The organism is Rhizobium sp. Root1203 (assembly GCF_001424945.1).
Lineage (GTDB): Bacteria > Pseudomonadota > Alphaproteobacteria > Rhizobiales > Rhizobiaceae > Rhizobium.
Window position 1 is genome coordinate 1 of sequence record NZ_LMCW01000012.1, and the last position, 113209, is coordinate 113209.

General features: G+C 59.8%; 112 protein-coding genes, 1 tRNA gene, 1 pseudogene and 1 riboswitch. Of the genes and pseudogenes, 66 read left to right on the forward strand and 48 right to left on the reverse strand.

The annotated features are described in order from the left end of the window. Positions 1–107: 107 nt before the first annotated feature. From istB to ASC97_RS34620, 6 genes are all read right to left on the reverse strand, one after another. Positions 108–947, reverse strand: a complete 840-nt coding sequence (gene istB, locus ASC97_RS10480) for an IS21-like element helper ATPase IstB (RefSeq protein WP_057468302.1) — start codon at positions 945–947, stop codon at positions 108–110. Further along, entirely contained in the window at positions 944–2458 is a 1515-nt protein-coding gene (gene istA, locus ASC97_RS10485; protein WP_057468303.1) for an IS21 family transposase, read from the reverse strand. Before istA ends, istB begins: the two co-directional genes overlap by 4 nt. 589 nt (positions 2459–3047) lie before the next feature. Further along, positions 3048–3695 (reverse strand): SOS response-associated peptidase, encoded by a 648-nt coding sequence (locus ASC97_RS10495; RefSeq protein ID WP_057469308.1) that lies wholly within the window; start codon positions 3693–3695, stop codon positions 3048–3050. 290 nt (positions 3696–3985) lie between these two features. Next, the gene (locus ASC97_RS10500; protein ID WP_057468305.1) at positions 3986–4306 is read right to left on the reverse strand and encodes a hypothetical protein; all 321 of its coding nucleotides are present in this window, start codon (positions 4304–4306) and stop codon (positions 3986–3988) included. 64 nt (positions 4307–4370) lie between these two features. Further along, the gene (locus tag ASC97_RS10505) at positions 4371–4562 is read right to left on the reverse strand and encodes a hypothetical protein (RefSeq protein WP_057468306.1); all 192 of its coding nucleotides are present in this window, start codon (positions 4560–4562) and stop codon (positions 4371–4373) included. Beyond that, a complete protein-coding gene (locus tag ASC97_RS34620) occupies positions 4562–4729 on the reverse strand; it encodes a hypothetical protein (protein ID WP_200959455.1) in 168 nt (55 codons plus the stop codon). The genes ASC97_RS10505 and ASC97_RS34620 overlap by 1 nt, the downstream gene beginning before the upstream one ends. A gap of 335 nt (positions 4730–5064) precedes the next feature. On the opposite strand from ASC97_RS34620, the pseudogene ASC97_RS35240 reads away from it, so the two are divergent. Continuing rightward, a pseudogene (locus ASC97_RS35240) lies at positions 5065–5187 on the forward strand (ATP dependent DNA ligase); the annotation flags it as partial. A gap of 631 nt (positions 5188–5818) precedes the next feature. Here ASC97_RS35240 and ASC97_RS10515 read toward each other — a convergent pair. The 5 genes from ASC97_RS10515 to ASC97_RS10530 form a co-directional block, all read right to left on the reverse strand. Next, a complete protein-coding gene (locus ASC97_RS10515; RefSeq protein ID WP_057468308.1) occupies positions 5819–8260 on the reverse strand; it encodes an arylsulfatase in 2442 nt (813 codons plus the stop codon). 685 nt (positions 8261–8945) lie between these two features. Continuing rightward, positions 8946–9569, reverse strand: coding sequence for a class I SAM-dependent methyltransferase (locus ASC97_RS10520; RefSeq protein ID WP_057468309.1), 624 nt, complete (start codon positions 9567–9569; stop codon positions 8946–8948). A 502-nt stretch (positions 9570–10071) separates the two neighbouring features. Beyond that, positions 10072–10584, reverse strand: coding sequence for a hypothetical protein (locus ASC97_RS10525; protein WP_057468310.1), 513 nt, complete (start codon positions 10582–10584; stop codon positions 10072–10074). Between the two features lie 498 nt (positions 10585–11082). After that, on the reverse strand, positions 11083–11226 hold the full coding sequence (locus ASC97_RS34625; RefSeq protein WP_200959456.1) for a hypothetical protein: 144 nt from the start codon (positions 11224–11226) through the stop codon (positions 11083–11085). Between the two features lie 584 nt (positions 11227–11810). Continuing rightward, a complete protein-coding gene (locus ASC97_RS10530) occupies positions 11811–12056 on the reverse strand; it encodes a hypothetical protein (protein WP_057468311.1) in 246 nt (81 codons plus the stop codon). Positions 12057–12262: 206 nt separating this feature from the next. Here ASC97_RS10530 and ASC97_RS10535 point away from each other — a divergent pair, with 206 nt between their 5' ends. Together ASC97_RS10535 and ASC97_RS10545 are read left to right on the forward strand one after the other, a co-directional pair. Then, on the forward strand, positions 12263–12472 hold the full coding sequence (locus ASC97_RS10535; RefSeq protein WP_057468312.1) for a hypothetical protein: 210 nt from the start codon (positions 12263–12265) through the stop codon (positions 12470–12472). A 1167-nt stretch (positions 12473–13639) separates the two neighbouring features. Next, on the forward strand, positions 13640–14407 hold the full coding sequence (locus ASC97_RS10545; RefSeq protein ID WP_057468314.1) for an SDR family NAD(P)-dependent oxidoreductase: 768 nt from the start codon (positions 13640–13642) through the stop codon (positions 14405–14407). Positions 14408–14497: 90 nt separating this feature from the next. Here the strand turns inward: ASC97_RS10545 and ASC97_RS10550 are convergent, their stop codons facing one another. Beyond that, positions 14498–15709: an MFS transporter gene (locus ASC97_RS10550; protein ID WP_057468315.1), complete on the reverse strand. Its 1212-nt coding sequence runs from the start codon at positions 15707–15709 to the stop codon at positions 14498–14500. Positions 15710–15837: 128 nt separating this feature from the next. Between ASC97_RS10550 and ASC97_RS10555 the strand changes: the two genes are divergently transcribed. From ASC97_RS10555 to ASC97_RS10625, 15 genes are all read left to right on the forward strand, one after another. Next, the gene (locus tag ASC97_RS10555; RefSeq protein WP_244481443.1) at positions 15838–16644 is read left to right on the forward strand and encodes an AraC family transcriptional regulator; all 807 of its coding nucleotides are present in this window, start codon (positions 15838–15840) and stop codon (positions 16642–16644) included. A gap of 203 nt (positions 16645–16847) precedes the next feature. Beyond that, positions 16848–18365, forward strand: a complete 1518-nt coding sequence (glpD, locus tag ASC97_RS10560) for a glycerol-3-phosphate dehydrogenase (RefSeq protein ID WP_057468317.1) — start codon at positions 16848–16850, stop codon at positions 18363–18365. Between the two features lie 46 nt (positions 18366–18411). Further along, positions 18412–19488 (forward strand): ABC transporter ATP-binding protein, encoded by a 1077-nt coding sequence (locus ASC97_RS10565; RefSeq protein WP_057468318.1) that lies wholly within the window; start codon positions 18412–18414, stop codon positions 19486–19488. An 11-nt stretch (positions 19489–19499) separates the two neighbouring features. Beyond that, positions 19500–20570, forward strand: coding sequence for an ABC transporter ATP-binding protein (locus ASC97_RS10570; RefSeq protein WP_057468319.1), 1071 nt, complete (start codon positions 19500–19502; stop codon positions 20568–20570). Positions 20571–20573: 3 nt separating this feature from the next. Next, positions 20574–21440 carry a carbohydrate ABC transporter permease gene (locus ASC97_RS10575; RefSeq protein ID WP_057468320.1) on the forward strand — a complete coding sequence of 289 codons (867 nt, stop codon included), beginning with the start codon at positions 20574–20576 and terminating at the stop codon, positions 21438–21440. Between the two features lie 14 nt (positions 21441–21454). Next, positions 21455–22282: a carbohydrate ABC transporter permease gene (locus tag ASC97_RS10580; RefSeq protein WP_057468321.1), complete on the forward strand. Its 828-nt coding sequence runs from the start codon at positions 21455–21457 to the stop codon at positions 22280–22282. Between the two features lie 16 nt (positions 22283–22298). Beyond that, complete coding sequence (locus ASC97_RS10585) at positions 22299–22580, forward strand: DUF2160 domain-containing protein (RefSeq protein WP_057468322.1); 282 nt, start codon at positions 22299–22301, stop codon at positions 22578–22580. 77 nt (positions 22581–22657) lie between these two features. Next, positions 22658–24382 (forward strand): ABC transporter substrate-binding protein, encoded by a 1725-nt coding sequence (locus ASC97_RS10590; RefSeq protein ID WP_057468323.1) that lies wholly within the window; start codon positions 22658–22660, stop codon positions 24380–24382. A gap of 152 nt (positions 24383–24534) precedes the next feature. Further along, a complete protein-coding gene (glpK, locus tag ASC97_RS10595; RefSeq protein ID WP_057468324.1) occupies positions 24535–26049 on the forward strand; it encodes a glycerol kinase GlpK in 1515 nt (504 codons plus the stop codon). A 171-nt stretch (positions 26050–26220) separates the two neighbouring features. Next, positions 26221–26559: a cupin domain-containing protein gene (locus ASC97_RS10600; RefSeq protein WP_057468325.1), complete on the forward strand. Its 339-nt coding sequence runs from the start codon at positions 26221–26223 to the stop codon at positions 26557–26559. 77 nt (positions 26560–26636) lie between these two features. Beyond that, entirely contained in the window at positions 26637–27791 is a 1155-nt protein-coding gene (locus tag ASC97_RS10605) for an amidohydrolase (protein WP_057468326.1), read from the forward strand. Positions 27792–27990: 199 nt separating this feature from the next. Then, entirely contained in the window at positions 27991–29427 is a 1437-nt protein-coding gene (locus ASC97_RS10610) for an MFS transporter (protein WP_057468327.1), read from the forward strand. 210 nt (positions 29428–29637) lie between these two features. Further along, a complete protein-coding gene (locus tag ASC97_RS10615) occupies positions 29638–32208 on the forward strand; it encodes a mechanosensitive ion channel family protein (protein WP_057469309.1) in 2571 nt (856 codons plus the stop codon). A gap of 193 nt (positions 32209–32401) precedes the next feature. Further along, a complete protein-coding gene (locus ASC97_RS10620; protein WP_057468328.1) occupies positions 32402–33232 on the forward strand; it encodes a response regulator in 831 nt (276 codons plus the stop codon). Between the two features lie 212 nt (positions 33233–33444). Further along, entirely contained in the window at positions 33445–34776 is a 1332-nt protein-coding gene (locus ASC97_RS10625; RefSeq protein ID WP_057468329.1) for a GGDEF domain-containing response regulator, read from the forward strand. Positions 34777–34790: 14 nt separating this feature from the next. Here the strand turns inward: ASC97_RS10625 and ASC97_RS36230 are convergent, their stop codons facing one another. The 4 genes from ASC97_RS36230 to ASC97_RS10645 form a co-directional block, all read right to left on the reverse strand. Continuing rightward, positions 34791–35810, reverse strand: coding sequence for a GlxA family transcriptional regulator (locus ASC97_RS36230; protein ID WP_057468330.1), 1020 nt, complete (start codon positions 35808–35810; stop codon positions 34791–34793). A 292-nt stretch (positions 35811–36102) separates the two neighbouring features. Continuing rightward, entirely contained in the window at positions 36103–36303 is a 201-nt protein-coding gene (locus ASC97_RS10635) for a hypothetical protein (RefSeq protein ID WP_057468331.1), read from the reverse strand. 287 nt (positions 36304–36590) lie between these two features. After that, positions 36591–37607 carry a helix-turn-helix domain-containing protein gene (locus ASC97_RS10640; RefSeq protein ID WP_057468332.1) on the reverse strand — a complete coding sequence of 339 codons (1017 nt, stop codon included), beginning with the start codon at positions 37605–37607 and terminating at the stop codon, positions 36591–36593. Positions 37608–37794: 187 nt separating this feature from the next. Beyond that, positions 37795–38970, reverse strand: a complete 1176-nt coding sequence (locus ASC97_RS10645) for a low temperature requirement protein A (protein WP_057468333.1) — start codon at positions 38968–38970, stop codon at positions 37795–37797. 188 nt (positions 38971–39158) lie between these two features. Here ASC97_RS10645 and ASC97_RS10650 point away from each other — a divergent pair, with 188 nt between their 5' ends. Further along, the gene (locus ASC97_RS10650) at positions 39159–39911 is read left to right on the forward strand and encodes a histidine phosphatase family protein (protein ID WP_057469310.1); all 753 of its coding nucleotides are present in this window, start codon (positions 39159–39161) and stop codon (positions 39909–39911) included. A gap of 29 nt (positions 39912–39940) precedes the next feature. Here the strand turns inward: ASC97_RS10650 and ASC97_RS10655 are convergent, their stop codons facing one another. Next, complete coding sequence (locus tag ASC97_RS10655; RefSeq protein WP_057468334.1) at positions 39941–40858, reverse strand: LysR family transcriptional regulator; 918 nt, start codon at positions 40856–40858, stop codon at positions 39941–39943. A 95-nt stretch (positions 40859–40953) separates the two neighbouring features. Between ASC97_RS10655 and ASC97_RS10660 the strand changes: the two genes are divergently transcribed. The 4 genes from ASC97_RS10660 to ASC97_RS10675 all read left to right on the forward strand — a co-directional run bounded on the left by ASC97_RS10660 (position 40954) and on the right by ASC97_RS10675 (position 47852). Next, positions 40954–42369 carry an aldehyde dehydrogenase family protein gene (locus ASC97_RS10660; protein ID WP_057468335.1) on the forward strand — a complete coding sequence of 472 codons (1416 nt, stop codon included), beginning with the start codon at positions 40954–40956 and terminating at the stop codon, positions 42367–42369. Between the two features lie 218 nt (positions 42370–42587). After that, the gene (locus tag ASC97_RS10665) at positions 42588–43823 is read left to right on the forward strand and encodes a metallophosphoesterase family protein (RefSeq protein ID WP_057468336.1); all 1236 of its coding nucleotides are present in this window, start codon (positions 42588–42590) and stop codon (positions 43821–43823) included. Between the two features lies 1 nt (position 43824). Continuing rightward, positions 43825–47268 carry an ATP-binding protein gene (locus ASC97_RS10670; RefSeq protein WP_057468337.1) on the forward strand — a complete coding sequence of 1148 codons (3444 nt, stop codon included), beginning with the start codon at positions 43825–43827 and terminating at the stop codon, positions 47266–47268. A 119-nt stretch (positions 47269–47387) separates the two neighbouring features. Beyond that, a complete protein-coding gene (locus ASC97_RS10675) occupies positions 47388–47852 on the forward strand; it encodes a nuclear transport factor 2 family protein (RefSeq protein WP_057468338.1) in 465 nt (154 codons plus the stop codon). A 93-nt stretch (positions 47853–47945) separates the two neighbouring features. Here ASC97_RS10675 and ASC97_RS10680 read toward each other — a convergent pair whose 3' ends face one another. Next, positions 47946–49016, reverse strand: coding sequence for a 3-deoxy-7-phosphoheptulonate synthase (locus ASC97_RS10680; RefSeq protein WP_057468339.1), 1071 nt, complete (start codon positions 49014–49016; stop codon positions 47946–47948). Between the two features lie 169 nt (positions 49017–49185). Beyond that, the gene (locus ASC97_RS10685; RefSeq protein WP_156390350.1) at positions 49186–49431 is read right to left on the reverse strand and encodes a hypothetical protein; all 246 of its coding nucleotides are present in this window, start codon (positions 49429–49431) and stop codon (positions 49186–49188) included. Between the two features lie 74 nt (positions 49432–49505). Between ASC97_RS10685 and ASC97_RS10690 the strand changes: the two genes are divergently transcribed. Both ASC97_RS10690 and ASC97_RS10695 read left to right on the forward strand, forming a co-directional pair. Beyond that, complete coding sequence (locus ASC97_RS10690; RefSeq protein ID WP_200959457.1) at positions 49506–50447, forward strand: LysR family transcriptional regulator; 942 nt, start codon at positions 49506–49508, stop codon at positions 50445–50447. A 102-nt stretch (positions 50448–50549) separates the two neighbouring features. Then, positions 50550–50702, forward strand: a complete 153-nt coding sequence (locus ASC97_RS10695) for a hypothetical protein (RefSeq protein ID WP_057468342.1) — start codon at positions 50550–50552, stop codon at positions 50700–50702. 9 nt (positions 50703–50711) lie between these two features. Here the strand turns inward: ASC97_RS10695 and ASC97_RS10700 are convergent, their stop codons facing one another. Next, positions 50712–51059 (reverse strand): hypothetical protein, encoded by a 348-nt coding sequence (locus tag ASC97_RS10700; protein ID WP_057468343.1) that lies wholly within the window; start codon positions 51057–51059, stop codon positions 50712–50714. Between the two features lie 153 nt (positions 51060–51212). Then, positions 51213–52208, reverse strand: coding sequence for a glycine betaine ABC transporter substrate-binding protein (locus ASC97_RS10705; protein ID WP_057468344.1), 996 nt, complete (start codon positions 52206–52208; stop codon positions 51213–51215). A gap of 543 nt (positions 52209–52751) precedes the next feature. Here ASC97_RS10705 and ASC97_RS10710 point away from each other — a divergent pair. Continuing rightward, the gene (locus ASC97_RS10710) at positions 52752–54206 is read left to right on the forward strand and encodes a cobyric acid synthase (protein WP_057468345.1); all 1455 of its coding nucleotides are present in this window, start codon (positions 52752–52754) and stop codon (positions 54204–54206) included. Here the strand turns inward: ASC97_RS10710 and ASC97_RS10715 are convergent. After that, a complete protein-coding gene (locus tag ASC97_RS10715; RefSeq protein ID WP_057468346.1) occupies positions 54203–55993 on the reverse strand; it encodes a chloride channel protein in 1791 nt (596 codons plus the stop codon). The genes ASC97_RS10710 and ASC97_RS10715 overlap by 4 nt on opposite strands. Before the next feature lie 248 nt (positions 55994–56241). Further along, positions 56242–56635, forward strand: a riboswitch (cobalamin riboswitch). Positions 56636–56771: 136 nt separating this feature from the next. On the opposite strand from ASC97_RS10715, the gene cobU reads away from it, so the two are divergent. From cobU to ASC97_RS10740, 5 genes are read left to right on the forward strand one after another with little or no spacing between them, the layout of a single operon-like run. Further along, entirely contained in the window at positions 56772–57296 is a 525-nt protein-coding gene (gene cobU, locus ASC97_RS10720; RefSeq protein WP_057468347.1) for a bifunctional adenosylcobinamide kinase/adenosylcobinamide-phosphate guanylyltransferase, read from the forward strand. Between the two features lie 5 nt (positions 57297–57301). Further along, positions 57302–58351: a cobalamin biosynthesis protein CobW gene (cobW, locus tag ASC97_RS10725; RefSeq protein ID WP_057469311.1), complete on the forward strand. Its 1050-nt coding sequence runs from the start codon at positions 57302–57304 to the stop codon at positions 58349–58351. 9 nt (positions 58352–58360) lie between these two features. Beyond that, a complete protein-coding gene (gene cobN / locus ASC97_RS10730; protein WP_057468348.1) occupies positions 58361–62302 on the forward strand; it encodes a cobaltochelatase subunit CobN in 3942 nt (1313 codons plus the stop codon). Next, a complete protein-coding gene (gene cobO, locus ASC97_RS10735; RefSeq protein WP_057468349.1) occupies positions 62299–62931 on the forward strand; it encodes a cob(I)yrinic acid a,c-diamide adenosyltransferase in 633 nt (210 codons plus the stop codon). The genes cobN and cobO overlap by 4 nt, the downstream gene beginning before the upstream one ends. Beyond that, positions 62931–63356: an EamA family transporter gene (locus tag ASC97_RS10740; protein WP_057468350.1), complete on the forward strand. Its 426-nt coding sequence runs from the start codon at positions 62931–62933 to the stop codon at positions 63354–63356. Before cobO ends, ASC97_RS10740 begins: the two co-directional genes overlap by 1 nt. Positions 63357–63392: 36 nt before the next feature. On the opposite strand, the gene ASC97_RS10745 is transcribed toward ASC97_RS10740, so the two are convergent. Continuing rightward, positions 63393–64178 (reverse strand): TSUP family transporter, encoded by a 786-nt coding sequence (locus tag ASC97_RS10745; protein ID WP_057468351.1) that lies wholly within the window; start codon positions 64176–64178, stop codon positions 63393–63395. 116 nt (positions 64179–64294) lie between these two features. Here ASC97_RS10745 and ASC97_RS10750 point away from each other — a divergent pair, with 116 nt between their 5' ends. The 13 genes from ASC97_RS10750 to ASC97_RS10810 all read left to right on the forward strand — a co-directional run bounded on the left by ASC97_RS10750 (position 64295) and on the right by ASC97_RS10810 (position 76591). Continuing rightward, positions 64295–64693, forward strand: coding sequence for a cobalamin biosynthesis protein (locus ASC97_RS10750; protein WP_057469312.1), 399 nt, complete (start codon positions 64295–64297; stop codon positions 64691–64693). Between the two features lie 73 nt (positions 64694–64766). Next, a complete protein-coding gene (locus tag ASC97_RS10755) occupies positions 64767–65717 on the forward strand; it encodes a nucleoside hydrolase (protein WP_057468352.1) in 951 nt (316 codons plus the stop codon). 183 nt (positions 65718–65900) lie between these two features. Then, positions 65901–66743 carry a uroporphyrinogen-III C-methyltransferase gene (gene cobA, locus ASC97_RS10760; protein WP_057468353.1) on the forward strand — a complete coding sequence of 281 codons (843 nt, stop codon included), beginning with the start codon at positions 65901–65903 and terminating at the stop codon, positions 66741–66743. After that, positions 66740–68047 (forward strand): cobyrinate a,c-diamide synthase, encoded by a 1308-nt coding sequence (locus tag ASC97_RS10765; RefSeq protein WP_057468354.1) that lies wholly within the window; start codon positions 66740–66742, stop codon positions 68045–68047. The genes cobA and ASC97_RS10765 overlap by 4 nt, the downstream gene beginning before the upstream one ends. Further along, the gene (gene cobD / locus ASC97_RS10770; RefSeq protein ID WP_057468355.1) at positions 68044–69045 is read left to right on the forward strand and encodes a threonine-phosphate decarboxylase CobD; all 1002 of its coding nucleotides are present in this window, start codon (positions 68044–68046) and stop codon (positions 69043–69045) included. Before ASC97_RS10765 ends, cobD begins: the two co-directional genes overlap by 4 nt. Continuing rightward, positions 69042–70022 carry an adenosylcobinamide-phosphate synthase CbiB gene (gene cbiB / locus ASC97_RS10775; RefSeq protein WP_057468356.1) on the forward strand — a complete coding sequence of 327 codons (981 nt, stop codon included), beginning with the start codon at positions 69042–69044 and terminating at the stop codon, positions 70020–70022. The genes cobD and cbiB overlap by 4 nt, the downstream gene beginning before the upstream one ends. 200 nt (positions 70023–70222) lie before the next feature. Next, a complete protein-coding gene (locus ASC97_RS10780; protein WP_037061102.1) occupies positions 70223–70501 on the forward strand; it encodes an acyl carrier protein in 279 nt (92 codons plus the stop codon). 113 nt (positions 70502–70614) lie between these two features. Next, positions 70615–71097 (forward strand): 3-hydroxyacyl-ACP dehydratase FabZ family protein, encoded by a 483-nt coding sequence (locus ASC97_RS10785; RefSeq protein WP_057468357.1) that lies wholly within the window; start codon positions 70615–70617, stop codon positions 71095–71097. Next, a complete protein-coding gene (locus ASC97_RS10790; protein ID WP_057468358.1) occupies positions 71094–72290 on the forward strand; it encodes a beta-ketoacyl-ACP synthase in 1197 nt (398 codons plus the stop codon). The genes ASC97_RS10785 and ASC97_RS10790 overlap by 4 nt, the downstream gene beginning before the upstream one ends. Before the next feature lie 12 nt (positions 72291–72302). Then, the gene (locus ASC97_RS10795) at positions 72303–73589 is read left to right on the forward strand and encodes a beta-ketoacyl-ACP synthase (protein WP_057468359.1); all 1287 of its coding nucleotides are present in this window, start codon (positions 72303–72305) and stop codon (positions 73587–73589) included. Between the two features lie 131 nt (positions 73590–73720). Further along, complete coding sequence (locus ASC97_RS10800; RefSeq protein WP_057469313.1) at positions 73721–74749, forward strand: zinc-binding dehydrogenase; 1029 nt, start codon at positions 73721–73723, stop codon at positions 74747–74749. 4 nt (positions 74750–74753) lie between these two features. Further along, complete coding sequence (locus ASC97_RS10805; RefSeq protein ID WP_057468360.1) at positions 74754–75686, forward strand: lipid A biosynthesis lauroyl acyltransferase; 933 nt, start codon at positions 74754–74756, stop codon at positions 75684–75686. A gap of 185 nt (positions 75687–75871) precedes the next feature. Next, entirely contained in the window at positions 75872–76591 is a 720-nt protein-coding gene (locus ASC97_RS10810) for a PAS domain-containing protein (RefSeq protein WP_057469314.1), read from the forward strand. Here ASC97_RS10810 and ASC97_RS10815 read toward each other — a convergent pair whose 3' ends face one another. Together ASC97_RS10815 and ASC97_RS10820 are read right to left on the reverse strand one after the other, a co-directional pair. Further along, positions 76592–76945: a VOC family protein gene (locus ASC97_RS10815; protein ID WP_057468361.1), complete on the reverse strand. Its 354-nt coding sequence runs from the start codon at positions 76943–76945 to the stop codon at positions 76592–76594. Between the two features lie 7 nt (positions 76946–76952). Continuing rightward, the gene (locus tag ASC97_RS10820) at positions 76953–77351 is read right to left on the reverse strand and encodes a polyketide cyclase (protein WP_057468362.1); all 399 of its coding nucleotides are present in this window, start codon (positions 77349–77351) and stop codon (positions 76953–76955) included. A gap of 172 nt (positions 77352–77523) precedes the next feature. Between ASC97_RS10820 and gndA the strand changes: the two genes are divergently transcribed. Further along, the gene (gene gndA / locus ASC97_RS10825; RefSeq protein WP_200959458.1) at positions 77524–78975 is read left to right on the forward strand and encodes an NADP-dependent phosphogluconate dehydrogenase; all 1452 of its coding nucleotides are present in this window, start codon (positions 77524–77526) and stop codon (positions 78973–78975) included. A gap of 96 nt (positions 78976–79071) precedes the next feature. On the opposite strand, the gene ASC97_RS10830 is transcribed toward gndA, so the two are convergent. Together ASC97_RS10830 and ASC97_RS10835 are read right to left on the reverse strand one after the other, a co-directional pair. Beyond that, positions 79072–79632 (reverse strand): cysteine hydrolase family protein, encoded by a 561-nt coding sequence (locus ASC97_RS10830; RefSeq protein WP_057468364.1) that lies wholly within the window; start codon positions 79630–79632, stop codon positions 79072–79074. Positions 79633–79771: 139 nt separating this feature from the next. After that, positions 79772–80377: a TetR/AcrR family transcriptional regulator gene (locus ASC97_RS10835; RefSeq protein ID WP_057468365.1), complete on the reverse strand. Its 606-nt coding sequence runs from the start codon at positions 80375–80377 to the stop codon at positions 79772–79774. 102 nt (positions 80378–80479) lie between these two features. On the opposite strand from ASC97_RS10835, the gene ASC97_RS10840 reads away from it, so the two are divergent. After that, entirely contained in the window at positions 80480–81004 is a 525-nt protein-coding gene (locus ASC97_RS10840) for a DinB family protein (protein ID WP_057468366.1), read from the forward strand. Positions 81005–81111: 107 nt separating this feature from the next. Here ASC97_RS10840 and ASC97_RS10845 read toward each other — a convergent pair whose 3' ends face one another. After that, entirely contained in the window at positions 81112–82152 is a 1041-nt protein-coding gene (locus tag ASC97_RS10845) for a LacI family transcriptional regulator (RefSeq protein WP_057468367.1), read from the reverse strand. Positions 82153–82606: 454 nt separating this feature from the next. Between ASC97_RS10845 and ASC97_RS10850 the strand changes: the two genes are divergently transcribed. From ASC97_RS10850 to ASC97_RS10900, 11 genes are all read left to right on the forward strand, one after another. Further along, on the forward strand, positions 82607–83842 hold the full coding sequence (locus tag ASC97_RS10850) for an ABC transporter substrate-binding protein (protein ID WP_057468368.1): 1236 nt from the start codon (positions 82607–82609) through the stop codon (positions 83840–83842). After that, positions 83839–84060 carry a hypothetical protein gene (locus tag ASC97_RS10855; protein WP_057468369.1) on the forward strand — a complete coding sequence of 74 codons (222 nt, stop codon included), beginning with the start codon at positions 83839–83841 and terminating at the stop codon, positions 84058–84060. The genes ASC97_RS10850 and ASC97_RS10855 overlap by 4 nt, the downstream gene beginning before the upstream one ends. Next, complete coding sequence (locus tag ASC97_RS10860; RefSeq protein ID WP_057468370.1) at positions 84057–84962, forward strand: carbohydrate ABC transporter permease; 906 nt, start codon at positions 84057–84059, stop codon at positions 84960–84962. Before ASC97_RS10855 ends, ASC97_RS10860 begins: the two co-directional genes overlap by 4 nt. Before the next feature lie 34 nt (positions 84963–84996). Then, complete coding sequence (locus ASC97_RS10865; protein ID WP_057469315.1) at positions 84997–85893, forward strand: carbohydrate ABC transporter permease; 897 nt, start codon at positions 84997–84999, stop codon at positions 85891–85893. 3 nt (positions 85894–85896) lie between these two features. Continuing rightward, entirely contained in the window at positions 85897–86982 is a 1086-nt protein-coding gene (locus ASC97_RS10870) for an ABC transporter ATP-binding protein (protein ID WP_057468371.1), read from the forward strand. 125 nt (positions 86983–87107) lie between these two features. Continuing rightward, on the forward strand, positions 87108–89573 hold the full coding sequence (locus ASC97_RS10875; protein ID WP_057468372.1) for a beta-mannosidase: 2466 nt from the start codon (positions 87108–87110) through the stop codon (positions 89571–89573). A 43-nt stretch (positions 89574–89616) separates the two neighbouring features. Then, positions 89617–90378: a sugar phosphate isomerase/epimerase family protein gene (locus tag ASC97_RS10880; RefSeq protein ID WP_057468373.1), complete on the forward strand. Its 762-nt coding sequence runs from the start codon at positions 89617–89619 to the stop codon at positions 90376–90378. 8 nt (positions 90379–90386) lie between these two features. Beyond that, positions 90387–91520, forward strand: coding sequence for a Gfo/Idh/MocA family protein (locus ASC97_RS10885; protein WP_057468374.1), 1134 nt, complete (start codon positions 90387–90389; stop codon positions 91518–91520). 67 nt (positions 91521–91587) lie between these two features. Beyond that, on the forward strand, positions 91588–92619 hold the full coding sequence (gene mgrA, locus ASC97_RS10890; RefSeq protein ID WP_057468375.1) for an L-glyceraldehyde 3-phosphate reductase: 1032 nt from the start codon (positions 91588–91590) through the stop codon (positions 92617–92619). 94 nt (positions 92620–92713) lie between these two features. Next, complete coding sequence (locus ASC97_RS10895) at positions 92714–94327, forward strand: glycoside hydrolase family 43 protein (protein ID WP_057468376.1); 1614 nt, start codon at positions 92714–92716, stop codon at positions 94325–94327. Between the two features lie 163 nt (positions 94328–94490). Further along, positions 94491–94805, forward strand: a complete 315-nt coding sequence (locus tag ASC97_RS10900; protein ID WP_057468377.1) for an RcnB family protein — start codon at positions 94491–94493, stop codon at positions 94803–94805. A 230-nt stretch (positions 94806–95035) separates the two neighbouring features. Here the strand turns inward: ASC97_RS10900 and zigA are convergent, their stop codons facing one another. Both zigA and ASC97_RS10910 read right to left on the reverse strand, forming a co-directional pair. Further along, the gene (zigA, locus tag ASC97_RS10905) at positions 95036–96241 is read right to left on the reverse strand and encodes a zinc metallochaperone GTPase ZigA (RefSeq protein ID WP_057468378.1); all 1206 of its coding nucleotides are present in this window, start codon (positions 96239–96241) and stop codon (positions 95036–95038) included. A 78-nt stretch (positions 96242–96319) separates the two neighbouring features. Beyond that, on the reverse strand, positions 96320–97318 hold the full coding sequence (locus ASC97_RS10910; protein WP_057468379.1) for a zinc ABC transporter substrate-binding protein: 999 nt from the start codon (positions 97316–97318) through the stop codon (positions 96320–96322). Between the two features lie 101 nt (positions 97319–97419). On the opposite strand from ASC97_RS10910, the gene ASC97_RS10915 reads away from it, so the two are divergent. Genes ASC97_RS10915 through ASC97_RS10925 form a run of 3 tightly spaced genes read left to right on the forward strand, consistent with a single transcriptional unit; the run spans position 97420 to position 99585 of the window. Further along, positions 97420–98379 (forward strand): ATP-binding cassette domain-containing protein, encoded by a 960-nt coding sequence (locus ASC97_RS10915; protein WP_057468380.1) that lies wholly within the window; start codon positions 97420–97422, stop codon positions 98377–98379. Further along, positions 98372–99190, forward strand: coding sequence for a zinc ABC transporter permease subunit ZnuB (gene znuB / locus ASC97_RS10920; RefSeq protein WP_057468381.1), 819 nt, complete (start codon positions 98372–98374; stop codon positions 99188–99190). The genes ASC97_RS10915 and znuB overlap by 8 nt, the downstream gene beginning before the upstream one ends. Then, positions 99187–99585, forward strand: a complete 399-nt coding sequence (locus ASC97_RS10925) for a Fur family transcriptional regulator (protein WP_057468382.1) — start codon at positions 99187–99189, stop codon at positions 99583–99585. Before znuB ends, ASC97_RS10925 begins: the two co-directional genes overlap by 4 nt. Before the next feature lie 44 nt (positions 99586–99629). Here ASC97_RS10925 and ASC97_RS10930 read toward each other — a convergent pair whose 3' ends face one another. Further along, the gene (locus ASC97_RS10930) at positions 99630–100157 is read right to left on the reverse strand and encodes a gamma carbonic anhydrase family protein (protein ID WP_057468383.1); all 528 of its coding nucleotides are present in this window, start codon (positions 100155–100157) and stop codon (positions 99630–99632) included. A 13-nt stretch (positions 100158–100170) separates the two neighbouring features. After that, the gene (locus ASC97_RS10935) at positions 100171–100863 is read right to left on the reverse strand and encodes a fumarylacetoacetate hydrolase family protein (RefSeq protein ID WP_057469316.1); all 693 of its coding nucleotides are present in this window, start codon (positions 100861–100863) and stop codon (positions 100171–100173) included. A gap of 156 nt (positions 100864–101019) precedes the next feature. Between ASC97_RS10935 and ASC97_RS35920 the strand changes: the two genes are divergently transcribed. From ASC97_RS35920 to ASC97_RS10950, 4 genes are all read left to right on the forward strand, one after another. Next, the gene (locus tag ASC97_RS35920) at positions 101020–101151 is read left to right on the forward strand and encodes a hypothetical protein (protein WP_274534150.1); all 132 of its coding nucleotides are present in this window, start codon (positions 101020–101022) and stop codon (positions 101149–101151) included. A gap of 205 nt (positions 101152–101356) precedes the next feature. Continuing rightward, positions 101357–102052, forward strand: a complete 696-nt coding sequence (locus ASC97_RS10940) for a hypothetical protein (RefSeq protein ID WP_057468384.1) — start codon at positions 101357–101359, stop codon at positions 102050–102052. After that, positions 102045–102644, forward strand: coding sequence for a hypothetical protein (locus tag ASC97_RS10945; RefSeq protein WP_057468385.1), 600 nt, complete (start codon positions 102045–102047; stop codon positions 102642–102644). The genes ASC97_RS10940 and ASC97_RS10945 overlap by 8 nt, the downstream gene beginning before the upstream one ends. Further along, entirely contained in the window at positions 102644–103669 is a 1026-nt protein-coding gene (locus ASC97_RS10950; protein WP_057468386.1) for an MBL fold metallo-hydrolase, read from the forward strand. The genes ASC97_RS10945 and ASC97_RS10950 overlap by 1 nt, the downstream gene beginning before the upstream one ends. A 43-nt stretch (positions 103670–103712) precedes the next feature. Here the strand turns inward: ASC97_RS10950 and ASC97_RS10955 are convergent, their stop codons facing one another. The 16 genes from ASC97_RS10955 to ASC97_RS11030 all read right to left on the reverse strand — a co-directional run bounded on the left by ASC97_RS10955 (position 103713) and on the right by ASC97_RS11030 (position 112783). Beyond that, positions 103713–104003, reverse strand: a complete 291-nt coding sequence (locus ASC97_RS10955) for a pyocin activator PrtN family protein (RefSeq protein WP_057468387.1) — start codon at positions 104001–104003, stop codon at positions 103713–103715. 229 nt (positions 104004–104232) lie between these two features. Then, complete coding sequence (locus ASC97_RS10960) at positions 104233–104724, reverse strand: ASCH domain-containing protein (protein WP_057468388.1); 492 nt, start codon at positions 104722–104724, stop codon at positions 104233–104235. Between the two features lie 180 nt (positions 104725–104904). Beyond that, complete coding sequence (locus tag ASC97_RS10965) at positions 104905–105447, reverse strand: hypothetical protein (protein WP_082529966.1); 543 nt, start codon at positions 105445–105447, stop codon at positions 104905–104907. A 44-nt stretch (positions 105448–105491) separates the two neighbouring features. Next, complete coding sequence (locus ASC97_RS10970; protein WP_057468389.1) at positions 105492–105758, reverse strand: hypothetical protein; 267 nt, start codon at positions 105756–105758, stop codon at positions 105492–105494. An 18-nt stretch (positions 105759–105776) separates the two neighbouring features. Continuing rightward, a complete protein-coding gene (locus tag ASC97_RS10975; RefSeq protein WP_057468390.1) occupies positions 105777–105968 on the reverse strand; it encodes a hypothetical protein in 192 nt (63 codons plus the stop codon). After that, positions 105958–106893, reverse strand: a complete 936-nt coding sequence (locus ASC97_RS35260; protein WP_244481445.1) for a hypothetical protein — start codon at positions 106891–106893, stop codon at positions 105958–105960. The genes ASC97_RS10975 and ASC97_RS35260 overlap by 11 nt, the downstream gene beginning before the upstream one ends. A 7-nt stretch (positions 106894–106900) precedes the next feature. Then, complete coding sequence (gene dnaN, locus ASC97_RS10985) at positions 106901–108031, reverse strand: DNA polymerase III subunit beta (RefSeq protein ID WP_057468391.1); 1131 nt, start codon at positions 108029–108031, stop codon at positions 106901–106903. Next, positions 108018–108551, reverse strand: coding sequence for a hypothetical protein (locus tag ASC97_RS10990; protein ID WP_057468392.1), 534 nt, complete (start codon positions 108549–108551; stop codon positions 108018–108020). Before ASC97_RS10990 ends, dnaN begins: the two co-directional genes overlap by 14 nt. A gap of 15 nt (positions 108552–108566) precedes the next feature. After that, entirely contained in the window at positions 108567–109505 is a 939-nt protein-coding gene (locus ASC97_RS10995) for a DUF2303 family protein (protein WP_057468393.1), read from the reverse strand. Positions 109506–109537: 32 nt separating this feature from the next. Continuing rightward, positions 109538–109882: a hypothetical protein gene (locus tag ASC97_RS11000; RefSeq protein WP_057468394.1), complete on the reverse strand. Its 345-nt coding sequence runs from the start codon at positions 109880–109882 to the stop codon at positions 109538–109540. Between the two features lie 18 nt (positions 109883–109900). Then, positions 109901–110410, reverse strand: a complete 510-nt coding sequence (locus ASC97_RS11005; RefSeq protein WP_057468395.1) for a single-stranded DNA-binding protein — start codon at positions 110408–110410, stop codon at positions 109901–109903. Then, positions 110410–110766, reverse strand: a complete 357-nt coding sequence (locus ASC97_RS11010) for a hypothetical protein (RefSeq protein ID WP_057468396.1) — start codon at positions 110764–110766, stop codon at positions 110410–110412. The genes ASC97_RS11005 and ASC97_RS11010 overlap by 1 nt, the downstream gene beginning before the upstream one ends. A 6-nt stretch (positions 110767–110772) precedes the next feature. Beyond that, positions 110773–111402 carry a hypothetical protein gene (locus ASC97_RS11015; protein ID WP_156390351.1) on the reverse strand — a complete coding sequence of 210 codons (630 nt, stop codon included), beginning with the start codon at positions 111400–111402 and terminating at the stop codon, positions 110773–110775. Continuing rightward, positions 111399–111608, reverse strand: a complete 210-nt coding sequence (locus ASC97_RS11020; protein WP_057468398.1) for a hypothetical protein — start codon at positions 111606–111608, stop codon at positions 111399–111401. The genes ASC97_RS11015 and ASC97_RS11020 overlap by 4 nt, the downstream gene beginning before the upstream one ends. A gap of 57 nt (positions 111609–111665) precedes the next feature. Beyond that, positions 111666–111863: a hypothetical protein gene (locus ASC97_RS11025; RefSeq protein WP_156390352.1), complete on the reverse strand. Its 198-nt coding sequence runs from the start codon at positions 111861–111863 to the stop codon at positions 111666–111668. A gap of 134 nt (positions 111864–111997) precedes the next feature. Further along, the gene (locus ASC97_RS11030; RefSeq protein ID WP_057468400.1) at positions 111998–112783 is read right to left on the reverse strand and encodes a S24 family peptidase; all 786 of its coding nucleotides are present in this window, start codon (positions 112781–112783) and stop codon (positions 111998–112000) included. Here ASC97_RS11030 and ASC97_RS36235 point away from each other — a divergent pair. After that, positions 112764–112943 (forward strand): helix-turn-helix domain-containing protein, encoded by a 180-nt coding sequence (locus ASC97_RS36235; protein ID WP_156390354.1) that lies wholly within the window; start codon positions 112764–112766, stop codon positions 112941–112943. The genes ASC97_RS11030 and ASC97_RS36235 overlap by 20 nt on opposite strands. 104 nt (positions 112944–113047) lie before the next feature. Next, a tRNA-Met gene (locus ASC97_RS11035) sits at positions 113048–113123 on the forward strand. The last annotated feature ends 86 nt before the right edge of the window (positions 113124–113209 follow it).

Here is a 113209-nt window from a genome sequence, read left to right on the forward strand (position 1 = left end):
CTATAGCGCGGCGATCTGGATGAGAGGCGCGCGACAATCTGGATGAGAATCCTGTGTGTCGCTGGCTGGGTGAGTTTATCTGTTTGATTGACGCTCGCAAGCGTCATTCATTGGTCTGATTGACGCTCCGCGACAATCTCGTTTGTGTTGTTGATTGTCGCGTATGGGGACGGCCTTCCACGTTGGCGTTTTGCCTCCATGGCAGAGCGACGCCTGTAACTTTCGACGTTCATCTCGAAGATCGTTGCGTGATGAACAAGCCGGTCCACCGCTGCGAGCGTCATCGCCGGATCCGGGAATACACGGTTCCATTCTCCAAACGGCTGGTTTGCCGTAATCAGCATGGATTTGCGCTCGTATCGTGCGGAGATCAGTTCAAACAGAACGCTGGTTTCGGCCTGATCCTTGGTGACGTAAGCGAGATCATCGAGAATGAGCAGATCAAATCTTTCGAGCTTGTTGATCGCGGATTCCAGTTGAAGTTCGCGGCGAGCGACCTGCAGCTTTTGAACCAGCTCGGTCGTGCGCGTGAAGAGAACTCGCCAACCGTTCTCAACAAGTGCCAGCCCGATCGCGGCAGCCAAATGGCTCTTGCCGCCGCCAGGTGGGCCGAACATCAAGACATTGGCTCCCTTTGCGATCCATGTGTCGCCGGCGGTGATCGCCATGACTTGGGCTTTCGAGATCATTGGCACGGTATCGAAGTCGAAGCTGTCGATGGTCTTTCCGGGCGGCAGCCTTGCCTCAGCGAGATGACGTTCAATCCTGCGCCGGTCTCGTTCTGAGAGCTCGTGCTCGGCGATGGCCGAAAGGAAGCGCGCTGCTGGCCAGCCTTCCTTGTCGGCCTGTTCAGCAAATTGCGGCCACAGAACCTTGATCGCTGGCAGGCGGAGTTCATTGAGCAGCAGGGAAAGGCGTGCGGCGTCGACGGAGCTGCTATTCTTCATGCTGCATCTCCCATCTCGTTTGATGCGAGCAGGACTTCGTAGCTGGAAAGAGGAGCCAGTTGGACGACGACACCGGGTATCGCGGCCGGATCGGGAGCAAACAGTGCGTTCAGGCGCTGCATGTTCGGCAGTTTACCGGCGTCGAGACCGAGCTGAAGGTGGTCGGCGAGTTCAGCCTCGCAACCGCGGTCATGCGCAAGTGCGAGGAGCTCGACCATCAACTTGCACGCCTGCTTCTCCGGCATCCGTTCAATCAAGAGGTCGAAGGTCTGCCGATACGATTGCCGTGGAAAGAGCTGATCGCGATAAACAAGGCCGAGCAGAGCCATGGGTTTGCGGCGCAGCGAATGAATCACATGCCGATAGTCGACGATCTGACTATGCTTGCCACTGGAGTGAGCGCGCCCTCGCGGCAGCGTCATCAATGGTGTTCCGCCGACAAACAGATCAAGGCGATCGTCGAAAAGGCGAATGCGCAGCGTGTGTCCGATCAGTCGGGAAGGAACGGTGTAGAAGACTTTGCGCAACGTAAAGCCCCCCGTGCGCGCGACACGCAGAACGATCTCTTCGAAATCGGTCGTTCGTCTCTGCGGCAAACGTTGCAAATGCGTTCGTTCCACATCGGTTCGCTTGCCCTTCAGCGCATTGCGACGGCCGATAATCTCATCGATGAAGCTGCGATAGCTGTCGAGGTCGTCGAAATCATTTGAACCTCGCATCAAGAGTGCGTCTTTGATCGCACTCTTGAGATGGCCATGGGAGCTTTCGATCGAGCCGTTCTCATGGGCGATACCCTTATTGTTGCGCGTCGGCGTCATCAGGTAGTGCTCGCAGAGCTGCTCGTAGCGTTGCGTCAAATCCCGCTTTGCGTCGTTGTCGAGATTGCGGAAAGCAGCAGAGAGGCTATCCGTTCGGTGGTTCAATGGTGCCCCACCCACCGACCACAAAGCATTCTGCAAACCTTCCGCCAGGGCGACAAAACTCTCTCCGCCCAAAATGACGTGCGCATGCTCAAAGCCGGACCAGACAAGACGAAAGTGATAAAGAAGATGATCAAGCGGCGCACCGGCGACGCGAACGCCAATGCTGTCCATATCGGTGAAGTCGGATAGTCCAAGCCTTCCTGGCTCATGAACCTGCCGAAAGATAACCTCCTGTTCTTGGCCATGTATTGCCCGCCATGCGCTGATCCGCCGTTCCAAAGTCCGCCGAATTCCCTGCCCGAGTTCCGGATGCCGCCGCAGCATCTCCTCGTACAGGGCCACAGATCGAATACCTGGCGAGGACTTCAGGATCGGCACGACTTCGTCGTCGAAGATGTCGACGAGTGGATCGGGACGCCGCCGCTCACGGGCCGGCTTCTTTTGGGATGGTAGCCTGGCATCGCTATCAAGGCGGTAGGCTGTGGCAACGCTTATGGAGGATTTGGCGGCCGCAACGGTGATCGAATGCGTCTGACGCAACTTCATAAAAAGCCTCATTTGATGATCGTTTACATGGCGACCCGGCAATCGGTGCTCCTCTCAGGATTACACCTCGATACTGGGCCGGCCGCGATACACAAACGAGCCGAAAAATCTCGCCGTCAGCCCTGCTGGAACTCCGGTCGGGCTACGCCCTCCCTACGTTCCAACAGGGCTGACAGATTCTCATCTTGATTGACGCGCATTCTCATCCTGATTGTCGCGCAGCANTCCGGTAGCCGCAAGGGGCTGTTCGATCCTGAGTGGAACTCCGGTCGGGCTACGCCCTCCCTACGTTCCAACAGGGCTGACAGATTCTCATCTTGATTGACGCGCATTCTCATCCTGATTGTCGCGCAGCACGAGAGCGATCACCGCACATTTAAACCTCCCAGGGAGGGTGATAATGCCAGTATATGAACCATTGATGTCAGCCCGCCGGTATGGGAGGCCGACGCCTCATTAACGAGCGATGCTGGTCGGCTTCTTGTACGGATAATGCTCCCAGCACCACCAGCGCGTTTCGACGCTGGCGGCCGACGTGAAGCCTAAACCTCCCCACTTCATGCAGCCAGCCATGGAGCATAGATGTTCGACGTGGATCATTGCGCCGGCAGCCGTATGCGCCCGTCATTGCTCATGAGGCCATCTCTTCGACCGGCAGCAGAACTATCTGGTCGTCAGGCAATGGTCGCTGCAATTTCTTTGCTTCGTCCCATGGCGCGGTCATCCAGAGTTCGATCTCTTCTTCGTTCGTGAGGATGACGGGCATGGCTTTTGGATGGATCGAGGCGACCACGGAGTTCGGCTCGCATGTCAGGAAGCCGAAGAGTTGATGGCTTCCTGAGCGTGGCGTCCTTACAGACCCTCGCTCGCCGCTCCAATTGGTCCAAATGCCGGCAAAGAAAGCCAGTGGCTTATCCTCGTTGAGGGCAAACCAGCGTTTTGTCTTCCTGGGCTTGGTGTCTTCCCATTCGCAGAACTCAGTCCATGGCACCACGCAGCGGTTCTCCGGGCGCAACCAGCCTCGCCAATGCGGAGAGTCCACGCGACGAATGTTGGTGACACCCGTATCGGGCTTGCCACCGGCGACAAACGGTGGCGACGGCATGCCCCAATGCAACATGGCTATCTCGCGGCCATCCGGCGTGTTTCTTACCACCGGCCCTGGTCGATCCGGGTAGACTTCTACCGTCGGCTCCAGATTGCCGGAGGCATCGATCATAGCTCTTGTGAACTGTCGAATGGCCTCCTGATTTGAGGTCATGCGGTAGAGGTTGCACATGCTGGTCTCCGTTGGTCGCCAATCCCCAAGTCGGTCGACGTCGGTTGGATCGATGATCTCGCCCTTGAAGAGCGCCCTGAATTCCAGCGCAGTCTGGCGCGCGGAAAAAGAAAATACGAGATAGCTTTGGCCGTAAAGGCTTGCATAGTACGAGCGGTGTGCTCGATCGAGCCTCGTTGCCTCAGACATGATCGGGCCACGCTCGACATAGCTGATGTCGTCCCAAAACAGGGCCACCTGATGTGGGTGCGTCGTCGACAGCATAAAGCGGGAAGGGGCACTTAGACGACTCATAGGACGCCATCCTTCCAGACGGGTACCTTCTTGATCTGAACCTTTTCCAGACGGCGTATCGGCAGATTGCCGAAGTCCGCTCCGAACGGATCGTGGACCTTGAGCACGATATAGCGGCCGTTTCCGCACCGCTCACACCTGAAATGTCTGGACAGCCGATCAAGGCTGACGTCGTCGCGAAACTGCAGCAGGTCTTGCGGCAGATAGCGATGCGTGATCCGGCAATGATGACAGGTCACGACAATCACCTGACCGGCCTCTGCCGCGTTCGTCAATGACCAACGGCTCAGCTTCTTGCTCTCGTTCATTTCAGGCACTGGAATGGTCCGACGCTTGTTCAGATGGTTGACTGTTAGGCGTGGATGGCGATCTACCGAGCGATCATCGATCGAAGCGCGGTACCCATCCGCGGGTCATGCCACGGCTCATAGCGCCTTCCGCCAGTGCGAGCTGTTGGCGCAGATGCCGGATGTCCTCGAGCAGCGTAGCAATGGTGGCATGCACGTCATCATCGTGCCAGGCAAGCGCAGCCTGCACTTCGAAATCGACGTCTTCTTTCTTCATGGGCAGCATCAGTGAAGGTCCAAGCTCAGCTGCATACCCTTGATCACCGGCAGCGGGCGACCAATGTCGATCCTACCGAAAACTTGCTTCCGGCGCTCGGCATCGCGTTCGCGTTCAGCACGGCACGCGGCTACGACGGCCAATGCGTTTGCGATGACTTCCTCTGTCCTTGTCATGTGCGAACCTCGTATCTGTTCTCTTTATGTTCTCATTTTGTGAGAAAGAGTCAAGACGAACATTATGTGGTCACTGGACGAAAAAGATTCGCCGGGCATGTATGAAGTTGGATGGCAAGGAGACAAAGATGAGGAGGCTGCGAGCAATTATCATAGCCGGATCGCTGATCGGTCTAACCACGATTACGTCGGCGTGCACGCCCGCGCACAATTCAAATCGCGCCGATTTTCAATACCAACCGAGAAATTCCGTGAACCCCGCTTGTGCGGACGGCTTCAGGCCGAATAACGCCCGCTCATGCAGCTACTGATCGCAACGAAGACCGCCGTCAGGCGAACCGACGCTCATTGCTGAGATCGAATATCGGGCATGGACCCATGACGGAAAACTGCGGCATGCGTCCTATAAAGGGCTGCGCGAAGTGCAGGACAATGCGGCGGTTTATGAGATTGAGTGAGACAGGCGATCTCAAAAGCATTACGTTTCAGCGCAAGCTCGCACTGCCTCACATTTTCGCAACTCATTGATATGGCCCGCATGCCGTACTCCGGCATGGAGTCACACCAACCATTGGACGGTTAAGTTTTCGCCATCCTCTCTTGCCTGCGCTTTTCTGGTAATTACTGGATGAGACGGGGTTGGTTCGATGTAGCTGACAACGTTGGACGGTATCGCTAACCGTCTGAAATGCGGGTGGACCCCAAGCAGCACACCCCACACCAAACGCCCAGCGCGAAGTGGGCCGCAACGACGGGCCACAAAGCGATCCCACCGATGCCGTGGCGAAACCACTCAAGTATGAGTATTGCCACCACGGCGAAATTATATAACAGCATCGCTCGCACCAATCCCTTGGTAGCCTTGCCTGCCAGGTCATCTCGCGCAAGCCAGCACGCGACGGACAAGCTCAGTACCGCTGCTCCGGCGACACGGGCGACCGTCATACCGGCATGCGTGCCTGGCTCGGCCCCGAGGAGCACTTCGATTAAGAGCGCGGGAGCCAGCAGCAATGTCATTCCCGTAGCCGCTTCGACTACGCCCGTTACCGATAGCAGTAGTCTGGCATTTGCACCCATTGTTCCAGACCATTATTGTCCGAGCTTGAACGTCAGCTTGTCGATCTTGCCGGAGAACTTGAACGGAGCGTCGTAGCGATACTCGACCAGAGCGACCCCTGTGCGCGTATCCTGGCCGACGTCGAAGCTTTCGTCCTCCGGAAATGTGATGGGCGTCGTGTGTTCAACTGAGTTTGTCGCCACCTGCTGGCCGTCCACCGACAGGACGCCGCTGCCGCCCTTGCCGAGGCCCGGACCATCGGACTTGAACTCGAAGACGATCTGGTGCTTGCCCGGTTCCAGTTCCGGCCCCTCCCACGTCGTGCGCTTCAGGTCGAGAAGGTTGTAGAGAAACACGACCTTGCCCCTGCCGACGCCGAAGTCGCCTTTGCTGAGGAACAGGCCGTAGCCGCCGAACCGTCCGCCCTCGGTGACGATCATGCCATCCGCACCGCCATCAGGTATCTCGACCTCGGCCGTGATCGTATAGGACTTGTTGAGGACGCTCGGTGCGGCGCTCAGCGGTACACCGCTCAATGCCCCCGAATAGGTGAACTCGGTCCGTCCGGCCGTCAGGTTGGGGCGCGGCGTGTTCCAACGGGAAAGCGTCGAATTGTCGAGCGGCAGTACGTCGTACTTCTTCGCCTCGGAATAGAAGAGGTCCTGCATCTGCTTGAGCTTGTCGGGCATCTTGGCGGCAAGATCGTTGAACTGGGTCGGGTCGTCTTTGACGTTGTAGAGTTCCCAGTTGTAACCGGTGATGACATCAGGCGGCGTCGCGGTGCTTAGTTCCCAGGGTCGGGTTGCGGGCGTCGTCGCCGCCACCCAGTCATTATCGTAAATGGCGCGATTGCCAAGCATCTCGAAGTATTGCGTCGTGTGTCGGGTGGAGGTATTGGCGTTTGCCTTGTCCCACGCATACATCATGCTCACCCCTTCGACCGGCTTCTGCGCGATGCCGTTGATCGTCTCTGGTGCCGGAATGCCGGTGGCTTCGAGAATTGTCGGAACGATGTCGATCACATGTGAGAACTGGCGGCGGATGCCACCCAGGTCGGTGATGTGACCGGGCCACGACATCGCCACCCCTTGAGAGGTTCCGCCGAAATGCGACGGCACCTGTTTCACCCACTTGAACGGTGTGTCCATCGCCCAGGCCCACCCTGCCGCAAAATGCGGGAACGTCCGCTCCGAGCCCCAGAAAGGATACCAAAGGAACTGGTCTTTGACCGGCACGGATACACCGTTGAAGGTCGTGAATTCGTTCGGCGTGCCGTTGAGCATGCCTTCGGCGCTCGCGCCGTTGTCGCCGCCGATATAAATGACCAGGGTATTGTCCAGTTCGCCAAGGTCGTCGACCGCCTGAATAACCCGACCGATCTCGTTGTCGGCATAGGAAAGGTAAGCGCCGTAGACATCCGCCTGCTTGATGAAGAGTTTTCTCTCTTCGAAGCTCAAACTATCCCATTGCGGCAGCTCTTTCGGCCACGGCGTCAGTTGGGCGTTCTCGGGCATGATGCCCAGCCGCTTCTGGTTGGCGAAAATCGTCTCTCGCAACTTGTTCCACCCGTCGTCGAAGAGATGCATGTCGCTGATCTTCTCGACCCATTCCGGGGTCGGATGATGCGGCGCGTGTGTAGCACCCGGTACGTAGTAGACGAGCCAGGGCTTGCCGGGCGCGATTTCCTTCAACTGCTTCATGTACTGGATGGCTTCGTCGGCCATCGCGGTTTCCATGTTCCATCCCGGATGGCCCTCGAACGGATAGATGGCCGTCGTGTTCCTGTAGAGGTTGGGCTGCCACTGACTGGCATCGCCGCCGACGAAGCCATAGAAATATTCAAAGCCCATTCCGTTCGGCCATTGGTTGAACGGACCTGCTTGGCTCGACTGATAGGAAGGAGTGTTGTGATCCTTGCCGAACCACGACGTCGCGTAGCCGTTCTCCCTGAGGATTGTGCCGATGGTACCTTTTTCAACCGGGATGATCGAATCGTAGCCCGGATAGCCTGTCGCTATTTCGCCGACCACTCCGAAACCGACCGAATGATGGTTTCGTCCCGTGATCAAAGCCGCCCGTGTCGGCGAACAGAGCGAGGTCGAGTGAAAATTGGTAAAGCGCAATCCCTGGTTCGCGATGCGATCCATTGCAGGCGTAGGAATGACTCCGCCGAAGGTGCTTGGGGCACCATATCCCTGGTCATCAGTCATGATTAGCAGCACGTTCGGCGCACCCTTTGGTGGCACGACGCGTGGAGCCCACCAAGGCTGTGATTCTGAGGCCTTTTCCTTGATTACACCGCCGAAGTTCGGTGTAGGCGGCGGAAGTTGTTTGCCGTCGAGGGTAATGCTGGCCCCCGGCGCGCCAATCGCGGTTTGGGCGAATGCCGTCGGGCAGCCAAATCCAGTCAACGCCGTAAAACCCAGGGCGGCAAGGACGCTACGAGAGATGTGCAAAACACTATGGCGACGCATGAAATCCCTCCACTTGGCTAAGCAGAGCAGCGTCTAACAAGAAATACAGAACCAATATTCGCTCGTGAAAGCACAGAGGTCGGAACCCGAATCGGTCTGGCCAGAATGAGCATGAGCAATCGTTGGTAGCGCTTCCCTCCCAGGACGCTTGCAACCGCAGATAAGAATGTATGATAGCGGGCCCGGTGTACAGCAAAAACGCCGATCAATGCCGTGTGTCCCACATGGGGCACTAAGTCCGTCTCGGTTCGCCTCCGGCCGGCCGAACTCATGACCCATCAAATCAGCCTGCATGCGATCGGAAACGCCGGCATTCTCGATGCGATCCTGAAACCTGTGGCGGAAGGAGTAGAGCGTGTGAAGGCGGGTAGGGCGCAGCTCCTCCTTCTTCATCAACTATCAGGGCAGACGCGACGACGGCCTCGTCCACAGGATCGACGATGTCGCTTGCCTCGCGCGCAGGACTATGGCTTCAAAAGTCCGCCGGACCTTACCCGATCTTCAAGCTTCCCAAATGAGTACGCGGCCGAAGTGTAGGCTACAGCGTTTTACACCCTCTTTGATCTTATTCAGCAATCTCCAACAGAAAATCCGCAGTTTTACTTTAAGGTGCTTGATATGGGCCAATTAAGCATAGCTTCCCAAGCTGAATGTTCGTGATGGCCATTGGGCCGCCCTGAGCGGACTACTCTTCTACCTTCTCGAAGATGCTGAACTGAAAGTTTTGGACCGAATCCCAAGGCGTGTGATGCTGGTGTCGCTCTGTAGTCAGCAATCGGAATTTTGGAGAGAGGATTGAAGCCAGTTCGTCCGGCTCGTATCTCGTGACCGGTAAGCCACTGCACTTCTCAGGTCCATCAGCGGCAAACGTACCTATGATGGCTTTTCCGCTCTCCTTTAGCGTTTCACCCATCACACTGACGTAGGCACTTCGCTCCTCGGTTGAGGTCAGGAAATGGAAGGCCGCCCTGTCGTGCCAGAGGTCGTATTTTTTGTCGGGCATCCACGCAGTGACATTTGAGACGATCCATTTTACTCCATGGGCGTTCGATATTCTCGCTCTAGCCCGCTCAAGAGCGGCAGCAGAAAGATCGAGCACTGTGATCTCCAGGTTATCAGACTGTGCCAGTGCATCGACGAGGCGCGAGGCTCCCCCGCCCACATCTATAACGGCCATGCCGGACGCCAAGCCAGCCGTTTGCAGTAGCTTGATTGACAGTGCGGGCGTTTCTTCGAACCAGCTCACATCTGCCTCGCCCTTTGATTTGTAGACGGTTTCCCAGTGAGTTTGCGCATCGAAGTCAGTCATCGTCATCTCCTCCCAACGGCCGAATCGAACTGTAGTCTTATGGGTTCCTTCCACACGATTTTATGAAGGTGTCGCCACTGGCGCAAACCGGCCTACTCAGCTGACATTGAGGCGACCGATCGCAAATCGGGGGGATGTGTGTAAACGGTCCAGGGTTTTACCCCCCAGCTCGTGTTTGCCCAACGAGGAAAAAAGTGAGGGCACTGGGGTAAAAAGAATCAACGAAATCAATTGCACGTAATTTCCCCTCACTCGGTGCGATTTTTATTGATTTTGCTTGGAAAACTGCGATTCCTGACTACCCTGCAGGGGGCGCCAAGATTGTTAACATAATGATTTAGCTCAATCTTTTGGCTGTTTTTCGCTCACTGAACTCAAGCCAAGGTATAGGTTGTTGTTGTATCGAACCGGATAAGTCATCGCGTCACTCAGAAGGCATATCGACGAGGCCATTGTCGTTGACCTCGCCGGAATCGAGGACGGCGGGGTGGCGCGGCTTAGCTCATAGCTTTCCGAACGCCACGCCTCTCCAGCCCCAGCCGGCCCGATGTGCGGCGTCAACGAGGGGAGTTTTTATTTCGCTGGTATTGAAGCGATACTCGTAAACCTTGCCATATGACAAATCCTCCTTGAAGGCGAAGGCCACGTCAAAGCTCTTTTCCCACTTTCGACCGCGAAACGCATCGGCACTCAGGGCAAGCGTTGGGATGCCGGCGCGCCATTCGACAGACCATTCCTGATCGACGGCGCGAACGTCGCAATTGGCAGCATCGAATTTCAGCAACACCTTGAACACCCTTTGTAACCCAGCTTTGGCAAATAGCTCGTACCAGTGCGCATCAACGATCTTCCATTCGGCGACGAGATCAACGCCTTCCGGCCTGCCGTCCCGAATGACGAACGGCGCAGTCTTTCTATTGATGGTGAGAAGATCGTTACGAAGCGCTGCCGCCGATTGGCGGTCCACGCCATGCGGCGCCGGTTTATATCCTGTCAGCCAGTCGAACAATTTCACGGAGATTTCCTCAATAAGGGGCCCTGTGGACGATCTCTACAGTGAGACACCTTAAAAAATCGAGATCATGTCCGATCAGCTTCAACTGTTTGCCGGGCTCGCTACGAGAACGGAGGAGAGCAGGCGCACGACTTTTGGACGCCCCTCCGCATCCTGCCGATCACGGCCTCCTCGCAGGAATAGCGGAAGGGAAGCCAAAGGTGTTGCCTCCAGAGAGCCTTGTGGCTTCCCTACCTGTGGCATCGAAATCCGTCCCATCAGGTCGGTCCCCGTTACGTCCTACTTAAGCCGCACCGTTCGGTTGCCATGAACGCCATATTAGCAAAGTCACGAGCAAATGCCACCGATCTCCGCCAACGTCAGCGCGGAAGGCTGACCCCTCTGCCGTTTCAATTCGAGCCGTACCGGACACAGTGCTGCCCATGAGAGAGGAATAGTGGAACACCGATAGCGTCGGAGATTGACTGCCTTCATTCCGACATCGGAAAGCGACAGGAGCTAGTAAAAGTTGTTGCCGGTGCCGCGAACCGGGCCCATCCCTGCAGGGGTTGCGTAGGTTGTGTTTTCCTGGCTGGTGGTTGCGCAGCCCGAAAGCGTCAAAAGCGCTATCGCGACTGTGGCCAAGAGATATTTCAGAGGCATGGCATTGTCCTATCATTGGAGACTGCCCGGGCCTCAAGGGCCAGAGGCACGATACTCCTTCAAATCATCGGCAATGGCAAGGCGAACCGCTACAACCAAATCGATGGATTTGGCTCGACGAGGTTGCGACGCGCCGGAAGCTCGGAAGACCGCTTGCGACAGCGACCAGGACACCTATCAAGGCAGGCGAAGTGCACGCAAAGGCAAAGCGGAACTGGATAACCGGGTACGCCGTTCTTCCCTTGGAAGGAGGAACCGCCATGTCATCCCATAAACCCGAGTCTGAAAAGACAACGAAAAGCATCCCCCAGGCATCGGAGGGAGTGCGACACGCCGCGCCGGCTACAGTGCATCTCCCCGCACTGACTAATGAACAAAGAATTCTTCTCGAAGCCTATCGACTCGGCCAACTGGACGAGAAGAGGTTTCAGGAGTGCCTGGCTGGCGACCCTATTTTGTCGGAGTATGTTCGAAAGGTATGCCGTCCGACCGCCCCCTCGGCTCATACCCACTGAACAGCGATGTCAAAAAAAGCCCCGCGGTGTTGGCGGGGCTTTTGGCATCCGGGATGCGGTCAATAACGATTAGCTCTGACGCTTGGTTCCTTGTTTTTGAACGACGCCACGGGCTGCATCCACAAGGATTCGCAGGTGGTTCGCATCTCGGATGCCCTGCTGGTACATCTCGATAATAATCGCTCCAACACGGATAGCCTCCTCCGACGGCAGCGAGACGTCGTTGTCGTGACAGAAGGCTTCAAGGACCACCTGACATTTTGCCAGATCTTCCGATGTCAGCGGCTCGTCATGCCGATGAAATCGCCGAGTCATTTCTCCTCAACCTCCTCTGCAATGTATGTAATGGCAGATATTTTGGTTTTTTCGGAAGAAGATTCAAGAGCATCAGTTGCGTTTTGACGGTGTGAAGCGTCGTCGGTATGGATGCCAAATATCTGCTTCGCGTCCGTGCTACGATACGGCGGAACGAACCCATTGCTTAACCGTTGACCTACGATAACGCAGATGGAGAAAATCAAATGGGTATCGAGCAAGCCGCGAACGAAAAAGGCAGGCAGTCGGCGCGCGGGCTGCGAAAAAGCGCTGCAAAAGACGAAAGAAAAGTAGAGGCTCAAAAGGGATCGGACCTGGCGAAGGGTGCAGACCGCTTTGAGGAGCGGTCGAAAAGCTCGGATGGCAAGAGCGCTGGTGAGAAGCAGGGACTCTCCCGGGAGAAGCAGGGAACTTGAAGGGGCCGCATCGGTCGGGCGAGGGATAAGCCCCCTCGAGATCGGCTGGGTCGCCCGAGGGGGCCCCGTCGGGCAATGTTGATTGGTCAATCCTCCCCGTTTGGCCGGCGACTCACAACGCTGAGGCAGCCAAAACAAGCACCAGCGCCCAGATGAGGGCAGACAGTTCAACGGCTACCAAAAAACCAACAGCGCGATCGCTCATGATATCCTCCTCCGGCAACCTCCATCGCCTTTAGGAAAACGTTTTCGGGGGGATTATTGTTCCGCAACGCGCGATTTGCGTGGTTGAGCTGATCAATTGCTACTGGACTGGATAGACGAATACCGCCTTATACACAGCGATAAAGCCACCAACAGCCGTGATGACTGCCAAGACCATTGCCAGCAAAAGTACGGCCTTCGTGCCCCAGCCGTTCGGCCGAGGCGCCCGTTTGCCTTCCTCAATTCCCATAGCTATTGCCTTCCTCGATTCGCCGTCAGCAGACATAGTACATCCGCGCGCGGGACTTCTTCTGCCATTCCGACCTAGTGCGACTCATTTCTCCAGACAGCGGACGCACGGCAAGCCCGTCGCGGCTGCAGTTTTGGCATATGCAATGCCTTAAATTGCGGGGGTTGAGATGCAACCTGAGATATGATGCATACGGTGCGTCCGGTTGCCGGACCCGGAGACATGATGTTTCTGGCGCCCCGTTGATTTCGGTCAGCGGGGCTGTTTTTCGAGCGCCCTTACTTGTCTTTTTTTCCAAGTGTAAGCGAGCTGCTTGCCTGCTTAACCTGAGCACCCTGCGTTGCGTGAGGCGCAGCCGCCGACTTGTCTTTCTTCGGCTTTCGCGTTTCGCGATTACTTCTAACTTGACCCTTTGCCATAGTAGCCTCCTTGCTCCGGTCGAGACCAAATGGAAACGACGACGCTCCTACGGGTGGCCTAAGCGGGAACAAAAGCAAGGGATTTTTTTACGCTTCGGCGAAGACGAATAAACTTTGGCGACGATGGTTCGGTTGTGACGACACGCGATCGAGCGGCGCGGGGAACCGTGTATTGCGCCGCTCTTGTTTTCCCGCACTGGACATTGTCTCGCACTCACTTCAACACTTGGCAGAGCCGTGAAACCTTCCTCCCGGAAGGGGGCGGCACTGAAAGCCAACGGGTGAGGGTAGGACATGGTGGACAGACTGAAGGGCAAGATTGCCATTATCTCCGGCGGAGCGACCGGCATGGGCGGTGCAGCATCCCGACTGTTTGCGGCCGAAGGCGCCAAGGTGGCGATTATCGACCGCAATGAGCCGGCGGCGCGGGAGACGGTACAAGCGATCCGGGATGCGGGGGGCGTTGCCGACCACTGGGTTGCCGACGTGTCGGACGAGGCGGCCGTCATCGATGCGGTCAAAGGCGTCGAGGGCCGGTTCGGCCCGGTGACGGTTCTTTTCAATCATGCGGGGACGATCGTCATCAAGCCTTTCCTGGAGACCACCCTCGAGGAGTGGGAATGGCTGCATGCGGTCAACGTGCGTTCGATGTTCCTGGTGACACGGGCCGTGCTGCCCGGCATGATCGCTGCTGGCGGCGGCTCCATCGTCTGCACCTCTTCGATCTCCGCCGTTGCTGCGACACCGATGGAAGTCCTTTACGACACCACCAAGGGCGCGGTTCACATGTTTGCCCGGGCCATCGGCGTCGAGTTCCGAGACCGCAACGTCCGCTGCAATGCTGTTTGCCCAGGCTTTATCCGTACGCCGCACGGTCTGCGAGAGGTGAGCGAGCTGCAGGCGCTGGGCGTGGATGTCTCGGATGCCGCAATCGCCGCGCAGCAGGGGCGCATCGGCGAGCCAGAGGACGTGGCGCGGGCAGCGCTCTATCTGGCCAGCGACGAGTCGATCTTCGTCAACGGTGCCCACCTGTTCGTCGACAACGGCTTCACGGCAATCTAGCGAAAGACGCGCTGTCGGGCGTAAAATAGGCCGAGGCGCGAGCCTCGGCCCATCTCGTTCCGCGGCGCCTCAGTCGGGCGCCGATCTTCCTTACTTGGCGGTCTTCGTTGCGTGGCGGCGGCCTTTGCCGATATCCGGCAGGAAAATGGTCAACAAGCCGAGCAGCGGAAGATACGAGCAGATGCGGTAGACGAACTCGATGCCCATCCGGTCCGCTACCATGCCGAGGCCAGCCGCTCCGATGCCGCCGATACCGAAAGCAAAGCCGAAGAACAGCCCGGCAATCATGCCGACGCGGCCGGGCACCAATTCCTGCGCGAAGACGACGATTGCCGAAAACGCCGAAGCCAGGATCACGCCGATCAGGAAGGTGAGCAATATGGTCCAAGTGTAGTCAGCATAGGGCAGGGCAAGCGTAAAGGGCAGCGCGCCGAGAATCGAGAACCAGATCACGAATTTTGTGCCGAACCAGTCAACGATCGGTCCGCCCGCCACGGTGCCGATGGCAACCGCACCGAGGAACACGAAGAGCAGAATCTGCGCTTCCTGGACGGAAACGTGGAACCGCTCGATCATATAGAAGGTGTAGTAGCTCGAAAGGCTCGTCATGTAGACGTATTTCGAGAAGACCAGCACCGCCAGCACGGCGATTGCCATGATCACCTTCCGGCGCGGCAGTGGCACGGCATCGACCGCACCTTTGCGACCCGCGCTTGCCTTGCGGTGGTTCGCATACCATGCGCCGACGCGCCACAGAATGATCATGCCCGTGAGTGCCGCGAGCGAGAACCAGGCAACGCTGTGCTGGCCGCGCGGCAGGACGATGAAGGCTGCGAGCAACGGGCCGATCGCCGATCCGAAGTTTCCGCCCACCTGGAACAGTGATTGCGCAAGGCCGTGACGGCCGCCGGAGGCCAGACGTGCAACGCGCGAGGATTCGGGATGAAACACCGCTGAACCGAGGCCGATGACGCCGGCGCCGATCAGCAGCACCCAATAGGCATGCGCATAGGCAAGAAGGACGAGGCCGATCAGGGTGAAACCCATTCCGATGGAAAGGGAGTAAGGCAGGGGTCGCTTGTCGGTGTAGATGCCGATAAGGGGCTGCAAGAGCGACGCAGTGACTTGAAACACGAGGCCGAGGAAGCCGATCTGGGTGAAATCGAGCCTGTAGGTGTCCTTGATCATCGGATAGAGGGCAGGGATCAACGACTGCATGGTGTCGTTGAGAAGGTGGCAGAAGCTCACCGCCATGATGATGCCGAAGACTGTCTGTTCCGCAGAGTGCCTCTCTGCCGTCATTGCACTGTTTGTCACGATTTTACTCCGTCGTTTGACGATCTCGGGATAGACGACTTGCTGCCGTCCCGCTTTCGTGTTTTGGTCTTGTTGTTTCGCGAGTGGGCCAAAACGAGATGAAGACGCGGCAGATGCAATCGATGAGCGAATTGTCAAAGCTCCATCTGGAGCGATTGGCCGCCATCGAGGCCGCGTCGGAGCCCGTCTATGCAATCCCCTCGGAATACCCAGCCGGCTATCACGTCGAAGCCCACAGCCACAGCCGCGCGCAGTTCGTCTACGCCCGCGCCGGGGTCCTCATGGTTTCATCCAGACAAGGTCGGTGGATGGTGCCGCCGGAGCACGCGCTCTGGATTCCCGCAGGTCTTGAGCATACCGTCGACATGCTGGGCGACGTCACAATGCTATCGGCGTATATCGCGCCCGGTGCATCGGCCGCGGGACCGTCGGCCATGCGTGTCATGGCGCTGACGGACCTTGCACGCGCCCTGATCGTGGAAGCGGTCGCGCCCCAAGAAGGTGCCGATGGATCCCACCGGCAAAGGCTTATCATGGCGCTGCTCCTGGAAGAGGTGCTGAGGCTGCCGGACCGCCCCCTGGGACTGCCGTTTCCTGCCGACCGTCGCCTGGCCGCGCTTTGCCGCAGCTTCATGGAAAACCCCAGCGCACGGCTGGTGATCGACGATTGGGCGCAGCGACTGGCGATGAGCCGACGCGCGTTCACCCGAGCGTTTCGAAGCGAGACCGGCCTGAGCCTTTCAGCATGGCGGCAGCAGGCGACGGTGTTCACTGCCTTGCCCCGCCTTGCCGGCGGCGAGTCGGTGACGGCCGTTGCGCTCGATCTTGGTTATGACAGCGTTGCCGCCTTCACGACCATGTTCAGGCGCATGCTGGGCGCCGCTCCCCGGGCTTATTTCAGGTCGCCCGATCCGTCATGAAATCATAGTCATCGCCCTTTTCGTGGACGTCCGCGAACGCGCCTGACGAGGTGCGATCGTTGTTTCGTGCAGCGACGACGCGTCGCAGCTTCGAATTCGAGGAGCATTCGTTTGACATTCGCTTAATCTTCGTTTTAAGTGTACTCACTTTCGCAATCGCTCAGTATTTTTGCGGTGCGGCATTTCTGGCTCGGAGGGGGAACGTGGGCCGTCAGATTCACGATATTTTTGTTATCGGTGGCGGCATCAACGGCTGCGGAATCGCGCGTGACGCCGTCGGTCGCGGTTATTCCGTTGCACTGGCCGAGATGAACGATTTTGCCTCCGGTACGTCTTCCGGCGCGACCAAGCTCATTCACGGCGGTTTGCGTTATCTGGAGCACTACGAGTTTCGTTTGGTGCGCGAATCGTTGATGGAGCGTGAAATTCTCTGGGCGATGGCGCCGCATATCATCTGGCCGATGCGTTTCGTCCTGCCCTATCACAAGGGCGGTATTCGCCCGGCATGGCTGATCCGCCTCGGGCTTTTTCTCTACGATTACCTTGGTGGCCGCAAGCTTCTGCCGCCGACTGCCGTGCTCGATATGCGCCGGGACAAGGCTGCACAGCCCTTGAAGGCGCTGTTCACGAAGGCCTTCGAATACTCTGACGGCTGGGTGGACGACGCTCGCATGGTCGTGCTCAACGCACGCGACGCGGCCGATCGCGGGGCTCAGATCATGCCGAGGACGAAAGTGGTCTCCGCCCATCGCGAGGACGGGCTTTGGTCAATCGAGACGGTCGATGCGGGAACCGGGCAGGTTCAGACCTTTCAGGCTCGCATGCTGGTCAACGCCGCAGGTCCCTGGGTCGATCACGTCATTCGCGCGGCATTCGGACAGAACGAGGCGCATCACGTCCGGCTCGTCCAGGGCAGCCATATCGTCGTGAAGAAGAAGTTCGACGATCCGCGGGCCTACTTCTTTCAGAATCCGGACAATCGGATCATTTTCGCCATCCCCTATGAGCAGGATTTCACACTCATCGGCACGACGGATCGCGACTACACCGCCGATCCGAAGGACGTGAAGATCTCCGACGAGGAGACGACCTATCTGTGCAATGCGGCAAGCGAATACTTCAAGGAACCGGTGCGGCCGGATGATATCGTCTGGACCTATTCGGCCGTGCGGCCGCTTTTCGACGACGGCGCGTCGAAGGCGCAGGAAGCGACCCGCGACTATGTACTGAAAGTGGAAGGCGAGGGCGGCACTGCCCCGCTTCTCAATGTCTTCGGCGGCAAATTGACGACCTACCGGCGGCTCTCCGAGCACGCGCTGGAAAAGATCGGGGGTGCCATCGGCGAGAAAGGCGCGCCCTGGACGGCGACAAGCCATCTGCCGGGCGGCGATTTTGCTGCACGGGGATATGAAGCTGAAGTCGGCAAGCTGAAGGGTAGCTACCCCTTCCTCGGAGATGCGCACGCGCGCCGGCTGGTTCGACGCTACGGTACAAAGGCTGCGGTTCTGCTGGGGCAGGCACGCAGCGTGGAAGACCTCGGGCGCTGTTTCGGCAGCGATCTTTACGAGGCAGAGGTTCGCTATCTGATCAATCACGAATGGGCCAGGCGCGCAGAAGACGTGCTCTGGCGGAGAACGAAGGACGGCCTGCGTCTGACGAAGGAACAGGCCGCGCTATTGGAGGAGTACATGGCTGCGCTACCGGCACAGATGGCCGGGTAAGAGTGCGCCATGTCGTCCCCGCTGTTGAGGAGGCACGGGAACAGGAATGCTTGAATTGCGGAACGCCGCAAAGATGGTGGGCGGGGAGTATCACATCCACGCGACCAATCTTGCTTTTGAACGAGGCACGCTGAATGTGCTGCTGGGGCCGACGCTCTCCGGCAAGACGTCGCTGATGCGATTGATGGCCGGACTCGACCGCCCGACAAGCGGTTCCGTCCATTTCGACGGCGTCGATGTCACTGGCGTGCCGGTGCAGAAGCGCAACGTGGCGATGGTGTACCAGCAATTTATCAATTATCCGGCCTTTTCGGTCTACGAGAACATTGCTTCGCCGATGCGGATTGCCGGCAAGGATGCCGCGACAATCGATCAGGAGGTCCGAAAAGCCGCAGAGCTGATGCGGCTGACGCCTTATCTCGACCGCACGCCGCTTAATTTGTCGGGTGGCCAGCAACAGCGCACCGCGCTTGCCCGCGCGCTGGTGAAGAATGCAAGCCTGGTGCTCATGGATGAGCCATTGGCGAACCTCGACTACAAACTGCGTGAGGAATTGCGTGCGGAACTGCCGAAGATATTCGCGCAATCCGGTGCCATTTTCGTCTATGCAACCACCGAGCCATCCGAGGCGCTACTGCTTGGGGGCAATACGGCGACGCTATCAGAGGGGCGCGTGACGCAATTCGGGTCGACGATCAGCGTCTATCGCAACCCTTTCGATCTTATCACGGCGAAGACCTTTGCCGATCCGCCTCTCAACTTCATTGACGTGGTGAAAACCGGCGGAAGCCTGCAGCGGCAAGGTGCCGATCTACTCTCGGTGCCCAGCCATCTCGCCGGCATGGCAGACGGGCCTGTGACCGTGGCATTTCACCCCCATCACCTTGCGCTTTCGGCGCAGACACCAAACGCGGCGAGGCTGCGGGCGCGCACGCAGATCTCGGAGATCACCGGTTCGGAAAGCTTCGTGCACCTGGACTACGACGGAGTGCGCTGGGTCATGCTTGCTCACGGTATTCACGACATCGATCCGGATACGGAGGTCGAGGTATTTCTCGACACCCGTCATCTGATGGCTTTTGACACCGACGGCCGCGCGATCGCGACCGGCAATCAAGCGTAAGGGGCGGGGACATGGCACGCATCACGCTCGACCACATCCGCCACGCCTACGGTCCGAACCCAGCATCGGAGAAAGACTACGCGCTTCGCGAAGTCGACCACGAATGGCGCGACGGCGGCGCTTACGCACTGCTCGGACCGTCCGGCTGCGGAAAGACGACGCTGCTCAACATCATCTCCGGTCTGCTGCAACCGTCGCATGGCCGCATCCTGTTCGACGGCAACGATGTGACGAATCTTTCGACGCAGGCGCGCAACATCGCTCAGGTTTTCCAGTTTCCCGTGATCTACGACACGATGACTGTGTACGACAATCTGGCCTTTCCGCTTCGCAACCGCGGGGTCGCCGAGCCTGAGGTCGATCGTCGCGTTCGCGAAATCCTCGAGATGATCGATCTCGCGGGGATGGCGAAGCGCAAGGCCCAGGGCCTGACCGCCGACCAGAAGCAGAAGATTTCGCTCGGACGCGGACTGGTGCGCAACGACGTCAACGCCATCCTGTTCGATGAACCGTTGACCGTCATCGACCCGCACATGAAGTGGGTTTTGCGCTCGCAGTTGAAGCGCCTTCACAAGCAGTTCGGTTTCACCATGGTCTATGTCACGCACGACCAGACCGAGGCACTGACGTTCGCCGACAAGGTCGTCGTGATGTACGAGGGCGAGATCGTGCAGATCGGTACGCCGGCCGAGCTCTTCGAGCGGCCGAGCCACACGTTCGTCGGTTACTTCATCGGCTCTCCGGGCATGAACGTCATTCCTGCGACGTTGGCCGGCAATGTCGTGACGATCGGCAGCGAGACGCTGTCGCTCGATTATGCGCCGAAGGTCGCAGCGGGTGCGAAGACGGAACTCGGCATCCGTCCGGAATTTATCCGGATCGGACGTGAGGGGATGCCGGTCGCGATCAACCGGGTTGAGGACATCGGCCGGCAGAAGATCGTTCGTGCAAGCTTTGCCGGACAGCCACTCGCCATCGTCGTGACGGAAGACGCGGAAATCCCCGCTGACGCTCGCGTCACCTTCGATCCCGCAGCCATCAATATCTACGCCAATTCCTGGCGCGTCGGCAGGGAGGCCTGAGCCATGCAAAAGACCTGGAACAACAAAGCCTGGTTTCTGGTATTGCCGGTGCTGCTGCTCGTCGCCTTCTCCGCAGTCATTCCGCTGATGACCGTCGTCAACTACTCGGTGCAGGATACGTTCGGAAACAACGAATTCTTTTGGGCCGGTACGGACTGGTTCGTACAGACGCTGCATTCCGATCGGTTCTGGGCGGCACTTCAGCGCAACCTCGCTTTCTCGCTGATTATCCTGGCGCTCGAAATTCCGCTGGGCATCTTCATCGCTCTCAATATGCCGAAGAAGGGGCTCGGCGTGCCTGTCTGCCTCGTCCTGATGGCACTGCCGCTGCTCATTCCGTGGAATGTTGTCGGTACGATCTGGCAGGTCTTCGGGCGCGTCGACATCGGCCTGCTCGGGCATACGCTCGAGGCGATCGGCCTCGACTACAATTATGTCCGTGACCCGGTCGACGCCTGGATTACCGTGATCGTCATGGATGTCTGGCACTGGACGAGCCTTGTGGTGCTTCTTTGCTACGCCGGGCTGGTCTCGATCCCGGACGCCTATTACCAGGCAGCCAAGATCGATGGCGCCTCGCGCTGGTCCGTCTTCCGCTACATTCAATTGCCGAAGATGAAGCGCGTGCTGCTCATCGCCGTCCTGCTGCGCTTCATGGACAGCTTCATGATCTACACTGAACCCTTCGTCGTCACCGGCGGCGGCCCCGGCAACTCCACGACGTTCCTGTCGATCGATCTGGTCAAGATGGCGGTCGGCCAGTTCGATCTCGGTCCGGCTGCCGCGATGTCGATCATCTACTTCCTGATCATCCTGCTGCTCTCATGGATATTCTACACCGTGATGACCATCGGCGACGAGAACGCGTGAGAAAGGAGAGGACCATGGCTCAGACAATGAAATACAAGCCTGCGGGCAACTTCTCCTGGGTCGTTTCGACGATCTACATCATCTTCCTGCTGCTGCCGATCTACTGGCTGGTCAACATGAGCTTCAAGGAGAATGCCGAGATCACCGGCACCTTCTCGCTCTGGCCACTCAACCCGACGCTTCGGAACTACACTGTCATCTTCACCGATCCGTCCTGGTACAACGGCTATATAAATTCGATCACCTATGTCGTCATGAACACGGTGATTTCGGTGCTGGCGGCGCTGCCTGCGGCCTATGCCTTCTCGCGGTACCGTTTTCTCGGCGACAAGCATCTGTTCTTCTGGCTGCTGACGAACCGGATGGCTCCGCCCGCCGTCTTCGCGCTGCCATTCTTCCAGCTCTACTCGGCATTTGGCCTGATCGATACGCACATTGCGGTTGCGCTTGCCCACTGCCTGTTCAACGTGCCGCTGGCGGTCTGGATCCTGGAAGGTTTCATGTCCGGCGTGCCCAAGGAGATCGACGAGACTGCCTATATCGACGGCTACTCGTTCCCGCGCTTCTTCGTCAGGATCTTCATACCGCTTGTGGCATCGGGCGTCGGCGTCGCAGCCTTCTTCTGCTTCATGTTCTCATGGGTCGAACTGCTGCTCGCCAGGACGCTGACGACGACCGCCGCAAAGCCGATCTCGGCGATCATGACGCGCACGGTTTCCGCCTCGGGCATGGACTGGGGTGTGCTGGCGGCGGCCGGCGTCCTGACCATCATTCCCGGTGCGCTCGTCATTTATTTCGTGCGCAACTACATCGCCAAGGGCTTCGCGCTCGGTCGCGTCTGACAAGGGAGGACCACTCATGAACTTTTCCTGGATGGCGTGGACGCTGCCCACCGCATTGTTTTTCCTGACGATCCTCATGCTGCTGATCGGCATGAGCATCTGGGAATATTTGGCGCCGGGAGGCTCTCCGCGTGTGGGTGTTCTCAGGTTCGAAACCACGCGCGGAGACCGGCTTTTCATATCGCTGCTCGGTGCAGCGTTCATCCATCTCGCATGGCTGGGCCTTGTCGGGCCCAACCTGTGGTGGGCTCTTGCCCTTGCCGTAGTCTACGCCGTCGGCGTGTTCCGCTACGTCTGAGGGCAGGAAGATACAGATGGCCGGGGGTACTGGCCGCCTGACGTGAAGACTGCAATCGCAAACCCTGGGAGGATATTATGCGAAGGCATTTACTAGCGACAACAGCAGGCATCTTGCTGGCCATGGCGGGCTCCGCCTATGCCGGCATGGACGAAGCGAAAACATTTCTGGACAAGGAAGTCGGCGATCTCTCGACGCTCTCCCGTGCTGACCAGGAAAAGGAGATGCAATGGTTCATCGATGCGGGCAAGCCATTTGCCGGCATGGATATCAAGGTCGTCTCCGAAACGCTGACCACTCATGAATATGAATCGAAGGTTCTGGCACCCGCCTTCACGGCGATCACCGGCATCAAGATCACCCATGACCTGATCGGCGAAGGCGACGTCGTCGAAAAGCTGCAGACGCAGATGCAGTCCGGCGAGAACATCTACGACGCCTACGTCAACGACAGCGACCTGATCGGCACCCATTGGCGCTACCAGCAGGCCCGCTCGCTGACCGACTGGATGGCGAACGAAGGCAAGGACGTTACCAATCCGGGCCTGGATATAAACGACTTCATCGGCACGAAGTTCACGACTGCACCTGACAAGAAGCTCTACCAGCTTCCCGACCAGCAGTTCGCGAACCTCTACTGGTTCCGTTACGACTGGTTCAACGACGCGAAGAACAAGGCCGACTTCAAGGCGAAGTACGGCTACGATCTCGGCGTTCCGGTCAACTGGTCCGCGTACGAGGACATCGCCGAATTCTTCACGGGCCGCGAAATCGACGGCAAGAAGGTCTTCGGCCATATGGACTACGGCAAGAAGGACCCGTCGCTCGGCTGGCGCTTCACCGATGCCTGGCTCTCGATGGCCGGCAACGGCGACAAGGGGCTTCCGAACGGCCTTCCAGTCGACGAGTGGGGCATCAAGGTGGATGAGAACTCCCGTCCCGTCGGCTCGTGCGTAGCGCGCGGCGGCGACACCAACGGCCCGGCGTCGGTCTATTCGATCCAGAAGTATCTCGATTGGATCAAGGCTTACGCTCCGCCGGAAGCAGGCGGCATGACCTTCTCGGAATCCGGTCCGGTTCCGGCGCAGGGCAATATCGCCCAGCAGATCTTCTGGTACACGGCCTTCACGGCCGATGCCGTGAAGCAGGGGCTGCCGGTCGTCAACGAGGACGGCACGCCGAAGTGGCGCATGGCACCCAGCCCGCACGGCGTCTACTGGAAGGACGGCATGAAGCTCGGCTATCAGGACGTCGGTTCCTGGACGCTGATGAAGTCGACGCCGGACGATCGCGCCAAGGCCGCATGGCTCTACGCGCAGTTCGTGACCTCGAAGACGGTGGATGTGAAGAAGAGCCACGTCGGCCTCACCTTCATCCGCGAGTCCACCATTCGCGACAAGAGCTTTACGGAGCGCGCTCCGAAGCTCGGCGGCCTGATCGAGTTCTATCGTTCGCCCGCCCGCGTCCAGTGGTCGCCGACCGGTACCAATGTTCCTGACTATCCGAAGCTCGCTCAGCTTTGGTGGCAGGCAATCGGCGATGCTTCGTCCGGCGCAAAAACGCCGCAGGAAGCCATGGACTCGCTTTGCGCGGAACAGGAAAAGGTCCTGCAGCGCCTCGAACGCGCCAAGGTCCAGGGCGACATCGGGCCCAAGCTCGCCGAAGAGCACGATCTCGAATACTGGAACAAGGACGCTGTCGCAAAGGGCAACCTTGCTCCGCAGCTGAAGATCGAGAACGAGAAAGAAAAGCCTGTTACCGTCAACTACGACGAACTGGTCAAGAGCTGGCAGTCGAACTGATCGGCTGCGTTGGCCGGGGCAATCGCCCCGGCCAATAGCGACGCCGGCGGCGCACAATGCGTCCGCCGGTCCCACACCAAATTTCAGATGCACATCGCACGACCTGCCGCTTCGACGGCCGGCGGGGTATGCTTTTGCAGTCGAGGCAGGAAATGAGCGGCTATATTCTCGCAATCGATCAGGGCACGACCTCCTCGCGCGCGATCGTCTTCGATGCCGGGATGGGCATGGTCGCTTCGGCGCAAGAAGAAATCAAACAGTACTATCCTCAGCCGGGTTGGGTCGAGCATGATCCCCGCGAGATCTGGGAGAGCGTCGTTGGCACGGCGCGGCAGGCAATAGCCCGTGCCGGGATAGCACCGGCCGCAATCGCTGCGATCGGCATTACCAATCAGCGCGAAACGACTGTCGTCTGGGATCGCAAATCGGGTCAGGCGTTGCACAACGCGATCGTCTGGCAGGACCGGCGCACAGCGGAAATCTGCGATAGCCTCAAAGCCGACGGCTATGAGAAACTGTTCCGAGCGAAGACAGGGCTTTTGCTCGATCCCTATTTCTCAGGAACGAAACTGCGCTGGCTGCTCGACAACATCGGTGGCTTGCGGCAGAGCGCCGAGGCCGGTGACGTGTGCTTCGGCACGATCGACAGCTGGCTGATCTTCAACCTGACCGGCGGCCGGGTTCACGCCGCCGATGCCACCAATGCATGCCGAACCATGCTCTACAACATCGCGGACGGCGAGTGGGACGACGAGCTTCTCGGTGTCCTGCGGATACCTGCGTCAGTCCTCCCGGCGATCAAGGATTGTTCCGACGATTTCGGAACAACAGAGGCTGGAATATTTGGTGCGGCAATTCCGATCCTTGGCGTTGCCGGGGACCAGCAGGCCGCGACCATCGGCAACGCCTGCTTCGACCCGGGCATGATAAAGTCGACATACGGAACGGGCTGTTTCGCCTTGCTGAATACCGGCCGCGATCGGGTCATGTCGTCCAACCGCATGCTGACGACCGTCGCCTACCGGCTGGAGGGCGAGACCACATACGCTCTGGAAGGATCGATCTTCATAGCCGGTGCAGCTGTACAATGGCTGCGCGACGGGCTCGGCATCATTTCGCAGGCATCCGAAAGCGGCGCGCTGGCGCTGAAGGCCGATTCCGGTCAGCAGGTCTACGTCGTGCCCGCCTTTACCGGTCTCGGGGCACCCTACTGGGATCCCGAAGCACGGGGCGCGATCTTTGGCCTGACAAGGAACAGCGGCCCGGCGGAATTGGCGCATGCGGTCCTCGAGTCCGTCGCCTACCAGACGCTGGACCTTCTCGTTGCGATGAGGAAGGACTGGGGCGACCACCATATTGAAACGGTTCTGCGCGTCGACGGCGGCATGGCGGCTTCCGATTGGACCATGCAACGCCTCGCAGACATCGTCGCCAATCCCGTCGACCGGTCCGCCGTCCCCGAGACGACGGCGCTCGGTGCCGCCTGGCTGGCGGGATCGAAGGCGGGTGTGTGGCCGGGGCGGCGTCAGTTTGCAGAAGCATGGAATTGCAACCGACGTTTTCTCCCGTCGATGCCTGACGAGGTGCGCCAGAGCAAGATCGCTGGCTGGCGCAACGCGGTGTCGCGCACATTGTCCGGAGCGCAGTTCGGCAGCCAGATTTCCTGACATTCGCGCGACCGGATATCGACCGTTGTCGTTCACGGCGCAGTCTGGCGTCCCCCCCGGGAGATGCCGAAAGCAAAAGTTCGGCTTGACCGGCGCAGGACGATTGGCGATTGCATATGACCACAGCGGCATGCGGTTGCTTCAATCGGGCCTCTGACGGAGGAGATGAAAATGACGTCGAGCAACCTGTTCGTATCGGCCGAGGGCGCGAATTGGACAAATCCGGAGCCGGGTGTCACCCGCCGCATCATGGCCTATCTGCCCGAAATGATGATGGTCGAGGTCGTTTTCGAGAAGGATGCCGTGGGGGCAGCGCATTCGCATCCCCATATCCAGGCGAGCTATGTCGCGGAAGGCAGGTTCGCGGTTACCATCGATGGCAAGACCGAAATATTGGTCGAAGGCGGAAGCTTCATCGTCCCTTCCAACCTTGTGCATGGCGTCAAGGCGCTGGAAAATGGACGGTTGATCGATACCTTCACGCCACATCGCGCAGAATTCCTTGGCTGAAATCTTGCGCATGAGCGACCGGAAACAGGCCTCCTGCCGGGTCGACGCGGACAAAGCCCAACGACAGGAAACGGTGCATGTTTCTGACTGACGAAGAGATTATCGATATCAAGCGGTTTCGGCGCGAGCTTCATCAGAAACCAGAAATATCCGGGGAGGAGGCTGAAACGGCACTCCGCGTCCAGCAGGCACTGCTGGTCACGTTCCCGGACCGGATCGAGTCGAACCTGGGCGGCCATGGACTTGCGGCAGTCTACGACGTCGGGGCCGACGGACCGACTGTCATGATCCGCGCCGAGCTGGATGGGCTTCCGATCGAGGAAATCTCCGATGTCGCGCATCGATCGACTGTTGCGGGCAAAGGTCACCTTTGCGGGCATGACGGGCACATGGCGATCCTGATGGCACTGGCCAAGGGGCTTGGCCGCAAACGGCCGGCGAGAGGACGGGTGGTGCTGATGTTTCAGCCGGCGGAGGAAAACGGCGCCGGCGCGGCCGCTGTCCTGGCTGATCCGAAGTTCGCCGCGCTGAAGCCTGATCTGGCGTTGTCGCTCCATAATTTTCCCGGCGTCAGGCTTGGTCACGCGCTTTTGCGGGACGGGCCGGTGAACTGCGCCTCGCGCGGCATGAAAATCATCCTCAAGGGCAAGACATCGCATGCCTCCTATCCGGAGGACGGCATAGCGCCGACGTTTGCTATGGCAAATCTGCTCGGCGGACTGACGGCCCTTGGCAACAACGCAGCTCTCGGACCCGACTATACGCTGGTTACCGTCACGCATGCACGCCTGGGCGAGCCAGCTTTCGGGATCAGCCCGGGCCAAGCGGAAATCTGGGCAACGCTGCGGACGTTGACGGATGAGAGGATGACCGCGCTCGTGCACGCCGCCGAAGCTCTTGCGTGCCACCAGGCACAGGCGGCAGGGCTGCAGTTGAAGATTTCCTACGAGGATGTTTTCCGGCAGTGCTTCAATTCGGCAGAGGCGGTCGATGTCCTGCGTCGCGCATTGGACGAGGAAGGCATAACCGTCGAGAGGGCAAGCGAACTCCTGCCGATGAAGGCATCGGAAGATTTCGGACTGTTTCGAACGGTGGCGCCGTCGGCGATGTTTTTCCTTGGGGCAGGCGAAGATCATCCTCGGCTGCACAATCCGGACTACGACTTCCCGGACCAGCTGATTTCCCTCGGCTCGCGTGTCTTCATGCGCGCGATCCGCAATGTTCTCGGGTGAGTGGACACAGCGACCGTGCATCTCGTGCTGCCGTTGGCGACGTTCGCACGGGCGCGTCGATATTGCGCGTGCAGCGCGTTTTTTCTCTTTCCCACGCGGGGCGATCGGCATATCTACGAGCGGTACGGATCGGATATAGCGTAGGCCGTTTTCATCGATCCGTCTGCGTGCATTCTTTGCATTTCACATCGGCAGATTGATGACAGCGATAGATACCACCGGGAAGAGTGGCGACGAACAAAGCGCGCGCCGGGCAAAGATCGTGGCATTGGTCGTTGCCGTCTCCTTCTTCATGCAGATCCTCGATGGAACGATCGTCACCACGTCGCTGCCGCAGATGGCGGCAAGTTTCGGTGTCCAGCCGGTATCGATGAGCATCGGCATTACTGTTTACATGCTGACCATGGCGGCCTTCATTCCGCTCGCCGGCTGGCTCGGCGACCGTTATGGCGCAAGGCGCGTCTTCATGACGTCGATCGCGGTTTTCACGCTTGCCTCGCTGTTCTGTGGGCTTTCCAACGGACTGGTGGAATTCGTCGTTGCGCGCGCCATCCAGGGTGCGGGTAGTGCACTGATGACGCCTGTCGGCCGGATCATCGTTCTGAAGAATGCCCGCAAGTCCGAACTCGTCCAGGCAATCGCACTGATTACCTGGCCGGCACTGACGGCGCCGGTCATCGGTCCCCTGCTTGGGAGCTTCATCACGACCTATGCCAGCTGGCACTGGAACTTTCTGATCAACCTGCCGATCGGGGCTATCGGCATGGCGCTGGTCTGGCGCTTCGTGCCGGAGCAGCGCGAGGAGGATGCCGGCAGGCTGGATATTCGCGGATTCGTTCTCAGCGGCGCAGGTCTCACCCTCCTGCTTGCGGCACTCGAGCTGTCGGTCAAATGGCATGGTGGCTTCCTGCCTGTCCTCGCCATGCTTGCAGCGGGCATGGTGCTGTCTTTCATGGCAACGCGGCATTTTCTGCGCATCGACAATCCGCTCCTCGATCTATCCGCCTTCAAGGTGCAAACCTATGCCATCGCGACGCTGTCGGCCGGCACGGCCAGCCGGGTGGCGATCAATGCAACACCGTTCCTGCTGCCGCTGCTCTTTCAGCTTGGCTTTGGCCTGAGTTCGATCGAGGCAGGTGCCTATCTGCTCGTCTATTTTCTTGGCAATCTCGGCATGAAGGCGGTGACGACACCCTTGCTTGCCCGGCTCGGCTTCCGCACCGTTCTTTGTTTCAACGGTCTGATCGCAGCGCTTTCCATCGCCGCCTGCGGGTTTCTTTCTCCGGAGACACCGCGTGCCGTCATCTATGCGCTGCTCCTGACCGCCGGTCTTTCCCGCTCTATGGAGTTCACGGCACTCAATACGCTGGCCTTTGCCGACATCAATCCGGCGCAGCGCAGTTCCGCTTCGACCTTGTCCAGCATGCTGCAACAGGTTTCCATGCTGCTCGGCGTCGCGATCGCCGCCGCCGTGCTCAACATTTCAGTCGCGTTTCGCGGCCTGGACAATCCGGGGCTGGCGGATTTCCGCTGGGCGTTCCTGATCATCGGGGCAATCGGGATCGTGTCATCGTTGCGGTTCCTGCAACTGGCACGGGATGCGGGCGCCGAGGTTTCGGGACACCGCTTGCGTTAGTAGATTTGACCGGCCAGAACGCAGGTTTTCGCCCTGGCGCGCAGCGTCCGAACCCGATTTCAGCATCGCCATGCAGCGGTCAGCGTGCTATCGACGGTTGCCAAACGCGAACGGAACGGCTCGAGTTCTGGCGCTTCGCCTTTCTGTCGCCTTTCTTTCCTATGAAAAGCAGGCCTCCAACCTGATATGGCAAACCCAAGCGGGGACACCTTGCGGCTGACACCTATTCTGCTTCGAACTTTTCTGTTCCTCTCGCTGGCCGCAGCCGGCGGGAGCCTTGTTTATGCGCAGACGCCGCAGCCGCAACCGGTTCAAGTCCAACCGCAGCAGCAATCCGCGGAGCCGGCGGCGCTTGCCACGACGGCTGTCGAACAGGCAGCGAAGGACGTCGAGAAGGCCAAAATTGCGCTCGCGTCCCTGCAGGATGGCGTAAAACAGAATAGCGAAGACGACGATGCGCTCGTAGCGCTGAATGGCAAGGTCGACCAGTTGGGCCGGACCGTCACAGGTATTTCCAGCGGATTTGGTCCGCGCCTGGATCAGATCAAGGCGCGCCTTGCGGAATTGGGCGATCCACCGAAGGAAGGGCAGCCGGCCGAGGCGGAAATCGTCGCCAGCGAGCGGAATGCGCTGACAGCCGAACGCGCGCAGATCAACGCCGTAAAGGGCGATGCAGAAAGCCTGTCGGCGGCGATCGGAAAGCTCGGCAACCAGATTGCCGAGATCCGCCGTCAGCTCTTTGCAGCGACCCTGCTGCGCCGGACGGACATTTCGGGTTCCGTTCTAAGTGACGCCGCAACCGCATTCGTCCAGGAGGCCGGCGCTTTCTGGCAGGCATTGGCAAGCTGGTTGGGTTTCGTCCTGAAATTCAAGGCGCTGGCATTCTTCGCGGCGATCCTGATGTCGCTGGCGACGGCGCTGATTTTGCTGTCCGGCAGTTACCGGCTGTTTGGGCACTACCTTCAACGCAAGGAAACAGTGGAGCAGCCTTCCTATATCAGCCGGCTTTCGATTGCCTTCTGGTCGACGCTGATCAGGACGCTTTCGCTCGCTGCCCTGCTCGTCTCGTCTTATTTCTTCCTCAACAGTTTCAATGTTCTGAGGCCGGATATTGCGCCTGTTGTCGCAGCGCTTTTTGGGGCGATCGGGCTGGTCTACTTCGTCCGGCGATTCAGCAACGCAGTGTTTGCGCCGAAAGAACCGCACTGGCGGCTGGTCAAGCTGTCCAACCGCGGCGCCAGTTCCATCGGCGCCTGCCTGCTGGCAATGGCTATCGTACATGCCCTCGACTTTTTCTTCGGCAGTATCGGCGAAGCCATGGGCTCGCCGCTGGTCCTCACCGTTGTCAGAAGTCTGATCGCGGCGCTGATCATCGGCCTGATCCTGATCGCTGCATCGTTCGGCAGGCCGATGCTTGCCAGGGACGGCGATCCTGACTCCCCCGGACGGCACTGGCCGCGGGGCATGGCGATCATTCTTCGCGTGCTTGGCGCGGGGCTCATCGTCTCGGCATTGACCGGCTATGTCGGTCTGGCACGGTTCGTCGCCTCCCAGTTGATCGTTACGGGCGCCATTGGCGTCACGACCTACATCGGCCTCTTATCCGGCAAGGCGATATCGCGCAACGAAACCTTCGGCGATACCGCTCCGGGACGGTTTATTGCGCGGCGTTTCAAGCTCGGCCCGGTTGCCATCGATCAGGTCGGGCTGCTGGTGGGCTTCTGCATCTATGGCGTCGCCTTGGCGGTGGGCATTCCGCTGATCCTGCTGCTTTGGGGCTTTCACGTGCAGGATCTGCAGCTGCTTGCCTACCGGCTCTTCACAGAGGTCAGGTTCGGCGGGATCAACATTTCGCTCGTTGGGATCTTCACCGGCATCCTGCTGTTTGCGGGCGGCTATCTCCTGACGCGCTGGATCCAGCGGTGGCTCGACAGCAACATCATGGCGCGCAGCCACGTCGATCTCGGCGTACGCAATTCGGTGAAGACAGGCATCGGCTACCTCGGCGTCGGCATTGCGGCGCTGATCGGCATTTCGTCAGCGGGCATCGATCTCTCCAACTTCGCGCTCGTTGCATCTGCGCTATCGGTCGGTATCGGTTTCGGCCTGCAGAACATCGTGTCGAACTTTGTATCAGGCCTGATTTTGCTCGTCGAACGGCCGTTCAAGGTCGGAGATCATGTCGTTTCCGGCACGGCGGAAGGCATTGTCAAGCGGATCTCGGTGCGGGCCACGGAGATCGAGACTTTCCGTAAGCAGTCAATCATCGTTCCCAACTCGGAACTCATCAATGCTTCCGTAGGGAACTGGACACACCGAAACAAGATGGGCCGCTCGGAGATACCAGTCTCCGTGAGCTACAATGCAGACCCGCAGAAGGTGATGGACATTTTGCTGGAGCTGGTGAATGCAGTGCCTCTTGTACTGCGCAATCCCGAGCCGCATGTCGAGTTCGTGCGTTTTGGCCCCTATTCGCTCGATTTCGAGCTGCGCTTCATGCTCGGCGATATGGGCGACGGCATGAAGATCAGGAATGAGCTGCGCATTGCCATCCTCAAGCGCTTCAGGGCCGAGGGCATCGAAATTCCGCTTCCGCAAAGCGACGTCGTATTCCATCGTCCGCTCGATCCGATTACGGCTGCCGCTGCGGAGACCAAGGCTGCTGCAAACGCCGACGACACTGCCGATGCCGGCGAAGCGGATGAACCGGCGGAGGACGACGGCAGGGTGCGCCGGTTGCGGAGCAAGGCCGGCGACGGCGGCCGAGACCGGCAGGGATAGTTCCTGGTCGGCGCGTGTGAGAGCGTGACGCGGAGTTTATCACATAGTATTTTAAGCATGTTTTGAACAAAGTCGGAGCGACCCCCGTGGCCGCTTTTTTGTTGGGCTGCCGCGAACATCGATTAATACTTATTCAAACCGCTTAATGTACCGATTTGAACCAGGGACATTGATTTCTTCAGAAGGTTTGGAAATGGCGTTTTTGGGTATTTCGGGGATGCAGTATTCCGGCGGCATGTTTGCAGATGCACGTATTGTCCTGGCGGAAGACTCCAACGTTTTCACTTCGATGATCGGGAGCCGGCTGAAGGAACTCTTCGACATCGATGTCGAGATCTGCCGAAACTTCGAGGAGCTGCAGCTCTGCTACGACAAATCCACGGATCCGATCACGCTTGCCATTTCGAACATCAACCTTCCTGGCGCGGAGAACGGCGAGGCGCTGGAGTATCTGGTCGACCTCAGTATTCCGACGATCGTCTTCACCGGCACCTTTCAGGCCGGCATGCGCGACAAGCTGATGGCCAAGGACATCGTTGACTACATCCTGAAGGACAACGTTTTCGCCGTCGACCTGCTGGCGGAATCGATCTGCCGGTTCCTGACCAACCACCGTCACCATGTGCTCATCGTCGATGACAGCCCAACCGCGCGTGCTCTGCTGTCCAGCCGCCTGAAGCGCTACAACTTCCGTGTCAGCACTGCCGAGAGCGGCTTGAAGGCGCTGGAGATCCTGAAGGCCAATCGCGACATCGGGTTGATGGTTACCGACTACAATATGCCTGACATCGATGGATTCGAGCTGACGCGGCGTATCCGGGCCAGCATCGGCTCGCACGAACTGCGGATCATTGGCGTATCGTCGTCTTCCAATCGGCTGCTGTCCGCGCGGTTCCTCAAGGCCGGCGGCAACGACTTCATGCTGCGGCCGTTCATCGACGAGGAGTTCTATTGCCGCGTCAACCAGAACCTGGATACGCTGTTGCAGATAAAGTCGATGCACACCCAGCAGGCCGTCGCCTGATACGCCCACGAGGCGTGACAGATGTTCGCGTGCGCCGGTGTGCAGGACTTGTAGCGGATGGGTGCCAGTATCAAACCGGCATGTGAGGGTTCGATTTCTGCAATTTGCAGTGTTGCTGCCGGTTGCCGTCTTCACGTCGAGCGAGCCGTCAGATATCCTCCATGCCGCCGGCAATTCGATTCGAGTTCCGGCACTCAGCGGGGCGGGGCTGGATGGCTTTTCAGGGAGAAAACAACCGATGGGGCGCGGGGCCGCGTTTTGGCGGCCAGACGATACTTTTGGTTGAAGATTCTCGGATGTTTTCGGCCGTGCTCTCGCATCGATTCCACGCCGAGCTCGGCCTGAACACCAAGACGTGCGCGTCGCTGAAGAGCCTCCGCGAAGTGCTCGCGCAGGACGGTGAAGCCTACACCATTGCTATCGTCGATCTCACCTTGCCGGACTCGCCCTACGGCGAGGCGCTTGATTGTACGATGGAAAATGGCATACCGGCCATCGTATTTACCGCGACGTTCGACATAGCGACACGCAATCGGATCATGGAGCGCAGTGTCGTCGACTATGTGCTGAAGGACAGCGAGTTCGCGCTCGACACTCTGGTGGCGGCGGTTCGGCGCGCGATGACGAACAGGAAGACGCGTGTGCTCGTGGTCGATGACGTCGCTTCGGCGCGACAACTGCTTGTGGAACTTCTCAAGGCGCAGCAATATATGGTCGTCGAGGCAAGCAGCGGCGAGGAGGCCTTGTCGGCGCTGCAGACCTATGGCGACATCGAATTGGTGGTGACCGATCACCACATGCCCGACATGAGCGGATACGAGCTGACGAGGCGGATACGGAAGCGCTTCGGCTCCGACAGGTTGAGGATCATCGGAGTGTCGTCTTCGAGCGACCGGATGCTCTCTGCCAGTTTCCTCAAGGCCGGCGCCTCGGATTTTCTCTACCGGCCGTTTGGGGCGGAGGAGCTTCAATGTCGTATCGCCAACAATATCGAGACGCTGACGCAGCTGAAGCAACTGCGGGCAGCCGCTGCACGGGATTATTTGACGGGGCTCTACAACAGGCGTTATTTCTACGACCTTGGCCCCAAGCTTGTCACCGATTGCCTGCGGCAGAAGGCAGTCTGCTCCGTCGCCATATTGGATATCGATCACTTCAAGCGGCTCAACGACACTTACGGTCACGAAATCGGCGACACTGTGCTTAAGGCCGTCGCCGACCGGCTGGCGACCATTTTCGATGGTAGCGACAACCTGCTCTCCCGCCTCGGCGGCGAGGAATTCGCTATCCTGTTTCCGATGATGGACTCCATCGCGGCTACGAAATTGTGCGACGAGATACGTTCGGATATCTCCCGAATGACGGTAACGGCTGACGACGAGGATCTGTCGGTGACGATATCGATCGGCGTAGCCGAAATCTCGGCCCACGAGACGTTCGACAACTATCTGAACGCTGCCGACCAATTTCTCTATATGGCCAAGCACAAAGGCCGCAATCTCGTCTACTCCGACGCGAAGCTGACGGGCGAGGCGGCTCAGTAGCCGCCCCGGGTCCCTCAGGCTGCGATTGCCTGGCGAGCTGTTGCCATGGTCATCTTGCGATCGGCGCGCTCCTGCTGTGGCGAGCGGTGATAGAGTTCGCGATAACACTTCGAGAAATGCGACGCGGAGACGAAGCCACAAGCGACGGCAACCTCGACAACCGGCATGGAGGATTGGACGAGGAGGTGGCGCGCACGGTCGAGCCTGATCTCGAGATAATAGCGTGCGGGTGAGCGCCCCATTTCCTGTCGGAACAAGCGCTCGATCTGTCGGCGCGACAGGCCGGCCCCGTCGGCAATCTCAAGAAGCGACAGCGGTTCGGCCAGATTGCCTTCCATGAGTTCGATAATAGAGAGCACCTTGCCGTTCTGCACGCCAAGACGGGCGCGCAGCGGCAGACGCTGACGATCATGTGGGCTGCGCACGCGATCGGTCAGGTGTTGTTCACAGACGCGGTTGACGAGCGTTTCACCGAAATCCTCACCGATCAGGTTCAGCATCATATCCAGCGATGCGGTACCGCCCGCGCAGGTGTAGAGATTGCTGTCCACTTCATAGAGATCGGCATAGACCTCTGCCTGCGGGAAGGCTTCGGAGAAGCCCGGCAGGTTTTCCCAGTGGATCGCACAGCGCTTGCCGTTCAGCAGGCCAGCCTGTGCAAGCACATGCGCGCCGGTACAGAGGCTGCCCACCGCCACGCCGCGATTGTAGGTTTCGCGCAGCCAGGCGTTGACCGACTTGTTGTTGAACTCCTCGACGTCGATGCCGGAACAGACCAGCACCATGCTCGGACGGTTCTCGCCGCCGAGATTGCGACGCTCGTCGGCCAGCGAGGTGTTGGCCTCGATTCCGATGCCGCAGGAAGAATAGACCTTCTCGCCATCGACCGAGGTCAGACGCCAGTTGTAGGCCTGATAGCCGAGCATGCGGTTGGCGATGCGCAGCGTGTCGATGGCTGCCGAAAACGGCAGCATGGTGAACTGGGGAACCATGAAAAAGACCAGGGAGCGTTTCTTATGCGGCATCTTGTTCATGAGACCATTCCGTGCTCGAGGACGATCGTCTATTGGTTGCTTGGAATGCGTCGTTTTGATATCTCAAAAACGACATTGACATGGAAAAATGCGGCCGCAAAGAGCAAATTGCGACATTGCTCAAGTTGATGTTCGTCAATTGACGATCGGCAGCGACAAAAGTTCAATCGCGATGCGTCGAAAAATACATGTGCCTGAAATTCAAGATTAAAATCCGGGTGGCCGAAAATGGGGAAGGCGGCGCTGCCGGAAACAGAGCGCCGCCTTCAAGAGGGTCGGTATGTCGCATTCATTACATGGCCTTGCGTTCGTCCGAATCGTCTGCGGAGGGCCAACCGATATCCTTGCGCATATCGAACGGCATGGACTCGATTTCACGTGCCGCCTGCCACTGATGCCATGCGTGAACGATCTTGCGGGCATAACCTGATACGGACAGATGGAGGTCGCCTGAGGACGACGGCTTGCTGTCTCTATAACTGATCGTGGTCATCGCGATTTCCTTTTCTCCTCGAATGACATCTTCTTCATGACTACTGATATGGGCCTGTCGTGCTCATCAATCAAACGAATAGAGTTTATGGCTATCATCAATCTTTTTGAATGAATCCCGAGGTCGTCCTGTTCCGAAACCGACGGACGCCGACGCCGCGTGCGATGCAAATGATGCCGCCGGTTGCAGGGCCGACCGGCCTTGTTCTGACCGTTCAAAGCACGATGGAGCGCGGTTAAGTCTTGTGCACATGACCGCACTCTCGCCCGGCCTTCCGGCTCTCACGCCTACGACTGAAGGCGCCGCAGTATGCTGCCGAGTTCCGCCACGGCTTGCATCGGGGTTGCTGCGGGAGCGGGAGGCGGCGCGAGGATCGTCCCCTGCACGTCGCGTGGCGAGCATCCCAGCACCTGCCGAAAGGCACGGGTGAAGGTGCTGGCGTCGGAGAAGCAAAACATCTCGGCAAGTTCGGTGGTCGTGAAACGGTTCGTGGGATCCCGCAGCATCCGATAGGCAGCAAGCAAGCGTTGCCTTTGAATGTAATGGGACACCCCTTGCAACGGTTCGAACAGAGAATAGAGCGTCGAACGAGATACGCCGATGTCCCGGCAGAGCGTTGCCGGGCTCAGCGTCGGGGATAGCAGGTTCATATGGACCCGCTGGCGCGCACGTTCCAGACGCGTCGACGCGATCGATTTGCTGGCCTCTGCCAGCCTGTCGGGCGTTGGGGCGACGCAGGCGATGATCATCGCCGCAATGGATTCGACCAGGCGCGGAACGTCTTCGGACGCCATTGTGGGGAGCCGTCGCTCGACGGATATGAAGAAATCTGACAGGAGCGCACCAAGCCCGTCGTCGGGGAGCGTCCCGGAGTGCGTGTCAAGCAAGCCTGCCACCGGGCGCAGGAGGTCGCGCGGAATGAACAATGTCGATACGCTCGAGTCCGCCGCAGCGCCGCTAAACTGTCGTCCGAGAGATCGAAAATAGACTTGCGGCGAGCCCTCGAGTGCCTCCTCGGTGTGCCGCGCGCTTTCGGGCAGAACAAAACACCAGTGGTCGAGTGGATCCTTTCTCAGATGTTCCCAGCTGCGGGGTACCAGCGGGCCGGGCATGCGGGATGACGTGAACGCGATGGCGCCCAGGTCCCATACCTTCTGCTTGAAGGTAAAGGCGTGACGATTGTTCGGCGACAATGACACATCGATGACAGCTGAATTATAGCTACGCCAGGCCTCGAACTGATGTTCCTCCGGCAATGAATGCGTATCGAAGATCAGCGGTACAATTCTATTCTTGACGATCATCAATCCTCTGGTGTTCCGGCAGCATCGCCTTGAGGCTATTCATAGGGACACTCTGATTGATACTCTGTCAATGTTACATCTGATATCGACTAGGTTCGATGCCTGCCAATTCGCTTTGCCGTTGCTATGGATGGTGTCGACGCCTCTCAAAGAGAGCTGTGGCTGTACTCAGGTTGCGATGACCGCATTATGCAGTGGCCGCGCCCGTTCGGCGCAAGGCGAAATATTCCCATAGGGCCACCATGAGCAAAGTAGCTGCGCTGACGATCTGAATGGCAATATTCGTCTGCCACGGCACGACCGCCAGCGTCGATAGCAGGACGACCAGTCCCGCCAGGTGGGAAAGAGGCAGTTTCCTTGTCGCTGCAAGCTTGAGCCACAGGTTTCCAAGCAGAAAAAGTGCCGGCCCTCCGAGGATTGCGAGAGCATTTTTCATGCTGCTTTGCTCGCCAGGATGCGAGAGGGTGAAATCCTCGCCGACGGCTGTGAGAATGATCCCCGCTACGATCGGCAGATGCCCATAGGTGAAAAGATTATGGGCAACAGTTTCGGGCGCCGATGTCGCTTCTGCCCTGTCTGCGGCTTTTTGCTGTCCGTGATGAAAGTAGATCCACCACATGAAGCCGGTGATCAGGAAAGCGCTGCAGAAGACCGCAAAAGTCGTGCTCGATTGCATATGTTCCGCAGCGTTGCGGCCGGTCGTCAGGATCGTTTCCCCGAGGCAAAGTATCACGAAGAGGGCGCATCGCTCGGCCATATGCTCTCCTGATACGTGCAAGGTCTCGCGAGGCGACCGTCCAAGCCATGGAACCCAATAGCGCGCGGCGGGAGACGTATATTCGATCAGAAGAGCGATCGCCCAAAATATCACGCGTTCTTCCAGTGCAGCGAATGCGCCTAGAAGCCAGAACAGGCTTGAGACAAGGATCCACACTGTAATGCGAAGAAAGGTCAGATACGACGCCCGATCGACCTGTCGAAAAGCGTAGAGAGTGAACAGGGAGCGACCGAGCTGCATCGTGCAATACAAGCCGGCAAAGGCCTTTCCATGGTCGCCATAGGCCTCCGGAAGTGCAATTGCCAGGAGAACGCCGCCGAACATCAGTGCGAAGAGCAGCAGCCTGACGGCTTCCTGTTCGGTGTCGAGAAGGTTGGTGACCCATGTGGTGTAGATCCACAGCCACCAGATCGCCAGGACGAGCAAGAGGTTCTCAGCGGCAGTCGCCAGGCTGAAGTCCGTTGCGAGCGTATGCGACAACTGAATGAGCGCGAACACAAAAACGAGATCGAAAAACAGCTCCGGGAAGCTCGCTTTGGTCCGTTCTGCGCTCTCCTTGCGAATCCAATTGCTCAAGAGGGGCATCCTTGAGTTCTTTCAGGCCATCTGGAGGCGCGGCCTCGTTTGATCCTGATGCTGTCGGACGACGGGAGGTAGCGCGCTTTGCAATGCCGGCAATGGGCGGGACGCGGGCTTTGCCGACAATGTTGCCCGGCGCTTTCACGACGTCCATGATGGCAACCGATTCCAATAGGGACAATGCGGGACGACCGATGCGTATCTTTCTCGTTCGCCATGGCGAATCCCTCGGCAATATCGATGAAAAGGCATACGGCCAATTCGGCGATCACAATGTTCCGCTGACCCAGTGGGGTCATCGGCAGGCAGTGGAGACCGGCCGGATCATCGCGTCCTATCTGGAGGGTGCGCCGACCGCCGGGCTCCAGAAGCTGCGGATCTGGTACTCGCCTTTCCTGAGGACGCGACAGAGCAAGGATGCCCTTCTGGAAGCCTTGCCGGCCAAATTTGTTGGCGACGTCCGCGAGGATTATCTTTTGCGGGAGCAGGATTTTGGTCTCTTTACCGAAATCTACGATCACGCCGAACGAAAGCACAAGTTTCCCGATGAATTCGAAAAGTGGGCCAGATTGCGCAGCAGCAGCGGCAAGTTCTATGCGCGGCCGCCGGATGGCGAGAGCCGGGCAGATGTGGCTCAGCGCGTTCGCCTTTTCCTGCAAACAGTCATGCACGACTCCAAAAATGGTGCGGACAACATCGTTGTCGTCGGCCATGGTGTGACCAACAGGGCATTCGAAATGAATTTCCTGCAACATCCCGTCGATTGGTTCGAGCGCTCCGACAATCCGGGCAACGCCGACGTCACCCTGATCGAGGGCACTCGCTCGAGAGGTTACTCGTCGATCCTGCTTCATCACGCCGCCGACCGGCAGGAGGGGCAGGAGGGCGACATGCGCGAAGCCTTTGGTGCCGACCTGACGATCACGTCGAAGGCCGAGACGCAATAGCCATAGCCGGACGTCCGCCAAGGTGCCGGTTAACGCTGAGGTATCGCGACTCCGGCGCTTTGGCTCTCTCTGATCAGGTCGACAAAGGCGCGAAGTTTTGCGGGCAGGTGCCGACGCCCCGGATAGTACAGGCTGAGTCCGGGGTAGGAGGGTGTCCAGTCGTCGAGCACCTGCACCAACCGCCCCGCGACGATATCCTCGGCAACCAGCGATTCCGTCAGGTATGCCAGGCCTGCCCCGCTGCGCACAGCCCGCAGCATCAGCTCGCTTTCGTCGAGGATCAATCGTCCGGGAACATCGATGACGAGGCTTTCTCCACGCCGTTCGAACTCCCACGCGTAAATCGTGCCGCTTGCCATGCGCGCCCTGATGCACTCGTGGTCATTCAGATCCGACGGCAGCAGGGGTATCTTCCCTTCCTTGAAGTACGCCGGAGATCCGACGATGACCGAGCGGATGGTTCGGCTGATCGATATTGCGATCATATCAGGCGGAACGGCCTCCGCTATGCGGATGCCGGCATCGAAGCCCTTTGCGTTGATATCGACGAGGGCGCCTTCCGTGGCGATCTCGACGTTCACCGCTGGAAACCGCTTGAGGTAGGCGAGCACAATGGGCGTCAGGATCATGCGGGCTGCGCCAAGCGAGGTGTTAATCCGCAGTGTGCCTGCAGGCTCTGCACGGTGCTCGTCGACGATGTCGATGGCATTGCGGATTCCGGCGAGCGCGGGCGTCACCTCGGCCACGAATTGCTCGCCCGCCGACGAAAGCGACACGCTGCGTGTCGTGCGATTGAAGAGGCGAACGCCGAGCCTGGCTTCCAGGGCGGCAATCGCCTGGCTTACCGCGGAGGAGGAAATGCCGAGATCGCGCGCGGCCGCGCGGAAGCCACCGTTTGCCGCAACGGCCACCACCGCTTCCAGCTCCAGAATGTTGCCACGGATCATTGTCCCTGTTTCCTTATCAGCTCGCGCATATTTGGTCAGCTTATCAGGGCAATGGCGATGTGCCACATAATGTTCATCGAACACGGAGAATTTTCATGCGCATTATCGACCGCATTTACATCGATGGGGCATTCGTCACTCCTCATGGCGAAGAGATCGCCAGCCTCTATAATCCCTCGACCGAAGAGGAGATCGGTACGGTCCGGCTGGGCGATCACACGGATGCTCTTTTAGCCGTGGCCGCGGCAAGGCGTGCCTTCCAGAGCTTTTCGCGGACGACAAAATCGGAGCGTATCGGCATGCTGAAGCGGCTGAGTGCCGCCATCGCATCTCGCGCTGAAGAATTGAGCGAAGCCATGGCGCTGGAATACGGCGCTCCGCAATATTTCGTCGGCTTCTCGGTCCCCCACGCAGCCTCGGTGTTCCTCGACATGGCCGAGACGCTTGCGGCATACGACTTCACCCGGCAGATCGGACGTGCAGAGGTCACGATGCAGCCGCTCGGCGTGGTTGCGGCGATCACCCCATGGAACAGCAACTATGGTTTCATTTGCAGCAAGCTCGCCACTGCGATCGCTGCGGGCTGCACCATCGTTATCAAGCCGAGCGAGATGAGCGCCGTTCAGACAGATCTCCTTACCGAATGCCTGCATGAAGCCGGATTGCCGCCGGGTGTGTTCAACATCGTCACCGGGCGCGGCGACGTTGTCGGCGCGGCCCTCAGCGGGCATCCGGATGTCGCCAAGGTGAGCTTTACCGGCTCAACCGCTGTCGGAAAGCAGATTGTCCGTACCAGTGCCGATACCCTGAAACGCGTCACCCTGGAGCTTGGAGGCAAAGGTCCGAACATCATTCTCGACGACGCTGATCTCGACAAGGTCATTCCAATTGTCTTGTCGATGGGTCTTGCCAATAGCGGCCAGGCCTGCGTGGCCGGCACCCGGATCCTTGCGCCTGAAAGCCGTCTCGCGGATATCCTGTCCCGGCTGAAGAGTGCCGTCGAGGCGATCAAGACCGGCGACCCCAGGGATTCCAACGTGCGGATCGGTCCCATGGTCAGCCAGAAACAATATGACCGCGTTCAATCCTATATTCGGCTTGGGTCTGAGGAGGGTGCGGAATTGCTGGCGGGAGGCGAGGGGCGTCCCGAGGGGCTCGAGCGCGGCTGGTTCGTCCGTCCGACGGTCTTTGCAGGCGTCACCAACGAGATGCGCATTGCCAGGGAAGAAATCTTCGGGCCGGTTCTCTGCGTCATTCCCTATCGGGACGAGGAGCAGGCGGTCGCGATCGCCAATGACACCAGCTACGGGCTGCAGGCTTACGTCCACGCGTCAGACGACGAGCGCGCCCGGCGCGTCGCCGACCGGCTTCAGTCGGGTCGGGTGGTGATCAACGGCGCCCCGCACGAACCCCTCGCGCCGTTCGGCGGTTTCAAGCAATCGGGTATCGGCCGCGAATATGGCGTCTTTGGTCTTGAGACCCATCTGGAACCCCGAGCGGTCCTGGTGTAGCGCATCTGAAGGCGGCGTGACGCTGCCTTTGCCACAGGAGGCACGGGACGCCGTCACTCCAATCTCGCCTTGTGGTGGAATTTCGGACCCGCCGCGCCCCCACAGTCCAGAAACATGTGGTTATCGCATGGAGGACGGGTGTTTCTGTGTACGAATCGTATCAATCGGCCGCCGGCGCCCATAAAGTCGTACTGTCTTCGTGAACGCAGAGCGAGTGCATGTCGTCCTTCAGGTTTATCCACGCAGCCGACCTCCACCTCGGAAGCCCGTTCCAGGGTCTTGCCCTCAAGGATCCCGATATCGCGGCGATCTTCGTCGAGGCGAGCCGAAAGGCTTTCTCCACGCTGGTCAGCCGTGCGATCGAGCTTGGTGTGGATTTTTTCATCATTGCGGGCGACGTTTATGATGGCGACTGGAAGGACAACAAGATTGGCCTCTTCTTCAACCGTGAAATGGCCCGGCTCGAGCGGGCCGCGATACCGGTCTACCTGCTGCGTGGCAATCACGACGCGTTGAGCGTGATCACCAAGACGATATCCCTGCCGTCGAACGTCCACGAGTTCCCGACGTCCAAGCCTGGATCGATGTCTATCGAAGGGCTCAGGGTGACCCTTCACGGGCAGGGCTTTGCGGAGCGATCCGCCAACGACAACCTCGCACTCTCCTATCCTGCTCCCGTGAAGGGGTACTTCAATATCGGGGTATTGCACACGTCACTGACGGGCAGGGAGCCGCACGCGTCCTATGCCCCCTGTTCCCTGGATGACCTTCGCTCACGCGGCTACGACTACTGGGCGCTGGGCCACGTGCATGAATTCGAGGAGGTGGCGACCAATCCGCCGATCGTGTTTCCGGGCAATCTCCAAGGTCGCAGCGTCAGGGAGGTGGGTGCCAAGGGAGCATTGCTGGTCACCGTCGACGACGGGCGCGTCGAGCTGGAACGTCTCATCGTCGACGAGGCCCGGTTTGCCATGGTGGAAATCGCCGTCGACGTCGATCACAGTTCGTTGGAAATACTGCAGCGTGTCGAAGCGGCAGCGCGTTCGATCCGCGCGGGAGCGGATGGGCGCACGACTGCGCTCCGTGTTCGATTGAAGGGGCCCTCGCGCCTTCACAGGAATTTCACAGCAAACCGGCTGCAATGGATCGATGAGGTGCAAGCGGCCTGCCATCGCGCTCATGAAGACATCTGGCTGGAAAAGCTTGAGCTGCAGATTATCGAACCGCCTCTGATGACGGAACCGGCCGACGGGATACTGGACCTCGGGAGGCTCGTTGCCGAGCACGGCAAGGACGCGGACTTGCAAACCGAGGCGCAAATTCTGATCTCCTCGATCGTGCCGCGCCTGCCTGCCGGTATCGGTGCCGGCGACCTTCCCCTTGATATCTCCGTGGACGCACTTATCGAAGAGGCTCGACAGCTCTTACTCGCCCGTGGGGCGGGAGCGGACTGAGATGCGTTTCGACCGCCTTGATATACTACGCTACGGAGCGCTGACAGATCGGCCCTTGGAGTTTCGGGCAGATGCGAAGCTTCATGTTGTCTATGGCCGGAACGAAGCTGGCAAGTCGTCAGCGCTGAAGGCATTCTCAGACCTGCTCTTCGGTTTTCCCCATGAGATCTCGGAGAATTACCTCCATGAAGCCTCAACGTTGCGGATCGGCGCAGCCATAACGGCGCGCGGGGGCAACGACATCCGGTTTCGTCGCCGTCGCGGACGGAAGAACACGATTGTCTCCCATTCCGATCAGGAGACGCCCCTTCCGGACGATGCGCTTGCACCATTTCTCGGCGCGTTGGGTCGGCCGGTATTCGAGCGAGCCTTCGGATTGGATACACGCCGTCTGCGCGATGGCGCGACCGCCATGCTGCAAAGCGGCGGCGAGATCGGCAGTCTGCTGTTTTCAGCCGCTTCGGGGCTGACAGGGTTGACCAACCTTAGACGTACCTTGGACAGCGACGCCGAGGGGATTTTCGCGCAGCGCCGGTCGAAGGACAGGCTTTTCTATCAGGCACTGGAGCGTCACGAGGAGGCCCGAAAAGCCGAACGCGAGCACGAGCTGAAGTCCGGCGATTGGAAAAAGCTTGTCGACGAGGTGGAACGCGGTGACGCAGAGCTTGCTGAACTGCAAGGGCGCCGGCTTGAAAAACGTCGGGAGCATAGCCGCCTTGCCACTCTGCGAGGTCTGGAGCCCTTGATCCGCGAAATCGATGCCGATGCGATGGCAGTCTCTGCGTTCTCCGATCTAGACGGCCTCGCCGATATGGAAGACCGTCTCCACACCGCAATCGATGCGCATCGGCGTACTGTCGAGAAGACGGACACGGCGCGCGCGGATGTGCTCCGACTGCGCGACGAACTGAGCGTCGCCCAGGTTGACGAAGCGCTCTTCAAGGCCGCAGGCAAGATTATCGAGATCTATGCCGGCAAGTCGGCCTATCTTGCCGCGAAATCGGACATTGGCCGCGTGCGGGGCGAGGTCGACGAGTTCGATCAGCGAATACGCCAGTTTACCCGCAAGCTCGGTTTCGATGGCGATAGCGACCATCTGGCGAATATGCAGCCGACGGATGCCGCGCTGGCACGTCTCCATCGGCTGATAGAGGTCGGGCGTGAATTGCGTCGGTCGCACGCTGACGTCGAGCGGAACCTCTCGAAGGAGCGAGCCTATCTCGAGGATCTGGAGAACATTCACGATGGCCCGCAACCCGTCGACCCACGACAGCATTCGGACCGGCTGGCAGCTCTGCTGGGCGACCTCGGCGACATCGCCCGCATCGACGGTCTTCATGTTCGTGTCGAACGTGCTCGGTTGGAACTCGAAGATGGGATCGGCCGGCTGGAGCCGTCGATCGACAGCCTAGACCGACTTCTGGCGGTTCCGCTGCCTGACGTATCGACGCTTCAGGGGCATCGACGCCTCATTGAGGCAGCGGCGACCGCTCTGCGCGAGATATCGGGCAAGAACGCGAACGTCGCCGCGGAGGCGCAGGCGGTTGCCGACGAAATGAGACATCTGGAACGCGGCGATGTGATCGTGACGCGGGAGGAGATTGCCACCGAACGAAAACTCCGGGACCAGTTGTGGCGCGAGCTGACCGATCGTCCGACGCCGGCGGGCTTTACGGGTGTCGAGGCAGCGATTTCGCGGACGGACCGCCTCGCAGACCTGGCTTTGTCCGATGCGGAGCGGGTGGCGCGTCACACACAGTTGCAAATGCGTTCCTCGGAGCTGATCAAGACCGGAGAGAGACTGGCGATAGACGAGAATAAAGCAAGAGCGACTCTTGCCGGCCTGGAAGCCCGCTATCTGGACCTGTTCGCACAGTCGGGCGTCATACCGCTCGGTGCGGAGCCGATGATCGAGTGGCGCCGAGCCGTGGAGGCTCTTGCCATCCAGCGGGCGTCCTTGAATGCGATGGCCGACGAACTTTCGGTCCTGCGGATCAGCCAAGATCGCATATTTCCTCTGCTCGCGGATATCGCACGAGACACTGCCCTGCCAGAGGCCCGCACGTTGCCCTGCACGGTTCTCGGGCGTGCCCTCGTTCGCCACATCGACGTCATGGAACAGCGTTGGAGCGAGAGCCGCGCCACTGAGGGAAAACGAACTTCCAGCCTCGATACCATACGCGATATCGAGGCTGAGGCGGACGATTTGCGGGGCCGGACCGAACGTTGGCAGGCCGAGTTCGCTGAGGCAGCCTCGGCGGTCCACCTGGAGGAAACGGCCACAATCGAGATGGCGGAAGCCACGATGGACATCTGGCGACAGGTGCCACAGGTGCTTTCGGAGCGGGAGAACCGAGATCGACGGGTGAGGGGGATGACGCGCGACATCGGTGTCTTCGAGGAGAGCGTCAAGACATTGACAGGTGAGATTGGCGCCGATCTTTCGCAACTGTCGGCCGACGCGGCGATCGATATCCTGCATCACCGTGCCGTCGCGGCGAACGCCGAACATCAGCGGCGCGCCAGGCTGGTGACCGATCTCGATCTCGCCGAACTCGCTGTTGCCAGGTGCGAAGGCGAAGCCGCGACCTGCCAAGATACCCTCAGCGGATTGACCAGTTCCCTTTCTCTGCTTGTCGAGCCGTCGTCTCTGCTGCAAAGGCTGGGGGAACGCCGCACTTCGCAGGCAAGGCTTCTTGCGAGCCGGCGACGCTTCGTCGAACAGGCCAACGGTCTGCGCGAAGACGATGTCCGCTGCGAGCTCGCTGACTTCGACCGAACTGCGGCGGCACTTGCCATCGAGGAACTGGAACGCGAGGACGCCGAACTCGTCGACCGCCTTGGCGACGTGACCGCGAGCCTGGCCGAGAACCGTCGCAGGAGGCAGGAGCTGGAGACGGGCAAGAGCGTCGAGTATGCGGTTTTCGAGAGGCTCTCCGCCGAGCAGGAAACAAGGGAGCTGGCACGGCAGTGGGTTGTCCTGAAGCTGGCGGCCAGGATGCTTGCAACCTCGATGGAGTCCTATCGCGAGGCTCAATCTGATCCTGTCATCCTCCGCGCTGGCGCGCTGTTTTCGGCTTTAACGGGAGGTGCGTTCCTCGGCCTGGTGCAGGAGTATGGCGAGGATGACGCACTTCATCTTCATGCCGTGCGGGCGAGCGGCGAGCGAGTCCCGCTTTCGGGCCTGAGCGAGGGTACCGGTGATCAGCTCTATCTCGCTCTGAGGCTTGCCTTCCTCGAAGACTACTCCTCGCGCAACGAACCGGCCCCGTTGGTGATCGACGACATTTTCCAGACGTTTGACGACGACCGGACCCGGTCCGGCCTGCGGACGCTTGCGTCAACGGCGCAATCATTCCAGACGATCCTCTTTACCCATCAATCGAGTGTGGTGGATCTTGCGAGGCAGGAGCTTGGGGAAGCCGTGGACATCATCGGACTGTAACGTTGCATTCGCCACTCAAAAACAGCCGTGCCGCGGCGACGAGTTGAAGATCGAGCTCGTTTCGATCAAGATGCGCCGGGTTTCGCGGTCCATCGGACGGTGCTAGAGGAGTTCTCAACATGTCTCGGCCGCCATTGCCGCCCTTCACGCTCGATAGTGCGGTCGAAAAAGTTCGACTCGCGGAGGACGGATGGAACAGTCGAAATCCGTCCAAGGTTGCCCTGGCTTATACCGAAGACAGCCGCTGGCGAAATCGTGCCGAGTTCATCAGCGGGAGAGCGGAAATTGAAGCATTCCTCGCCAGAAAATGGGCGCGTGAGCTCGATTATCGGCTGATTAAGGAGCTCTGGACGTTTGCCGGCGACAGGATCGCCGTGCGGTTTGCCTACGAATATCACGACGACAGCCAGAACTGGTATCGAGCCTACGGGAATGAGAACTGGGAGTTCGATGACCATGGCCTGATGCGCTACCGTCATGCCAGCATCAACGAGCATCCGATCGCCGAGGCCGAACGCAGATTTCGCTGGCCACTTGGACGTCGGCCCGACGATCATCCGGGACTGAGCGACTTCGCTTTCTGATCGTTCGCAGCTTGAAGGCGGCGGGACGCAGATTCACTCGCTGGACGGCCGGAGCACGGGTATTCGAGTGCTCCGGCCGATCCGCAATGATGCCTATCGTCTGGTCGGTTTCAGCGCGCGCCTCGTTCTTGCACCGTTGGCCAGGCCCTCCAGAGCCGCAACAGTTGTGGGCCAGTCGATGCACCCGTCGGTGATGCTCTGACCGTATGTGAGGGCTTTGCCTGGAAGCAGATCCTGGCGACCGCCGACTATGTTGCTTTCGAGCATGGCTCCGATGATGCGGCTATCCCCGGCGGCAACCTGGTTCGAAATGTCCTGCAGCACCGAGGGTTGGTTTTCGGGGTTCTTCCGGCTGTTGGCGTGGCTCGCGTCGATCATGACGCGCGGCGGTAGCCCGACGGCGACGGAAGCGGCCGCGGCAGCCTCGACATTGTCGTGGTCGTAGTTCGGCTGTTTGCCGCCGCGCAGAATGAGATGGCAGTCCTCGTTGCCGCGTGTGGACGCGATGGCAGCGCGGCCGTCCTTTGTCACTGCCGGGAAATGATGAGGCTGAGACGCCGCCATGATCGCGTCGAGTGCGATCCGCACGTCGCCGCTCGTGCCGTTCTTGAACCCGATCGCGCTGGAGAGGCCGGAGGCAAGCTCCCGGTGCACCTGGCTCTCCGTCGTGCGGGCGCCGATCGCGCCCCAACTTACGAGGTCAGCGATGTACTGCGGCGTTATGGTGTCGAGAAACTCGCAACCCGCCGGGAGACCCATCGCGTTGATGTCGAGCAAAAGCTTTCGGGCGATGCGGAGTCCATCTTCGATCCGGAAGCTGCCGTCCAGATTGGGATCGTTGATCAGCCCCTTCCAGCCGACTGTCGTGCGTGGCTTCTCGAAATAGACACGCATGACAATCTCGAGATCATCGCTCAGCCTCTGGCGCTGTTCTGCGAGCCTGGAGGCATAGTCGATGGCCGCGATCGGGTCATGAATGGAGCACGGGCCGACGACGATCAGGAGCCGGTCGTCGTCGGTCGTCAGGATATTATGGATATCCTCACGTGCCTCCAAAATCGTCTGGCTGACGATTTCGTCTCGCGGTTGCTCCCCGATGATTTGTGCGGGCGAGGAAAGTTCGATGATGTTTGCGATGCGCAGGTCGTCTGTCGAGTTCGACACGGTATTGGTCTCCAGGAGGTCATACCGGGCGCATAAAAAAACCGCCAGGTTGACTAGCGGTTGGTCGGGATCGGTTTGCGTCTATCTACTCACGCGTTTTCCCACCTCCGCACAACAGCGCGGAAGTAATAAAATCGGGAAACATATGCACAAGCGGATGACATGCGAGCTAGCTACAGCAATACGCTCGCGTTGTCACCCCGATAAATCGAGAGGTCGTCTCGATCCGGTCGCGCTCCGAAGCTGGCTGGTGGCTCGAAGCGTCACCCCACGACTCCCATGTCTGCACGCCGAGGTCGTCTGCCAGATGGGCTGGCAAGCGCGCCAGGTGTTTCCGCACCCACGTCCTGGTCGCATGGGTGCGCTGGCGGGACCTGAGTTGTTGCAGCTTCTCGATGATTGTCTGAAGTGTCATCGCCTTGCCTCCTTTCCTCAAGATCGTGCGATCCGATGAAAGCCTAGCCATCGATTGACTTTCAGACAAACAAAATGATATGGTCTCATAAATCAGAAAAATTGAAAGATGAGACGATGACATTTTCGCTTCGCCGTCCCATTCCTTTGCTCGACAACGATGTGTTGCGCACGTTCGTGGCAATCGCCGAAACGGGCAATTTTTCGACTGCCGCCGAAGCGGTTTTCCGAACTCCGTCGGCTGTTTCCATGCAGATCAAGAAGCTCGAGGAGCAACTCGGCGCGACGCTTTTCCTGCGGGATGCCCGCTCGGTGTCGTTGACGCAGCACGGAGAGGTCCTTCTCTCCTACGCACGAAATATTCTCGCGTTGTCGAACGAGGCCGTATCGCGCTTCATCATGCCCGAGCTCAGCGGCGTCGTCCGCCTCGGCGCACCGGAGGATATCGGCGAGCGGCTGCTGCCAAGTATCCTCCGGAGCTTTGCCGACAGTTTCCCCGGGATCATGGTCGACGTTACGATCGACATGAGCATGGGCATCAGGAAGCGCATGGAAGAGCAGAGGCTGGATCTGGCGCTGATCAACTGCGCAACGCGTCCGCTGCCGACCGACGGCGAGATCGTGTTTCGCGAGAGGCTCGTGTGGGCGGGCGCGAAATGCGGCACCGCCCATAGACGTGACCCTTTGCCGATCTCCATCTGGGAAGAGGGCTGCATCTGGCGCTCGGAAGCGCTGTCGCAGCTCGAGCGCATGAAGCGTGATTATCGTATCGCCTTTCTCAGCGGTCACACCATGGCCCAGCGCGCCGCCGTCGTCTCCGACCTGGCGATCGCGCCGCTGCCGCGCTCCTATGTCGGTGAGGACATGGCGATACTGGGTGCGCAGGAGGGACTACCTGAACTCGGCTCCTTCGACATCCGTCTGTTGACTGCCTCGCAGATGTCAGGGCCGGTCCAAGCCGTGGCAGAAAGCATCCGGTTCGCCTTTGCGGAAAAGGCGAAGGCTATTGCCGCTTGAGAAATCCGAAGGGGTGAAACCTTTTGCTTCCCAGTGCGTTGAAAGACCGCAGCAGTCCTGGCGACTGCCTCAGGGAGCCATTTCAAATAAAGGATTTCCAAAATGACGACTACGGTTAGAATCGGTGCCGCCATCGTTCTTCTGCTTGCGCTGACCTCCTGCGCCAACACCATCCGCGGTGTCGGGCACGATACGGCCAATGCCGTGAATGCCACGCAGGCCGCCGGCCGTTCGGTGGATCGCGCTGTACAGTAGCGGGCGGCCTTATAGCGCTGCCGGTGGGTACGCCTTGACGAGACCACCAGAGACATTCAATCCTGCGCGGAACGCCGCATAGGCTGGATGCTGGCTCGACTTTGCAGCTTCCATCAGGCGAATCTGGAGGCGTGGCGGTGCCGCGTCTCCTATCCATCGCCCCAGATTTTCGAGCTTCAACGAATGCAGGAACGAAGCGCGTGCGGCTTCGTCGAGATGACGATGCAAGCCTTCGATCACATTGTCGTCCTGCGCGGGGTTTTCCAGGAGAAGCGCGATGTAGGACTTGTCCTGCTCTCCAAGCGCTGAGAACTTGGCAGCGATCGTTTCGCGATCTGGGAACGGGGCGGACGTCATCTAAATCTCCATTGGATCTGTTCGGCGCGACCCGCGAGTCGCCCGACGAAGCTCGCGCGGCTTATAAGGCAGCGAGGGATGCGCGGAAATACCCGTATAGAAAAAGGCCAGACACCGGGTATGAGTGGCGTAGTCATGGCGGGTCAGAATACCCTACAGACCGGCCTTCACTCTTTCCGCAATATCTGCCGGGACCCACTTGGTCCAGAGATCGGCATAGTTCCTCAGGAAATAGAGCGCCGCCTCGCGGTTGCTCTCCTTGTGCTCGTCCTGCCAGGCCAACACGTCGTTGATCGTGCTGTTGTCCCAGGATCGCTTCTTCAGGTAGTTCGCCACCGGTGGCGCGCGATCGACAAAGGCCCTCGTCATGATCGTAAAAGCGCGCGATACCGGATAGGAATTGACCTGAGGGCGGGCGCAACCCGGAACGATGGTGCAGCTCTCCCACTCCGCCTTGTCGTGGCCGACGCCGAAGCCCAGCCGTGTCATGTCGTATTTTCCCAGAATTGCCGTCGGCGCCCAGTAGTAGCCGAGCCAGCCGACCTTCTTTCCGAACGCGGCGGCGATTGAATCATCGAGCCCTTGCGGTGTCCCGGTATCGACCAGACTGAAGCCGTCGCTTCCTGCGCCAAGGGCACGGAATAGGTTCGCCGTCGTTATCTGGCAGCTCCAGCCCGCCGGGCAATTGTATACGCCGCCTTGGGAGGCGTCCGGCGTGGGAAAAAGCTCGGGATGCTTCAGTGCGTCCTGCACGGTACGAATGTCGGGGTTTGCATCGGCGATGAATTTGGGAATCCACCAGCCTTCGACGGCCCCGTCGGACAGAATCTCGGCAGCCTGAACGATGCGGTTCTGCTTGACAGCCGCGTCGAGTTCCACGCGTACCGAGCCGACCCAGAATTCGGAGGCGACATCGGGCTCGCTCTTTTCGTTCATGGACAGGAGTGTGGGCTTCGTGTCGCCGGGGACGATCGTGACCTTGCAGGCATAGCCGGTCTCCAGGATGATCTTGTCGAAATTCGCGGCGATGCTGGCAGAGGGCCAATTCATCCCGGCAATGGAAACATTGCCGCATTCATCCGCAGCGGCAGTGCCCGCCACGCTCAGCAATCCCGCGGCGACTATGATCGACGTGCAAAAAGCTCTCATTTGCTGTTCCCGCTTTTGTACAAGCACCGGCAGACTACACGCTCTGCAGATTGCAGGGGATCATCTGCAGCGTGTCTCTTGGCCGTCGCTTTGACGCCGATGCTGGCGTCTTGAAAAGGAGCCTACCCCTTCGCATGGGGAAATCAACGCTCTTCTGAAATATGGGAGAGGATTTTAAGCGGCTGATTTAAAATAGTTAATTTCGACGGAATCAGCGCTGTAGCACAGCGCGAGTCTGCGGTTGCACGACCAAAAATCAAAAAAATCCGGAAATTCATCTTTGCTTAATGGCTCACTAACTCTCCGGTAAGATTGTGACGCTATGAGTTGTTGCGTGGCGGGGGACATCCGCTGCTTCTCCGGATCAGGTAGTGCGTCCCGGAGAAAGCGAGTTTCGTCGTGTATGGGCGAATGCGCCAGAGTATTTCGGCAAGCCGCGCGATCTCAACGAGGTCTGCGCGGCTTTCGCATTTTCGGCGGTTGCGATTGACCGATGAGGAACGGTCGTTGTAGGCCGGTGGCGACCGTTCGGAGCTCGCGACAATGACAAAAGCCATCATGCTGCAGGGAACCGGCTCTGACGTCGGCAAGACGGTGCTGGTGGCCGGGCTCTGCCGGCTCGCCGCCAATCGCGGTATAAGCGTGCGTCCGTTCAAGCCGCAGAATATGTCGAACAACGCAGCCGTGGCCGACGACGGCGGAGAGATCGGCCGGGCGCAATGGCTGCAGTCGATGGCGGCACGGGTGCCGTCGTCGGTGCATATGAACCCAGTGCTGCTGAAGCCGCAATCGGAAAACGGTAGCCAGATCGTCGTTCAGGGCAAGGTCTGGGGACAGGCGAAGGGACGCGATTACCAGAAGCTCAAGCCGCAACTGCTCGACTACGTCATGCAGAGTTTTTCCCGCGTTTCCACCGGGGCCGATCTGGTTATCGTCGAGGGAGCGGGATCGCCGGCGGAGATCAATCTCAGGGCGGGCGACATTGCCAACATGGGGTTTGCGACGCGCGCCGGCGTGCCTGTCGTGCTGGTCGGCGACATCGATCGCGGCGGCGTCATTGCGTCGTTGGTGGGAACGCATGCGATCTTGTCCGATGAAGACCGAGCAATGATTTCTGGTTACGTCATCAACAAATTTCGCGGCGACGTATCACTGTTCGACGACGGTATCGCGGCTGTCGGGCGTTTCACGGGCTGGTCGAGTTTGGGCGTCGTGCCGTGGCTGAAGGCCGCCTCGCGTTTGCCGGCCGAGGACTCCGTGGCGCTGGAACGGCTGGCTCGGAGCGGCGGCGGAGCACTGAAGGTTGCTGTCCCGGTCTTGCCTCGGATTGCGAATTTCGACGATCTCGATCCGCTGAGGGCCGAACCGGATGTCGATCTGGCGTTCGTGCGACCGGGCGAGCGGATACCCGCCGATGCACAGTTGGTCATCCTGCCCGGCTCCAAAGCGACGATTGCCGATCTGGCGGATCTGAGGGCGGCGGGCTGGGATGCCGATGTGACGGACCATGTGCGGCGGGGGGGACGCGTCATCGGAATTTGCGGCGGCTATCAGATGCTCGGCGTGAAGGTGCAAGATCCCGAAGGTGTAGAGGGCGGCGCCTTGGAAGCCGAGGGTCTTGGCCTGCTCGCGGTTGAAACCGTCATGGCGCCGGAAAAGACGGTGCGCAACAGCGAAGCGACGTCGGTCGAGTGTGGCGATCCACTGTCAGGCTATCAGATCCACCTTGGTGTGACCCGTGGTGAGGATTGCGGCAGGCCGTTCGCCATCGTGGACGGTAAGCCTGATGGTGCCGTTTCGGGCGATGGGCGGGTCACGGGGACCTACCTGCATGGTCTTTTTTCCAGCGACGCCTACCGGTCCCGGCTGCTCCGAAGCTTCGGTCTTGCCGGCGGGATACGGAACTACCGCGCAGGCGTCGAGCAGGCGCTCGACGAGATCGCCGCCGAGCTTGAATTCCATCTTGACGAACGTTGGCTCGGCGAGCTGCTCAGCTAGATCTCGCCCGACACTTCCCGGCGGCGGCGGTCGAGCTCTTCGCTGTAACGGCGCAGCGTGTGGGCCTCGCTCAACTGACCGACCACCGTTCGCTCCACCAGATTGTTGACGACGGCGAGTGCTTCGCTTTCGGTCTTGTCGAAGATGGCGGCGGCCTGCTTGGCGTTCATTTGCGGTTGCAGGAAGTCGTTGCGGTAGCGCACGAACTGGTCGACGCCGTTGCTGTCGTCATCGCTGTCGGTCAGGCTTGCATAGATCTCCGGAACCAATACCAAACCTGCATATTTGCCGCTGTCCTCTACAAGAATGACGCGCTGTGCGGAGCCGATCGGAAAGCGCTCCTTGAATTCCTCCATTGAAATGCCTGCCCTGGCGGTCTTCACGTCGGCGCGCATCAACTTGTCGACGGTCAGATTGCGGATCCAGCCGACATCGTGGGCGCTACGGATGCTTTCGCCACGCAGGTGGAAGCGCCAGGTGGCGAAGGAGTAGCCGAACGTGCTGCGGACCACCAGTGACGAGCTGAGGACGGCGGCGAGCACGAGTACGGTTATTGGAAAGTCGCCGGTGATTTCGAGCGCGAGAAACGTCATGGTGAGCGGCCCGCCGATGACGGCGACCGCGAGCGAACTCATGCCGACCACGGCGTAGATGACGGGTGTTAGAGTGGCGTGGGCAAAATAGGGGGCAGAATAGGCAAACAGCTTGCCCAGCAGCGCTCCCATGAACAGGGATGCGAAGAACAGGCCGCCTCTGAAGCCCGAGCCGATGGATATGGCTGATGCAAACGACTTCAGCAGGAAGAGGCCGACCAATATAGGGATGGCAACTTCACGGTCGAGGTTCAAGTGCAATGCGCCGTGGCCTGCCGAGAGCACCTGCGGTGTCACGAGGGCAAGCAGGCCAACGATAACGCCGCCAAGCGCGGGTCGCAGCGGTGGGGCGATCGAACTCCTTCGGGCGAGCTCTTCGATGAAGGCAACGCCCTGCATGATCAGAATACCGACGCCTGCGCAAAACGCGCCGAGCAGCACAGCCGGAACGTAATCGGCCGGCATGACCGATCCGAACGAGCCGACGTCGATGACGAAATCGCTGCCTGCAAGAAAGCGCGCCACCTGCGTCGAAACGAGTGCGGACACGACGACGGGCGTCAGCGATACAATCGTGTAGGTGCCGATGATCAATTCGAAGGCGTAGAAGGCGCCTGTCAGCGGTGCGTTGAAGGCGGCCGCGATCGCGCCGGCTGCGCCGCAGCCCACGAGAACGCGCAGGTCCGAGCGGCGCAGTTGCAGCTTGAGCCCAAGCTTCGAGGCAATGCCTGACGCCAGCTGCGTATAACCGGCTTCAAGTCCCACGGAAGCGCCGAAGCCATTCGAGATCAGGTTCTGGACGGCCACCAGGATGCTGTCCGTCAGAGACAGGCGGCCACCGTGGAGCGCATTCGCCTCGATCGGGTCGACCATCGGCTTCTTGCGTGTCTTCGCCAGGATGAACATCAAGAGACCGAGCAGCACGCCGCCGCAAACGGGCGCTGCAAGCAGGAGGAACTTGTTGTCGATCTCGGAGGAGCTCAGCCTTTCGACATCGCTGATGCCGAAGATCAGGCTATGCATCTCGCGGGAAACGAGACTCATGCCGGTGACCGCTAGGCCGGAGGTCACCCCGACGATTGCGCCGGCGATGACCATGCCCATTTCGCTGCGGCGCAGGAGTGCACGCATGCGTCCCGCATCCAACAGAGTGTGAAGCGGGCCGTACCGGCGGAGATCGATTTTCAGGAGCATGGCAAGGAAACTAGGCGGGCAAGGGCCCGGTCAAGGGCGAGGGAGGAGGGTGACGAATGCGACGGCATCCGCTTGCGGTGCAATTGCGGCAAAAGCCCGGCGATGGCAACTGTTTTTTGAAGGATTAAGTCACTGATAAAAGACGATAAATATGGTAGGCATGATCGTCTTTACGGTTCGTCGCAATGGTTTTCTCATTCCACTGCGCACAGGCAAGCCGATTGACTTCCCTCCGGCGCTTGCCTAACCATGAATCCATAACGGATGGTTCCGGACCGCCAAAAGCGTTTCGGATGAAAAGGGAATGTGACGGGGCGGACCCATTCAGGGCGCTTTCATCACAGCCGACCCCGCGACTGTAGAGCGGTCAGGGTCTTCCGTCCGGCGTCGGATGCGTGTTACCGGCTGTCTGCATGGCGCAGGCGGGTGAGGCGGGGACGATGACGGAAAAGCCACTGGTAGTGCAAGCATGATCAGCCGGGGCTGGACGCCTCTTTGTCTACGAATCGTCCGCCTTTTCATGATTGCCGCCGGGAAGGCGAGGAAGATCCGCTGGCACGATCAGGGCAACCGGTTTCCGGTCCACCCCGATCGCGGCCCGCACCCGCGAGCCAGGAGACCTGCCATATCGTGCCGGGCGCAGAGCCCATCCATGGGGTGACGTCCCCGCTGCCAGCACGGAGGTTGTCATGGCTGAACGGCAGATCTACCGACCGCGTCACGCGGTCGTCGCACCGATTGTTTGCAGGCTTAGTCTGCAGATCGGATCTTATTTCCCATGAACACCTCTTCTTCGGGTGCCACCTTCGTTCTGGGTGGCGCGCGGTCTGGAAAGTCGCGCTTTGCCGAACGCCTGGTCGCGGCAACTGGTCTGGAACGTCACTACGTGGCTACGGGGCGCGCCTGGGATGAGGAGATGCGTGCGAGGATCGAGCAGCACAGAACAGATCGCGGCGATCTCTGGACCACCCATGAGGAGCCGCTCGACCTGGTCGGATGCCTTGCGGCCGTCGATGGCGAGAAGCATGCGATCCTGGTGGATTGCCTGACGCTCTGGGTTACCAATCTGATGATGGCGGAGCGCGACATGGCGGCAGAGTTTGCTGGCCTCGCCGCCTATCTGCCGACGGCGCGGGCCCAGCTCGTTATCGTTTCCAATGAAGTCGGCCTCGGCATCGTGCCTGAAAACAGCATGGCGCGGGATTTCCGCGACCATGCCGGCCGGCTGCACCAAATGATCGCGGCGGAAGCTGCGAATGTGTATTTTATCGCGGCTGGACTGCCGCTGAAGATGAAGGGTTGAATTCCATGAACCAGCAGAAGATTCCCGCGACCGTGATCACGGGTTTTCTCGGCGCCGGCAAAACGACGATGATCCGCAACCTGCTCTCCAACACTGGCGGGAAGAAGATCGCGCTCATCATCAACGAGTTTGGCGATCTCGGCGTCGACGGCGAGGTGCTGAAGGGCTGCGGCGCGGAAAACTGCACCGAGGACGATATCATCGAGCTCACCAACGGCTGCATCTGCTGCACGGTCGCTGACGACTTCATCCCGACGATGACGAAACTCCTCGAGCGCGAGAACCGCCCCGACCATATCGTCATCGAAACCTCGGGCCTCGCCTTGCCGCAGCCGCTCGTCGCGGCCTTCAACTGGCCGGATATCCGAACACAGGTTACGGTCGATGGCGTGATCACGGTGGTTGACAGCGCCGCTGTCGCCGCGGGCCGTTTTGCCGACGACCACGATGCTGTCGAAGGACTGCGCGTCGCAGATGAATCGCTCGATCATGAGAGTCCGATTGAGGAGCTTTTTGAGGATCAGCTGACCTGCGCGGACCTGATCGTTCTCAACAAGACCGATCTTCTCGACAACGCTGGCCTGAGCCGCGTTCGTGACGAAGTCGCCTCGCGCATTGCCCGCAAGCCTGTCATGATCGAAGCAAGGAACGGCGAGGTACCGGCCAGCATACTGCTCGGTCTGGGCATCGGAACCGAAGGCGACATCGGCAACCGAAAGTCCCATCACGAGCTCGAGCACGAGGATGGCACGCCGCATGATCACGACGAATTCGACAGCTTTGTCGTCGAACTTGGCCCCGTTGCCGATCCCTCGGCATTCGCCGAGAAGCTGAAGGGCATCATCGCGGAGCATGACGTGCTGCGTCTCAAGGGCTTCGTCGATGTCCCGGGCAAGCCGATGCGTCTTCAGGTGCAGGCCGTCGGCAGCCGCATCGATCACTATTTCGACCGCGCCTGGGCACCTGGCGAAGCGCGCGGCACGCGCCTGGTGGTGATCGGGCTGCACGAGATGGACGAGACCTTGGTGCGCAAGGCGATGGAAGGCCTAGTGTAGGGAAATCCGATGCATCTGCTTCTGGCACAGCAGGGAACGATCAGTGACGGCGAGGAGGCGATCGATCTCGGTCAGTCTCCCGGGGACATCCTGTTCCTCTCCGCTGCCGACACCGAGCTTGCGGCAATCGCCGCGGCGCATGGCAAAGGGCAGCCGGCGCACACACTGCGCATTGCGAGTTTGATGAGCCTCAAGCATCCGATGTCGGTGGACGCATATATCGAGCGAACGGCACGGCATGCGAAGCTCATCGTTGTGCGGGCGCTCGGCGGAGCAAGCTATTTCCACTACGCTCTCGAAGCCCTGCACGCCGCCGCCGCACGGCAGGGCGCGCTGATCGCCGTTCTGCCGGGAGATTCCAAGCCTGATGCAGGCTTGACGCCGTTTTCGAATGTGCCGCTTGAGGATCTGAATGCGCTTTGGGCCTACCTGATTGAGGGCGGGGATGCGAATTCTGCGGCATTCCTTGCCTACGCGGAATCCATGCTTTCGGGCGGGGAGAAACCCGAGCGCGCCGTGCCGTTGATGAAGGCCGGGATCTGGTGGCCGGGGCGCGGTGTTATCGGGATCGAGGAGTGGAAGGAGGCGACCGATCACTTCGTCTCCGCAGGGAAAAGAGGCTCGCCGTCGAAAATGCAGACGAGGAACGGCACCCGCAGTGAGCCGGTCGAGCATCAGGCCGAGATGGGAGAGCATCAGACAGTCGCAATCTCCTTCTACCGTGCGCTTGTCCAGAGCGGGGAAACGCGCCCCGTTGAAATGCTGATCGAAGCGCTTGCGGCAGAGGGAATGCGGCCGCTGCCTGTGTTCGCCTATAGCCTCAAGGACCCGGTCTCGAAAGGCATCATCGAGACTGTCTTTCATGCCGCAAGGCCTGATGTCGTGATCAATACCACCGGATTTGCGGTCTCTGCACCCGGCGCGACACGTCAGCCGACCGTGTTGGAGGCCAGCGACGCCGTCGTGCTGCAGGCGATTTTTTCCGCGTCGTCGCGAGAGGCATGGGCCGCATCGTCGCAGGGCCTTTCGGCGCGCGATCTCGGCATGAATGTCGCGCTGCCGGAGGTGGATGGGCGGGTTCTTGCGCGCGCTGTCTCGTTCAAGTCGGCCGCGCGCTACGATGCGGCGGTCGAAGCCAACATCGTTGGCAGTGAGCCCGACATGGGACGCATGCAGTACACCGCTCGGCTGGCCGCCAACTGGGCGAGGTTGCGCAACGCGAAGCCGCACGACCGGCGGGTGGCGCTTGTCATGGCGAACTATCCGAACCGCGACGGTCGCCTCGGAAATGGTGTCGGGCTCGATACACCCGCGAGTACGATCGAAGTGCTTTCAGCGATGCGCGCAGCCGGCTATCCGGTCGCCGACATCCCCGCAGAAGGCGATGCGCTGATACGGCATCTGATGGAGGGGCCGACGAACTCCGGCCATGATGGGAAGATTGTCCGCGAGACGATTTCCTTGAGTCGTTACAGGTATTTCCTCGAAGGTCTTCCGAAAAAGATTCAAGATGATATCGGCCATCGCTGGGGTGCGCCGGAAACCGATCCCTATGTCAGGGATGGGGCGTTCGCGCTGCCGTTCACCCGCTTCGGCGAGGTACTGGTCGGCATCCAGCCGGCACGGGGCTACAATATTGATCCGAAGGAGGGCTATCATTCGCCGGACCTCGTGCCGCCGCACGGATACCTTGCGTTTTATGCGTTTCTCCGCCAGGAATTCGGTGCCCATGCCGTCATTCACATGGGTAAGCACGGCAATCTCGAATGGTTGCCGGGCAAGGCGCTGGCGCTGTCGGAGGAGTGCTATCCCGAGGCAATCCTGGGGCCGCTTCCGCACCTCTATCCCTTCATCGTCAACGATCCCGGCGAGGGGACGCAGGCCAAGCGCCGCACCGCTGCCGTCATCATCGACCACCTGACGCCGCCGCTCACGCGCGCCGAGAGCTACGGGCCGCTGAAGGATCTGGAAGCGCTGGTCGACGAGTACTATGAGGCCTCCGGGGGCGACCCGCGTCGTATCCGTTTGCTCAGCAAGCAGATCCTCGACCTCGTCGCGGATATCGGACTCGACCGCGACGCCGGCATCGCGAAGGGCGAGAGCGAGACCGAAGCGCTGAAGAAGCTCGATGCGTACCTCTGCGACCTCAAGGAAATGCAGATCCGCGACGGCCTGCACATCTTCGGCGTTTCGCCGCAGGGGCGACTGCTGACGGATCTGACGGTGGCGCTGGCGCGCGTGCCGCGGGGGCTCGGACAGGGCGGCGATCGCAGCTTGCAGCGGGCAATTGCGGAGGACGTGTTCGCAAACCCTTCCGCAACCCCTCCCCACAGGGCGGGGAGGCTTCCGTTGCTACTGTCGGAGCCATCCAGCATCGACTCTTTCGACCCCCTCGACTGCGATATGGCGGCCGATTGGCTCGGACCGTGCCCGGCGATCCTTGCTCAGGTCTCCACTGACCCGTGGCGCACTCAGGGCGATACCGTCGAGAGAATCGAGCTGTTCGCGGCAAAGCTGGTGTCGGGCGAGATCGATTGCCCGGCGGACTGGCATGCGACCAATGCCGTACTTGCCGAGATCGAAGCCCGGTTGAGGCCCGCGATCCTCGCCTGCGGCGGCGCCGAGATCGCTGGGTTACTCCGCGGTCTTGACGGGCGCTTCGTGCCGCCAGGTCCTTCCGGCGCGCCGACGCGGGGGCGTCCGGACGTCCTTCCGACGGGGCGCAATTTCTACTCGGTGGACAGCCGCGCGGTGCCGACACCGGCGGCATATGAACTCGGCAAGAAATCGGCCGAGCTTCTGGTCCGCCGCTATGTACAGGATCACGGCGAATGGCCGGTTTCGTTTGGATTGACCGCATGGGGTACGTCCAACATGCGTACCGGTGGCGACGATATCGCCCAGGCACTGGCGCTGATCGGCGTGAAGCCGCTCTGGGATATGACGTCACGGCGTGTCACCGGTTATGAGATCATCCCGCCCGCCATGCTGCGCCGTCCGCGCGTGGACGTCACCTTGCGTGTTTCCGGCTTCTTCCGGGATGCATTTCCCGAGCAGATTGCGCTTTTCGACAAGGCGATCCGAGCGGTTGGTGCGCTGGAGGAAGACGCCTCGGACAATCCGATCGCCGATCGCATGCGCGGCGAGACGGAGAGGCTCGTCGCGGCCGGGCTCGACGAGGCGCAGGCGCGCCGTCGCGCGAGCTTTCGCATTTTCGGCTCGAAGCCGGGGGCCTATGGCGCTGGGCTGCAGGCGCTGATCGACGAGAAGGGATGGGAGCGGCGTGCCGATCTGGCCGAGGCCTACCTGGTCTGGGGCAGTTATGCGTATGGCGCGGGTGAGGAAGGGCGTGCAGAGCGCGGCGTCTTCGAGGAGCGCCTGCGCTCGATCCAGGCTGTGGTACAAAACCAGGACAATCGCGAGCACGATCTTCTCGACAGTGACGACTACTATCAGTTCGAGGGCGGCATGGCTGCGGCGGCCGAGCAGTTGGCCGGCGCACGGCCGTCGATCTACCACAACGACCATTCGATGCCCGAGAAGCCGGTGATCCGCTCGCTGGAAGAGGAGATCGGCCGGGTCGTTCGCGGCCGTGTCGTCAATCCGAAGTGGATCGACGGCGTGATGCGGCATGGCTACAAGGGTGCCTTCGAAATTGCCGCGACGGTGGATTATCTCTTTGCCTTCGCAGCCACGACAGGTGCCGTCGGCAATCATCATTTCGAAGCCGTCTACCAGGCCTTCGTTGCCGATCCCAAGGTGCGCGACTTCATGATCGACAAGAACCCTGCAGCGTTCGACGAGATGAAGGAGCGGCTGCTGGAAGCGGTCGACCGCCAACTCTGGACGCCACGCAGCAATTCGGCGCGGTTCGATCTTGCGCGCAGCGTGAACGACACTTTCAAGACCAAAGAAACCCTCAAGATTGCATCCGGGGAAAAAACGAGATGACGAACGAAACGACGGAAGCGGTGGCCCAGGACGACGCGCGCCATGCCGACAAGATGGCCAAGAAGAAGGCGGCGCGCGACAAGATTATGGCGACAAAGACGGACGAGAAAGGCCTTGTCATCGTTCACACGGGCAAAGGCAAGGGCAAGTCGTCCGCCGCCTTCGGCATGATCTTCCGGCATATCGCCCATGGGAAGCCCTGCGCTGTCGTACAGTTCATCAAAGGTGCGATGTGGACGGGCGAGCGCGACCTGATCGAGAAGCACTTCTCCGATGTCTGCCAGTTCCACACGATGGGCGAAGGCTTCACCTGGGAAACACAGGACCGGGCCCGCGATGTCGCCGCCGCGGCTGCCGCATGGGAAAAAGCGAAGGAGCTGATCCGAGACGAGCGTAACTCGATGGTGCTGCTCGACGAGATCAACATCGCGCTTCGGTACGATTATCTCGACGTCAGCGAGGTGGTGGCATTTCTGAAGGACGAGAAGCCTTATATGACTCACGTCGTGCTCACCGGGCGCAACGCTAAGGATGATCTGATCGAGGCCGCCGATCTTGTGACCGAAATGGAGCTCATCAAGCATCCTTTCCGGTCGGGCATCAAGGGGCAGCCGGGCGTGGAGTTCTGATGACGCAGAGCTGGATTTTCTGGGCAATACTGTCGGCGGCGTTTGCCGCCCTGACGGCGATCTTTGCCAAGATCGGCGTTGCCGGCGTGAACTCGGATCTGGCCACGCTTATCCGAACGATCGTTATCGTGTTCATCATCACGGCCATCGTGGCCGCGACCGGCCAGTGGCAACCATTCTCCAGCATTTCGGGAAAGACATGGCTGTTTCTCTGTCTGTCCGGTGCGGCGACCGGGGCCTCCTGGCTCGCCTATTTCCGGGCGCTGAAGATCGGTGACGCGGCGCGCGTAGCGCCGATCGACAAGCTGTCGATCGTGCTCGTGGCGGTGTTCGGCGTGGTCTTCCTTGGTGAAAAGCTCAACATGATAAACTGGCTCGGCGTGAGCCTTATTGCCGGCGGAGCCCTATTGCTCGCGCTTTTCTGAGGCTTCGCCGCAGCCTGCCGTAAACGGACGACGGCCTCAGATCTCCAGCCAGAGGCGGATCGGATTCAGCGGATCGGCCAGGAGCTTGATCGTGAAGGCAATGCAGACGGTGACCAGGAGTGGCTTGATCAGCCGCGCGCCGGTTCGCATTGCGAGCCGGGAGCCAAGCTGCGCACCGAGGAACTGGCAGGCACCCATGATCAGGCCAATCTTCCACAGGATCGCACCAAATGAGATGAAGACGACCAGGGCGCCGACATTCGAGCCGAAATTCAGCAACTTGGTGTGCGCAGTTGCCTTCAGCATGCCGAAACCTGCCAGGGAAACAAAGGCCAGCATCAGGAACGAGCCCGTTCCGGGTCCGAAGACGCCGTCGTAAAAACCGATTGCCGGCACGAGCGTCAGTCCGAACGCAAGCGGCGTGATACGGCGATGTTTGTCGATATCGTTGAGGTTGGGCTTCAGCGCGAAATAGAGGGCGATCGCCACAAGAAGTACCGGCATGATCGTGCGCAGCACATCTCCGGGTACGATGGTCGCCAGCGCCGCACCCAGCGCGCCGCCCATGACCGCCATCAGCGCCATCGGCAACTGCCTGCGCAGATCGACATGTCCCTTGCGGGCGTAGGCGAAGGTTGCGGAGGCTGCCCCGAAAACCGATTGGACCTTGTTGGTGCCCAGCGTCTGCAGCGGAGGAATGCCAGCGATCAGCATGGCCGGAACCGTAATCAGGCCACCGCCACCAGCGATCGAATCGACAAAACCGGCAAGAAATCCCGCAGCGGCGAGGAGGATGAGCAGATGGGGGGCAAGATCGGACAAGGCTGGACTCTGAGATGGCTAACGGCGCGCATGTTGCATTTCCATCCATCTGCTGCAATGGCTTGCATGACACAGGGGGGCGGTATTTGAAGCGCGCAGGCAAGATCGAATTCGATATGAGGCGCCGCTGTGTGCTCGGGCTTGGCTGCGAGCGCGGCACATCAGTCGAAGAAGTGCTTGACCTGGCCGCGACTGCCTTGTCGACGGCCGGCATTGCGGCGGACGAACTTGCTGCTGTCGTATCGGTCGATACCCGCCGTCGGGAGCCGGCAATTTTAGCGGTGGCGGCGAAATTTTCCTTGCCCTGCGTCTTTTTCAATGCGGCCACACTCGAGCGGGAGACGCCTCGTATCGAGAACCCGTCGGCGATCGTGTTCTCGTTCACGGGCTGCCACGGCGTTGCCGAATCTGCAGCGCTGGCGGCAATTGGACCGGCTGCCGAATTGATCCTGCCGAAATTCAAATCAGCGCACGCCACTGCAGCGATCGCTCGCGTGCTGTTGCAGAAACGATAGCGGGCGCTATTGTGCCGCCGATCTCGTGGGCGTCGTCCGGCTGCCTGCGGAAATAACGGTAGAAGGAAAATTCATGCACAAGGTCATCTATGACACTGATCCGGGCGTCGACGATGCAATGGCGTTGCTATTTCTGCACCGCCATCCGGAGATCGACCTCATCGGCATCACCACCGTCTTCGGCAATGCCTCAATCGAGACGACTACCCGCAACGCGCTGTTCCTGAAACGCGAATGGAGTGTTCCCGCTCCCGTCGCCAAGGGCGCCAATGTGACCATCGATCCCTCCCGCGAGGAGGGCGCGTGGCCGACTTTCGTGCATGGCGATGACGGCCTCGGCAACATCAACGTGCCGGCGACTGTCGACGTGCCGCTTGATCCGCGCCCGGCCTACAAGTTCATCATCGAGACTGTCCGCGCCAATCCGGGCGAGGTGACGCTGGTCGCGGTTGGCCGCATGACCAATCTCGCTCTGGCCCTGAAGGAAGATCCCGAGATCGCCGGGCTGGTGAAGAGCGTTGTCATCATGGGAGGCAATTTCTATGTGCCGGGCAACATGTCGCCGGTCGCAGAGGCGAACATCCACGGTGATCCAGAGGCCGCGGATATCGTCCTGACCGCGCCCTGGAAAGTGGTGGTCATCGGCCTCGATGTTACCGCGGTTACGACGATGAGCCGCAGCTATCTTGCCGATACCGCGGCCAGGGGCGACAAGGCGGTGAAGCTGCTGAACGACCTGTCGCAGTTTTATATCGACTTCTACAAGCATGCTGTCGACGACGGGATGATGGTTCACGACAGCTGCGCCTGCGTATATGTCGTGGCACCCGAGCTGTTCACCACAATATCGGGTGCGGTGCGCGTTGTCTGCGGCGGTATCGCCGATGGGCAGACAATCGTGAAGCAGGACGGTCGCCGCTTTCCGCCGGGCGATTGGGACGGTCTGCCGAGCCAGGTCGTTTGCACCGGCATCGAATCGGAAAAGGTGATCGACCTGATCCGTGACACGCTGCTCAAAGCTTAGTCGCACACCGTTCATCCGGATTTCGGCGCAATGGAAATGATTGAATCCCTTCAGTCTCTTGCGCTGCGATCTTCGCCTCCTGAATCCGGTTGTCGAAATGCTCCTTCAATGCGATTTCGACAGATCGGATTCATCGCTCCAACTGGCGTTGACCTTGTCACCCCCGGGGCATAGATCATCCTCATGATCGATGCTGCGTTTTCACATCTTCCGGCTCTGGAACCCGGTAGCGTCTGGCTTGTGGGCGCAGGCCCGGGCGAGCCCGGCTTGCTGACGCTGCTTGCCGTCAGGGGGTTGATGGACGCCGACGTCGTCATTCACGACGCGCTGGTGGATGCAGACTGCCTCAAACTGGCGCGGCCCGATGCGCTGCTGGAATATGCGGGCAAGCGCGGCGGCAAGCCTTCGGCCAGGCAGCGCGACATTTCGCTTCGCCTCGTCGAACTGGCGCAGGCCGGCAAGCGGGTGCTGCGGCTCAAGGGGGGCGATCCGTTCGTTTTCGGGCGCGGCGGCGAGGAAGCGCTGACACTGGTCGAATACAATATTCCGTTTCGCATCGTACCGGGTATCAGTGCCGGGATCGGCGGGCTCGCCTATGCCGGCATTCCGGTTACCCATCGCGATATCAATCACGCGGTGACGTTTCTGACCGGCCATAACTCTTCCGGTCTCGTGCCGGATGCCATAAACTGGGACGCGATCGGTAAGGGTTCGCCTGTCATCGTCATGTACATGGCGATGAAACATATCGCCGAGATCAGCGCGAACCTGATTGCGGCGGGGCGGTCCCGTTCGGAACCTGTGGCATTCGTCTGCAACGCCACGACCAGCGGTCAGCGGGTTTTGGAAACGACGCTCGGCGAGGCACCGGCCGCCGTTCTTTCATCCGGCCTCGAGCCGCCCGCCATCGTGGTGGTGGGTGAAGTGGTTCGGCTGAGACAGTCTCTCGATTGGCTGGGGGCACTCGCAGGACGGCGGCTGCGTCCCGATCCATTCAGGCATTCCAGCAGCAAGGAGACGGCATGAGTGGTCTGTTGATTGCGGCTCCGTCCTCCGGATCGGGCAAGACGACGGTAACTCTCGGGCTCCTCAGGGCCCTGCGCAAGAGAGGCGTGGAGATTGCACCGGGCAAAGCGGGCCCGGACTATATCGATCCCGCTTTTCACGCCGCCGCGAGTGGCGTTGCCTGCCTCAACTTCGATCCATGGGCAATGCGGCCGGAACTGATTGCGGCAAACGCGACGCTGCATCGCTCAGGCGACCGGCTGCTCGTCATCGAGGCGATGATGGGACTGTTCGATGGTGCGGCGGACGGGAAGGGAACGGCGGCCGATCTGGCGGCAATGCTGGGCCTCTCCGTCGTCCTCGTGGTCGATGCGTCGCATATGTCGCAATCGGTTGCGGCGCTCGTTGCCGGATTTGCCGGGTTTCGGGCAGATGTCCGCATCGCCGGGGTCATTCTCAACAAGGTCGGCGGCGAGCGGCATGAAATGATGCTTCGTCAAGCGCTGGACGCGGTCCGGATGCCGGTTATCGCCGTCGTGCGCCGCGACAATCAGATCGCCCTGCCTGAACGCCATCTCGGTCTCGTGCAGGCGGGGGAACATCAGGCCCTTGAGAATTTCATCGAGCATGCTGCCGAGGCGGTGTCTGAGGAATGCAATTTCGAGTTCCTGCTGCGCGTTGCACGGCAGGGGCTGAACAAGCCGTCGACCGCAAACATCGCCCGCCTGCCGCCGCTTGGCAGCCACATTGCCGTTGCACGCGACATCGCTTTCGCCTTTTCCTATGAGCATATGCTGCTGGGCTGGCGTCGTCGTGGGGCCGATATCTCGTTCTTCTCGCCGCTTGCCGACGAAGCGCCGGCGAGAACGGCCGATGCCGTTTATCTTCCGGGCGGATATCCCGAGCTGCATGCCGGGGAGATCGCGGCAGCGCAGACCTTTAGGGCCGGGATGCGTCAAGCCGCCGACGGCGGCGTGCGGATCTATGGCGAGTGCGGCGGGTATATGGTTCTGGGCGAGGGATTGGTCGATGCCGGCGGCGAGCGCCATTCCATGCTCGGTCTGCTGCCGCTGGTGACGACCTATGAGGATCGAAAGCGCCACCTTGGCTATCGACGGGTATCTCCGCTCAGCGGCTCGTTCTTCGAGCAACCCATGACGGCACACGAGTTTCACTATTCAGCCGTCGTTTCCGAAGGCGATGCAGACCGCCTGTTTGGCGTGACCGATGCCCTCAATAACGACCTCGGCAGCGCCGGGCTCCAGCGCGGACAGGTTGCGGGTTCCTATATGCATCTGATCGACCTTGCCGGGGGAACAGCATGAATGCGCCGATCGTCCACGGCGGGGGCATCACTGCCGCTGCGGCGCTCCATGGGGGCAAGCCGGAGGAGTGGCTGGACCTGTCGACCGGAGTCAGTCCTTTCTCGGCGGCATTACCCGAAATTTCGATGCGCGCCTGGCAGCGGCTTCCCGACGGGTATCTGACCGATGAAGCGCGACAGGCCGCCCGTGATTATTATGGCAGCGGCGATATCCTGCCCTTGCCCGTGCCGGGTACGCAGTCGGCCATCCAGCTCCTGCCGCGATTGCTGGTGGGGGCGGGGAGGGCCGCTGTTCTCGGGCCGACCTACGGCGAGTACGAGCGTGCGTTTAAATCGGCGGGCTGTGCCGTCGACCTGCTCGATAGCGTAGAACAGATCGACGCCGCCCATGCCTTGATCGTCATTGTCAATCCCAACAATCCGGATGGCCGCATCTACGAGCCCGATACGCTTGTCGCGCTCTGCAAGCGCATGGCCGCCAGCGGGGGGCTGGTGGTCGTCGATGAAGCATTTGGCGATACCGTGCCGGAAGCAAGCGTGGTGTCGCTGGTGGCGGGGCTGCCCAATCTCATCGTTTTCCGCTCCTTCGGCAAATTCTTCGGTCTCGCGGGACTGCGGTTGGGGTTCGTCGTCGCGACCGGCCCGATTCTCGCTCGCTTCGAAAACTGGTTAGGCCCTTGGGCAGTGTCGGGTCCCGCCCTTTCGATCGCCTCGGCATTGCTGCGTTCCGACACCGCGCCGATACGCCAGGCAATTGCTGAGAGGAGCGCCGCATTGCGCACGGTGCTGGAAGGCTGCGGACTTCGCATCCATGGCGGCACGGCACTGTTTTCACTCGTAGATCATTTTTCGGCCGGTGGTCTGCATGCGCATTTGTGCCGCCACCGCATATTGGTCCGCAAATTCGACTACGCCCCGCACTGGCTCCGTTTCGGGGTCACTGCCGATGCCGCCTGCGACAAGCGGCTGGCCGCGGCGCTTCAGAGTTACGACGGATGATGATCGAGCTTAATCTTCTCGTGCTGGTGCTGGCCCTTCTGCTCGACAGGATTGTCGGAGACCCCGACATCCTCTGGGCGCGCTTACCGCATCCTGTCGTCCTATTCGGCAAGGCGATTTCGAGTGTGGACCGGTGGTTCAACCGCAGCGACCTGACGAAACAGAAACGGCGGCGTAACGGCGTTTGGGCGATTGCCTGCCTGCTTGCAGCAAGTGCCCTTGCGGGACTTGTGTTGCATGGGTTCTTTGCTCTGTTCGGTCTTGCCGGCATTCTGCTGGAGGTTGTCTCTGTCACTATTTTCCTGGCACAGAAGAGCCTCTCAGGCCATGTCGAGGCAGTTGCAACCGGGCTCAAGACCGACGGCGTTCGCGGTGGGCGTGCTGCCGTAGCGATGATCGTCGGCCGCGACCCGGAAACGCTGGATGAACCTGCGGTCTGCCGCGCGGCTATCGAAAGTCTGGCCGAGAATTTCTCCGACGGCGTGGTTGCGCCGGCTCTCTGGTTTGTCGTCTTGGGTCTGCCGGGGCTCCTGGCCTATAAGATGTTGAACACGGCAGACTCAATGATCGGCCACAAGTCCGAGCGCTATGCTGATTTCGGATGGGCTTCGGCGCGTCTTGACGACGTTGCGAACTGGCCTGCTGCAAGGCTTTCCATCGTGCTGATCGCAGTCGGCGCATGGCTGCGACGTGGACGTGCCGCTTGCCGCGAGTCATTGCGGATCGCGATGCGGGATGGCGGTCTGCACCGTTCGCCGAATTCCGGACGGCCCGAAGCCGCCATGGCAGGTGCCCTCAATGTTCAGCTCGCAGGTCCGCGCATCTATTCCGGCGTCGTCGTCATGGAGCCGATGATCAACGCGGCCGGGCGTGAGACAGCCACTGCGGCTGACATCGACGATGCGGTATCCGTCTTTCACGCCAGCTGCTCAACGCTGACCTGCATCGTCCTGATCTTGTTCGTTTTTCTGCTGTAGGAGATCGACATGGCGTCGGGCCAAGCTTGCCGATAGCCGGTCTCGCCGCAGCCAAGCGGTGGTTCAAACCCGACCCACAGCTCCATGCTGTTTAAGCAACAGTGCAGTTGCAAATTGCGCATTGCAGCAGGTGAGGGCATTGGCTTTTGAAATGGATTTGCCTATGAGGGGGATAAATTGTCATTTCAAGAGGTACAGGCGTGACCGCTACATTCGATAAAGTTGCCGACATCATTGCAGAGACGAGCGAGATCGATCGCGACACGATCACGCCGGAAAGCCATACGATCGACGACCTCGGTATCGATAGCCTCGACTTCCTCGATATCGTCTTCGCAATCGATAAGGAATTCGGCATCAAGATCCCGCTCGAAAAGTGGACGCAGGAGGTCAACGAAGGCAAGGTCTCCACGGAAGAGTATTTCGTGCTGAAGAACCTTTGCGCGAAGATCGACGAGCTGCGCGCCGCCAAGGCCTGATCGATACCGCCATTTTTTCGCCGCCCTGTCGCCGTTAACCATGGCGGCCGGGCGGTTTTGTTATTAAGTAGGCCTAGCCGACGGGCATGTTGCCCCTCCGGCCGGAGGATACGATGCTCCTGGAATACTTCCAGATGATTGACCGCATCGAGGCGGTCGATCTTCAGAACGGTACGCTCAAGGCGCGCTCTGTGGTGCCCGCTAAGAGCCCTGTTTTCGAAGGTCATTTTCCCGACATGCCCCTTGTTCCGGGTGTGCTTCTCATCGAAACCATGGCGCAGGCTTCAGGCATGCTCGTGCTGGCTGTGACCAACTTTGCCGCGATGCCGTTCCTGATGTCGGTGGATGGTGCCAAGATGCGGACGTTTGTCGAACCGGAAGCGGTTCTCGACATCGAGGCATTTCTGGAGCATGAGGGTTCGGGATTTGCGGTCACAAAGGCAAAGATCACGAGCAACGGCAAGAAGGTGTGCGATGCGCAATTGAAGCTGCGCACCGTGCCTTTCAGCGAGGTTCCGCTCGGAGACATCGTCAAGAAGCGTGCAGGTGAAGTGGGTCTTATGGATGCGATCGCCGCACAGGGAGTGAATGGATGAGCAAGGCTCAAAATGATGTCGTGATCACCGGCATCGGCATTGTGACGTGTCAAGGGGTCGGCAAGGAGCCGCATATTGCGCTGCTCACGGCCGACGGATCTCCGAAGACGATCGTGGAAACCGAGAAGTTCAAGCCGTATCCGGTTCATCCGCTTCCGGAAATCGACTGGTCGCAGCAGATCGCCAAGCGCGGCGACCAGCGCCAGATGGAAAACTGGCAGCGCATCGGCGTTTTCGCGGCAGGTCTTGCTCTCGACGACGCCGGCTTCAAGGACGATGCGGAAGCTTGTGGCAGCATGGACATGATCGTTGCTGCCGGCGGCGGGGAGCGCGACATCAATGTCGACACGCTGATCGTCGACGAGGGCCTGAAGCGCAATGACCGTGAGGTCCTGCTGAACGAGAAGCTCACGACCGAACTTCGCCCGACGCTTTTCCTCGCGCAGCTCTCCAATCTGCTTGCCGGCAATATCTCCATCGTGCACAAGGTCACCGGCTCCTCGCGCACATTCATGGGTGAAGAGGCGGCAGGCATCTCGGCTGTCGAGACGGCGTTTTATCGAATCAAGTCCGGGGAATCCTCGCATGCGCTCGTCGGCGGGGCTTTCTCGGCCGAGCGACTCGACATGGTTCTACTGTTCGAATCGATCAATGCGCATTCGCGCGGGGGATGGCTGCCACTCTGGTCGCGCGACGAGGGCGGCATTATCACCGGTTCCCTCGGCGTGTTCCTCGTGTTGGAATCCCGCGCCCATGCCGAGGCGCGTAGCGCGCATGTCTATGCGACGATTTCATCGGTCGAAGGCGATCGCGGCAACCGCAATGCCGGCAATCTGGAGAAGCGCCTCGAGCGGCTTCTTGCGCCGGCTGCCGATCTTCCAGCCGGAAGCACGGCGATCTTTACGGGATCGACCGGGATGAAGGATCTTGCACAGCGCGAGAAGGCGGTTCTGGAGCGGCAGTTCCCGGGGGCGGCGATCCGCGGTTTCGGCGGCGTCACCGGCCACGGGCTCGAATCGCATTTTGCGCTCGGCGTGGCGTTGGCGGCGCTGGCAGTCGACAACAATGCGAAGGTTCCGCCGTTTGACGCGACGCATGAGAAGGCGATGAGCACCGGTACGTCTGCTGCCATCGTCACAACAGTGGGCCATCAGCGCGGCGAAGGCGTCGCCGTTTTGTCCGCGGAAGCGTGAGGGAGTAGGCACATGACAGATTCGGCATACAAGGATCATCTCGGCCGCCCAATCGTCGCGGTCACCGGCGTCGGCATATTGACGTCTCTTGGCCAGGGTCTCAAAGACAACTGGGCAGCGCTGACCGCCGGAAAGTCCGGGATACACGAGATTAATCGTTTCCCCACGGACGGTCTTTCGACGCGCATCGCCGGGACGGTCGACTTCATCGACATTCCGGTCGCCAACGCCGTCGAGCGTTCCTTCGCCTTCGCTCGCGAAACGACGATCGAAGCGCTCGCCGATGCGGATATTTCAGGCGATTTCAACGGTCCCCTGTTTCTCGCAGCACCGCCGATAGAGCCTGAGTGGAGTGCACGTTTCGAACTTGCCGACCGCTCGCCGCCAGCCGATCACCCGGGCGATGCGTATGACCGCTTCCTGGCGGCCATGCGTCAGCGGCCCGATGCGGCATTCCATGAGGCGGCGCTGTTCGGCTCGATTTCGGAGCGGCTCGCGGACCGTTTCGGCACACGCGGCCTGCCGGTGACGTTGTCCACTGCCTGCGCGTCCGGAGCGACCGCGATCCAGCTCGGTATCGAGGCGATCCGTCAGGGCCGCACTACGCGTGCGCTTGCTGTCGCTACGGACGGATCCGTCAGTGCGGAAGCGCTGATCCGCTTCTCGCTGCTTTCAGCGCTTTCCACACAAAACGATCCCGCGACTCGGGCATCAAAGCCCTTCAGCAAGGATCGGGACGGTTTCGTCATCGCCGAAGGCGCTGCGACACTGGTTCTGGAGTCGCTTGAAGCGGCAATTGCCCGCGGCGCCAAGGTTCTGGGGATCATGAAGGGTGCCGGTGACAAGGCCGATTCCTTCCACCGCACCCGTTCGTCGCCTGACGGGGCCCCGGCGATCGCGACGATCCGCGCGGCGCTGGCAGACGCCGGCATGGACGAAAGCGGCATCGGATATATCAATGCCCATGGCACCTCGACGCCTGAGAACGACAAGATGGAATACGGCTCCATGCTGTCGGTGTTCGGCGAGCGGCTGGCGTCCATTCCGCTGTCGTCCAACAAGTCGATGATCGGCCATACATTGACGGCGGCCGGCGCGGTCGAGGCGGTGTTCTCGCTGCAGACGATGTTGACGGGTACGCTCCCGCCGACGATCAACTACAACAATCCCGATCCCTCGATCGTTCTCGACGTCGTTCCGAACAAGAAGCGCGAAGGCCAGGTGAATGCCGTGCTTTCCAACTCTTTCGGTTTCGGCGGGCAGAACGCCAGCCTTGTCATGGCGCTGGAACCGGCTTAATCGGTTCCGACAAACGTTTGAGATAAGACCAACATTGCTGCTCCCGTCTCCTGACTGGTGCGATAGGACGCAGCGTTATCCATAAACTGCACACTGGCCCTAGGGCGAGGGTGCCCGTGAAGGACTTTGCCATGCGCGCCTTGCAACTGATCGATGACCGCAAGCTTGAGATCACCGACCTGCCTGAACCCGATGCTCCGGCCGCGGGCGAAGTGACGCTGCGGGTCAAGGCCGTCGCTCTCAATCACATCGATGTCTGGGGCTGGCGCGGCATGGCTTTCGCCAAGCGCAAGATGCCGCTGGTAATTGGCGCGGAAGCGTCCGGCGTCGTCGAAGCGATCGGTCCGGGCGTTGCCAATGTGTTGCCCGGCCAGCTGGTCTCGATCTACGGCGCGCGCACCTGCGGCCTGTGCCGTCCGTGTCGCGAGGGCCGCGACAATCTCTGCGAACACGTCTCCGGCGTTCACGGCTTCCATCTCGACGGCTTCGCGCAGGAGAAGGTCAACCTTCCTGCCCGCCTGCTGGTTCCGGCTCCTCCCGGTGTCGACGCTATCGGTGCCGCACTGGCGCCTGTGACATTCGGCACGGTCGAACACATGCTGTTCGACAACGCCAAGCTGGAGTCCGGCGAGACGATCCTCATTCATGCCGGCGGTTCGGGAATCGGCTCGGCGGCGATTCAGCTTGCCAAGAAGATCGGCTGCACCGTCATCACCACAGTGGGCTCGGACGACAAGATCGAGAAGGCCAAGGCGCTTGGCGCCGATCACGTCATCAACTATCGCACCGACCGTTTCGAAGGTGTTGTGCGCAAGCTGACGAAGAAAAAGGGCGTCGACGTCGTCTTTGAACATGTGGGCAAGGATACCTGGGCGGCATCGATGTTCTGCCTGAAGCGTGGTGGCCGCCTGGTCACCTGCGGTTCGACATCGGGCGTGTCGACCGAGATGAACTTGATGATGCTGTTCCAGCAGCAACTGAAGCTGTTCGGTTCGTTCGGGTGCCGTATGGAAAACATGGCTGATGCCATGCAGAAGATGGGCCGCGGGCTGGTTCATCCGGTTATCGATACCGAAGTAAGCTTCGATGATATCGACAAGGCTCTGGAACGCATGGAGTCGCGCCTGATCTTCGGCAAGATCATCTTGAAGATGGATTGAGCCATTGAAGCTCTTCATCACCCGTATCGTCCTCAAGCTGGTTCATCTCCGCCAGTGGCTGATCGCGCAGGTGATGTTCGGATTCCTGAACTTCCTGAAGCTGTTTCCGGCAGATGGTGCGATCAACTTCATCGACTGGCTGATGCGCAGGATCGGTCCACGCATGAAGCGCCATCGGCTGATGATTGCCAATCTGCGCAACGCCTTTCCTGACAAGAGCGATGCGGAGATCAACCACATCGCGCTTGGAAGCTGGGCCAACATGGGCCGTCTCGCCGCAGAATACGTTTTCCTCGATCGGTTGTTCGATTTCGATCCGATGCGGAGCGAGCCGGGCAGGGTGGAGGTTTCGGGCATTCCGATCTTCATGGACCTCCTGACCAACCCGCGGCCGTTCATCGTCTTCACCGGTCATACGGGCAATTTCGAATTGCTGCCGGTGGCAGGAGCTGCGTTCGGTCTCTATGTCAGCGTGCTCTTCCGTCCACCGAACAACCCCTATGTGGCGCAAAAGGTCTTCGACTTCCGAAGCGCGCGCATGGGCAAGCTCGTGCCATCGCATGCCGGTTCTTCCTTCGCGCTCGCGCGGCAGCTGGAAGCCGGTCACGGCGTGGGTGTTCTGGTCGACCAAAAGTTCGGCAAGGGGTTGAAGACCTCTTTCTTCAACCGTCCGGTCAAGACGAACCCGCTCCTTGGAAAGCTGGTCCGCCAGTTCAACTGCGACGTCTATCCCGCCCGCTGCATCCGTCTTCCCGGCAACCGATATCGTCTCGAAATCGAGTCCAGGCTCGAAATCCCGCGCGATGCCAACGGCAATCTCGACATGACGGCGACCGCTCAGTTGCTAAACGATAAAGTCGAGAGCTGGGTTCGGGAATATCCGGAGCAATGGCTTTGGTACCACGACCGCTGGGAAATAAAACGCCAGGTTTTCTAACGAGGGATTACTCTCACATCTCCTCATTGAAAAACAATGAACCTTCTTCATTGAAAGTGAAGATGTGTCATGTTACCGATTTCCATCATTGCGAGTGATTGCGCGGTTTCGACTGGTTCGGCTGGCTTGCCAGATTCAGCCGTCATAGACAGCATTCACTTACGGAATCGGCATTCGGAGGTGTCGTGCTGGATCTTTTTCAAGCGTTCTCACTGCGCTGCGCGCAGATAGAAGAGGCGATAAGGAATGGTGACGATGCACGCGTCAGCAGTCTTGATGGTTCAGTCGATTTGCTTGTCGAAGCGATACTTGGCTACAGACCAGCGAACCTGCTCTATGCGCATATGCAGCTCCAGTTTGTCGGCTGCCTGATCGATCAGTATTCCGAGGACAGCGAAGCCGTGCGGGAGCATGTTAAGCTGTTGTCGCATCTGATGCAGCAGTATTTCGATTCATCCTCGCCTCGCTGGCAGATGCCGCCGATGGATGATGACCCGGTCTCGGTTCCGGCTGCTTATGTTCCGAACACGGATAATGGAAATTTCCTCAATGCGGCGATCTTGGAGGCCCTTCCGGATCGTGTCGCGGTGCTTACGAGGGACTACCGGTACCTCTATTCGAACGTGGCAAACTCCACGCATCTCGGCAGGAAGCCCATGGAGATGATCGGGCGCCATGTCTCGGAATTCATCAGCGAGGGTCTGTTCTGCGATGCTGTCAAAGCTAGCCTGGATGCCTGCTTTTCGGGCGAACACTCCGACCATACCTATCCACAATATGAAAGCGGTCTGGCCCAGCCGATCCGCTGCCGCATGTCGCCGCTGCGCGATTCGTCGGGAGGCATCATCGGCGCACTGATTATCCTCGAGGATGTGGGGACCATGTCCGGAACGCTCGCTGCCTGATCAGGCTTTCGTCCAGACCGCGAGCTCGTAGCCATCGGGATCGCTGAAATGAAATCGACGGCCGCCGGGAAAACCGGCGATCGGCCGGATGATCTTGCCGCCGGCTCTTTCAACCGCGCCGTGAGCGGCTTCGAGATCGTGCGCATAGAGGATGACAAGCGGTCCGCCGGGGCGAGGTGCCTCCAGGTTCGTAAAGCCTCCTTTCAGCCTGCCATCGTCGAATTCGCAGTAGTTCGGACCGTAATCGGTGAAGCGCCACCCGAAGGCGCTGCCGTAGAATGCTTTGGCGGCGTCGATATCCGTCACGTTGAATTCGACGTAGTCGATTCTGAGGTCGTCTTTGGTCGTTGTCATGCGTTTCCTATGCCTCCATCAGCGTTTTCAATGCATCAAGGTCGCGGGCGACATGCGCGGCATCCGCCTCGAACTGTTCGTCGGTCGTCCCAGGCATCCGCAGCAGCGTAAACATGACCTCGCAGCCATCCTGGTTTGGCACGACGCGCAGGGCGTTATAGACGCGCAGCCCGCTTTCGATCGTCACCGTATGATCGATGACGCCGAATTCGTTGTGCGGAACGAAGCTGACCTTTACAGTGCCGAGGACGCCTTCGGCGATCCAGTCGTTGCCGCTGCGCTCGAGCCCGGATGCCAAGCCCGATGCCCAGAGCGGCATATTTTTTGGTGCTTCCGCAAAGGCGTAGACGTCGCGCCAGTTCCTGTCGATCGAGCGGTGGATGATCCTTGCGGGCATTGTGGACACGATATTCCTCCTTTTCGTTGCGAGGGATGGCAATGCGACGGGCAAGGTCCTGAAGGAAACGGTCCGCGTATGACGCAATATGGTTCGATTCGTTGAGGGCGCAATACGAGTCCGTTCAAGCCCGAATCGAACTTGCCGTTTTGACAATTGAATGCCACAACACCGATCCAAAATGACTCACCGGAGGTTTATCGTGGAAAAGGCAGAAATCGGGCTGATCGGCCTTGCCGTCATGGGTTCCAACCTGGCGCTCAACATCGCGGAAAAGGGCAACAAGATTGCGGTGTTCAACCGTACGCCTGAGAAAACGGATGAATTCTACGAAAGCGCCGGCGACCTCAAAAAACAGATCATTCCCTGCAAGACCATCGAGGAATTCGTCGAGGCGATCCGCCCACCGCGTCCGATCATCATCATGATCAAGGCGGGTGAGGCCGTGGATCAGCAGATGGAACTGCTGCGCCCGCACCTCTCGAAGGGCGACATCATGATCGATGCCGGCAATGCGAACTTCCGCGACACGATCGCGCGGTTCGATCGTCTGAAGAATACGGACCTGACCTTCATCGGCATGGGCGTATCCGGCGGCGAGGAAGGTGCGCGCCATGGTCCTTCGATCATGGTCGGCGGTACCGAGGATTCCTGGAAGCGTGTCGAGAAGGTGCTGACCTCGATTGCAGCCAAGTACAAGGGCGATCCGTGCGTCGCCTGGCTCGGCAACGACGGTGCCGGTCATTTCGTCAAGACTATTCACAACGGCATCGAATATGCCGATATGCAGATGATCGCCGAAATCTACGGCATCCTGCGCGATGGCCTCGGCAAGACCTCCAAGGAAATCAGCGGCATCTTCGGAGAATGGAACAAGGGACGCCTGAATTCCTACCTGATCGAGATCTCCGAGAAGGTGCTGGCTGCGACCGACCCGGTCTCCGGTGGTTCGATGGTGGACATGATCCTCGACAAGGCGGGCCAGAAGGGCACCGGCAAGTGGTCGGCGATCGAAGCGCAGAACATGGGCATTCCGGCAACTGCGATCGAAGCGGCCGTCGCCGCCCGCAGCATCTCCTCGATGAAGACCGAGCGTGAGGCCGCCGAGAAGATCTTCGGCACGCCGAAATACGACTTCCCGATCGCCGATGGCCCCGAACTCAACAAGGATCTGGAGCTGGCACTCTTTGCCGCCAAGATCGGCGCCTATGCGCAGGGCTTCGCGGTCATGGCCGAGGCGTCGCGCGAGTTCAACTGGTCGCTGCCGATGCCCACGATCGCCAAGATCTGGCGTGACGGCTGCATTATCCGCTCGCAGTTCCTCGATGAGATCACGTCCGCTTTCACGAAGGCACCCGATGTGGCCAACCTGATCGTGACCCCTGCCTTTTCCGAGATGGTCAAGGAGTCGCTTCCGGCGCTTCGCCGTGTCGTTGCCGCCGCCCTTCAGGCCGGCCTGCCGGTTCCGGCACTGACCTCGGCGCTGACCTATTTCGACGCCTATCGCCAGGGCCGGGGCACTGCCAACCTGATCCAGGCGCAGCGCGATTTCTTCGGCGCCCATGGCTTCGACCGCCTCGACGGCAAGGACTTCCATCATGGCCCCTGGGGCAGCGGTGCATCGACCTTCTAAGGTCTCTGCCCAAACGAAATCAGCCGGGCCATTGGCCCGGCTGTCTTTCCAGCGGCCGCCGGCGCCCTTCGGCATGATGATGGCGCTTGACAGTGCCTAACACAACTGGATGTCGGCACCCGGACGCACGAGGATCTTGGCGGCGCCGGCGTCGAAGTCGTCCAGTGTTTCGTTGTGATGAGCGACGATCTGGGCAAACGTCAACGTCTCGGAATCAGCGGTCATGTGTCCGTCGGCCACAAGCGTGACGTCATAGCCCAGCGAAACGGCCCGCCGGACCGTCGTATCGATGCAGAATTGCGTCATGCATCCGCCGACGACCAGGTGGGTGACCGACCTTTCCTGGAGCCGATCCGCAAGGTCTGTTTCGAAGAACGAATCCGAGCTCCTCTTGTGGACGACCACCTCTCCCGCGGCCGGCGTGAGCTCCGATCGAATTTCCCAGCCCTTGGTGCCGATTGCCAGGCGATGATCGGCGTTGCCATCATGTTGCACAAGGACGACAGGCACGGCCTGTTGCCGCGCCCGTTCCTTAAGCGCACTAAGACGCGCGACGGTCTCGTTCAGCGCCGTGTCGATGTGCGGCTGACGTTGCGGCGTTCCCTTTCCGGAAAGGATCGCATTCTGAGCGTCGATGATGAGCAGGGCTTTTGTCATGAGCTTCCTTTGCAATCGGATGGTTTTTACCATTCGGGGAACGGCCTTTTGGTACGCGGAGCGGTTTTACGTCAAGGGTTTACACAAGCCGACTGTCGCAAAACATTGACTTGCGACAGCGAAGAAAACACGCCGCCGCCTACGCCTGAGCTGTTTCGCCGCCGTCCGCGAGGTACAGACTTATCAGGCGGACAAGCTCGCTCTGCATTAGCGGATCCTTCAATGTGCCGCGGCGGGCGGCGTTGTGGATAGCCCCGTCAAGGGCATCGGAAATGATCAAAGCGGCGGCGCGGTCGCCGGCGTTCGGCTTGCGGTTCCGATAGGTCGCGACAGCCTCTGCGTAGTAACCGAGGTACTCAACCTCGAATGCGTTGTTGGGATTGCGGTGGCAGTCAAAGCTGGGAGCCTCATCGAGCAGCACTCTATGGAGCCCGGGGTGGGTGCTATGCGCGGCGACCATGTCTCGAACCAAGTTTGCGACGAATTGCGCCGGCGACAGTCCATCTGTTCCTGATTTCCGCATCACCGCAAGACAGTCATCGAGGTGGCGACGGCGAACAGCTTCGATCAACGAGAGCTTGTCCGGAAAATACTGGTAGAGCGATCCGATACTTATCCCGCCGACTTCCGCAACCCTGTTGGTTGTGAACCCGGCCCACCCTTCCTCGCTCAAAATGCGAGCGCCCGCCTCGATCATCGTTTCAACTGTCGCGCGGGCGCGGGCTTGCTGCGGCTCTTTCCGCATCACCGGCTGCCGTCTTGCAATGCGAGTAGACAATCGAACCTCCCTCAAGGAACATGAAGACATTACTCACATTCTGAGAAAAGATGAAGAGGACTTTCTGAAATGAGCATCTTCCTGGTTACCCTGTACGGCTATCATCGATGGGCCAACGATGACTTGTTCGAGAAATTGGAAACTCTCGATCAGGCAAGGTACGCTGCCGAAATGCACGCCGCATTGCGGTTGATCAACCACTCGTATGTCGTTGCCCGGATATTTGCCGCTCATCTCAGCGGAACACAGCATCAGTACACTTCCGACAACACGGCTGAAACTCCTGCGTTGGGCGAGTTGCATGCGGCAGTAAAGGTGTCAGATGAGTGGTTTGTGGACTATGTTCGAAACATCGCGCCTGGTGCCCTCTCCGAGGCCGTGCCATTCATGTTCACCGATGGCGACAGGGGATATATGACAAGAGAAGAGATGCTGACACATGTTGCGTTGCATGGAGGTTATCACCGTGGCGAGGTGGGGCGAATTCTCTCTCAGCTTTCTACCACGCCGCCGTGGGACACGCTTGCGGTCTATCTCCACCAGGTCGAGCCGGCGCGACGGCTACAGGGCACGGAACAGCCAGTTTTGGTTTGAGGCTGACGCCTGTCTCCCCAGGGCCGGAGTTGTCAAACTCTGAAGATCAGCAACACACGAACTTGAAATGTAGGGAGACTTTCGGTTGCAGTCGCCGATCCGGTGAACTATCTGTCCCGCTGCCTCCATACCGGCTGGCTGATGCTCTGGAGCAGTTCCGGTTCGACGCCGTCGATCCGGGCGATAACCGCCTTGGCCATCTCGCGGCCTGCATGGCGGACGTCTTCGTAGACGGTGATGATCTCGGGGCGGATCCAGTTGAGGATCGGCGTCGATTCCTTCGAGACCATATCCACATCATGGCCGAGCCGCCGGCCGGCTGCTTCAATGCCGGCGTTGACAGCAATCGCGGCGCTTCCGGCGGAACACACGATTCCATCCGGCGCGTTTGGAGACCGCATCGTGGCTTCGACCGCGTTGCGGATTTCTTCGAGAGGGGTATCGATCGTCACGCGTAGTGGCACTTCCTCGGCGCCGAAGTCGTGCAGACCGGTCTGAAAGCCTATCCGCGTGTGGGTGTAGTATGTCAGCTTGCTTGGCGGCTGGAGGAGGGCGATGCGCTTGCGCCCTTTGGCAACCAGTTTTTCCACCGCCTGATATGCAAAGGCCTCGTTGTCGAAGTCATGAAACGGATGAACCTGTCCGGCATCCGTTCGTCCGTGCGTGGCAAAGGGCATGTTGCGCTCGGTCAGCAGCCTTACTCGGGCGTCGTCCGGTTCGATGCGCGAGATTATGACGCCGTCCGCCGAGCCCGTATCGAGAATGTAGCGCACCGGCAGCATCGGATCCTTGCTGTGCGAATGCGGTGTAACGACGATGTGATAAGGGGTGCCGCTCAACACTTCGGAGATGCCGAACACCATCTGGCTGCTGAAGCCCATGATCTCTTCGTCGATGCTCAGCACGAGGGCGATGACGTTCGTCTTGCCCGTTCTCAGGCGAACGCCGGCCCTGTTCGGCTGGTAGCCGAGTTGTCGGGCAACCATGCGGACGCGCTCTTTGGTCTCCGCGCCGATATCAGGCGCATCCTTGAGGGCGCGGGACACGGTCGTCACTCCAAGGCCGGTCATGAAGGCGATCGTCTTCAGTGTTGGACGTTCACGTGTCGCCTCAGCCACCGCTCCCCCCAAATTTCCTTTGTTTTCCATCCTTCTGGGCCGTCCTGTGCGATTTTGGTTCGCTTATAGATGCTTTTGGAAGCGCTGTAAGCACAAAGGCCGCAAAACCCGCTCCTCCCGTAAGATCCAAAATCTGTAACGATACAGTAGAAATGTCGAGCGCTTTTTCTGACAGTTATGTCACTTCTACTCGTGCTGATTGAATCGTGTTTTTGTGCCCGCATTTTTTGCGTTTGCGAACAGGCGAAGGTGAGCAGGTTTCAGTACGATTCGGTAAAATGTATAATTATCAATTGGTTCGTGTTTATTGGCGCATGCACACGCAATCGCCTTATTTTGTGTCTCTTCGCTTTAAAATTCAGCTTCATGACAGGCATTGGTAGCAAATGGCGCGGGAAAACAAAATTTTCAGAGAGGCCTGTTGCGCGAAAATATCGATTGAACTAAGTTTTTCCGGCAACGTTTCAGTGAGGGAGGAAAACTCATGAATTTCCGTTTGATTGCGGCTGCGCTTGCCGCATCCGTCGTGTTGCCGCTCGGTGCGGCAAATGCGACCGATCTCGAAGTGACCCATTGGTGGACGTCCGGCGGCGAAGCTGCCGCCGTGGCTGAACTGGCCAAGGCGTTCGACGCCACCGGCAACCACTGGGTCGACGGCGCCATTGCCGGTTCCGGCGGCACCGCGCGTCCCATCATGGTCAGCCGCATCACCGGCGGCGATCCGATGGGCGCAACGCAGTTCAACCATGGCCGTCAGGCCGAGGAACTGGTTCAGTCGGGCCTGATGCGCGATCTGACCGACGTCGCGACGCAGGAACACTGGAAGGACATTATTCGTCCGGCCAGCCTGCTTGATTCCTGCACGATCGACGGCAAGATCTATTGCGCTCCGGTCAACATTCACTCCTGGCAGTGGCTGTGGCTTTCGAACGCAGCCTTCAAGACGGCCGGCGTCGCGGTGCCGAAGAACTGGGACGAATTCGTCGCTGCAGCACCGGCGCTCGAAAAGGCCGGCATCGTGCCGCTCGCCGTTGGCGGTCAGCCGTGGCAGGCTGCCGGCGCGTTCGACGTGCTGATGGTCGCCATCGCCGGCAAGGACGTGTTCCAGAAGGTATTCGGCGACAAGGATGCTGAAGCTGCTGCAGGTCCTGACATTGCCAGGGTCTTCAAGGCTGCCGACGATGCGCGCAAGATGGCCAAGGGCTCGAACGTTCAGGATTGGAACCAGGCAACGAACTTGGTCATCACCGGCAAGGCCGGCGGCCAGATCATGGGCGACTGGGCGCAGGGCGAATTCGCTCTGGCTGGCCAGAAGGCCGGCACGGATTACACCTGCCTTCCGGGCCTTGGTGTCAACGAAGTGATCTCGACGGGCGGCGACGCTTTCTATTTCCCGCTGCTCAAGGACGCAGAAAAGTCCAAGGCGCAGGAAGTTCTTGCAAAGACACTTCTCGATCCGAAGACGCAGGTTGCCTTTAACCTCAAGAAGGGCTCGCTGCCCGTTCGTGGTGACGTCGATCTTGCTGCGGCCAACGACTGCATGAAGAAGGGTCTCGAAATCCTCAAGGCCGGCAACGTGGTGGCGGGCACCGACCAGCTGTTGTCCGCGGACAGCCAAAAGCAGAAGGAAGACCTCTTCTCCGAGTTCTTCGCGAATCCTTCCATGACGCCTGAGGCGGCACAGAAGCGCTTCGCCGAGATCATCGCGTCTGCCGATTGATCGTCCCGATCCTTGCTGTTGCGATCCGGCTCCCGTTGCGGGAGCCGGATCTTCCGGAACTCCTGCTTGCGATCCGGCTTGTGACAGCGCTCTTCCGGTGGCTTCGTCGTGACCTGCACGACCTGCGGCCCGAAGGTGGAAAGACAAGAGCGGCGTCCGATTTCGGTCCGCTGCTCGCGATCACAGAAGCATTTGCGTTTCAGGAGGAGACACGATGACGGGTCAAGCGAGAGCAGGCCGGCCAAATCAGTTGCTACGCAATCTGAACTCTAAAATTGCATCCATCCCGATGATTCTTACTGCCGTCGTTATTTTCCTCGGCGGCACGTTGTGGACGGTATTCTATTCCTTCACCAACTCGAAGCTGCTGCCAAGGCTGAGCTTCGTTGGCTTCGACCAATACAAGCGCCTCTGGGCGGCGCCGCGGTGGATCATCTCCATCGAGAATCTTGCCCTTTACGGCATCCTTTCCCTGATCTTCAGCCTGGTGATCGGTTTCGTTCTGGCTGCCCTGATGGATCAGAAGATTCGTTTCGAGAATGCGTTCCGAACGATTTTCCTATACCCCTTCGCGCTGTCCTTCATCGTCACCGGCCTCGTCTGGCAGTGGGTGCTCAATCCGGAATTCGGCATTCAGTCCGTGGTGCGGTCGCTCGGCTGGACGAGCTTCACCTTCGATCCGCTCTATACGCCTGAAATCGTCATCTACGGTGTGCTGATCGCAGCACTTTGGCAGGGGACGGGCCTTGTGATGTGCCTGATGCTCGCCGGTCTGCGCGGCATCGACGAGGATATCTGGAAGGCGTCGCGCGTCGACGGTATCCCGATGTGGAAAACCTATCTTTTCATCGTCATTCCAATGATGCGTCCGGTGTTCATCACTACGCTCGTCATCATCGCCAGCGGCATCGTCAAGGTCTACGACCTCGTTGTGGCGCAGACGAGCGGCGGCCCCGGCATTTCGTCGGAAGTTCCCGCCAAGTACGTCTACGACTACATGTTCCAGGCGCAGAATCTCGGTCAGGGCTTTGCTGCCTCGACCATGATGCTTGTGACGGTCGCCATCATCATCGTGCCCTGGGCATATCTGGAATTCGGGGGAGGGCGTAAGCGTGCCTGATGCCATTGCTCTCAAGAAGACGGATACCGGCGCCATGACGGAGAAGACATTCTCCGGGCCGAGCGGTCCGAAGCCGAAGCGGGTGATCTCTCCGCGCAATATCATGCTCTATGGCACGCTTTTTGTCGCTGCCGCCTACTACCTGCTGCCGCTCTACGTGATGATCGTCACGTCGCTGAAGGGAATGCCAGAGATCCGTCTCGGCAACATCTTCTCGCCGCCTGTCGAGATTACCTTCGAACCGTGGGTCAAGGCTTGGGCGACGGCCTGCACCGGTCTCAATTGCGACGGCCTGTCACGCGGCTTCTGGAACTCGGTGCGCATCACCGTTCCTTCGGTGATTGTCTCGATCGCGATCGCCTCTGTGAACGGCTATGCGCTCGCCAACTGGCGCTTCAAGGGATCGGAACTGTTCTTCTCGATCCTCGTGATCGGTGCATTCATTCCCTATCAGGTAATGATTTATCCGATCGTCATCGTGCTGCGCGAATTGGGAATATACGGGACCCTGACGGGCCTCATCATCGTGCACAGCATCTTCGGCATGCCTATCCTGACGCTGCTCTTCCGCAACTATTTCGCATCGCTGCCGCAGGAGCTTTTCAAGGCGGCACGTATCGATGGGGCGGGCTTCTGGCAGATTTTCCTGAAGATCATGGTGCCGATGTCGCTGCCGATCTTCGTGGTCGCCATGATCCTGCAGGTCACCGGTATCTGGAACGACTTCCTCTTCGGCGTCGTGTTCACCCGGCCTGAGTACTATCCGATGACCGTGCAGCTCAACAACATCGTCAATTCTGTCCAGGGCGTGAAGGAATACAACGTCAACATGGCCGCAACGATCCTCACGGGTCTGGTGCCGCTGGTTGTCTATTTCGTGTCGGGGCGACTTTTCGTCCGCGGCATCGCCGCCGGCGCAGTGAAAGGCTGATCCATGAATTCGAGCGTTTCCATCAAAGACCTTTCGTTGAACTTCGGCGCCGTCAACGTTCTCAAGGATCTCAATCTCGAGATCAACGACGGCGAGTTCCTCGTGCTCCTCGGCTCGTCCGGCTGTGGCAAGTCGACCTTGCTCAACTGCATCGCCGGCCTGCTCGATGCGTCCGACGGCCAGATCTTCATCAAGGGCAAAAACGTCACTTGGGAAGAGCCCAAGGACCGGGGCATCGGCATGGTGTTCCAGTCCTACGCACTCTATCCGCAGATGACGGTCGAGAAGAACCTGTCCTTCGGCCTGCGGGTCGCAAAGATCCCGCAAGCCGAGATCGACAAGCGCGTGGCACGCGCCGCCGAGATCCTGCAAATCCAGGCGCTTCTGAAGCGCAAGCCGGCAGAGCTTTCAGGTGGCCAGCGTCAGCGCGTGGCGATCGGCCGGGCGCTGGTGCGCGATGTCGACGTGTTCCTCTTCGACGAACCGCTGTCCAATCTCGACGCCAAGCTGCGTTCGGAGCTGCGTGTCGAAATCAAGCGCCTGCATCAGTCGCTGAAAAACACGATGATCTACGTCACGCACGACCAGATCGAGGCGCTGACGCTTGCAGACCGTATTGCGATCATGAAGAGCGGCATTATCCAGCAGCTCGCCGATCCGACGACGATCTACAACAAGCCGAGGAACCTCTTCGTGGCCGGTTTCATCGGTTCGCCGTCGATGAACTTCCTGCGCGGCGAAATTGCCAAGCAGGGCGATCAGACCGTATTCACCGCCAATGGCGTGAATTTCGCAGTCGACGCCTACGAGACGACCGAGCGGCTGCAGGCTGGCCGCAAGGTCATTCTCGGGGTTCGGCCAGAACATGTGAAGGTGAACGAAAACCTCGGCGCGGAAGTGCATGACGCGACCGTCGATATCGAAGAGCCGATGGGCGCCGACAACCTGTTGTGGTTGAAGCATGCCGGTCACACGATGTCGGTGCGCATCAACGGTTCCCGCCGCTTCAGCCCCGGCTCGCGCGTCAAGCTCGGCTTCGACATGTCGCTGGCTTCGATCTTCGACGCCGAAACGGAACTCCGTCTTTAGAAAATCGCAATGCGGGCGGAGCCTGAACTCCGCCCGTTCTTCCAATCGGCCATCTGGCCAAGCCAAATTCGGTCGCAGCCCGGTTGTCCGGGTTCTCCCAAGAGCGGCCTAATCGGGACAATGCTATGACATCCTTGCCCACAAACGGGTTCAACCTCGACCTTTCCGGCTCGTGGCAGCTCACCTCCGCCGATGGCGAAATCAGCACGAAGATCACCCTGCCGGGTGATGTGCACTCGGCCCTGCATGCCGCTGAGCTTATTCCCGATCCATATTTCGGCCGGAACGAAGAGGCGGTGCAGTGGGTGGCGCATCGCGATTGGGCGATCGAACGCAGCTTCACACTGTCGGAACCGGATGGCGACTGGTACCTCGATATCGACTATCTCGATACCGTGGCTGCCGTCTTCATCAACGGCTCGCCGGCGCTGCTCGCGGACAACAGCTTCCGACGCTACCGCCCGGACGTCAGCGGCCATCTGAAGGTCGGCGACAACGTCATCCGCGTCGTCCTGCATTCGAGCATTGCGGCGGGCGCGGACCGGCAGGCCAGGCAACCCTTCTATATTCCCTATTCGACGGGCAATTCGCCGATCCCCAACGGCAACATGCTGCGCAAACCGCAATGCCATTTCGGCTGGGACTGGAACATTGCGATTGCGCCGCTAGGCCTCTACGGCACCATCGCGTTGCGCAAGCTCGAAATAGCACGCATCGAACACGTCACGACCCGCCAGGTGCACAATCTCAACGGTTCCGTGGATCTGCAGGTCAGTGCGACGCTGTTTGCCAACGCCCCCGGTATCGTGCCGGTGCATTTTACGCTCGACGGCGAGCGCGTGCGCCTAGACGTTGGCGTCGGTGCCGGCGAAACGATCGTGAATTACGTCTTCCAGATCGACAAGCCTCGCCTCTGGTGGCCCGCAGGGAGCGGGGAGCAGGCGCTCTATACGCTGACCGTGGATCTGCCGTCCGATGTGCTGACGAAGCGGATCGGGCTTCGCACCGTCGAACTCATCACCACGCCGGATGCGGCCGGCAGCCGCTTTGCGCTCAAGGTGAACGGCCACGAGATCTTCTGCCGTGGCGCCAACTGGATCCCGGCGGACGCGCTGTTTTCGCGATCAAGCCCCGAGAAAACCGAGGATCTATTGCAGTCTGCCAAGGCTGCGAACATGAACATGATCCGCGTCTGGGGCGGCGGCTTCTACGAGCAGGACTACTTCTACGACCTCTGCGATCGGCTCGGCCTGATGGTGTGGCAGGACTTCATGTTCGCCTGCAATCTCTATCCTTCGACCGAGGACTTCCTCGACAATGTGACGCTCGAAGTCGATTATCAGGTTCGGCGCCTTTCCTCGCATCCGTCAATCGCGCTCTGGTGCGGCGACAACGAGCTGGTCGGCGCGCTGACCTGGTTCGATGAATCGAGAAAGGATCGCGACCGCTATCTCGTTTCCTACGATCGTCTCAACCGGACGATCGAACAGGCGATGAAGAAGGCGTCTCCCGATGCCATCTGGTGGCCGTCGAGCCCGGCTTCCGGCTATCTCGATTTCGGCGACGCCTGGCACGCCGACGGTTCCGGCGATATGCACTACTGGTCCGTCTGGCACGAGAACAAGTCGTTCGACAACTATCGCTCGGTGCGCCCGCGGTTCTGCTCTGAATTCGGCTTCCAGTCCTATACGTCGCTGCCCGTCATCAAGACCTATGCGGACGCCAAGGACATGAACGTTGCGTCGCCCGTCATGGAACTTCATCAGAAGAATGCCGGTGGCAACGAACGCATTGCCGGCACGATGTTCCGCTATTTCCGCTTCCCCAAGGACTTTCCGAACTTCGTCTATCTGAGCCAGATTCAGCAAGGGTTGGCGATCAAGACGGCGGTGGAATACTGGCGGTCGCTGAAGCCGCATTGCATGGGCACCATCTACTGGCAGCTGAACGACACCTGGCCGGTCGCTTCCTGGTCGAGCCTCGATTACGGCGGGCGCTGGAAGGCGATGCACTATCTCGTGAAGCGGTTCTTCCAGCCGGTGGCGGTTGCGGCCATTCCTTCTGACGACGGCAAAACAATCCAGTTTTCGCTGGTCAACGACACACTCGCAGGGGTGAGCGTCGACCTCTCGATCTCGATCCTCGATATGAAGGGCGAGCGCAAGCACGTGAGGGACGTGCAGGCGGTCTGCAGCCCGGATGCGGCCGTCACGGCGGCGTCCGTCGATGTCGCCGATCTGCCTGCCGGCACGCTGCTTGCCTGGCGCTTCACAGCGTCGAACGGCATGGGCGGCGAGGGGCACTACGTGCACGGCACATACAAGGCGCTCGAACTCGAGCCCGCCGGCCTGATGGTCACGCACGAGTATGTCGAGGAGGACGGCTCAGTCTGCCTCAATGTCACAGCCAAGGGACTTGCGCTCTTCGTCATGATCGAGACCGAGACAGACGGCAAATATTCGGACAACGCCTTCGATCTTGCGGCGGGTGAAACCCGCCGCATTACCTTCACCCCGGCAAAACCGCTCGATGGCGGCGTACTACCGGAATTCCGCTTCTACGACTTGCAATCCTGCCAGTCCGTGGATTGATCCCGATTGAAATGCAATGGGCACGAGGCCCGAGGAGGATAATATGACGAAACTCAGTTTTCAGCTTTATAGCGCCCGCAATTTCCAGCCCTATTCGGCAATCTTCGAAAAGCTCGGCAAGGCCGGCTATCAGGAAGTCGAAGGCTTCGGCGGCATTTATGCCGATCTTGACGATGCCGGGCTGAGAAGCCTGCGCGCCGATCTTGACAAGAACGGCCTGGTGATGGCAACCGGCCACTTCAGCCCCGATTTCCTCGACGGCGAAGTCCAGAAGTCGCTGAACATTGCCAAGGTGCTCGGCATGGATTCGATCTATGCACCGCATCTGGCTGCCAACGAGCGTCCGACCGACGGCGCCGGCTGGCTCGCATTCGGCAAGCGCCTGCAGGAGATGAGCAAGCCGTACAAGGACGCCGGCTATGAATTCGGCTGGCACAATCACGACTTCGAATTCGTCAAGCTCGCGGACGGTTCGCTGCCGATCGAGCGTATCTTCGAAGGTGCGCCCGACATTTCCTGGGAAGCGGATATCGCCTGGGTCATCCGCGGCGGTGCCGATCCCCTTGCCTGGATCGAGACGCTTGGGAACCGCATCACGTCCGTGCACGTCAAGGACATCGCGCCGGCTGGCGAGAACAAGAACGAGGACGGCTGGGCCGATGTCGGCCACGGGACCGTCGCGTGGTCGAAGCTGATCGCCGCGCTGAAGGGAACCAAGGCCAAGCACTACGTCGTAGAGCACGATAATCCAAGCGATATCGACCGCCTGATCACCCGCTCGATCGCATCCTTCAAGACCTACTGAGGCACACCATGACCAAGGAACTTGGCGTCGGCATCATCGGATGCGGCAACATCTCCACGACTTATTTCTCCCTTTCGCCTCTCTTCAAGGGGCTCAAGGTTCTGGCTTGCGCCGACCTCAACGTACAGGCCGCCCAGGCCCGCGCGGAAGAGTACGGCGTCAAGGCGCAGACCATCGACGAGCTTCTCGCCAATGACGAGATCGACGTCATCGTCAACCTGACGATCCCTGATGCGCATTTCCCGGTTTCGAAGGCAATCCTCGAAGCCGGCAAGCACGTCTATTCGGAAAAGCCGCTTGTGCTCACGCTGGAGCAGGGCGAGGAGCTGCGGAGCATCGCCAAGGCGAAGAATCTCTCCGTCGGCTGCGCACCGGATACGTTTCTCGGCGGCGCACACCAGCTCGCCCGCAAGTACGTGGACGAGGGTGGTATTGGCCGCATCACCTCGGGCGCCTGCTACGTCATGAGCCCGGGCATGGAAATGTGGCATCCTAACCCGGATTTCTTCTTCCTGCCGGGCGGCGGCCCGATCCTCGATCTCGGCCCTTACTACATCGCAAACCTGATCAACCTGATCGGGCCGGTGAAGCGCGTCGGCGCCATGACGTCCATGGCGTCGGAAACCCGCACTATCACCAGCCAGCCGCGCAGTGGCGAGACTATCCCGGTGAAGACCCCGACGACGATCCAGGCGATCCTGGAATTCGTCAGCGGCGCGACGGTCACGCTCACCGCCAGCTGGGATGTCTGGTCTCACCGCCATGCCAACATGGAACTCTACGGCACCGACGGTTCGCTCTATGTGCCGGATCCGAACTTCTTCGGTGGGGTCGTCGAGGCGAGTGGCCGCGACAAGGAGATCAAGCCGCTTGAGGCCTGGGACCACCCGTTCGGCATCTCCAACCAGGAGAGCCCGCAGGGACCGCGCGCAAACTACCGGACAGCGGGCCTTGCCGACATGGCGATGGCAATCATCGAAGGACGGGACGCGCGCTGCTCGCTCGATCGCACGCTGCACGGCGTGGACGTGATGACGTCTATCCTGAAGTCGGGGGAAGAGGGCCGGTTCATCGACCTGACCACGACCTGCACCCAGCCGGCGGCCCTCGGGATCGAGGAAGCGCTTGCGCTGTTGAAGTAAGCAACCAAAGGACTATTGTCCGGCGCGGGCGACGAGCCCGCGCTTTTTTGCTTAAGGAACAAGAATTATGAGCTGGCAACCGGCTTCCGACCGCTATTCGAAGATGAAGTACAACCGCACGGGCCGGTCCGGCCTGAAGTTGCCGGCCGTTTCGCTCGGCCTCTGGCATAACTTCGGCGGCGATACCCCGCATGACCGCAAGATCGACATGTGCCGCACCGCTTTCGATCTCGGTATCACTCATTTCGACCTCGCCAACAATTACGGCCCGCCTCCGGGTTCCGCCGAAACCGCCTTCGGTGAAATCCTGCGCACCGAATTCGCCGGCCTGCGCGACGAACTGATCATTTCCTCCAAGGCTGGCTACGATATGTGGCCAGGCCCCTACGGCGAATGGGGCGGCCGCAAGTATATGATCGCGTCCTGCGACCAGAGCCTGAAGCGGCTGGGCCTGGACTATGTCGATATCTTCTATTCGCACCGCTTCGACCCGGATACCCCTCTGGAGGAAACCTGCGGCGCCCTCGATCACATCGTCCGCTCCGGCCGGGCTCTCTACGTTGGCATTTCGTCCTACAATTCGCAGCGCACCCGCGAGGCTGCTGCCATCCTCAAGGATCTCGGTACGCCGTGCCTGATCCATCAGCCGAGCTATTCGATGCTCAACCGCTGGGTCGAGGACGACAGGCTCCTCGATACGCTCGACGAGGTCGGTATGGGCTCCATCGTCTTTTCGCCACTGGCGCAGGGCATGCTGACGACCAAGTACCTCGGAGGCATCCCGCAGGACAGCCGTGCTGCGCAGAACCACTTCCTCAAGAAGGATTTCATCCGACCCGGCATCATCGACAATATCCGCAAGCTCAATGCAATAGCCGAGAAGCGCGGGCAGACGCTGGCGCAGATGGCGATTGCATGGGTGCTGCGCGGCGAGCGTGTGACGTCGGCGCTGATCGGCGCCAGCCGTTCGTCGCAGATCGTCGATTGCGTCAAGGCGCTCGACAATCTGGAGTTCACGGCTGATGAACTGAAGGAAATCGATGTCTATGCCCGCGAGGCGGACGTCAATCTTTGGGCCAAGTCTGCAGAAATCGAATAGTTATTGAGTGCCCGGAACGACCTTCCGGGCGTCTTTTCTCAAAATTCTGATGTACGTGCCGCAAAATATGCGAGCGTGAGGAGGAGACGCCATCATGATCCGCAATCCCATCCTGCCGGGTTTCAATCCGGACCCATCCATCTGCCGGGTCGGCGACGACTACTACATCGCCACCTCCACATTCGAATGGTATCCGGGCGTCCAGATTCATCATTCGCGCGATCTCGTGAACTGGACGCTGGTACGTCGTCCGCTGGAGCGAAAGTCGCAACTCGACATGCGCGGCAATCCGGATAGCTGCGGTGTCTGGGCCCCCTGTCTTTCCTATGCGGATGGGTTGTTCTGGCTGGTCTACACCGACGTCAAGCGCTTCGACGGCAACTTCAAGGACGCCCACAACTACATCGTCACGTCGCCTGAAATCGAGGGCGAGTGGTCCGAGCCGGTCTACGCGAACTCCTCGGGGTTCGATCCGTCGCTGTTTCACGACGAGGACGGCCGCAAGTGGTTCCTCAACATGCAGTGGAACCACCGCACCGAAAGCTTCGGCGGCGCGCCGAAGTCGCCGGCCTTCGACGGTATCCTGATGCAGGAGTGGGATCCTGGAACGAAGGCGCTAAAAGGTCCCATCACGAATATCTTTGCCGGCAGCCCGCTTGGCCTGGTCGAGGGCCCACACCTCTTCCGGCGCAACGGCTACTACTATCTGACGACGGCTGAAGGCGGCACCGGCTATGACCATGCTGTCACCATGGCGCGCTCGCGCAATATCGACGGTCCGTATGAGATGCATCCACACATGCACCTCATAACGTCGAAGGAACATCCCGAAGCCGTGCTGCAGAGGGCAGGCCATGGGCAATATGTCGAAACGCCGGACGGCCAAGTCTACCACACTCATCTCTGCGGTCGCCCGATGCCGCCAAAGCGGCGCTGCACGCTCGGGCGTGAAACCAGCCTGCAGAAATGTGTCTGGAAGGACGACGGCTGGCTCTACCTTGCAAACGGCACGACCGTGCCCGATGTCGCGGTGCCGGGACTGAATGGTGCGGTTCCCGTCGAAGGACCGACACGAACTGAATACAGCTTCGATGGCGGCAAGCTGCCTGCCGATTTCCAATGGCTTCGCACGCCCCAACCTGAGCGGATCTTCAATCTGACCGACCGCCCCGGCCATCTCAGGCTTGTCGCGCGCGAAAGCGTCGGCTCGTGGTTCGAGCAGTCGCTGGTCGCCCGCCGGCAGGAGCACCACAGCTTTCGTGCCGAGACCGTGGTAGAGTTCGATCCGGACACCTACCAGCAGGCTGCCGGCCTGACGCACTACTACAACCGTCACAAGTTCCACGCCGTGGTGGTGACGCTGCACGAAAAGCTTGGGCGCTGTGTCACCATCCTGTCTTGCGACGGCGACTACCCGAACAGCCGCCTCAACTTTCCGGCAGGCAGCGGCGTTGCACTTCCGGCCGAAGGGCGCGTGCAGCTTTCCATGGAAATCCGCGAAAATGACTTGCAGTTTTTCTGGCAGACGGAAGGCAAGGGCAACTGGCAGGCGATCGGTCCGGTGCTTGACGCCGGCGTCGTTTCCGACGAGGGCGGACGCGGCGAGCATGGTTCGTTTACAGGGGCTTTCGCAGGCGTCTTGGCATTCGACACTTCGGGCCGCGCCAAGACGGCCGACTTCGACTGGTTCAACTACGAAGAGCTCTGATCGATCGCCGGCATCACCCGCAAACGCTGGGTGATGCCGCATTTTTCAGTTTAACCTACGTATTTAAGCATATGTTACTATTACATAAGTTTAATATATCTTTCAGTTTCGGTTCATCTTTTTCGCCCTAGGTTCCGGACGTGTTCAACACGAGGAACCCCCAATGAAAAAGCTCTTCGCCGTCCTCCTTTCCGCTTCTTTCCTGGCTGCGCCGCTGGTTGCTGCGACGGAAGCGAGCGCTCAGGACCATCGCCGCCCTGTTGTGGTGGAGCGTGACGTTCATGTGACGAAATACAAGTGGAGCCGCGGCCATCGCATAAGCCCCGCCGAACGCCGTCACATGCAGGACGTTCGCGACTACCGCCGCTATCGCCTGTCGGCTCCTCCACGCGGCTATCGCTGGGTTCGCGTGGATAACGACTACCTGCTGATCGGCACCGCCAGCGGCGTGATCTCCAACATCATAGCCGGGCGCTAGAAGCTCCAGGGCAGACTATCGGAAGGGCGGCGATGGCCGTCCTTCTTGCTTTTGCCTCACCTACGGCGAGGAGGTCGCTCGCGCCGACAACAGCCGCTGGGCAACGTTCTTCAACAGGTTGCCGGCGGTGGGTTCTCTCTCCGCTTGAGGCGGTGTCTGCAATCCGTCAATCGGCGGAAGCGGCTCGCATTCCTCGCATAGGCAGCGATATCGTTTGGCGGGAGGTACCGTCATGCGGCCCGGTCTCCCCACCTTGCAAAGGGGTCCGGCAGGTTCCTCCATCTCTCCGGCGCGAAATCCTGCTCGTCGATCAGACACGCATCCAGCTCGCTCCGGATCCAGCCTTCATTCATCGGGTCCGCTCCGATGAATACGATCTCCTGGCGCCGATCGCCCCAGGTCGGATCGAGGTAGAGAGAGATCGCATTGAGGAAGTGCTGATCCTTGGGCCACTGGTCGCGCGGCACCGCGGCCCACCATAGCCCCATCCGGCTTGTTCGCAGGATGGCGCCGGCCTGGCTGATTTCCCCGACATGATGCGGCCGTGTGGCAAGCCAGAAGAAGCCTTTGGCACGCACGACGCCTGGCCAGGACGCGTCGAGAAATTGTTGCAGCTTGAGCGGATCGAAGGGACGTTTCTCGCGGTAGACGAAGGAGCGGATACCGTATTCCTCGGTTTCCGCTACATGGTCCTTGAAACCGTGCAGTTCCTTGTACCAGAGCGGATGCGTCTCTGCGCGATCGATGTCGAAAAGGCCGGTCCCAAGGACGTCTTTCAGGTCGACCTTGCCGAAATCGGCCTCGATGAGCCGCGCGTCCGGATTGAGGCCGACGATGATCTGACGCGCGGCTTCGCGTTCCGAGTGCGTCGCCGTGCCGATCTTGTTGAGGACCACGACGTCAGCGAATTCGATCTGCTCGACGAGCAGATCAACGACGGTGCGGTTGTCGCCGCTGCCGGCGCTCTCTCCGCGCTCCGCGAGGAAGTCGGCGCAACCATAGTCGGCGAGCAGGTTGGCCGCGTCGACGACCGTCACCATGGTGTCCAGCCGTGCGACATCGGAAAGGCTCTCGCCGTTCTCGTCGCGGAATTCGAACGTCGTGGCGACAGGAAGCGGCTCGGCGATGCCGGTCGACTCGATCAGCAGATAATCGAAGCGCCCCTTTTCCGCGAGTTGCCGAACCTCCCTGAGCAGATCGTCGCGCAGGGTGCAGCAGATGCAGCCGTTGGTCATCTCAACCAGCTGTTCGTCTGTCCGCGACAGGTTGGCGCCGCCTTCACGCACGAGTGCTGCGTCGATGTTGACCTCGCTCATGTCGTTGACGATGACTGCCACCCTCATTCCCTCGCGGTTCGCCAGCACGTGGTTGAGCAGGGTAGTCTTGCCGGCGCCGAGAAATCCGGAGAGGACGGTGACCGGTAGCTTTCTATCCATCGTTGACTCCATTTAATGTTATACTATTACATTTCAATTGCTGAAAAAGGCGGACTCCGGGTCCGCCTCATCGAGCCTTCAGCTTTCGCTTGAAAGGCAGTCCTTCATGCTATTGGCAATTCCACGCATGAGGTTGAAGTAGAGATCCGGACCGGCATCGAGTGTTGCGGCTTCCGGATCGAGCGCGCCCGGCTTTGCCTTCGTGCCTTCGATGACAACATCGACGAGGCGGGGCTGGAATTGCGGCTCCGCGAAGACACAGGTGGCGCCGAGACCGGCAACTTTCTTGCGAATCTCCGATACGCGCTCTGCGCCTGGAATGGTTTCCGGGCTGACGGTGATGGAGCCGGCGACGCGAACCTTGTAGCGGTGCTCGAAATACTGATAGGCATCGTGGAACACGATGAAAGGTTTGTCCTTCACCGGCGACACGATGCCGGCAATCTCCACATCGAGTGCATCCAGCCTGTCGTCGAGCGCCTTGGCATTGGCCTGATAGGACAGCGCGTTGGCAGGATCTGCCGCGACGAGCGTGGTGGTGATCTCGGCGGCCATGGCCTTGGCGTTCATCGGGTCGAGCCAGAGGTGAGTGTCAAACGCACCGTGATCGTGGTCGGCCTCTGCGTGTTCATGGCCCTCGTGGCCTTCGCCCGCATGCCCTTCACCTAAATGTCCTGCTGCAGCGTGTTCGTCGCCGTCGTCATGCGGCTCGAAGGCGCCGCCTTCGCGGAATTTGAGCTTGGTCAGCCCGGGTGCGCGGTCCAGCTCTGCAACCGTTGCGTCCGAACCCAGCGCTTCCAGCGGCTTTTCCAAGAATGCTTCGAGCCCTGGACCGACCCAGAATACGACCTTGGCGTCCTGGAGGGCGCGGGCGTTCGACGGCTTCATCGTGTAAGTGTGGGGCGAGGCCGCGCCGTCGACGATCAGTTCCGGCTTGCCAACGCCTTGCATGATCGCCGACACCAGCGAATGGACCGGTTTGATCGAGGTGACGACGACTGGCGCGTCGGCTGTTCTGGCCGCTCCGGCAAAAAGGATCGCAGGGATTGCGAGGGTAAGGCCCGTCGCGAGTTTCATCGGCATGCTCCGCTTGAATTGCGATTGTTATGTTATTACATCAATTGCGTTATGCTATAACGTGTGCGATAGCAGTGCGCAACAGGACTTTCGGAAATTTAATGTCATCTCCCGCAAATTCCGAGGCGAAGCCGCTAGTCTCGCTTTCCAATGTCGGTGTCCGGCGAAACGGTCGGTGGCTGGTGCGTGGCGTCGATTTCTCGGTTTCGCGCGGCGAAATCGTGACGCTGATCGGCCCGAACGGCTCCGGCAAATCAACCACCGTCAAGACTGCGATCGGCGTGCTGAAGCCGGACGAGGGCAGGGTGGACCGCGCCTCCGGTCTCAAGGTCGGTTATGTACCGCAGAAGCTTGCGATCGACTGGACGCTGCCGCTTACCGTTCGTCGTCTGATGACCCTCACGGGGCCGCTTTCCGACACCGATATGATGGCGGCGCTCGATGCCGTCGGGCTTTCGCACATGGCTGGGGCCGAGGTGCAGCATCTCTCAGGCGGCGAATTCCAGCGAGCGCTGATGGCGCGCGCCATCGCCCGCAAGCCTGATCTGCTTGTGCTGGACGAACCTGTCCAGGGCGTCGATTTTTCGGGCGAGATCGCGCTCTACGACCTGATAAAGTCGATCCGCAATACCTCCGGCTGCGGAATTTTGCTGATTTCGCACGATTTGCACGTCGTTATGGCAGCCACCGACACTGTGATCTGCCTCAACGGGCATGTCTGCTGCCGTGGCACGCCGCAAGCCGTGACGCAGAGCGCCGAGTATGTCCGTCTCTTCGGGAGTCGCGCAGCACAGGCGCTCGCCGTCTACAGCCACAATCACGACCATACTCATCTGCCAGACGGCCGCGTTCTGCATTCGGATGGAACGGTAACGGATCATTGCCATCCCGACGACGGACACCACCATGGTCAGGATGGGCACGATCATGCCGGCCATGATCACGGAGGTCACGATCACGGGGACCATGCGCACCGCGATCATGCCGGCCACACTCATCATGATCGCACGACTGCCAATCACAGCCATGGGCATCATCCGGCGGGAGAGCGGCATGTTTGACGATTTCTTCGTTCGCGCGATCCTTGCGGGCGTCGGGCTGGCGCTGACGACAGGGCCGCTCGGCTGCTTCATCATCTGGCGTCGCATGGCATATTTCGGCGATACGATCGCCCATTCCGCACTGCTCGGCGTGGCGCTGTCGCTGCTCCTGCAGTTTAACGTGACGCTCGCGGTCTTCATCGTGGCGGCGACGGTGTCGATCCTGCTGCTCTTCCTGCAGAAGCGGCAGGCGTTGTCGGCAGATGCGCTGCTCGGCATCCTTTCGCATGCGACGCTGGCGATCGGCCTTGTGATGGTCGCATTCATGAGTTGGGTGCGCATTGACCTCATCGCTTTCCTGTTCGGTGATATTCTCGCCGTATCGAAGACGGATATCGTTTTCATCTGGGGTGGTGGCATTCTGGTTTTGGCTGCAATCGCCTGGCTCTGGCGACCGCTGCTCGCTTCGACGGTCAATCCCGAGCTTGCCGAGGCCGAGGGGTTGCGGCCGGAGAGGGCGCGTCTGTTCTTCATGCTGCTGATGGCGGTCGTGATCGCGATCGCAATGAAGATCGTCGGTATCATGTTGATTACCTCGCTGCTGATCATCCCGGCGGCAGCCGCGCGCAGGTTTTCGCCGACACCCGAGGTCATGGCGGTGCTCGCCTCGCTGATCGGCGCCGTTGCTGTCGTCGGTGGTCTCTTCGGCTCGCTTACCTACGATACGCCGTCGGGTCCCTCGATCGTCGTGGCGGCATTGATACTCTTCATCCTCAGCCTGCTGCCCAGGCGCGTGCGGGGACAAGCGGCAATGGAAGGACAAGGCTCATGAACGCACCGCCACTGACCAAGAACCAGGCCCTTGTCTTCGACGTGCTGGAAAAGGCGGAAGGGCCGCTCAGCGCCTACACGATCCTCGACAAACTTCGCGATCACGGCTTTCGCGCGCCGCTCCAGGTCTATCGGGCACTGGAGAAGCTGCTTGAATACGGCGTCGTGCATCGGCTCGAAAGCATCAATTCCTTCGTTGCCTGCGCCCATCCCGGCGAGAATTGCCACAGCCATGGCATCGTCGCCTTCGCCATCTGCGAGAGCTGCGGGCAGGTGATGGAGTTCCACGATCACGAGGTGGACCATCGCCTGATGGACTGGACACGGGGCAAGAAATTCAAGGCCGAAAAGACGACGATCGAAATTCGCGGCCTTTGCGAGGCCTGTGCGGCCTAGAGCGTCGACACGGCGGCGCCAATCCTACGTCGATCCCCGTGGGGTTAGAGAGCCTTCAGGTCTCGCGCGAAACGATGCCAGTTGGCGACATATCTCTCGGCCGACGTCCGCAGGCCGTCGATCGCCTTGTCATCCAGGGTACGGATTGCGCGGGCTGGCGATCCGACAATCAGCGAGTTGTCCGGAAACTCCTTGCCTTCGGTGATCAGCGCATTGGCGCCGACGAGGCAGTTGTTGCCGATCCTCGCGCCGTTGAGGATCGTCGCGCCCATGCCGACCAGGGAATTGTCGCCGATGGTGCAGCCGTGGACGATTGCGTGGTGGCCGATGGTGCAGCCTTTGCCGATCACGACAGGTGCGCCGGGATCGGTATGCAGCATCGCTCCTTCCTGTACGTTGGTCGCTTCGCCGACGGTGATCGGTTCGTTGTCGCCGCGCAGCACCGCGCCGAACCAGATTCCGACATCGGCACCGAGGACGACGTCGCCGATCACGTGGGCGTCCGGAGCAATCCAGTATGTCCCGGCGGGCGGCAGTTTCGGTTTCAATCCACCCAGGGCGTAGACAGGCATCGCTTTTCCTCCGTTAGGCGACGGTGACGCCAAGCGTTGCAACGCCGTCAATGCCGCAATCCACCCGGTCCCCACGCCTGACGGCGCCGACGCCTGCCGGCGTGCCGGTCATGACGATATCGCCGGGAGCGAGCGTGAACAGCTTCGAAAGCTCGGCGATGATTTCCGGCACTTTCCAGATCATCTGGTTGAGATCGCCATCCTGGACGCGTTTGCCGTTGAGGTCGAGCCAGATGCGGCCGGCTGACGGATGTCCGAGCCTGGCCGCAGGGACGATGGCCGAGACCGGTGCGGAATGTTCGAAGGCCTTTGCGACTTCCCAGGGGCGGCCGAGCTTCTTGGCTTCGGCCTGCAGGTCGCGCCGCGTGAAATCGACGCCGACGGCGTAGCCGTAGACGCAGTCAAGCGCCGCTTCGGTCGCGATGTTTCGGCCGCCTGCTTTCAAGGCCAGAACGCATTCGACCTCGAAATGAACGTCGTTCGAAAGCGAAGGATAGGGAAAATCCTCGCCCGCCGGCAGAAGGTTGTCGGCGTTCTTCTGGAAGAAGAAGGGCGGCTCGCGGCTCGGGTCATGGCCCATCTCTATCGCATGGTCTGCATAGTTCCGGCCGACGCAATAGACACGGCGGACCGGGAAGCGCTCGGACAGGCCCTCGACGGGCAGCAGGACGGGCTTTGGAAGAGGAATGACGGTGGCGGTGGACATGACGCGCTCTTGCTGTTCTGCGACTCCCATCATCTTAGCCGGAAAGAGCCGAGAGGGGAAAGCGCAGTTCGGTGGTTCGTACGATCCTTGAGCCGAACCCGGCCGCGACACTCCGACCAGCAATTCCAGCATTGCTGCCCCGCGTGGGGAAAACTGGTGTTTTTCGGCGCTTTGGGTTATGAGCGCGGCATGACGACTTCTCATTTTTATGCCGAGGCCCTGAAAACCGGCCAGCCGATCTTCGCGGTCGCACCCATGATCGACTGGACGATTTCGATAAAAAGCTGATTAGTTTCAAGGATGTTAGTTTTTCTGTAGCACTTTTGTAGCATACCTTGGGCGGTAATGTGCTTTTTGATCCGAAGCGAGGCGGCCACGGGGTGGCGCGAGACCATCCTCGGTCAAATACCAGTCAACAGCCCCGCGCAATAATACAAGTCCATTTACTTTCCGCAGGGACTACTATCTATCTGTCGACCACCGAGGTGTTGTCTTGATCAAATCGAACTCCGTTGTCGTCGTTGGGGATATGAACCCGGCCATTTTTTCGCCGGCATGGATTCGGCGCTACATTGATCTGACGATCGACGACGGCTCCGAGGCCGAGGTCCACGTGATTCACTCAGAGATCGCAGACTTCATGCTAAGCGACCTTCGGTTCACCGTCGAGCGCAACCGAATTACGCTTCGGTCGATGGTTCACGACATGGAACTCCTGGTGGCTATCTTCCAACAGATGTTTGGGGAGGTTCTAGGTCACACACCGATCTGGGCTTATGGCGTCAATCTAGAACGCCACGTCGACTTCGGGTCATTCGAAAAGAGAAACGAACTCGGAAGACGACTATGCCCCCTTGAGCCGTGGGGGGATTGGGCGAAGGACTTTGAGAACAAAAACCCAAAAATGAATGGCGGCATGTCCACTGTAAGTATGAAGAAGCAGTTGAGTCTGGAGCCAGAAGCGTACGAAATATTTACGATCCAGCCTTCGAACGCGAAGGAAATGGACCAAAGTGGCGTATTCTTCGGAATGAACAATCACTTCAGCCAGGTGACTGGAAAGGACAAGACGGACGAATCTTTTCGGAAGCACTTGCTTCAAGTGATGCGAGAGAACGTCCCGTCGTACGTTTCGAATTTCGAGGGCATTGTTGATCATTTCATGGCTTGGGGGGAAATCCATGATTAAAAGCAAACAAACCGATACGAGTGGGCTGTCAAGGTCGCTGGACACTACCAACTCTTTGTTCTCCGAGTTGAGTTCGAACAAGGAAACAATTTGGAGCGGGTACTTTGCCGAGCTCTTTTCGGACATTTCGCGACATTCGGCGACCCTTCCAGAAGATCCGACGGCTGCGGACATATCCGCTCCGTCATCTGAAACGCAGGGCGGTGCGAAGTCCGCTCCTCAATACCTTGAAAGGCTGTCCAGTCTTGAGGGAAAGATGGTCGGGCCAGAAACAGGCTACTTCCACCGACGGTTTATTGGCCGCGAGAGTTTCAGGGGTCTGGTAGCAGGGACGGATGGCACGCGATTTCATGCTGTTATTCAGGATCGAAATGGCGACAAGTACGAGTATGATTTTTCCGATGACGAATTGCCGGAAAAGCAGAGGGCAGATGTCAGAGTAGGCTCTCCGGTCGTGATCCACATTGGATTTGAATATCGAGGGAGCACTAAGATCAACATGATGAAGATATACCTCGCGAACTACGAGCGAAAGAAGTCCGCGACGCGGGCTGAGTTGATCAAGCGGAAAGCGGCATCCTGGACCTTCTGATGTACCTTCGTATTATTGGGTCTGCCCCAGGGGAAAGCCTGGTCATCATCTTCGACTGCGGCTCGGTCATTACGATAGATTGCTGTCAGACGGGAAAGATTAACCACACGCTGCAAGCCTTGAGTGATCTGGGTGTTGATCCCGACAAGGTGATCTACAACGTAATAACCCATTTTCACGACGATCACATCAAAGGAGCTTCCGAGCTAATAGCTCATTGCCCGAAATCAAAGGTAGTCATCCCGGATGCGTGGACAAAGGACGTCTTTCGCATGTTTGTCGCTACTGTATCGGATGACACGTCGCTGGCTCGAGTATCCGTTACGAGAGAAATCGAGAAGGTTTTCGACCTGCTGCAGGTGGAAAAGACCAGGTTGTTCCCCGTTTCCGAATTGACATTGCTTTATCCACCGCCTGCACACGGGGCGACGACAGAATTCCTAACTGTGATGACACCCACTGCTGTTCGAAAATCTAAATTTCTGGCATCTCTTGCTGAGAGCATCGAAGCCGGGGACGCTGACACCTACGGTTTCTGCGAGAATAACAAGAACTGGACTTCGATCTGCTGTATTCTCAAATACGACGGAAAATATGTGTTCCTCGGCGGTGATGTCGAAAATTTTGCACCTGACTACGATCTGACGGCGATCCACAACTCGCACCTAAAGCCTGTCACGAGGTACGAGTTGGTGAAGCTCCCTCATCACGGGTCGCGAACCAGTTTCTGTGACGAATTAAAGGCCCTTATTCATGCGGAAGACACGGTAGTCGCGATGACGCCGTATCCTCGTGGGCGAAAACAACTGCCCAATCAAGACACTGTTGCTTATCTTGGCAATGTGGCTAAGACTTTCGTGCTTTCCGGACAAAAGATTAAAACCCCGAGGTCCCAGAGAAGGCGGCGGAGCAACTTCGTCATTGATCCCGTGCCTGCTTATCGTCCCGGGGTGCTAGATTTTATGGACGGAGAAGTTGCCGTGAATCTTTGCGAGAGCTTGACGGACTATCTCGCGTCCCGTTGACAGGTTTCACTTCCTTCCTGTCTCCAATGTTCGCCGATCGCAGCTAAGGACGGTGAAGTTGCCGGAATTCTTTAAGCGCCGCCTCGCGCCTGTCGTCGAGATAGTTGGCGAGATCCTGAAGATACACTCCCTTCTGGCACTTCTGTGACGTCTCGGCGCGAATAACAGGAATCGCAATCTCGCCAGCGCCGACCTTCCGGAGAAACTTGTCAGGTGTGAGGTGGCTGAAGTAGTCCCTGCAAACATTCTCGACGGGGATAATCGCTTGTCCGCCATATTGTGCGAACAACAGAAATGCTGTCGAGAAACTGGGCTCCACGGTTGCGTGCTTCACTGTACAGCCCTCCTTTTTCCTTTGGCCTCGATGGTCATGAGCCTTGCGGCAAGCTTTGAGCCGGCTTGGCATGGTGCGGCAACACTCACGTTCTCGGCGTCGGCCGTGAACTGAGCGCCGCAGGTGTATTGAGCAAGCCCTGCGGGAATGCGTCGGAAGCGAACACGCGCGCCGCCGCAGCATGGGCAACGACCTTGGGAAAGCAACTTGTCTGTGAACGGCGACATGATCAAAGCAGGCTCCGCTGCGCAGGGTGAGTGATGGTCCGCTCGGCCCGTCCCTGGAGGCGTTGGCGCCAGTCGAAAAAACCGAGCGCGCCTTTCACTGTGACCGGAGTTGGGAGGTACTGTTGATCCTCAAGTACGAAGCCGTAGCGTCCAAAAAACCATGGGCTGTCGTGGCATCGCACTACGTCGACGATCGTGGCAACGCCGATGATGGCGCCGAATCTCACGTCTTCCTGGTCAACGCGGCTCATGTAGCTCATCGGCGTTGCGCCAACACAATCGTTCAGAACTTCGCGGTAGCTTTCGCTGTCCTCTTCGAAATTCCGATTGATGAACGCACTGGCGTGGATACAGACGCGGCCGCGCTGATTGGTGTTCCACTGGCGGTTTTCGATATCTTTCCAGCCCCTGACGATCGCGTGCGCCCATGGTTGGCGAACAGACAATGCAAGCGCGGGGAGTTCAGATTCCTGCAGGGTGCAAATTATGTTCATTCTAGTGGCTTCCCCTAAGTCTGATCGCGCCTGGCAGCTTGCCGCCACCCCAGTGTCTCGTGCAGGCATCGTAGTTGTGATCACGCCCGCCGCAGTAGGTGCAACGCAGGTTGGTGGCTGTGCCGTTGGATGGGCAACAGGTGTATGGATGGCCGTCTTTTCCGCAGTATGAGCAGCGCATTAGCACTCCTCCCTATTATCGGGCGCTCGATCGAGGCGATCGATCTCAGCTATAATCAAGGCGGCCGCTTTCACGAGATCGCGACGGCGATCCGTCGGTTTCCACCATGAGCGCGACCAAGGCCAGATCGAAAGCCATGCGGACCAACCGATTATCGGCTGGCTATCAACGGTGAGCCCTTCAGGCATTGTGGTAGAGGCACGAGCACTGTCGCTGATCGAGGCAAACATGGCGTAGCATGCACCTGCTAGAGCAAGGCTTCGGTCGTCATGGGCGTCGTCGTGTTCTGGGGTCCAGCCTTCAGCCTCCATCTGGCGGCGGCGCTCGGCGAACACATCTTGAACGGCGAGCACAATCTCTCTCGGCTCAAGGCGTACCTCCCTGACTGCGGGTGATGGGCCCCGGTTGATTTCGCGAAGACGGTCTGAGAAGGCCTGCACGGTCTCCTCTACGATCTCGGCGCGTTCGATCGCTCCGCATTGGCAGAACTCGGGCTGGGCGCGGAAGCGGGTGCATGGGCAGAAGTCGTCGTGCTTGATCAACGCTAAATCCTCCGAGTGGGTAGGGATGGCCCGAAGGCCATCCCTTATGCTGCCGGCGTGAAATCCACGTAGTAGGTGTCGCCGGAGGAGAAATTCCCGAAGAGCGCCGGATTGGCGACTACGATGGAGAAGTCGACTGAGGGGGAGAACTTCGAGAACGTATTGTTCTCGTCCGAGCCGTCGGCAGGATACGGCCCATCGCTTTTGGCGACGCCGTGGAAGCGAAGCGTCTCGTTGACGGTCTCGCCTGTCTCCGGATTGCGATATGGGGTGCAGGAGCCTACCCGCACTTTTGCGCGCATGTTGGTCATGTCGTTCCTTCCGACCGGTCATTGATCGAGACACTCCCTCAACTCGGCGACCGTCAAATCCGGGTCGAGGTTTTCCAAAAACAACAGAAGGGTTTTGCGAGTGACGGCGACATCGCCGCGGCTCACGGTGCGACGTTCGGCGATGAAACCGCCAGTCGGGATGCGCCCGCCGGCCGCTAGCGCAAGGGCTTCCTCGATCTCAGTTTCCATCGATCGAGACCTCCGACGCGGTTGCCGGATCTAGGCCCGGAAGGGGCCCGCGGCCATGCCGCGTTGCGCGTTTTGCGCGGATGCGGGCGATAGTCTCGGGCCGCTGCAGCTTTTCGAGATCAGCCTCGGCGCAGTTCATCAGGTCGATACCTGCGACGACACATAGCGAAGTCAGCGTGAGCATCGCCGCGCCGATCTCCTTGCGGGGATCGCCGGTCGGCCGATCGTAGGTGTAGTCGACCAGCTTATGAGCATCCTCGCGGCTCATGCCGAGCGCCTGGCAGGTCTCATTGACCTCCTCGAAGAAGCGAGCAAGCCGCTCCGCTACGTCGGTTGGATCGTCGTGGAACAAGGCATGGTGAGCCATCGCGACACGCTCTTGGTACCCGACCAAAGATTGTGCCGGAACAGGTAGGGCGCGAGACCGTAAATCAGCGGCCTCCTGTTTCGCTTTTGCACTGGCTCGCAGGTAATGGTTTCGGTTGCACCTTGGATCGGTCGCGCGCACCGCATACTCCTCAGCGAGGAGATCAAGGTGAGCCGCCGCTTCTTCGATTTCAGCGGGCGTAAAGACCACCACATGCGTCGATGGAGGTGGGGTGATGAGATCGAAGCGCTTTTCGAACTCGGATAGACCAAGGTAGGCAAGTTTCGTGCTGCCTTCCCGCCGTAAGGTGACACCATCGGGACCCTGCGAGACGAGTTCGCAGATATCGCCGTTGATCAGGTTGATGTACTTCGGAAAGTCAGGCGCTGGAAGCGTCGAGGGCTGCGGGGAGACGTAAAGGGGAACCCCGCCGGCGCAAGCTTCTTGGTCTTCCGAATAGACCGTGACGGTTAGCCAAGGATCTCCCGACGTAATTCGGTCCCATTGGCGTTTTGGTACCCAGGCGAAAGGCTCGGGATTGTGTTTCGCTTCAGTCATTGTGGCCTCACACGCGCATCGGCATAAGCACGATCAAGTTTTCGGGGTGCGCTCCGGGATTGCGGAGCACGGCGGGGCCTCCGGCGTCGTCGAGGCCCATCAGGACCTGTTCGCCGGGCAGGTGAGATAGGACGTCGTTGACGTAGCGGGCGTTGAACCCAACCTCGAGGCTCGCCTCGCCCTCGTAGGCCAGCTCGTCAGTTGCATCACCCGTGTCCGGGTTGGAGACATGCAGCTGCAGCTGTCCGGCTGCGAAGATGAAGCGCACGGCGCGGCCGCGCTCGCCGCTGATGGTCGCGACGCGGTCGATCGACGCGCCGAGCGTCGCGCCGTCCACTGTTGCCTGCATCGGGCTATCCTGCGGCACGACGCGGACATAGTCGGGGAAGGTGCCGTCGACGAGTTTCGACGTCAGCAGCGACGATCCGCCGGAGATCCTGATTAGGGTATCCGAGAGTTCGATGGTGACCTCGCCGGCCTTGGGGAGGATCTTCTCAATCACTTTGATTGCCTGGCGAGGGATGATGATGCCGGGCATGCCGGGATCGCTCTCGGCCGTGACGAATCTTTTCGAGAGCCGGTGCCCGTCGGTTGCCACGAACACCACTCCGCGGTGCTCGGCTGATGCCGCGGTCGGGTGCATGAAGATACCGTTGAGATAGTATCGCGTTTCCTCAGTCGACATGGCGAAGCTGCAGGCACCGAGCGCCGCCGCGAGGTCGGCTGCCGGCAGCGTCACCTGGTGCGGGAATGCGCCGGCTAACTTCATCTCCGGGAAGTCCGTGGCAGGCAAAACCTGCAGGCTGAATTTGGAGCGGCCCGCCTTGATCGTGACGCCATCCAGTTTGGTACCGGAGCGGCGCGACACCTCGACCTCGCAGCCGTCGGGTAGCTTGCGCACGATATCAGCCAAAAGCGCGGCCGGGACGGTGAAATCCTCGAAGTCGATTGCCGCACTGGCTTTGAAGGGCGTCGATGCCTCGATGTCGAGGTTTGTCAGCCGTGCATTGAGGGTACCGGCTGCCGCGCCCTTTTCGATCAGGACGTTCTGCAGAATCGGGATCGTGTTGCGCTTTTCGACGACGTTGGTGCTCAGCGCGAGCGCCGCCATCAGGGCGGACTTTTCAGCCGTGAACATGGTCTGTTGTCTCCGGGAAGGTGGCCGGGATCAGGCTCTTGCCGTCCGGGCTAATGATGAAATATTGCGCCTCGCTCCAGTAGGCGGCATCGACCTGGACGGTCACCGGTTCGTCGCCATCAAAGACATCCAGGGCGTCGGCGTACTGGCGCGCGAAACTGTCAGCGCTCGCCGCCCAGATCTCGCTTTCGTCGTCATAGAAATGGTTCGGCGGCTGGCGATCGTCGGCGGGCAGCAACATGCCAGCGTAGCCGAAGAGATCGATGGTGAACGGGCAACGCTGCGAACCATGCAGCGATCCGTCCGGATTGATGGAGATGGTGACGTGCCCGTAGGCTTCGCACCATTTGAAGCCGACCTTGTCGCCGGGATCGTAGTCTGCGCGACGGCCAAGGAAAAATCCTTTGTCGTCAGCGTCATCGCTCTCCGGATCGAGCGGAGCGAGCCATGCGTCCGGGCTGTTGCGGCCCGTTGGCAGCCATTCGTCGATGAGGAAATCTGGATACCACAATCTCTGCATGGCTCGCCCCGTCCTTCAGGCGCTCATTTCCGGCTGGCCCTGGAAGGACGGTGTGCCGGTTTCGGACGCGGCCTTCTCCATGTCGCGCATCACCTGCTTGGTGATGTAGACGTCGGGCCGGTAGAGCTTGATGATCCACTTGATGCTCCCCGCCTGGAGGCGGTAGCGCAGGCGGACGGGAATGCGGACAGGCTCGCCCATGAAGAATGGCGACACCGATAGGATGAACATGCCCGGCACGTCGATCTTGTTGCCGTTGGCATCCTTGTGCTCTTCCTCGAAGGCGATCTGTCCTTCGCCAGTCTGCAGGGTCACTGCGTTCTTGACGCGGGTCTCTGCGAAGACTTGCAGGCCGCGCGATAGCGTGTGCATCTCGGTCGGATAGGCCACCCGGAACCCAAACTTGTGCCGGAAGTCTTCTTCCTCGCCGTCATCGGGCGTGGAAAGCTCAGCGATGTGATCTTCGATAAACTCGGCGAACACGGTCTGTTCCATCGGCTTGCCGTCGATCCCGACCCATGCCTTCCACTCGTCGGACAGCGGAAAGTCGTAGCGGATCCTGTGCTTGCCGTTGTCGGCGGTGCCGCCAGTATCATTCTCGTGGTAGTCGACGACCATGGTCAAAGATGGCTTCTGCCAATCGGTATCGGCGAAGATGGCACTCGCCGGCGTTGCGTGCCGCGTGCCGAGATCGATGAAGCTTTCCAGCGTTGTCACCTTGGCGGTGCCGCTCTTGCGCGCCGGAGCGAATCTATAGCGCTCGAATAGATCGGCGACAGTATCGACCCGGCCGTCTTCGCGATTGACGAAAACAGGGATCTGCTCGGGCACGCCATGCGATCTATCGTTTCGGACAAGCATCTCGATCTTCGAGCCGGCCTTGTCGGCGAGCGCGGTGATCGCCTCGATGTCGACGCCCATCGCGCTTTTCAGTTCCGGGTTGTCAGTGGTCATGTGTCAGCGTCCTTCGTTGCTGGCGTTAAGGATCAAGCGGTTTCCGTCTGGCGCGAGACTTCGCGTGGGGAGAACATGTCGTGCTGCTGGGGATGCTCCGTGGAGAGCGCGCCACCTTCGGTGACCCAGTAGACGGACGCGCGGCGCGGCCGCTTCGGCGTTTTGGTGGCGACGTCGGCGTTGATGGTCACCATGCCGTTGGCGACTGCGAAATCGAGTTTCAGGGTGAGGGCGCCCTTGAAGGTGGCCTTCGGGCTATCGTTGGAAAGGTCTGCCAGCTCGGTCAGCACTTCCTGCAGCTTCGAGGAGAACTCTTTGTTGAGTTCTCCTCCTTCAAGCATGCCGACCAGCGCCTGGCTGTCGCGGATGATTTTCATATGGGGATCCTTTCAGGGTTATCCGCGCGTTTCGGGCGCAAAGGGAATGTCGTCATCCATCTCGCGGGAGAAGTTGGCCGGCGCTCCGGTCGATCCGCCGGCGCTGCGTGTGGCTCGATCTTCGTCGAGCCCGTAGTCGGACGGGCCATCGCCGCCGGCGCGGTATCCGGAGCCTTCGCGCTTGTCGAGGAGTTGGATCGAGGAGTTGAAGCCCTGGAGGACGATCTCGGTCGAGTAACGGTCCTGCCCCTGGCTGTCCTGCCACTTGCGCGTCTGCAGCTGGCCTTCGATGTAGAGCTTCGAACCCTTCTTCACATACTGCTCGACAACCTTAACCAGCGGCTCGGCGAACACGACAATGCTGTGCCATTCGGTTTTTTCGCGACGCTCTCCGCTATTGCGATCGCGCCAGCTCTCGGAAGTGGCAAGACGGACGCTCGCAATCGGTCGACCATCCTGGGTGCGGCGGATCTCGGGATCGGCTCCGACGTAGCCGAGGAGTATGACCTTGTTGACGGAACCGGCCATTACACTGCCTCCGTCGACGTGGGGTTCGGGCGTTCCTCGCTGCCGACGAGCAGGAGGGCGATGAAGGCACTGGCAAGCAACATGATGCCGCCGCTCTCCGTGCGAGCGCGTGGGTCACCATCGATGATGCGACGTGCAAAATGATCGACTGCCGCCAGGTCGACCGGCGCGATGACGCAATCGAAGTCCTTGTCGACAACCGCGATAGCGGACTTGTCGAAGGTGCGAACGACCGGTGTTCCGCCCTTGGCGATGCCAGACGGCAACTCACCTGCGATTTCGGTCAATACGATCTTGCAGCCAGAGCGGCTGAAACTGTCATCGATGACAGTGCAGGGGATAGGGTTTTTCGTCATGAGGCCTCAGTTAAGGTGAGTGCGACCGGACAGCCGCATGAAGAGTTCGATCCATGCCGTTTCGGCTTTCCCCGGACCCCAAGGGTGAAGGGCGCCTGTCAGTTTCGGCTGAGTGAGGTTCGGAAAGTCTGCGGCAGCCTTCGGGCCGAAGAGAGAGATTGCCTCCGCGCGAGCCATGCGATCGTCCATGGCCTCGATCGTTTCGCGTAGGCGCTTGGTCCAGCGGCTGGGTGGCAGCATGCCAGCCGCGGCATAGATGGCTTCATCCCAAGCAGACTTGATCTCATCATCGACGCGGGTGAGGTCGATGCCGGCTTTCATCGCTAGCAGGATCTGAAACGGCTTGCTGCGCTCTCCGAGCAACCACTGATGTCCGTCGCGTAGCAGGAAGAGGCCCGCCATGACCTGGTCGCGCGTCTCGTTGAGGATCGCCTGCGCGCCCTGCACGGCGTGCTGCGCGGCAGAGAAGGCAAAGCCGCCTTCATGTCGACCGTCGAAGCGAGCCTGCTTCGACAGCGCTGCGGCGAGCAGGCGGAAGTTGACCGCGCGCGGGTTTGGATCGCCGATGTCGACACGCATGTTGGTGCCGCAATGGGCAAAGATCGGGATTTCCGTCAGTCGCACAGCAACCGTCATCGACGCGCGTCCCATGCGAGCTGCTGCTCAAGGCCTGCGACGGCGAAATACGTCTGAACGCCGACGTTGAGCGTCACGAGGATCGCTATCACCCAGGATGCGGCGCATATGGCGACCATCCATTCGTAGGGGATGCGGGAGTGGCGCTCGACCGGGATGACCGGTGGAGCGGGAACGCGTGCGCCGAAAGGCGTGAAGTGATCCATGGCTTGGCCCTCGCTGATCGGTTTCGAAATGGCCCCGAAGGACCATGCCGAAGCCGGTCAGGCGACGCGCCGAACGGAGCGGCGCTCGGCAAGGGTGCGCGCTTCTCCAGCGTATTTGTCGATCTGTCGCGTCGAGAATTCACGACGTAGATCAGCCCGATCGCAGCCGGGATTGGCGAGCATGAAGTTCGCCATTTCGTGCGTGATATGAAAATCGGGGGTCGCATTTGCGGTGTGCATATTGGCAGTAGACATTGTGCGGCAGCTCCATGGTGGAATGCCGTAAGTGTGCATAACGCACGCCGTCTTGTCAACAGCAATATGCAAAACGCACGTTTTCTGACGGGCAGCCAGTCAACGTGCGTTCTGAGATCAAAATTTGGGACGAATCACTCTTTGTGGATTGCGTAGTGCACGCGGCCGATTATCTCGACGACATCATCGTCGCCTGTGCCGTCCTCTATGGAGATCGGCGCCTGGTAGCGCGGATCATCAGATTCGGGCAGGAGCCAGTACTTGCCCTCGTCGTCGCGATGTAGGAGCTTGACGGTATGCTCCATCTCGCCGCTGCTGCGCCGCCGCTCGACGATGTACCTTTTCCCTGCGATAGGCTGTTCGCGAGTCTCTTGGATATGGGTGAAGACTAAGACCGATCCTTCCGGATACCGCCTATTCATCGATGGGCCATGGGTTTCGCCGGCATACAGCCGATATGGGCGAAACTCAGGCTCATCAGCTATATAGACCGGGTATTGCTTATGTTCGTCCCATTCCCATGTTTCGGCCCAGTTGCCCGCCTGGATATACGCTGAAACGGTTACCTTGCGTAGTCCCGCGGGTTCTTGCGTATCTTCGCCGGGGCCAAGCCCTTCTCCCGTCAGGAGCCAGGCTTCGCTGACACGGAATGCCTTCGCATACATCTTTGCGGCCCGCGTTATTCCGCGAGTTCCATTCTCGTGCTGGGCATAGGCGCTATAATTCCAACCGAAGAAGTTGGCTGCCTTCTTTGCCTCATCGAAGCCTCGGGCCATGCGCGCGATTTCCAAGCGCTTAGCGGGTTCTGGTCTGTCGTCATATTCCATGGTGTGCATTTTGCACGAAATCAGTGTGCGTTTCGCCTTGACAGTATGGTGTGCGTTATGCACATTATGGAGTATGGAACGCTCAATCGACATACGCACACTCCGCGAAAGGCTCAACTGGACACAGGATCGTCTCGCCGATTATCTCGGCGTTGATCGGTCGACTGTTTCTAGGATGGAGAATGGGCAGCACCGGGTCAGCGGCCCGGTGGACAGACTTCTTGCTGTTCTGCGGCAGGAGGCGGCCGAATGATGTCAGTTTCCTTTCAGTTCCCCACGCGTCGCCGATCGCCACTGGCAGACGCGAACCTCGGCCGGAGCTTGTCCCCCTCCTGGCGCTCCGGCCGCCTTCTATTCCGCAGGGTAGGGAAGCGGCCATCCCGCGTGGTTCATACCCACGAAATCGCAGGTTCGAGTCCTGCCCCTGCAACCAATATACCAGTCCGTTTTGCATGTGGTCCTCCGTAACCTGCTGACGGACTGAAACTCACATTTATCGACCCTTCCCACCACGGGAAA

What these genes read in the sequence shown, in the direction of transcription:
- istB (WP_057468302.1), bottom strand. Translation starts at nt 947, where the DNA reads ATGAAGAATAGCAGCTCCGTCGACGCCGCACGCCTTTCCCTGCTGCTC.
- ASC97_RS10495 (WP_057469308.1), bottom strand. Translation starts at nt 3,695, where the DNA reads ATGTGCAACCTCTACCGCATGACCTCAAATCAGGAGGCCATTCGACAG.
- ASC97_RS10505 (WP_057468306.1), bottom strand. Translation starts at nt 4,562, where the DNA reads ATGCTGCCCATGAAGAAAGAAGACGTCGATTTCGAAGTGCAGGCTGCG.
- ASC97_RS34620 (WP_200959455.1), bottom strand. Translation starts at nt 4,729, where the DNA reads ATGACAAGGACAGAGGAAGTCATCGCAAACGCATTGGCCGTCGTAGCC.
- ASC97_RS10515 (WP_057468308.1), bottom strand. Translation starts at nt 8,260, where the DNA reads ATGCGTCGCCATAGTGTTTTGCACATCTCTCGTAGCGTCCTTGCCGCC.
- ASC97_RS10520 (WP_057468309.1), bottom strand. Translation starts at nt 9,569, where the DNA reads ATGACTGACTTCGATGCGCAAACTCACTGGGAAACCGTCTACAAATCA.
- ASC97_RS34625 (WP_200959456.1), bottom strand. Translation starts at nt 11,226, where the DNA reads ATGCCTCTGAAATATCTCTTGGCCACAGTCGCGATAGCGCTTTTGACG.
- ASC97_RS10530 (WP_057468311.1), bottom strand. Translation starts at nt 12,056, where the DNA reads ATGACTCGGCGATTTCATCGGCATGACGAGCCGCTGACATCGGAAGAT.
- ASC97_RS10535 (WP_057468312.1), top strand. Translation starts at nt 12,263, where the DNA reads ATGGGTATCGAGCAAGCCGCGAACGAAAAAGGCAGGCAGTCGGCGCGC.
- ASC97_RS10545 (WP_057468314.1), top strand. Translation starts at nt 13,640, where the DNA reads ATGGTGGACAGACTGAAGGGCAAGATTGCCATTATCTCCGGCGGAGCG.
- ASC97_RS10550 (WP_057468315.1), bottom strand. Translation starts at nt 15,709, where the DNA reads ATGACGGCAGAGAGGCACTCTGCGGAACAGACAGTCTTCGGCATCATC.
- ASC97_RS10555 (WP_244481443.1), top strand. Translation starts at nt 15,838, where the DNA reads ATGCAATCGATGAGCGAATTGTCAAAGCTCCATCTGGAGCGATTGGCC.
- ASC97_RS10565 (WP_057468318.1), top strand. Translation starts at nt 18,412, where the DNA reads ATGCTTGAATTGCGGAACGCCGCAAAGATGGTGGGCGGGGAGTATCAC.
- ASC97_RS10570 (WP_057468319.1), top strand. Translation starts at nt 19,500, where the DNA reads ATGGCACGCATCACGCTCGACCACATCCGCCACGCCTACGGTCCGAAC.
- ASC97_RS10575 (WP_057468320.1), top strand. Translation starts at nt 20,574, where the DNA reads ATGCAAAAGACCTGGAACAACAAAGCCTGGTTTCTGGTATTGCCGGTG.
- ASC97_RS10580 (WP_057468321.1), top strand. Translation starts at nt 21,455, where the DNA reads ATGGCTCAGACAATGAAATACAAGCCTGCGGGCAACTTCTCCTGGGTC.
- ASC97_RS10585 (WP_057468322.1), top strand. Translation starts at nt 22,299, where the DNA reads ATGAACTTTTCCTGGATGGCGTGGACGCTGCCCACCGCATTGTTTTTC.
- ASC97_RS10590 (WP_057468323.1), top strand. Translation starts at nt 22,658, where the DNA reads ATGCGAAGGCATTTACTAGCGACAACAGCAGGCATCTTGCTGGCCATG.
- glpK (WP_057468324.1), top strand. Translation starts at nt 24,535, where the DNA reads ATGAGCGGCTATATTCTCGCAATCGATCAGGGCACGACCTCCTCGCGC.
- ASC97_RS10600 (WP_057468325.1), top strand. Translation starts at nt 26,221, where the DNA reads ATGACGTCGAGCAACCTGTTCGTATCGGCCGAGGGCGCGAATTGGACA.
- ASC97_RS10605 (WP_057468326.1), top strand. Translation starts at nt 26,637, where the DNA reads ATGTTTCTGACTGACGAAGAGATTATCGATATCAAGCGGTTTCGGCGC.
- ASC97_RS10610 (WP_057468327.1), top strand. Translation starts at nt 27,991, where the DNA reads ATGACAGCGATAGATACCACCGGGAAGAGTGGCGACGAACAAAGCGCG.
- ASC97_RS10620 (WP_057468328.1), top strand. Translation starts at nt 32,402, where the DNA reads ATGGCGTTTTTGGGTATTTCGGGGATGCAGTATTCCGGCGGCATGTTT.
- ASC97_RS10625 (WP_057468329.1), top strand. Translation starts at nt 33,445, where the DNA reads ATGGCTTTTCAGGGAGAAAACAACCGATGGGGCGCGGGGCCGCGTTTT.
- ASC97_RS36230 (WP_057468330.1), bottom strand. Translation starts at nt 35,810, where the DNA reads ATGAACAAGATGCCGCATAAGAAACGCTCCCTGGTCTTTTTCATGGTT.
- ASC97_RS10635 (WP_057468331.1), bottom strand. Translation starts at nt 36,303, where the DNA reads ATGACCACGATCAGTTATAGAGACAGCAAGCCGTCGTCCTCAGGCGAC.
- ASC97_RS10640 (WP_057468332.1), bottom strand. Translation starts at nt 37,607, where the DNA reads ATGATCGTCAAGAATAGAATTGTACCGCTGATCTTCGATACGCATTCA.
- ASC97_RS10645 (WP_057468333.1), bottom strand. Translation starts at nt 38,970, where the DNA reads ATGCCCCTCTTGAGCAATTGGATTCGCAAGGAGAGCGCAGAACGGACC.
- ASC97_RS10650 (WP_057469310.1), top strand. Translation starts at nt 39,159, where the DNA reads ATGCGTATCTTTCTCGTTCGCCATGGCGAATCCCTCGGCAATATCGAT.
- ASC97_RS10655 (WP_057468334.1), bottom strand. Translation starts at nt 40,858, where the DNA reads ATGATCCGTGGCAACATTCTGGAGCTGGAAGCGGTGGTGGCCGTTGCG.
- ASC97_RS10660 (WP_057468335.1), top strand. Translation starts at nt 40,954, where the DNA reads ATGCGCATTATCGACCGCATTTACATCGATGGGGCATTCGTCACTCCT.
- ASC97_RS10665 (WP_057468336.1), top strand. Translation starts at nt 42,588, where the DNA reads ATGTCGTCCTTCAGGTTTATCCACGCAGCCGACCTCCACCTCGGAAGC.
- ASC97_RS10670 (WP_057468337.1), top strand. Translation starts at nt 43,825, where the DNA reads ATGCGTTTCGACCGCCTTGATATACTACGCTACGGAGCGCTGACAGAT.
- ASC97_RS10675 (WP_057468338.1), top strand. Translation starts at nt 47,388, where the DNA reads ATGTCTCGGCCGCCATTGCCGCCCTTCACGCTCGATAGTGCGGTCGAA.
- ASC97_RS10685 (WP_156390350.1), bottom strand. Translation starts at nt 49,431, where the DNA reads ATGACACTTCAGACAATCATCGAGAAGCTGCAACAACTCAGGTCCCGC.
- ASC97_RS10690 (WP_200959457.1), top strand. Translation starts at nt 49,506, where the DNA reads ATGATATGGTCTCATAAATCAGAAAAATTGAAAGATGAGACGATGACA.
- ASC97_RS10695 (WP_057468342.1), top strand. Translation starts at nt 50,550, where the DNA reads ATGACGACTACGGTTAGAATCGGTGCCGCCATCGTTCTTCTGCTTGCG.
- ASC97_RS10700 (WP_057468343.1), bottom strand. Translation starts at nt 51,059, where the DNA reads ATGACGTCCGCCCCGTTCCCAGATCGCGAAACGATCGCTGCCAAGTTC.
- ASC97_RS10705 (WP_057468344.1), bottom strand. Translation starts at nt 52,208, where the DNA reads ATGAGAGCTTTTTGCACGTCGATCATAGTCGCCGCGGGATTGCTGAGC.
- ASC97_RS10710 (WP_057468345.1), top strand. Translation starts at nt 52,752, where the DNA reads ATGACAAAAGCCATCATGCTGCAGGGAACCGGCTCTGACGTCGGCAAG.
- ASC97_RS10715 (WP_057468346.1), bottom strand. Translation starts at nt 55,993, where the DNA reads ATGCTCCTGAAAATCGATCTCCGCCGGTACGGCCCGCTTCACACTCTG.
- cobU (WP_057468347.1), top strand. Translation starts at nt 56,772, where the DNA reads ATGAACACCTCTTCTTCGGGTGCCACCTTCGTTCTGGGTGGCGCGCGG.
- cobW (WP_057469311.1), top strand. Translation starts at nt 57,302, where the DNA reads ATGAACCAGCAGAAGATTCCCGCGACCGTGATCACGGGTTTTCTCGGC.
- cobN (WP_057468348.1), top strand. Translation starts at nt 58,361, where the DNA reads ATGCATCTGCTTCTGGCACAGCAGGGAACGATCAGTGACGGCGAGGAG.
- cobO (WP_057468349.1), top strand. Translation starts at nt 62,299, where the DNA reads ATGACGAACGAAACGACGGAAGCGGTGGCCCAGGACGACGCGCGCCAT.
- ASC97_RS10740 (WP_057468350.1), top strand. Translation starts at nt 62,931, where the DNA reads ATGACGCAGAGCTGGATTTTCTGGGCAATACTGTCGGCGGCGTTTGCC.
- ASC97_RS10750 (WP_057469312.1), top strand. Translation starts at nt 64,295, where the DNA reads ATGAGGCGCCGCTGTGTGCTCGGGCTTGGCTGCGAGCGCGGCACATCA.
- ASC97_RS10755 (WP_057468352.1), top strand. Translation starts at nt 64,767, where the DNA reads ATGCACAAGGTCATCTATGACACTGATCCGGGCGTCGACGATGCAATG.
- cobA (WP_057468353.1), top strand. Translation starts at nt 65,901, where the DNA reads ATGATCGATGCTGCGTTTTCACATCTTCCGGCTCTGGAACCCGGTAGC.
- ASC97_RS10765 (WP_057468354.1), top strand. Translation starts at nt 66,740, where the DNA reads ATGAGTGGTCTGTTGATTGCGGCTCCGTCCTCCGGATCGGGCAAGACG.
- cobD (WP_057468355.1), top strand. Translation starts at nt 68,044, where the DNA reads ATGAATGCGCCGATCGTCCACGGCGGGGGCATCACTGCCGCTGCGGCG.
- cbiB (WP_057468356.1), top strand. Translation starts at nt 69,042, where the DNA reads ATGATGATCGAGCTTAATCTTCTCGTGCTGGTGCTGGCCCTTCTGCTC.
- ASC97_RS10785 (WP_057468357.1), top strand. Translation starts at nt 70,615, where the DNA reads ATGCTCCTGGAATACTTCCAGATGATTGACCGCATCGAGGCGGTCGAT.
- ASC97_RS10790 (WP_057468358.1), top strand. Translation starts at nt 71,094, where the DNA reads ATGAGCAAGGCTCAAAATGATGTCGTGATCACCGGCATCGGCATTGTG.
- ASC97_RS10795 (WP_057468359.1), top strand. Translation starts at nt 72,303, where the DNA reads ATGACAGATTCGGCATACAAGGATCATCTCGGCCGCCCAATCGTCGCG.
- ASC97_RS10800 (WP_057469313.1), top strand. Translation starts at nt 73,721, where the DNA reads ATGCGCGCCTTGCAACTGATCGATGACCGCAAGCTTGAGATCACCGAC.
- ASC97_RS10815 (WP_057468361.1), bottom strand. Translation starts at nt 76,945, where the DNA reads ATGACAACGACCAAAGACGACCTCAGAATCGACTACGTCGAATTCAAC.
- gndA (WP_200959458.1), top strand. Translation starts at nt 77,524, where the DNA reads ATGACTCACCGGAGGTTTATCGTGGAAAAGGCAGAAATCGGGCTGATC.
- ASC97_RS10830 (WP_057468364.1), bottom strand. Translation starts at nt 79,632, where the DNA reads ATGACAAAAGCCCTGCTCATCATCGACGCTCAGAATGCGATCCTTTCC.
- ASC97_RS10835 (WP_057468365.1), bottom strand. Translation starts at nt 80,377, where the DNA reads ATGCGGAAAGAGCCGCAGCAAGCCCGCGCCCGCGCGACAGTTGAAACG.
- ASC97_RS10840 (WP_057468366.1), top strand. Translation starts at nt 80,480, where the DNA reads ATGAGCATCTTCCTGGTTACCCTGTACGGCTATCATCGATGGGCCAAC.
- ASC97_RS10845 (WP_057468367.1), bottom strand. Translation starts at nt 82,152, where the DNA reads ATGGAAAACAAAGGAAATTTGGGGGGAGCGGTGGCTGAGGCGACACGT.
- ASC97_RS10850 (WP_057468368.1), top strand. Translation starts at nt 82,607, where the DNA reads ATGAATTTCCGTTTGATTGCGGCTGCGCTTGCCGCATCCGTCGTGTTG.
- ASC97_RS10860 (WP_057468370.1), top strand. Translation starts at nt 84,057, where the DNA reads ATGACGGGTCAAGCGAGAGCAGGCCGGCCAAATCAGTTGCTACGCAAT.
- ASC97_RS10865 (WP_057469315.1), top strand. Translation starts at nt 84,997, where the DNA reads ATGACGGAGAAGACATTCTCCGGGCCGAGCGGTCCGAAGCCGAAGCGG.
- ASC97_RS10870 (WP_057468371.1), top strand. Translation starts at nt 85,897, where the DNA reads ATGAATTCGAGCGTTTCCATCAAAGACCTTTCGTTGAACTTCGGCGCC.
- ASC97_RS10875 (WP_057468372.1), top strand. Translation starts at nt 87,108, where the DNA reads ATGACATCCTTGCCCACAAACGGGTTCAACCTCGACCTTTCCGGCTCG.
- ASC97_RS10880 (WP_057468373.1), top strand. Translation starts at nt 89,617, where the DNA reads ATGACGAAACTCAGTTTTCAGCTTTATAGCGCCCGCAATTTCCAGCCC.
- ASC97_RS10885 (WP_057468374.1), top strand. Translation starts at nt 90,387, where the DNA reads ATGACCAAGGAACTTGGCGTCGGCATCATCGGATGCGGCAACATCTCC.
- mgrA (WP_057468375.1), top strand. Translation starts at nt 91,588, where the DNA reads ATGAGCTGGCAACCGGCTTCCGACCGCTATTCGAAGATGAAGTACAAC.
- ASC97_RS10895 (WP_057468376.1), top strand. Translation starts at nt 92,714, where the DNA reads ATGATCCGCAATCCCATCCTGCCGGGTTTCAATCCGGACCCATCCATC.
- ASC97_RS10900 (WP_057468377.1), top strand. Translation starts at nt 94,491, where the DNA reads ATGAAAAAGCTCTTCGCCGTCCTCCTTTCCGCTTCTTTCCTGGCTGCG.
- zigA (WP_057468378.1), bottom strand. Translation starts at nt 96,241, where the DNA reads ATGGATAGAAAGCTACCGGTCACCGTCCTCTCCGGATTTCTCGGCGCC.
- ASC97_RS10910 (WP_057468379.1), bottom strand. Translation starts at nt 97,318, where the DNA reads ATGAAACTCGCGACGGGCCTTACCCTCGCAATCCCTGCGATCCTTTTT.
- ASC97_RS10915 (WP_057468380.1), top strand. Translation starts at nt 97,420, where the DNA reads ATGTCATCTCCCGCAAATTCCGAGGCGAAGCCGCTAGTCTCGCTTTCC.
- znuB (WP_057468381.1), top strand. Translation starts at nt 98,372, where the DNA reads ATGTTTGACGATTTCTTCGTTCGCGCGATCCTTGCGGGCGTCGGGCTG.
- ASC97_RS10925 (WP_057468382.1), top strand. Translation starts at nt 99,187, where the DNA reads ATGAACGCACCGCCACTGACCAAGAACCAGGCCCTTGTCTTCGACGTG.
- ASC97_RS10930 (WP_057468383.1), bottom strand. Translation starts at nt 100,157, where the DNA reads ATGCCTGTCTACGCCCTGGGTGGATTGAAACCGAAACTGCCGCCCGCC.
- ASC97_RS10935 (WP_057469316.1), bottom strand. Translation starts at nt 100,863, where the DNA reads ATGTCCACCGCCACCGTCATTCCTCTTCCAAAGCCCGTCCTGCTGCCC.
- ASC97_RS10945 (WP_057468385.1), top strand. Translation starts at nt 102,045, where the DNA reads ATGATTAAAAGCAAACAAACCGATACGAGTGGGCTGTCAAGGTCGCTG.
- ASC97_RS10950 (WP_057468386.1), top strand. Translation starts at nt 102,644, where the DNA reads ATGTACCTTCGTATTATTGGGTCTGCCCCAGGGGAAAGCCTGGTCATC.
- ASC97_RS10960 (WP_057468388.1), bottom strand. Translation starts at nt 104,724, where the DNA reads ATGAACATAATTTGCACCCTGCAGGAATCTGAACTCCCCGCGCTTGCA.
- ASC97_RS10970 (WP_057468389.1), bottom strand. Translation starts at nt 105,758, where the DNA reads ATGACCAACATGCGCGCAAAAGTGCGGGTAGGCTCCTGCACCCCATAT.
- ASC97_RS10975 (WP_057468390.1), bottom strand. Translation starts at nt 105,968, where the DNA reads ATGGAAACTGAGATCGAGGAAGCCCTTGCGCTAGCGGCCGGCGGGCGC.
- ASC97_RS35260 (WP_244481445.1), bottom strand. Translation starts at nt 106,893, where the DNA reads ATGACTGAAGCGAAACACAATCCCGAGCCTTTCGCCTGGGTACCAAAA.
- dnaN (WP_057468391.1), bottom strand. Translation starts at nt 108,031, where the DNA reads ATGTTCACGGCTGAAAAGTCCGCCCTGATGGCGGCGCTCGCGCTGAGC.
- ASC97_RS10990 (WP_057468392.1), bottom strand. Translation starts at nt 108,551, where the DNA reads ATGCAGAGATTGTGGTATCCAGATTTCCTCATCGACGAATGGCTGCCA.
- ASC97_RS10995 (WP_057468393.1), bottom strand. Translation starts at nt 109,505, where the DNA reads ATGACCACTGACAACCCGGAACTGAAAAGCGCGATGGGCGTCGACATC.
- ASC97_RS11000 (WP_057468394.1), bottom strand. Translation starts at nt 109,882, where the DNA reads ATGAAAATCATCCGCGACAGCCAGGCGCTGGTCGGCATGCTTGAAGGA.
- ASC97_RS11005 (WP_057468395.1), bottom strand. Translation starts at nt 110,410, where the DNA reads ATGGCCGGTTCCGTCAACAAGGTCATACTCCTCGGCTACGTCGGAGCC.
- ASC97_RS11010 (WP_057468396.1), bottom strand. Translation starts at nt 110,766, where the DNA reads ATGACGAAAAACCCTATCCCCTGCACTGTCATCGATGACAGTTTCAGC.
- ASC97_RS11015 (WP_156390351.1), bottom strand. Translation starts at nt 111,402, where the DNA reads ATGACGGTTGCTGTGCGACTGACGGAAATCCCGATCTTTGCCCATTGC.
- ASC97_RS11020 (WP_057468398.1), bottom strand. Translation starts at nt 111,608, where the DNA reads ATGGATCACTTCACGCCTTTCGGCGCACGCGTTCCCGCTCCACCGGTC.
- ASC97_RS11025 (WP_156390352.1), bottom strand. Translation starts at nt 111,863, where the DNA reads ATGTCTACTGCCAATATGCACACCGCAAATGCGACCCCCGATTTTCAT.
- ASC97_RS36235 (WP_156390354.1), top strand. Translation starts at nt 112,764, where the DNA reads ATGGAACGCTCAATCGACATACGCACACTCCGCGAAAGGCTCAACTGG.
- ASC97_RS11030 (WP_057468400.1), bottom strand. Translation starts at nt 112,783, where the DNA reads ATGTCGATTGAGCGTTCCATACTCCATAATGTGCATAACGCACACCAT.